91 protein-coding genes (2 of these 91 running past the window's edge) are annotated in these 115,343 nt (G+C 38.2%); 28 read left to right on the top strand and 63 right to left on the bottom strand.

Annotation, left to right across the window (positions count from 1 at the left end):
* The 9 genes from C1724_RS18525 to C1724_RS18485 all read right to left on the bottom strand — a co-directional run.
* Window positions 1-509, bottom strand: partial view of a S8 family serine peptidase gene (locus tag C1724_RS18525; protein WP_308410512.1) — the 5' end (the start) only. 1,759 nt of this gene lie to the left of the window's left edge; only the first 509 of its 2,268 coding nucleotides appear in the window; its start codon is at window positions 507-509; its stop codon lies beyond the left edge, outside the window.
* A gap of 1,439 nt (window positions 510-1,948) precedes the next feature.
* A complete protein-coding gene (gene wecB, locus C1724_RS18520) occupies window positions 1,949-3,100 on the bottom strand; it encodes a non-hydrolyzing UDP-N-acetylglucosamine 2-epimerase (RefSeq protein WP_102348237.1) in 1,152 nt (383 codons plus the stop codon).
* Between the two features lie 15 nt (window positions 3,101-3,115).
* Window positions 3,116-3,745, bottom strand: a complete 630-nt coding sequence (gene upp / locus C1724_RS18515; protein WP_102348236.1) for a uracil phosphoribosyltransferase — start codon at window positions 3,743-3,745, stop codon at window positions 3,116-3,118.
* Between the two features lie 544 nt (window positions 3,746-4,289).
* On the bottom strand, window positions 4,290-5,534 hold the full coding sequence (gene glyA, locus C1724_RS18510; protein WP_102348235.1) for a serine hydroxymethyltransferase: 1,245 nt from the start codon (window positions 5,532-5,534) through the stop codon (window positions 4,290-4,292).
* A gap of 114 nt (window positions 5,535-5,648) precedes the next feature.
* Window positions 5,649-6,224: a TIGR01440 family protein gene (locus tag C1724_RS18505; RefSeq protein ID WP_102348234.1), complete on the bottom strand. Its 576-nt coding sequence runs from the start codon at window positions 6,222-6,224 to the stop codon at window positions 5,649-5,651.
* Between the two features lie 1,556 nt (window positions 6,225-7,780).
* Window positions 7,781-8,221 (bottom strand): ribose 5-phosphate isomerase B, encoded by a 441-nt coding sequence (gene rpiB, locus C1724_RS18500; RefSeq protein ID WP_102348233.1) that lies wholly within the window; start codon window positions 8,219-8,221, stop codon window positions 7,781-7,783.
* A gap of 1 nt (window position 8,222) precedes the next feature.
* On the bottom strand, window positions 8,223-9,545 hold the full coding sequence (locus C1724_RS18495) for a methyl-accepting chemotaxis protein (RefSeq protein WP_102348232.1): 1,323 nt from the start codon (window positions 9,543-9,545) through the stop codon (window positions 8,223-8,225).
* A gap of 145 nt (window positions 9,546-9,690) precedes the next feature.
* A complete protein-coding gene (locus C1724_RS18490) occupies window positions 9,691-10,122 on the bottom strand; it encodes a low molecular weight protein arginine phosphatase (RefSeq protein WP_102348231.1) in 432 nt (143 codons plus the stop codon).
* Window positions 10,123-10,354: 232 nt separating this feature from the next.
* A complete protein-coding gene (locus C1724_RS18485) occupies window positions 10,355-10,915 on the bottom strand; it encodes a manganese efflux pump MntP (RefSeq protein WP_102348230.1) in 561 nt (186 codons plus the stop codon).
* Window positions 10,916-11,156: 241 nt separating this feature from the next.
* Between C1724_RS18485 and C1724_RS18480 the strand changes: the two genes are divergently transcribed.
* The gene (locus C1724_RS18480) at window positions 11,157-11,438 is read left to right on the top strand and encodes a hypothetical protein (protein WP_102348229.1); all 282 of its coding nucleotides are present in this window, start codon (window positions 11,157-11,159) and stop codon (window positions 11,436-11,438) included.
* Window positions 11,439-11,651: 213 nt separating this feature from the next.
* On the opposite strand, the gene C1724_RS18475 is transcribed toward C1724_RS18480, so the two are convergent.
* From C1724_RS18475 to C1724_RS18365, 23 genes are all read right to left on the bottom strand, one after another.
* Window positions 11,652-12,698 (bottom strand): L-threonylcarbamoyladenylate synthase, encoded by a 1,047-nt coding sequence (locus C1724_RS18475; protein ID WP_102348228.1) that lies wholly within the window; start codon window positions 12,696-12,698, stop codon window positions 11,652-11,654.
* Window positions 12,699-12,871: 173 nt separating this feature from the next.
* Complete coding sequence (locus tag C1724_RS18470) at window positions 12,872-13,306, bottom strand: GNAT family N-acetyltransferase (RefSeq protein ID WP_102348227.1); 435 nt, start codon at window positions 13,304-13,306, stop codon at window positions 12,872-12,874.
* A gap of 67 nt (window positions 13,307-13,373) precedes the next feature.
* The gene (gene spoIIR / locus C1724_RS18465; RefSeq protein ID WP_102348226.1) at window positions 13,374-14,051 is read right to left on the bottom strand and encodes a stage II sporulation protein R; all 678 of its coding nucleotides are present in this window, start codon (window positions 14,049-14,051) and stop codon (window positions 13,374-13,376) included.
* 3,338 nt (window positions 14,052-17,389) lie between these two features.
* Window positions 17,390-18,262 (bottom strand): peptide chain release factor N(5)-glutamine methyltransferase, encoded by an 873-nt coding sequence (prmC, locus tag C1724_RS18460; RefSeq protein ID WP_102348370.1) that lies wholly within the window; start codon window positions 18,260-18,262, stop codon window positions 17,390-17,392.
* A 14-nt stretch (window positions 18,263-18,276) separates the two neighbouring features.
* Complete coding sequence (gene prfA / locus C1724_RS18455; RefSeq protein WP_102348225.1) at window positions 18,277-19,344, bottom strand: peptide chain release factor 1; 1,068 nt, start codon at window positions 19,342-19,344, stop codon at window positions 18,277-18,279.
* A 207-nt stretch (window positions 19,345-19,551) separates the two neighbouring features.
* Window positions 19,552-19,977, bottom strand: coding sequence for a hypothetical protein (locus C1724_RS18450; RefSeq protein ID WP_102348224.1), 426 nt, complete (start codon window positions 19,975-19,977; stop codon window positions 19,552-19,554).
* Window positions 19,978-20,160: 183 nt separating this feature from the next.
* Window positions 20,161-20,781: a thymidine kinase gene (locus C1724_RS18445; RefSeq protein WP_102348223.1), complete on the bottom strand. Its 621-nt coding sequence runs from the start codon at window positions 20,779-20,781 to the stop codon at window positions 20,161-20,163.
* A 383-nt stretch (window positions 20,782-21,164) separates the two neighbouring features.
* Window positions 21,165-21,365 (bottom strand): 50S ribosomal protein L31, encoded by a 201-nt coding sequence (rpmE, locus tag C1724_RS18440; protein ID WP_102348222.1) that lies wholly within the window; start codon window positions 21,363-21,365, stop codon window positions 21,165-21,167.
* Between the two features lie 202 nt (window positions 21,366-21,567).
* Window positions 21,568-22,839, bottom strand: coding sequence for a transcription termination factor Rho (rho, locus tag C1724_RS18435; RefSeq protein ID WP_102348221.1), 1,272 nt, complete (start codon window positions 22,837-22,839; stop codon window positions 21,568-21,570).
* Between the two features lie 489 nt (window positions 22,840-23,328).
* Complete coding sequence (gene glpX / locus C1724_RS18430; RefSeq protein ID WP_102348220.1) at window positions 23,329-24,300, bottom strand: class II fructose-bisphosphatase; 972 nt, start codon at window positions 24,298-24,300, stop codon at window positions 23,329-23,331.
* 35 nt (window positions 24,301-24,335) lie between these two features.
* The gene (locus tag C1724_RS18425; protein WP_102348219.1) at window positions 24,336-25,622 is read right to left on the bottom strand and encodes a UDP-N-acetylglucosamine 1-carboxyvinyltransferase; all 1,287 of its coding nucleotides are present in this window, start codon (window positions 25,620-25,622) and stop codon (window positions 24,336-24,338) included.
* A gap of 661 nt (window positions 25,623-26,283) precedes the next feature.
* Window positions 26,284-26,919 carry a fructose-6-phosphate aldolase gene (gene fsa, locus C1724_RS18420; RefSeq protein ID WP_102348218.1) on the bottom strand — a complete coding sequence of 212 codons (636 nt, stop codon included), beginning with the start codon at window positions 26,917-26,919 and terminating at the stop codon, window positions 26,284-26,286.
* A gap of 258 nt (window positions 26,920-27,177) precedes the next feature.
* On the bottom strand, window positions 27,178-28,041 hold the full coding sequence (gene fba, locus C1724_RS18415; protein ID WP_102348217.1) for a class II fructose-1,6-bisphosphate aldolase: 864 nt from the start codon (window positions 28,039-28,041) through the stop codon (window positions 27,178-27,180).
* A gap of 747 nt (window positions 28,042-28,788) precedes the next feature.
* Window positions 28,789-29,163, bottom strand: a complete 375-nt coding sequence (locus C1724_RS18410) for a response regulator (protein WP_102348216.1) — start codon at window positions 29,161-29,163, stop codon at window positions 28,789-28,791.
* Between the two features lie 328 nt (window positions 29,164-29,491).
* The gene (locus C1724_RS18405; RefSeq protein WP_102348215.1) at window positions 29,492-31,093 is read right to left on the bottom strand and encodes a CTP synthase; all 1,602 of its coding nucleotides are present in this window, start codon (window positions 31,091-31,093) and stop codon (window positions 29,492-29,494) included.
* A 543-nt stretch (window positions 31,094-31,636) separates the two neighbouring features.
* Complete coding sequence (rpoE, locus tag C1724_RS18400; RefSeq protein WP_102348214.1) at window positions 31,637-32,236, bottom strand: DNA-directed RNA polymerase subunit delta; 600 nt, start codon at window positions 32,234-32,236, stop codon at window positions 31,637-31,639.
* Window positions 32,237-32,729: 493 nt separating this feature from the next.
* The gene (icmF, locus tag C1724_RS18395) at window positions 32,730-35,996 is read right to left on the bottom strand and encodes a fused isobutyryl-CoA mutase/GTPase IcmF (protein WP_102348213.1); all 3,267 of its coding nucleotides are present in this window, start codon (window positions 35,994-35,996) and stop codon (window positions 32,730-32,732) included.
* A gap of 112 nt (window positions 35,997-36,108) precedes the next feature.
* Window positions 36,109-36,738 carry a TetR/AcrR family transcriptional regulator gene (locus C1724_RS18390; protein WP_102348212.1) on the bottom strand — a complete coding sequence of 210 codons (630 nt, stop codon included), beginning with the start codon at window positions 36,736-36,738 and terminating at the stop codon, window positions 36,109-36,111.
* 928 nt (window positions 36,739-37,666) lie between these two features.
* A complete protein-coding gene (locus tag C1724_RS18385; protein ID WP_102348211.1) occupies window positions 37,667-38,809 on the bottom strand; it encodes an acyl-CoA dehydrogenase in 1,143 nt (380 codons plus the stop codon).
* Window positions 38,810-39,100: 291 nt separating this feature from the next.
* Window positions 39,101-40,234, bottom strand: coding sequence for an acyl-CoA dehydrogenase (locus C1724_RS18380; protein WP_102348210.1), 1,134 nt, complete (start codon window positions 40,232-40,234; stop codon window positions 39,101-39,103).
* A gap of 34 nt (window positions 40,235-40,268) precedes the next feature.
* The gene (locus tag C1724_RS18375) at window positions 40,269-41,120 is read right to left on the bottom strand and encodes a 3-hydroxybutyryl-CoA dehydrogenase (protein ID WP_102348209.1); all 852 of its coding nucleotides are present in this window, start codon (window positions 41,118-41,120) and stop codon (window positions 40,269-40,271) included.
* A gap of 427 nt (window positions 41,121-41,547) precedes the next feature.
* Window positions 41,548-42,726 carry an acetyl-CoA C-acetyltransferase gene (locus C1724_RS18370; protein WP_102348208.1) on the bottom strand — a complete coding sequence of 393 codons (1,179 nt, stop codon included), beginning with the start codon at window positions 42,724-42,726 and terminating at the stop codon, window positions 41,548-41,550.
* A gap of 466 nt (window positions 42,727-43,192) precedes the next feature.
* Window positions 43,193-45,295: a heterodisulfide reductase-related iron-sulfur binding cluster gene (locus tag C1724_RS18365; protein ID WP_102348207.1), complete on the bottom strand. Its 2,103-nt coding sequence runs from the start codon at window positions 45,293-45,295 to the stop codon at window positions 43,193-43,195.
* 288 nt (window positions 45,296-45,583) lie between these two features.
* Here C1724_RS18365 and cls point away from each other — a divergent pair, with 288 nt between their 5' ends.
* Complete coding sequence (cls, locus tag C1724_RS18360) at window positions 45,584-46,786, top strand: cardiolipin synthase (protein ID WP_102348206.1); 1,203 nt, start codon at window positions 45,584-45,586, stop codon at window positions 46,784-46,786.
* Between the two features lie 59 nt (window positions 46,787-46,845).
* On the top strand, window positions 46,846-47,802 hold the full coding sequence (uvsE, locus tag C1724_RS18355; protein WP_102348205.1) for a UV DNA damage repair endonuclease UvsE: 957 nt from the start codon (window positions 46,846-46,848) through the stop codon (window positions 47,800-47,802).
* Window positions 47,803-48,074: 272 nt separating this feature from the next.
* Here the strand turns inward: uvsE and C1724_RS18350 are convergent, their stop codons facing one another.
* Entirely contained in the window at window positions 48,075-48,233 is a 159-nt protein-coding gene (locus tag C1724_RS18350; RefSeq protein ID WP_102348204.1) for a XapX domain-containing protein, read from the bottom strand.
* A 311-nt stretch (window positions 48,234-48,544) separates the two neighbouring features.
* Between C1724_RS18350 and C1724_RS25740 the strand changes: the two genes are divergently transcribed.
* Window positions 48,545-48,712, top strand: coding sequence for a hypothetical protein (locus C1724_RS25740; protein ID WP_180994330.1), 168 nt, complete (start codon window positions 48,545-48,547; stop codon window positions 48,710-48,712).
* Between the two features lie 82 nt (window positions 48,713-48,794).
* On the opposite strand, the gene C1724_RS18345 is transcribed toward C1724_RS25740, so the two are convergent.
* The 9 genes from C1724_RS18345 to speE all read right to left on the bottom strand — a co-directional run bounded on the left by C1724_RS18345 (window position 48,795) and on the right by speE (window position 58,162).
* Entirely contained in the window at window positions 48,795-49,421 is a 627-nt protein-coding gene (locus tag C1724_RS18345) for an FMN-dependent NADH-azoreductase (protein ID WP_102348203.1), read from the bottom strand.
* 96 nt (window positions 49,422-49,517) lie between these two features.
* The gene (locus C1724_RS18340; protein ID WP_102348202.1) at window positions 49,518-49,952 is read right to left on the bottom strand and encodes a MarR family transcriptional regulator; all 435 of its coding nucleotides are present in this window, start codon (window positions 49,950-49,952) and stop codon (window positions 49,518-49,520) included.
* Between the two features lie 329 nt (window positions 49,953-50,281).
* On the bottom strand, window positions 50,282-51,952 hold the full coding sequence (gene argS, locus C1724_RS18335) for an arginine--tRNA ligase (RefSeq protein WP_102348201.1): 1,671 nt from the start codon (window positions 51,950-51,952) through the stop codon (window positions 50,282-50,284).
* A 19-nt stretch (window positions 51,953-51,971) separates the two neighbouring features.
* A complete protein-coding gene (locus C1724_RS18330; RefSeq protein ID WP_102348200.1) occupies window positions 51,972-52,415 on the bottom strand; it encodes a DUF1934 domain-containing protein in 444 nt (147 codons plus the stop codon).
* A gap of 232 nt (window positions 52,416-52,647) precedes the next feature.
* On the bottom strand, window positions 52,648-54,654 hold the full coding sequence (locus C1724_RS18325) for an ABC transporter permease (RefSeq protein WP_102348199.1): 2,007 nt from the start codon (window positions 54,652-54,654) through the stop codon (window positions 52,648-52,650).
* The gene (locus C1724_RS18320; RefSeq protein ID WP_102348198.1) at window positions 54,629-55,531 is read right to left on the bottom strand and encodes an ABC transporter ATP-binding protein; all 903 of its coding nucleotides are present in this window, start codon (window positions 55,529-55,531) and stop codon (window positions 54,629-54,631) included. The genes C1724_RS18325 and C1724_RS18320 overlap by 26 nt, the downstream gene beginning before the upstream one ends.
* On the bottom strand, window positions 55,524-55,913 hold the full coding sequence (locus C1724_RS18315; RefSeq protein ID WP_102348197.1) for a GntR family transcriptional regulator: 390 nt from the start codon (window positions 55,911-55,913) through the stop codon (window positions 55,524-55,526). The genes C1724_RS18320 and C1724_RS18315 overlap by 8 nt, the downstream gene beginning before the upstream one ends.
* 515 nt (window positions 55,914-56,428) lie before the next feature.
* Window positions 56,429-57,301 (bottom strand): agmatinase, encoded by an 873-nt coding sequence (gene speB / locus C1724_RS18305; RefSeq protein WP_102348195.1) that lies wholly within the window; start codon window positions 57,299-57,301, stop codon window positions 56,429-56,431.
* Between the two features lie 33 nt (window positions 57,302-57,334).
* The gene (gene speE / locus C1724_RS18300; RefSeq protein ID WP_102348194.1) at window positions 57,335-58,162 is read right to left on the bottom strand and encodes a spermidine synthase; all 828 of its coding nucleotides are present in this window, start codon (window positions 58,160-58,162) and stop codon (window positions 57,335-57,337) included.
* A 791-nt stretch (window positions 58,163-58,953) separates the two neighbouring features.
* Between speE and C1724_RS18295 the strand changes: the two genes are divergently transcribed.
* Complete coding sequence (locus C1724_RS18295; RefSeq protein WP_102348193.1) at window positions 58,954-61,035, top strand: transglycosylase domain-containing protein; 2,082 nt, start codon at window positions 58,954-58,956, stop codon at window positions 61,033-61,035.
* Window positions 61,036-62,797: 1,762 nt separating this feature from the next.
* On the opposite strand, the gene C1724_RS18290 is transcribed toward C1724_RS18295, so the two are convergent.
* Window positions 62,798-63,301, bottom strand: a complete 504-nt coding sequence (locus tag C1724_RS18290) for a YwhD family protein (RefSeq protein ID WP_102348192.1) — start codon at window positions 63,299-63,301, stop codon at window positions 62,798-62,800.
* 208 nt (window positions 63,302-63,509) lie between these two features.
* Between C1724_RS18290 and C1724_RS18285 the strand changes: the two genes are divergently transcribed.
* Window positions 63,510-63,695, top strand: coding sequence for a 2-hydroxymuconate tautomerase (locus C1724_RS18285; protein ID WP_102348191.1), 186 nt, complete (start codon window positions 63,510-63,512; stop codon window positions 63,693-63,695).
* Window positions 63,696-63,748: 53 nt separating this feature from the next.
* Here C1724_RS18285 and C1724_RS18280 read toward each other — a convergent pair whose 3' ends face one another.
* The 3 genes from C1724_RS18280 to C1724_RS18270 all read right to left on the bottom strand — a co-directional run bounded on the left by C1724_RS18280 (window position 63,749) and on the right by C1724_RS18270 (window position 66,068).
* A complete protein-coding gene (locus C1724_RS18280; RefSeq protein ID WP_102348190.1) occupies window positions 63,749-64,267 on the bottom strand; it encodes a YwgA family protein in 519 nt (172 codons plus the stop codon).
* Between the two features lies 1 nt (window position 64,268).
* Window positions 64,269-65,573 (bottom strand): HD domain-containing protein, encoded by a 1,305-nt coding sequence (locus tag C1724_RS18275; RefSeq protein WP_102348189.1) that lies wholly within the window; start codon window positions 65,571-65,573, stop codon window positions 64,269-64,271.
* 270 nt (window positions 65,574-65,843) lie between these two features.
* Entirely contained in the window at window positions 65,844-66,068 is a 225-nt protein-coding gene (locus C1724_RS18270) for a DUF1450 domain-containing protein (RefSeq protein ID WP_258000463.1), read from the bottom strand.
* Window positions 66,069-66,802: 734 nt separating this feature from the next.
* Here C1724_RS18270 and C1724_RS18265 point away from each other — a divergent pair.
* From C1724_RS18265 to C1724_RS25735, 3 genes are all read left to right on the top strand, one after another.
* Entirely contained in the window at window positions 66,803-67,489 is a 687-nt protein-coding gene (locus C1724_RS18265) for an RsfA family transcriptional regulator (RefSeq protein ID WP_102348187.1), read from the top strand.
* Window positions 67,490-67,795: 306 nt separating this feature from the next.
* Window positions 67,796-68,629, top strand: a complete 834-nt coding sequence (locus C1724_RS18260) for a lipoate--protein ligase family protein (RefSeq protein WP_102348186.1) — start codon at window positions 67,796-67,798, stop codon at window positions 68,627-68,629.
* 193 nt (window positions 68,630-68,822) lie between these two features.
* The gene (locus C1724_RS25735) at window positions 68,823-69,086 is read left to right on the top strand and encodes a hypothetical protein (RefSeq protein WP_180994329.1); all 264 of its coding nucleotides are present in this window, start codon (window positions 68,823-68,825) and stop codon (window positions 69,084-69,086) included.
* Here C1724_RS25735 and pta read toward each other — a convergent pair.
* Complete coding sequence (gene pta, locus C1724_RS18250; RefSeq protein WP_102348185.1) at window positions 69,061-70,032, bottom strand: phosphate acetyltransferase; 972 nt, start codon at window positions 70,030-70,032, stop codon at window positions 69,061-69,063. The genes C1724_RS25735 and pta overlap by 26 nt on opposite strands.
* 347 nt (window positions 70,033-70,379) lie before the next feature.
* On the opposite strand from pta, the gene hemQ reads away from it, so the two are divergent.
* The 3 genes from hemQ (at window position 70,380) to gerQ (ending at window position 72,782) form a co-directional block, all read left to right on the top strand.
* Complete coding sequence (gene hemQ / locus C1724_RS18245) at window positions 70,380-71,126, top strand: hydrogen peroxide-dependent heme synthase (protein WP_102348184.1); 747 nt, start codon at window positions 70,380-70,382, stop codon at window positions 71,124-71,126.
* Window positions 71,127-71,785: 659 nt separating this feature from the next.
* The gene (locus C1724_RS18240; protein ID WP_102348183.1) at window positions 71,786-72,211 is read left to right on the top strand and encodes a cell wall hydrolase; all 426 of its coding nucleotides are present in this window, start codon (window positions 71,786-71,788) and stop codon (window positions 72,209-72,211) included.
* A 103-nt stretch (window positions 72,212-72,314) separates the two neighbouring features.
* The gene (gene gerQ, locus C1724_RS18235; protein ID WP_180994328.1) at window positions 72,315-72,782 is read left to right on the top strand and encodes a spore coat protein GerQ; all 468 of its coding nucleotides are present in this window, start codon (window positions 72,315-72,317) and stop codon (window positions 72,780-72,782) included.
* Window positions 72,783-73,037: 255 nt separating this feature from the next.
* Here gerQ and C1724_RS18230 read toward each other — a convergent pair whose 3' ends face one another.
* Window positions 73,038-73,433: a DUF423 domain-containing protein gene (locus tag C1724_RS18230; protein ID WP_102348182.1), complete on the bottom strand. Its 396-nt coding sequence runs from the start codon at window positions 73,431-73,433 to the stop codon at window positions 73,038-73,040.
* A gap of 376 nt (window positions 73,434-73,809) precedes the next feature.
* Here C1724_RS18230 and C1724_RS18225 point away from each other — a divergent pair, with 376 nt between their 5' ends.
* The 3 genes from C1724_RS18225 (at window position 73,810) to C1724_RS18215 (ending at window position 80,828) form a co-directional block, all read left to right on the top strand.
* Window positions 73,810-75,624 carry an adenylate/guanylate cyclase domain-containing protein gene (locus C1724_RS18225; RefSeq protein ID WP_102348181.1) on the top strand — a complete coding sequence of 605 codons (1,815 nt, stop codon included), beginning with the start codon at window positions 73,810-73,812 and terminating at the stop codon, window positions 75,622-75,624.
* Window positions 75,625-75,991: 367 nt separating this feature from the next.
* Window positions 75,992-79,702, top strand: a complete 3,711-nt coding sequence (locus C1724_RS18220; protein ID WP_102348180.1) for a DUF4073 domain-containing protein — start codon at window positions 75,992-75,994, stop codon at window positions 79,700-79,702.
* A gap of 100 nt (window positions 79,703-79,802) precedes the next feature.
* On the top strand, window positions 79,803-80,828 hold the full coding sequence (locus tag C1724_RS18215; RefSeq protein WP_102348179.1) for a hypothetical protein: 1,026 nt from the start codon (window positions 79,803-79,805) through the stop codon (window positions 80,826-80,828).
* Between the two features lie 94 nt (window positions 80,829-80,922).
* On the opposite strand, the gene C1724_RS18210 is transcribed toward C1724_RS18215, so the two are convergent.
* Window positions 80,923-81,267 carry a DUF3307 domain-containing protein gene (locus C1724_RS18210; RefSeq protein ID WP_102348178.1) on the bottom strand — a complete coding sequence of 115 codons (345 nt, stop codon included), beginning with the start codon at window positions 81,265-81,267 and terminating at the stop codon, window positions 80,923-80,925.
* 111 nt (window positions 81,268-81,378) lie between these two features.
* Window positions 81,379-82,869, bottom strand: coding sequence for a stalk domain-containing protein (locus tag C1724_RS18205; protein ID WP_102348177.1), 1,491 nt, complete (start codon window positions 82,867-82,869; stop codon window positions 81,379-81,381).
* Window positions 82,870-83,145: 276 nt separating this feature from the next.
* Here C1724_RS18205 and C1724_RS18200 point away from each other — a divergent pair, with 276 nt between their 5' ends.
* The 6 genes from C1724_RS18200 to C1724_RS25730 all read left to right on the top strand — a co-directional run bounded on the left by C1724_RS18200 (window position 83,146) and on the right by C1724_RS25730 (window position 88,791).
* Window positions 83,146-84,282 carry an HD-GYP domain-containing protein gene (locus tag C1724_RS18200; protein WP_102348176.1) on the top strand — a complete coding sequence of 379 codons (1,137 nt, stop codon included), beginning with the start codon at window positions 83,146-83,148 and terminating at the stop codon, window positions 84,280-84,282.
* 376 nt (window positions 84,283-84,658) lie between these two features.
* Window positions 84,659-85,177, top strand: a complete 519-nt coding sequence (locus C1724_RS18195) for a TRAP transporter small permease (protein WP_102348175.1) — start codon at window positions 84,659-84,661, stop codon at window positions 85,175-85,177.
* 111 nt (window positions 85,178-85,288) lie between these two features.
* Window positions 85,289-86,554 carry a TRAP transporter large permease gene (locus C1724_RS18190; protein ID WP_102348174.1) on the top strand — a complete coding sequence of 422 codons (1,266 nt, stop codon included), beginning with the start codon at window positions 85,289-85,291 and terminating at the stop codon, window positions 86,552-86,554.
* 294 nt (window positions 86,555-86,848) lie between these two features.
* On the top strand, window positions 86,849-87,946 hold the full coding sequence (locus tag C1724_RS18185) for a TRAP transporter substrate-binding protein (RefSeq protein WP_102348173.1): 1,098 nt from the start codon (window positions 86,849-86,851) through the stop codon (window positions 87,944-87,946).
* Between the two features lie 323 nt (window positions 87,947-88,269).
* Window positions 88,270-88,635, top strand: a complete 366-nt coding sequence (locus C1724_RS18180; protein WP_102348172.1) for a YckD family protein — start codon at window positions 88,270-88,272, stop codon at window positions 88,633-88,635.
* Between the two features lie 9 nt (window positions 88,636-88,644).
* Window positions 88,645-88,791: a hypothetical protein gene (locus C1724_RS25730; protein ID WP_180994327.1), complete on the top strand. Its 147-nt coding sequence runs from the start codon at window positions 88,645-88,647 to the stop codon at window positions 88,789-88,791.
* A gap of 117 nt (window positions 88,792-88,908) precedes the next feature.
* Here the strand turns inward: C1724_RS25730 and C1724_RS18175 are convergent, their stop codons facing one another.
* Window positions 88,909-90,789, bottom strand: a complete 1,881-nt coding sequence (locus C1724_RS18175; protein WP_258000453.1) for a sulfatase-like hydrolase/transferase — start codon at window positions 90,787-90,789, stop codon at window positions 88,909-88,911.
* Window positions 90,790-91,036: 247 nt separating this feature from the next.
* Between C1724_RS18175 and C1724_RS18170 the strand changes: the two genes are divergently transcribed.
* Window positions 91,037-91,495, top strand: coding sequence for a DinB family protein (locus C1724_RS18170; protein ID WP_102348171.1), 459 nt, complete (start codon window positions 91,037-91,039; stop codon window positions 91,493-91,495).
* A gap of 214 nt (window positions 91,496-91,709) precedes the next feature.
* Here the strand turns inward: C1724_RS18170 and C1724_RS18165 are convergent, their stop codons facing one another.
* A complete protein-coding gene (locus C1724_RS18165; RefSeq protein WP_102348170.1) occupies window positions 91,710-93,083 on the bottom strand; it encodes an FAD-binding oxidoreductase in 1,374 nt (457 codons plus the stop codon).
* Window positions 93,084-93,442: 359 nt separating this feature from the next.
* On the opposite strand from C1724_RS18165, the gene C1724_RS18160 reads away from it, so the two are divergent.
* Window positions 93,443-93,622 (top strand): small acid-soluble spore protein H, encoded by a 180-nt coding sequence (locus tag C1724_RS18160; protein WP_102348169.1) that lies wholly within the window; start codon window positions 93,443-93,445, stop codon window positions 93,620-93,622.
* A 391-nt stretch (window positions 93,623-94,013) separates the two neighbouring features.
* Here C1724_RS18160 and C1724_RS18150 read toward each other — a convergent pair whose 3' ends face one another.
* Window positions 94,014-94,445: a threonine/serine exporter family protein gene (locus C1724_RS18150; RefSeq protein ID WP_102348167.1), complete on the bottom strand. Its 432-nt coding sequence runs from the start codon at window positions 94,443-94,445 to the stop codon at window positions 94,014-94,016.
* A 29-nt stretch (window positions 94,446-94,474) separates the two neighbouring features.
* Complete coding sequence (locus C1724_RS18145) at window positions 94,475-95,230, bottom strand: threonine/serine exporter family protein (RefSeq protein ID WP_102348166.1); 756 nt, start codon at window positions 95,228-95,230, stop codon at window positions 94,475-94,477.
* A 289-nt stretch (window positions 95,231-95,519) separates the two neighbouring features.
* Here C1724_RS18145 and C1724_RS18140 point away from each other — a divergent pair, with 289 nt between their 5' ends.
* Window positions 95,520-97,643 (top strand): hypothetical protein, encoded by a 2,124-nt coding sequence (locus C1724_RS18140; protein WP_180994326.1) that lies wholly within the window; start codon window positions 95,520-95,522, stop codon window positions 97,641-97,643.
* A gap of 205 nt (window positions 97,644-97,848) precedes the next feature.
* On the opposite strand, the gene C1724_RS18135 is transcribed toward C1724_RS18140, so the two are convergent.
* The gene (locus C1724_RS18135; protein ID WP_102348165.1) at window positions 97,849-98,628 is read right to left on the bottom strand and encodes a class I SAM-dependent methyltransferase; all 780 of its coding nucleotides are present in this window, start codon (window positions 98,626-98,628) and stop codon (window positions 97,849-97,851) included.
* Window positions 98,629-99,118: 490 nt separating this feature from the next.
* On the opposite strand from C1724_RS18135, the gene C1724_RS18130 reads away from it, so the two are divergent.
* Window positions 99,119-99,448 (top strand): MerR family transcriptional regulator, encoded by a 330-nt coding sequence (locus C1724_RS18130; protein WP_102348164.1) that lies wholly within the window; start codon window positions 99,119-99,121, stop codon window positions 99,446-99,448.
* Window positions 99,449-99,879: 431 nt separating this feature from the next.
* Here C1724_RS18130 and C1724_RS18125 read toward each other — a convergent pair whose 3' ends face one another.
* Window positions 99,880-101,871 carry a YjhG/YagF family D-xylonate dehydratase gene (locus C1724_RS18125; RefSeq protein ID WP_102348163.1) on the bottom strand — a complete coding sequence of 664 codons (1,992 nt, stop codon included), beginning with the start codon at window positions 101,869-101,871 and terminating at the stop codon, window positions 99,880-99,882.
* Window positions 101,872-102,226: 355 nt separating this feature from the next.
* On the opposite strand from C1724_RS18125, the gene C1724_RS18120 reads away from it, so the two are divergent.
* Window positions 102,227-102,946 carry a YebC/PmpR family DNA-binding transcriptional regulator gene (locus tag C1724_RS18120; RefSeq protein ID WP_102348162.1) on the top strand — a complete coding sequence of 240 codons (720 nt, stop codon included), beginning with the start codon at window positions 102,227-102,229 and terminating at the stop codon, window positions 102,944-102,946.
* A gap of 158 nt (window positions 102,947-103,104) precedes the next feature.
* On the opposite strand, the gene C1724_RS18115 is transcribed toward C1724_RS18120, so the two are convergent.
* Window positions 103,105-105,321, bottom strand: a complete 2,217-nt coding sequence (locus C1724_RS18115; RefSeq protein ID WP_102348161.1) for a HAMP domain-containing sensor histidine kinase — start codon at window positions 105,319-105,321, stop codon at window positions 103,105-103,107.
* On the bottom strand, window positions 105,299-105,991 hold the full coding sequence (locus C1724_RS18110) for a response regulator transcription factor (RefSeq protein ID WP_102348160.1): 693 nt from the start codon (window positions 105,989-105,991) through the stop codon (window positions 105,299-105,301). Before C1724_RS18110 ends, C1724_RS18115 begins: the two co-directional genes overlap by 23 nt.
* 250 nt (window positions 105,992-106,241) lie before the next feature.
* Here C1724_RS18110 and C1724_RS18105 point away from each other — a divergent pair, with 250 nt between their 5' ends.
* The gene (locus tag C1724_RS18105; RefSeq protein ID WP_102348159.1) at window positions 106,242-107,465 is read left to right on the top strand and encodes an EAL domain-containing protein; all 1,224 of its coding nucleotides are present in this window, start codon (window positions 106,242-106,244) and stop codon (window positions 107,463-107,465) included.
* A gap of 150 nt (window positions 107,466-107,615) precedes the next feature.
* Here the strand turns inward: C1724_RS18105 and glnA are convergent, their stop codons facing one another.
* The 4 genes from glnA to C1724_RS18085 all read right to left on the bottom strand — a co-directional run bounded on the left by glnA (window position 107,616) and on the right by C1724_RS18085 (window position 113,895).
* The gene (gene glnA / locus C1724_RS18100) at window positions 107,616-108,968 is read right to left on the bottom strand and encodes a type I glutamate--ammonia ligase (RefSeq protein WP_102348158.1); all 1,353 of its coding nucleotides are present in this window, start codon (window positions 108,966-108,968) and stop codon (window positions 107,616-107,618) included.
* Window positions 108,969-109,418: 450 nt separating this feature from the next.
* Window positions 109,419-110,006 carry a DNA-3-methyladenine glycosylase gene (locus C1724_RS18095; protein ID WP_102348157.1) on the bottom strand — a complete coding sequence of 196 codons (588 nt, stop codon included), beginning with the start codon at window positions 110,004-110,006 and terminating at the stop codon, window positions 109,419-109,421.
* Window positions 110,007-111,100: 1,094 nt separating this feature from the next.
* The gene (locus tag C1724_RS18090; RefSeq protein ID WP_102348367.1) at window positions 111,101-112,348 is read right to left on the bottom strand and encodes a lactate racemase domain-containing protein; all 1,248 of its coding nucleotides are present in this window, start codon (window positions 112,346-112,348) and stop codon (window positions 111,101-111,103) included.
* A 47-nt stretch (window positions 112,349-112,395) separates the two neighbouring features.
* Window positions 112,396-113,895 (bottom strand): UxaA family hydrolase, encoded by a 1,500-nt coding sequence (locus C1724_RS18085; protein ID WP_102348156.1) that lies wholly within the window; start codon window positions 113,893-113,895, stop codon window positions 112,396-112,398.
* Window positions 113,896-114,031: 136 nt separating this feature from the next.
* Here C1724_RS18085 and C1724_RS18080 point away from each other — a divergent pair, with 136 nt between their 5' ends.
* On the top strand, window positions 114,032-114,913 hold the full coding sequence (locus C1724_RS18080; protein ID WP_102348155.1) for an AraC family transcriptional regulator: 882 nt from the start codon (window positions 114,032-114,034) through the stop codon (window positions 114,911-114,913).
* Window positions 114,914-115,061: 148 nt separating this feature from the next.
* On the opposite strand, the gene C1724_RS18075 is transcribed toward C1724_RS18080, so the two are convergent.
* Window positions 115,062-115,343, bottom strand: the 3' end of a protein-coding gene (locus C1724_RS18075; RefSeq protein ID WP_102348154.1) for a LysE family translocator. 342 nt of this gene lie beyond the right edge of the window; only the last 282 of its 624 coding nucleotides appear in the window; its start codon lies off the right edge, out of view — the gene reads right to left on this strand; its stop codon occupies window positions 115,062-115,064.

Raw genomic sequence — 115,343 nt, 5'->3', positions numbered from 1 at the left:
TCATCATCGTCCACTACATCAAAGCCGCCTTTAAAGTTCCTTTGTAAGTCAGGATGCGTATAATCAACGCCAGTATCAATGACGCCAACTTTTACACCTTTACCTGTTAAGCGCTGATTCTCTTTATCGAACATCCCTCGGATCGTATCGCCACCGATAAACGGCACACTTTCATCTAGTTTAACTTCGTATGTATTAGCAGGATGGATGCTTACTACACCATTGAGATTTTCTAACTGCGAAATCACCTTTTCATTGGCCGTAATCGAAATACCATTAAAAAGTGTGTTAAACTGTTCATTAATTTTAATTCCAGAATATTTTGATTTAATTTCTTCTATTATAGTAGAATCATTTACCTCGACTATATACTTTTGCGGATGTATCGGTGCAGGATCTACTTTAATATTGATATCAACTTTCTGTATTTCAGCAAAACTCGTTATTGGAAAAGTATTACCAAATACTATTATCGAAAAAGCTAGTATTTTTATTGCCTTGTATGTCACAAAAAATACCACCTTTCTGTATTAATGGTGCCTGACCCCCGGTGCGGTGATGCATTAAATTATGTGGGTGGATGTTAACGCCCATTGAATTTGTGTGAATTTATGAATGATATTCATTTCTTTATACTGTGGTATTATTTGCAAATTTGGGATTTTAATGCAAGAAAGGTGGTGGGGTTTGAATATTTTGTAGAGGTTTTAGTTTTGGAAGAGCTTAATTATTATTGCTACTACTCCATCAGACAGCGTTTACTAGCGAAATTCACGCTTTTCACAACATTTGTAACCGGCAGTAGATTCACTTTATCATTTGACTGGACTTTCCCGCTCAAGTTGCACTCGCTATAGCCATACTGGTTAATCTCAATTGACTTGTCGCTCTTGCAGTTTGTAAGCGGAGTTGACAGATTTCTAGTCGGAATGCTGAGTTTATAATCCAAATTCTATGATTTATAAGCGGAGTTTACTCATTTCTAATCCAAATTTTGCAGTTTATAAGCGAAACGGTCGGTTTACGGCATTTATGGAGAGTTCTCATCTTAAGCTCAGATTTTCTTTTAGTGAATGTACTGCTGTTTATTGGTTACAAAATTCGCAACGCAATGAATCTTTCTAGCTAATTGGTGCATTAGCTATCACACTCTACAGCAAAGCGTTGAAATTCACGCTTAACTCAACATTTATAACCGGCAGTAGATTCACTTTATCAGTTGAGCTGGACTCTCCCGCTCAGGTTGTACTTGCTATAGCCGTTCTGCGTCATTCCAGTTTTCGCTTATGCAGTTTGTAAGCGGAGTTCACAGATTTCTAGTCGGAATGCTGAGTTTATAATCCAAATTTCATGATTTATAAGCGGATATTACTCATTTCTAATCCAATTTGGCAGTTTATAAGCGAAACGGTCGGTTTACGGCATTTATGAAGAGTTCTGATCTTAATCTCAGATTTTCTTTTAGTGAATGTACTGCTGTTTATTGGTTATAAAATTCGCCACGCATTGAATCTTTCTAGCTAATTGGTGCATTAGCTATCACACTCTACAGCAAAGCGTTGAAATTCACGCTTTTCACAACATTTATAACCGGCAGTAAATTCACTTTATCATTTGACCGGACTCTCCCGCGCAGGTTGTACTCGCTATAGCCGTTCTGCGTCATTCCAATTGTTTGTTTATGCAGTTTGTAAGCGGAGTTCACAGATTTCTAGTCGGAATACTGAGTTTATAATCCGAATTTCATGACTTCTAAGCGGATTCTACTCATTTCTAATCCAAATTAGCAGTTTATAAGCGAAACGGACGGTTTACGGCATTTATGTGGAGTCCCTATCTTATGACTAACTGCACCAGATAAATTTGCACCAACAGTTGCCGCTCACACAAAAAAGCCCATCCTTGGAAGATGTCTCCAAAAATGAGCCTTACTAAAATCAACCTATATCTATTTAACTGTGAATGGCGCTGGGCGCTCGTCTGTTTGTTTAAAATGATAACGAATAGCTTCAGCAATTCGAGCAGATGCTTTGCCATCTCCATACGGATTAGACGCCTGTGCCATTTTTTCATACGCAGCAGAATCTGTTAACAGCTCTTTCGCTAAGCGGTATACATCTTCTTCCTCTGTTCCTGCAAGCTTCAATGTACCTGCTTCAATACCTTCAGGGCGTTCTGTTGTATCACGCAGCACAAGAACTGGTACACCTAATGAAGGCGCTTCTTCTTGGACGCCGCCCGAATCAGTCAGTATTAAGTATGATCGTGATGCAAAGTTATGGAAGTCAATTACATCAAGCGGTTCAATCAAATGAATCCGCTCATTCCCTCCAAGTATTTCTTGGGCAATTTCTCGCACGGCCGGATTTAAATGGACCGGATATACAACTTGCACATCGTCATGCTCTTCAACAATGCGGCGGATTGCATTGAACATATTGCGCATTGGTTGTCCAAGATTTTCACGGCGATGAGCGGTAACAAGTACTAAGCGGCCTTTGCTTGCGGCTTTTTCAAGCACTTCATTACTATAGTCGTCTTTAACTGTCGTTTTCAGCGCATCAATTGCTGTATTTCCTGTAATGAAAATACTTTCAGGATTTTTATTTTCCTGCACTAAGTTTTCATAGGCTTTATCTGTTGGTGAAAAATGTAGATCGCTAATAACACCAGTTAACTGACGGTTCATTTCTTCAGGAAACGGAGAGTATTTGTTCCACGTTCTTAGCCCCGCCTCGACATGTCCAACTGCAATTTGATTGTAGAATGCTGCCAGACTCGCAATAAAAGTAGTTGTTGTATCACCGTGTACAAGCACGATATCCGGCTGAACTTCCTTCATTACCGCGTCCAAGCCTTCTAGTCCTCTTGTTGTCACATCAATCAATGTTTGGCGATCTTTCATGATGTTTAAGTCATAATCAGGTTTTACATTAAAAATTTGTAAGACTTGATCGAGCATTTGGCGATGCTGCGCTGTTACCGCTACAATGGATTCAAATTGGTCAGAACGCTTTTCTAGTTCAAGTACAAGCGGGCACATTTTAATCGCCTCAGGTCTTGTACCAAAAGTCGTTAACACTTTAATTCGTTTTGACATCGATATTCACTCCAATTATTTTGTACCAAATAGACGGTCGCCTGCATCTCCAAGTCCAGGAATAATATAGCCATGTTCATTTAATTTCTCATCTAAGCCCGCGATATAAATATCTACATCAGGATGTTCTTTTTGAACTTCTTCTACTCCTTCAGGTGCAGCAATTGTACACATTAATTTAATATGCTTGGCACCGCGCTTTTTCAATGATGTGATCGCTTCAACTGCAGATCCACCTGTCGCTAACATCGGATCAACCACGATTAACTCGCGCTCTGCAATATCAGAAGGAAGCTTTACATAATATTCTACCGGCTTTAATGTTTCCGGATCACGGTATAACCCAACATGGCCAACTTTAGCTGCTGGGATTAGCTTTAGAATTCCATCAACCATTCCTAAGCCCGCACGTAAAATAGGAATTACTCCAAGCTTTTTACCAGCAAGAACCTTCGCTTGTGCAGTTGCCACTGGCGTTTCAATCGTTACATCCTCTAGCGGTAAGTCCCGAGTAATTTCATAGGCCATTAAAGTTGCGATTTCATCAACGAGCTCACGAAATTCTTTTGTACCTGTATTTTTATCACGAATAATTGATAATTTATGTTGAATCAACGGATGATCAAACACATGAATTTTTCCCATAAAAAAAATCTCTCCTTTTTCTATTTGAAAAAAAACTATGTTGTCGCTATGCAACCTTAGCTCTTTATCAACGGATTAATAAGCACTAACTTATTATGAGCCATCAATGGAAAATCTTCCATTAACTTGCTGCCACGTACCAACAAACCTATGTAATCTGACATTTAACGCATTTTTGCGACAATGTTAAGTGCTTGGTATAACTATAGTGATAGTGTTCGTTTTTTCAAAAAATATAAACGTGGTGCTTATAAAGTTATACCTAAATGTTTTTCTAATAAATTGTATAAGAAAAGTATAGTACATACAAGCTTAAAAAGGAAAACTCCACTATTATGTCAAACCTTTAATGCAGGTAATCCAGCACTGCCAAGGGATCTCACTATTTTAGCACCTGCAAAAAATGTCGAAAGTGCGGAGTTGCTGTTAGCTATAAAACTAAAATTGTATTGAATGTATCCAACTCCAACTACTTTTTTAAAACCTCCCTCAAACAAAAAAGAGAAGACAGCATACGATATCTTCCCCGTTAAATACGATTCAATTAAAGATTTGGATATAAAGGAACCTTCTTCGATAACGTTTCTACACGTTTTGCAGCTTCTTGTAATTTTTCCTCATCTTCAGTGTTCTTTAATGTTAACGCGATGATTGCTGCAATTTCATCCATTTCTTCTAATCCAAAACCACGGCTTGTAACAGCAGCAGTACCGATACGTACACCACTTGTCACAAATGGGCTTTCTGGATCGAATGGAATTGTGTTTTTATTAGCTGTAATGCCAACATCATCTAATGCTTTTTCAGCTACTTTACCTGTTAAACCAAGGCTGCGAACATCAATTAATAATAAATGGTTATCCGTTCCGCCAGATACTAATGTGATGCCTTCTTTTTGAAGTGCTTCGCCAAGGCGCTTTGCATTGTTCACGATATTTTGTGCATATTCTTTAAAGCTGTCTTGAAGTGCTTCACCGAATGCAACTGCTTTTGCAGAAATCACGTGCATTAATGGACCACCTTGAATACCAGGGAAGATTGCTTTGTCAATTTTCTTCGCGAATTCTTCGTTATTCGTTAAGATCATACCGCCGCGAGGTCCACGTAATGTTTTATGTGTAGTTGTTGTTACGAAATCAGCATATGGTACTGGGTTTGGATGTAAGCCTGCCGCTACAAGTCCAGCAATATGTGCCATATCAACCATTAAGTATGCGCCCACTTCATCCGCAATTTCACGGAACTTCGCAAAATCAATTTCGCGCGGATATGCACTAGCACCTGCAACGATTAACTTTGGCTTATGTTCTTTTGCTTTTGCTAACACATCATCATAATCAATGCGGTGTGAATCCTTGTCCACTCCGTACGCTACGAAATTGTACTGAACACCACTGAAGTTAACTGGACTTCCGTGTGTTAAGTGTCCGCCGTGTGATAAATCCATTCCTAGTACAGTGTCGCCCGTTTCTAGAATTGTAAAATAAACAGCCATATTTGCTTGTGCACCAGAATGCGGTTGAACGTTCGCAAATTGTGCTCCAAAGATTTTCTTCGCGCGGTCTCTAGCTAAATCTTCAACTACATCGACATATTCACAACCGCCATAATAACGGCGTCCTGGATAGCCTTCTGCATACTTATTCGTTAAAACCGAACCTTGTGCTTCCATTACCGCTTCACTAACAAAGTTTTCAGAAGCAATTAATTCAATTTTGTCACGTTGACGTCCTAATTCTTGTTGGATCGCCTTAAAAACTTCTTGGTCTTGAGCTTGTACGTGTTTCATATTGATCCCCCTACTTTTATTAAATTATTGTTATAAAATACAACTAATTTCCGAATGTTTTTTTGTCACAACCATTGTAACATATGTCTTTAGAAAAACACTACAATAATTTTATTATTTACAAGATTTGTTGGATTCAGTATCGAAATAAACGGCGCGTTCCCCGCCAATTAATTTAGGTCTTGTTCTTGCAATCGTAACATGTGCTTGTCCGATGGTTTTCACACTACTCCTCACCGGAACCGCCACATGCTTAAGATGCATGCCAATAAATGTATCCCCAATGTCGATACCTGCGTCCGCTTTTATATATTCTACCATAACTGGATTTTTAAACCTCTTATATGCATACGTAGCCATTGCACCACCTGCTTTTCTTACTGGCACTACCGAAACGATTTCTAGTTGCCTAGTAATTGCCGTCTCGCTTTCAACAACTAATGCACGGTTTAAATGTTCACAACATTGAAAAGCAAGCGCTACACCCGCTTCCTTCTGAAATTGCTGCAGTGTTTCAAATATGGTTTCCGCTACTTCCTCCGTACCAGCCGTCCCAATGCGTTCGCCAATCACTTCACTCGTGCTGCAGCCAACAACGAGGATTTGACCTTGTGTGAGAGACGCCGCGGCCTGAAGGTCATCCAAAACGGTACGTAGTTGTGTTCGTAGCAGAGCTAACTCTACCTTCATAGTGATTCTCTTCCTTTCTGTTTCAAGTGAGTTTTTGTTAGCTGTTTTATATGTATATTAAAAACTAATTAAATTTTTACGGACATGTAGGCCGTTATTTGTGTTTGGTAAAAGTACGATTTGTGGCTACATTAGTTTTTTTGAAAAATTAATGCTTTTTATTGTGTTACAAGGCACTGCGTCGAGCCTGTGGCCTATTTTTCCGGACACCAGGGCCGTTATTTGTGGCAATTGCCCGGGTGTCGTGCCTGCGGCAATTTAGCTGGAGATTAATGCCGTTGATTGCGTTCGAATCACCACGGTGTCGCATCTGCGCCAATTTTACCGGACATCAAGGCCGTTATATTAGCCTAATAAGCTGTTTTTAAAAGTTTCACGGACATATAATACGCTATTTCATCGATTTGACCACAATTTATGGTGTTTTTCGCTAAATAGCGAACTTAATGTCCGGTAAACTTCAAAAAAGTATCATTTTAGTGTATATAAGGGATTATATGTCCGCTAAATGACCAATCAGTTGTGCGCCTTTAAACTTGTACTAATTCATATGCCAAAGGATATTGCTGGGCCTAGCCCAATTCTATAACGGACACCAGGGTCGTTATTTAATGGCAATTACCCGGGTTTCCCGCCCCAATTTAGTCCATTGATTGCGTTAAAATCACGGTGTCGCATCTGCGCCAATTTTACCGGACATCAAGGCCGTTATATTAGCCTAATAAGCTGTTTTTAAAAGTTTCACGGACATATAATACGCTATTTCATCAAATTGACCACAATTTATGGTGTTTTTCGCTAAATAGCGAACTTAATGTCCGGTAAACTTCAAAAAAGTATCATTTTAGTGTATATAAGGGATTATATGTCCGCTAAAACTACCAATCATTTGTTGTACATCACAACTTGTACTATTACATATTCCAAACGGTTATTGCTAGGCCCAGTCCAATACTTCACGGTCGCACGCGCATTATTTGTGGCAAAATCTCGGGTTTCCCGCCCCAATTTAGTCCATTGATTGCGTTAAAATCACGGTGTCGCATCTGCGCCAATTTTACCGGACATCAAGGCCGTTATATTAGCCTAATATGCTGTTTTTAAAAGTTTCACGGACATATAATACGCTATTTCATCGATTTAACCACAATTTATGGTGTTTTTCGCTAAATAGCGAACTTAATGTCCGGTAAACTTCAAAAAAGTATCGTTTTAGTGTATATAAGGGATTATATGTCCGCTAAACGACCACTCATTTTTGTTGCACCTTAAGAAGTTTAATTTTGGTGTAAGTTAGGGATCCTTTGTCCGCTAAAACGACCACTCATTTTGTTGCACCTTAAAAGTTTGAATAAGGTGCAATTAAGGAATCAGATGTCCGCCAAAAATGACCAAGTTTTAAACGATATCCGCTAAACAGGCAACCGCACTCAAAATGACCATCACATACCTATAAACCGCAGCATTCTTACATAGAATAAACCTTCAATGTCTCCTTATGTATAAAGAAACGGCGGGTACAATATTGCACACCGCCTCTTTCACACTTATTATATCTATTTTGACTCGTAATCGGCAATTTTTCCGATACGATTTGCATGGCGGCCGCCTTGAAATTCGGTCGTTAACCATGCTTTGGCCACTTCACGGGCTGCTCCTGGTCCAATCACGCGCTCACCCATTGCAAGGATATTGCTGTCATTGTGTTCACGTGTTGCCTTAGCACTGAAAACATCATGCGCTAACGCACAACGGATGCCTTTTACTTTATTTGCTGCAATTGACATTCCAATGCCTGTGCCGCAAATTAAAATTCCGCGATCGACTTCACCGTTAACTACCTTTTCGGCAACTGGGAACGCATAATCCGGATAATCAACAGAATCCGAACAATTACAGCCTACATCTTCGTATTGTATGCCTAATTCATCCATTAAATTTTTGATTTCTTCTTTAATATTAAGGCCACCATGATCTGAGCCAATTGCTACTTTCATATTACTTTCCTCCTGTTGTAAACTTTTGAATGGTTTGCTTTAATGCTTGTGCTTGCTGGGATAATTGCGCGGCGATCGACGCCACATCGTCAATCATCGCTGTTTGCTCTTGAGTGCCCGCTGATACTTCTTCTGCTCCTGCAGATGTTTCTTCCGCGATTGCTGCAACTTCCTGCGCTTCAATTGAAGTGACTTTTATTAAGTCCATCTGTTTTTCAGCTAGTGCGGCAATTTCTTTGATTGCTTGCTCCATTTGATAAACAGATTGCGTCATTTCTTCGATAGAATCGTTCGTTTTACTGCCTTTTTCAGCTTCGTTGTTTGCTGATTCCACTTGCGCTAACATTTGTTGCACTACATTTTTCACTTCAAGCTGAATGTTTTCTACTAAATCTGAGATGCCTTGAACAGCTTGTCCACTTTGGTCTGCTAGCTGACGAACTTCCTCTGCTACAACTGCAAAGCCACGGCCATGGTCACCGGCACGCGCTGCTTCGATTGACGCATTAAGCGCCAAAAGATTAGTTTGCCCTGCAATATCGCCAACAAGTGAAATGATGTTTTCAATTTCTTTTGCATTTTTCTCAAGTCGTTTTACGACGATTAACGACGCTTGATTATCATTTGCAAGCTTTTCAATTCCACCAACAAGCGAATGAATCACTTCTTTGCTACTCTTTAATGATTGTACCATTTCATTTGAGATTTTTTGCGAATTACCTGTATGATTTAAAACTTCTTCTGCAATCCGTGTAACCGAATCAATCGATTCTACAGTCGACGTGACCGCCAATGCTGAGCGCTCAGCTCCATATGCAATATCTTCAATTGTTTTTGAAATGTTTTCAGCTTGCATAGCTGCTATTGAAGACGATTTCGAGATAGAATCTACGTTTTTGTTTGTACTTTCAAAGTTTTCCTCGATATTATTAACCATTGTTCGTAAACTTTTTAACATATTATTAAACGCTAGTCCTAATGAACGAATTTCATCATCTGATTTTGAAACTTTTACTTCCACATCAATTTGACCATCGGCTGCTTTATTTACAGCCTCTTCTAATCGTTGCAGCGGGTTCGTGATAAATCTTGCGGCAAAAAAAGCTAGAATTGCTGACCATATAATCCCTAATGTTAAGGTAATAATTGTGAAAAGCTGTTCCCCGATGATAAGTGAATCTTTTACCATATCGTATATAAAGTAAATAAATAATCCACTTGTACTATACGTAATGATAGATAATATCGTTGTAAACACGACAAGTTTCCATTGCAAGCTAAATTTGTGTTTCGTTTTCACGTAGTTCCTCCTCGATGGATCCATCTCTCTTTTTATTTTTTATGAGATTTGCAGTCAGGAGCCGCGATGGAAAATTTTAGCGGGGGTATATTCCCCTATTCGCGTCAAAAGAGTGCCCTGTCATAGCTAATTACGGACAATTTTTCCTTTTTATAAAAAAAAATAAATACTATAATTTTTCGATAAGCTCTGCAATGATTTCATCTAACTCCTGATAAATCTCGCGGTAGTCGTCTAAACTTCCTCCAAAGGGATCTGAGATATCGTGATCTTTATTTCGGACATATTCATTTAAGCTATAAACTTTATCGAGCGCTTTCGGAAAATGCTGTTGGACCATGTGTTTATGTCCAGCTGTCATCGTTAAAATTAAGTCGGACCATTGTATTAGATCATTTGTGAGCAGCTTAGACTTGTGGTTGATTGGAATCTCTTGATCTGTTAATACTTTTATCGAGTGCGCCGCAGCCGGACTGCCATCTGTTGCAAATACACCGGCAGATTTGACATTATATTTGCTGTTGGCGCGGTGTCTAAAAATCGCTTCTGCCATTGGACTGCGACATGTATTACCTGTGCAAACAAAAAGGATATTATGCATAGCCTCTCTCCTTCTATCATTATTTATTGAAAAGGGTAACACTTTTGTTACCACGAATTATTTATTTTTGTCTGTATAAAAGAAAACTAATTATAGTATAAATCAAACTTGTATACTCTAATATAGTTTAACTATAAATTGTCGAAAATTTTTCGGTTTTAAACCCCGGCGCTACGTATAAAAAAACAGATCGATACGCCACCTAGTATCGACCTGTTTTTGATTTTTATGATTAAATCGGGAGTAATAATTTTAAGCCAAACACTAGTAAAATGCTGCCACCAAGCGCTTCGCTATATGATCCAAGCCAATGCTGCGCTTTTCTGGCTAAAAGCAGGCCCAACCATGTTAGGATCATACTAAAAAAGCCAAACAGGAAGATTGTTAATGCCATTTTTACTCCAAAAATCCCCAAGCTTAAGCCTACTGAAAAGCTATCCAGACTTACACTTAGTGCAAATAGTATGAGTCCAAAACCAACAGGTGTGACTAGTAGCTGTTCATCGTCTCTAAAAGATGAAATAATCATTTGTAAGCCTAATAGCAATAACAGTGCGCCACCAATGTAAGCCGCAATGCCACTGAAATGTACGGAAATATATTTTCCAATCCAAATTCCCATTAATGGCATTACCACATGGAAAATTCCAATTATAATTCCAATTTTAAAAATTTGTCTGAGACGTAAGCGGATCATTCCCATACCTAACCCTAATGAAAAGGCGTCCATACCAAGAGCAATTGCCATAATCACTAGTGTAATCAATTCTCCCATTAATGCTGATAATCCCATTGTTCTTCCCCCTTGGACGTGCTTATATAACATATGCTCATCCAAAAAGATTTAGAATTTATTTTACATATGTATTGATAGTTTTATAAATAATCTACACTATCATTTCTGAAGAACTTTATGGCAAGTTAGTTTCAAGAATCGAATAAATTTGTCGAGATAATCTAAGGCTGTTTTTCGATTATTTTTAATAAAAATGAGGTTGAAGACTTTATCATCCAAAAACTAAGGGGGCTCAAACATGTATTTAAAAATAACAAAGGTGCGGATGGAACCGAATAGCAGGCAAATCGCCGAAGAAATAGGGGATTATTTTAAGAAGATTTTTGTTAAGCAACAAGGTTTTGTGAATGTTTACTTTGGAGCAGATGATAATAAAGGCGAGTATACATCTGTTTCGTTGTGGAAAACGAAGGAAGACTCCGATGCTGTTGCTCAGCATGTGTTTCCAGTTATTCAAAAGGAATTTGGTCAATATGTTAAAGGAGCGCAAACAGAAGCGTTTGAAGTTGTGGATATTTAATTTAGTTCATCGAATAAAGAAGTCGATTCCCTGGTCATTCGCTTATTACGAAATGATGACTATGTGGAGAAAATGGGGAAATTTTTTTCGCCGGAACTGGCGGGAATTAAAGTGGCCTTCGCAAGAAAGCCACTTTTTAATCCCTATTGCTGTGCCCATGAACAACCCTTTATAGACGAACCACCAGCACGCATTCCTTTATTGATCGAGGTTTCACCTTATCATTTGACCTGATGCAGCTTTGGACAGCCGGTTCATGAGCGCTTCACCGACACCCTCACGTGGAAAAGCCTCACTAAAAATGACATCGACACTGCGCTCGTCGAACATTCTTAACGTGTCATATAATTTTTGAGCAACCGTATGTAAGTCTTCACGATATCCACATGCTATGACAACATCAGCATCATATTGCTGTTGATTTTCCTCTGTTGTTAACACGCCAACCTTTTTGCCAGCACTTTTTTCTTTATCCACAAAGCTTTGTAAAAATTGTGGAGTACCTTCAATAATCGTTAACGGCGCTTCGGGAGCATAGTGTGTATACTTCATTCCTGGGGACTTTGGAGCCTGATCCTCGGCCAATAGTGCGGCATCAACAGCTACTTGTCCAACTACCTCTTCTAGCTGCTCCTTTGTCACACCGCCGGGCCGTAGAATCATCGGTGGATTTTGAGTACAGTCGATCACCGTGGACTCTAAACCAATTCCTGTTGAACCGCCATCTAAAACTCCCGCAATTCTCCCATGAAGGTCATGAAGAACATGCTCCGCTTTAGTTGGACTAGGCCGCCCTGACAAGTTCGCGCTTGGTGCGGCCAATGGCAGTTTGGCACTTTCAATTAACGCTAACGCTACAGGATGATCCGGCATCCTAATGGCTACAGTGGATAAACCCGCTGTTACTTTTTCTGAAACAATGCCTTTATCTTTAAAAATAATTGTGAGCGGCCCTGGCCAAAAAGCATTTATCAACAGTTCTGCTTGTTCAGGAATGTCTGAAACAAGTTCATTTAATTGATTTTGATTTGATATGTGGACAATTAGTGGATTGTCGCTCGGGCGTCCTTTCGCTTCATAAATCTTGCTAATTGCTTGATCTGACAAGGCATTTGCCCCTAATCCATATACAGTTTCAGTTGGAAAAGCTACTACTTCGTCGTCAGTTATCCACAGGGCGGCCGCTTTAACTTGTGGATTACTTGTTAATTGTTCCTTTTCTTTATCCACAATCCAATGCTTTGTGTCTTTATCTGCCATTTAGTATCCCTCTCTCTATAAATACACTATTTTAACGCATTTTCCATCATATATATTAAAAGGATATAAACAACATTATCCACATAATGTGGATAAAAAGCATAATTTTGTGGATAAGATTGTTGATTTTTTAGAAAACTGTGAAAAACCTTTATAAAATAATTACGTTCAATTTAAAAACTGCATTTCATAATGACTGGGTTTTCATCCACAATGTTTTTATAATGCTCAAATTCGTTTAAATCCTCAACATGTGTTTCCTCTACTTTTTCGAAACCAATAAACTTGAAGAAATCTACAGACGATTGTTGCTGTGTGCACAAATACAGTGTTTCAACGCCTTGCTTTTTAGAAAACTCGAACGCCGCCTTCATTAATTCTAGTATAAAAAACTGATCTGATTGCTTTGTTAGCACTAGCGAGCGTAGCAATCCACTTGAGTTTTGAAATTCAAAGCCCACGACAGCTGTTAATACGCCATCTTTATCTTCCATGATCAAAAAGTTATCCACATTATCCACAATACCTTCTGTTTGCAATCCTGCTTGTCCTACAATTTGCTCCATTTTATCAACATCTGCTAGTGTTGCTTTACGAATAACTTTCATTTCTATCTCCTGCCTTTCTATCATTGCACTTTTTACAACCTATGCTAGACTGGCAGGATTGATGACGTTAACCTATTAATTTTTTAAAGAATTCTACTAAAAATGATTTCACTTCAACTTTTTCTGCTGAAGTTTCAACCGCTGTATACTCTTTGTCAGTAGTCTTGGATTTTTCTTTTTCTTCTTTACTAGACTTTTCTGAGTCATCCTGTTTCTCTTCTTCTTCGTCATGATCTAAAACTGCATCACCGTTTGAGAAATCTAAGAAACATAGCGGCGGGAATAACACGCACCACCAGTTGGCACCTTGACCTTCACCTAATGTTATTAAAATAGCCTCATACTCACCAGCTGGATAAATAAAATTGCCATAAATTTTCGTCGGAAAGCTTACATTACGATTGAACTGAACATTCACTTCTTGATTAATGCCCGCTTGCTCTAAATGCTCACTTGCAATTTCCTCAACCTCTGAAATACGGCTCTCAATTAAATCACGAGCATCTTCAATGGATGTAAGCTCTTCAACCCATGTAGTAATCTCAGCATTAACCGCATCTCTTATGTCTCGCTTTAATTCCTGATCCGCAGGTGAGTCACTATTTGCTAAAATTCGTAGGCGAATCGCCTCATCCGGTATAACAACCGGTCCACCCGCTTCAACTATTGCTCTATCATAAAATTGAATTAAATTAGCCCCAATTATTAATAATGTCATAAAAATGATTGCATGTGTTTTCATCATTTTTTATCCACCGTCCTCTCACTAAAACAGTGTGGACAAAACAACATCATCTTAAACTATTAAAATTAAATTTTTTAATAGAAAAGTTGAAAAGGGCTGTTTAACTAGTATGTGTTATGCTCTGTGCCCTTATTCTTATGGGGCAGTAGTATGTAAGTTAGTTAATTAAGAACCTGTTTATAAAATGATAGATTACTATTTTAGCAGGTTATGGTGGTTTTTAGAGTTAAGATATTGTGAGCTTTTGTTTGATAGTTTTTTGTGCTTATTTTTGGGCTAGTAGACTATTCGTTACGGTTGCTGGGCTTTTTCAGCGTTCACGGGAAAGATTAGGTTTTATTCGTTACCTCTTCTACGCTTTTGGCTCGCGATGGGCACGATTAGGCGCTATTCGTTACCTCTATACGGCCTTTTGCTCGCTGACGGGCACGATTAGGCTCTATTCATTACCTCTTCTACGCTTTTTGATCGCTGACGAGCACGATTAGGTGCTATTCGTTACCTCTTCTACGCTTTTTGATCGCTGACGGGCACGATTAGACTCTTTTCGTTACCTCTACATCGCTTTTTCATCGCCCACGGGCACGATTAGGCTCTATTCATTACCACTACATCGCTTTTTCCCCGCCCACGGGCACAATTAGACTCTTTTCGTTACCTCTATACTGCTTTTGGCTCCCTGACGGGCACGATTAGACTCTTTTCGTTACCTCTACATCGCTTTTTCATCGCCCACGGGCACGATTAGATGCTATTCGTTACCTCTTCTACGCTTTTTGATCGCTGACGGGCACGATTAGACTCTTTTCGTTACCTCTACATCGCTTTTTCATCGCCCACGGGCACGATTAGGCGCTATTCATTACCTCTTCTACGCTTTTTGATCGCTGACGAGCACGATTAGGCTCTATTCATTACCTCTTCTACGCTTTTTGATCGCTGACGAGCACAATTAGGCGCTATTCGTTACCTCTACATCGCTTTTTCATCGCCCACGGGCACGATTAGACTCTTTTCGTTACCTCTACATCGCTTTTTCATCGCCCACGGGCACGATTAGGCTCTATTCATTACCTCTTCTACGCTTTTTGATCGCTGACGGGCACGATTAGCTGCTATTCGTTACCTCTACGACGCTTTTTACTCGCTAACGGGCACGATTAGGCTCTATTCGTTACCTCTACATCGCTTTTTCATCTCCCACGGGCACAATTAGACTCTTTTCGTTACCTCTATACTGCTTTTGGCTCCCCGACGGGCACGATTAAGCGCTTTTCGTTACCTCTATACGGCCTTTTGATCGCTGACGGGCACGATTAGGTGCTTTTCGTTACCTCTACACCACTTTTTGATCGCCAACGGGCACGATTATTCTCTATTCGTTACCTCTACACCACTTTTTGATCGCCAACGGGCACGATTAGGTGCTTTTCGTTACCGCCACGCCGCTTTTTCATCGCCTATGGGCACGATTAGACTCTATTCGTTACCGTAACACCGCTTTTTCCTCGCCCACGGGCACGATTAGGTGCTATTCGTTACCGCCACGCCGCTTTTTCATCGCCTATGGGCACGATTATTCTCTATTCGTTACCGCTATACCGCTTTTGGCTCGCCGTCGGGCACGATTAGGTACTATTCGTTACCGCTATACCGCTTTTGGCTCGCCGTCGGGCACGATTAGGTACTATTCGTTACCGCCACGCCGCTTTTTCATCGCCAACGGGCACGATTAGGTGCTATTCGTTACCGCCACGCCGCTTTTTCCTCGCTGACAGGCACGATTAGGCTCTATTCATTACCTCTTCTACGCTTTTTGATCGCTGACGAGCACGATTAGGTGCTTTTCGTTACCTCCACGCCGCTTTTTCATCGCCAACGGGCACGATTAAGCGCTTTTCGTTACCTCTACATCGCTTTTTCATCGCCAACGGGCACGATTAAGCGCTTTTCGTTTCCGCCACGACGCTTTTTCCCCGCCCACGGGCACAATTAGACTCTTTTCGTTACCTCTATACGGCCTTTTGCTCGCTGACGGGCACGATTAGGCTCTATTCATTACCTCTTCTACGCTTTTTGATCGCTGACGAGCACGATTAGGTGCTTTTCGTTACCTCCACGCCGCTTTTTCATCGCCAACGGGCACGATTAAGCGCTATTCGTTTCCGCCACGACGCTTTTTACTCGCCGACGGGCACGATTAGGCGCTTTTCGTTACCTCTATACCGCTTTTGGCTCCCCGACGGGCACGATTAGGCGCTTTTCGTTACCTCTATACGGCCTTTTGCTCGCTGACGGGCACGATTAGGCTCTATTCATTACCTCTTCTACGCTTTTTGATCGCTGACGAGCACAATTAGGCGCTATTCGTTACCTCTACATCGCTTTTTCATCGCCAACGGGCACGATTAAGCGCTATTCGTTTCCGCCACGACGCTTTTTCCTCGCACACGGGCACGATTAGGTGCTATTCGTTACCTCCACTCCGCTTTTTCCTCCCCGATGGGCACGATTAGACTCTATTCGTTACCTCTACATCGCTTTTTCAGCACCCACGGGCACGATTAGACTCTATTCGTTACCTCTACATCGCTTTTTCATCGCCGACGGGCACGATTAGCTGCTATTCGTTACCTCTAAACCGCTTTTTCCTCGCTGACGGGCACGATTAGGCTCTATTCATTACCTCTATACTGCTTTTGGCTCCCCGACGGGCACGATTAGGCGCTTTTCGTTACCTCTATACGGCCTTTTGCTCGCCGACGGTCACGATTAGACTCTTTTCATTACCTCTATACTGCTTTTGGCTCGCCTAGGGGCACGATTAGAATCTATTCGTTACCGTAACCTCGCTTTTTGATCGCTGACGAGCACGATTAGGTGCTTTTCGTTACCTCTACATCGCTTTTTCATCGCCCACGAGCACGATTAGCTGCTGTTCGTTACCTCTTCGCAGCTTTTCGCTCCCCGACGGGCACGATTAGACTCTATTCGTTACCTCTACACCACTTTTTACTCGCACACGGGCACGATTACATTCTATTCGTTACCTCTACACCACTTTTTCCTCGCACACGGGCACGATTACATTCTATTCGTTACCGCTACACCACTTTTTCATCGCCCACAGGCACGATTACATTCTATTCGTTACCGCACAAACACGCCTTTTCCTAGCCAGCGAGTACGATTAACAGCTAATACCAAACCTCTGCCCGACAACGGCCCTTTACCAGCCTGTACTTTACAGCATTCGATTCGCGACCAAAGCAGCAACACCACCCCAACAAAAACCGGCCCTTCCATTCAACTAGCATCTACCATGCAACAACCAACCACTAAAACCGCCCAAATACCATCCGATCCTTACCATTAATATCATTCACAATTTCAACATGAATATCGCGCTCCGCAAACGTCTCCGCCAGTAATCCAGCGACAGCCTGACCCTGACCGACGCCAATTTCAAACGCTATTAAGCCACGGTCTGTCACGACTAATGGCAATTGCTCCATGAAACGGCGATACAAATCCAAGCCATCAACACCGCCAACTAGGGCACGCATAGGTTCATGATCTTTTACCGTATCAGCAAGACCAGCTATATCAGCAGCGGGTATATATGGCGGATTAGAAACGATCACATCAAATTTCTCTCCACTCTCAATAAAAGGCAGCAATAAATCTCCTTGCACAAAGCGAATATCCTCTGCTCCAAGTTCAGCCGCATTACGACGAGCAACCTCAAGTGACTCAGCAGCAATATCGCTTGCAGTCACCTTGAATGAAGGTTCTTCCAACGCTAATGTAACAGCAATAATCCCACTTCCCGTTCCAACATCAACCAAGTTCAAGCCCCAATCTGACGAACCTGCACCAAAATGATCTCTACATCTATTGAGCACGCCCTCTACTAGTTCTTCCGTTTCTGGACGCGGTATCAACACCTCTTCATTCACTGAAAAGCGACGGCCATAAAACTCCTCATAGCCAATTAAGTATTGCACAGGCACACCAGCCGCAAAAGACTGTACATCTGCAACAAACGCCGCTACCGCATCTTCGTCCAACCACAAATCATGCATGGACGCATATAAGCCTGCTCGTGATACACCTAAATGATGACGCAACAACAATTCCGCTGCAAAAGTCTCCCGAATATTATCTTGTAAAAAAGAAGAAGCCCAGTTTAGGGCTTCATGCACTTTCATGTTGTTAGCATTCATTATTCTGCTTGCTCCATTTTCGCTGCTTGATCTTCCATCACCAATGCATCGATGATTTCATCAAGCTTACCTTGTAAAATTTGATCCAATTTTTGAATCGTAAGACCAATGCGGTGGTCTGTTACACGGTTTTGCGGGAAGTTGTACGTACGGATACGTTCTGAACGGTCACCAGTACCCACTGCAGATTTACGGTTTTGATCGTATTCTGCTTGGGCCTCTTGCTGGAATTTATCATATACACGAGCGCGCAATACTTTCATTGCTTTTTCTTTATTTTTAATTTGGGACTTTTCATCTTGACATGATACAACAACACCTGTTGGAATATGCGTTAAACGCACAGCTGACATCGTTGTATTTACACTTTGTCCGCCTGGTCCACTCGATGCGAATGTATCAACACGAATATCTTTTTCATGAATATCAACTTCCACTTCCTCCGCTTCAGGAAGAACAGCAACAGTTGCTGTTGACGTATGAATACGTCCGCCAGATTCTGTTTCTGGTACACGTTGAACACGGTGTGCGCCATTTTCAAACTTCATTTTTGAATATGCACCATTACCGTTAATCATGAAAATGATTTCCTTATAGCCACCAATTCCAGTATGGCTCGCTTCAATAACTTCTGTTTTCCAGCCTTGCGATTCAGCAAAACGGCTGTACATTTTGTATAAATCGCCAGCAAATAATGCCGCTTCATCTCCACCCGCTGCACCGCGAATTTCAACGATAACGTTTTTATCATCATTCGGGTCTTTCGGTAGAAGTAAAATTTTCAAGCGAGCCGCTAATTCCTCTTCACGTTCAGATAGCTCGGAAACCTCTTCTTTTACCATTTCACGCATTTCGGCATCTAGTTTATCTTCTAGCATTGCTTTTGCATCTTTTAATTGTTCCACGACTTCCTTATACTCTCTATACGCTTGAACGGTTTCTTCGATACTAGATTGCTCTTTTGAATACTCCCGTAGTTTTGTACTATCACTGATAACTGCTGGATCGCTAAGTAATTCATTTAATTTTTCATAGCGATGTTCAATTGATTGCAAACGATCTAACACGCTTACTCACCTCATTATTTAAGTCCATAACATTTCAATTATAGTATACATGAATATAATAGTCAAAAATTACCGACCTTTTTTTGCTAATATGTATTAAAAAAGCCATAGCCACACATGTCATATGCTAATAATGGCCATGCGATTTTTTTGCTCATAAAATTATACTTCCTTAAAGACTAAAAAACCCGATCAGAGACGATCGAGTTATAGATTGTTGTTTTGTGGTTTGTTTACTCTAAGATCAACATTATAGCGCGGAACAGCAGCTTGTAAATCTTTTTCTAGCAGCTTTTTATACCTTGAAAGCTCATCCTTTGAAAACTTCTCGCGTGGAATTACATTCACTATTGCATGAGAGCCATTAATATAAATCATTCCGCCATCAAAATGTTTAGATTCTTCCACAATTGATCTTAGCTTTCGTTGATAAAAGCCAATGTTATTATGTGATTCATTTTCTGTATTTAAATCCAAAAAATTCGGATTCAAGTCTGCAACATCCGTATTTTCTCCTTCACGAAAAGACACCGGCTCAGGATTGTTTTTAACTTTATACGGAGTTAAATCTTGATCAACAGAACCACATGCACTAAGCATAATGAATAGCAAAAAAATAACCGTTTTATTCATGGACAATACCTCCCTAAAAATAGAGTGCCCAAAACATAAAACGAATCATGCATGAAAAAATAGTAAATTGCATCTCAAATATAAAAAAAGATCCTTCATCACGGCTATGAAGGATATTCACGCACTAAAATTGCTCCGTAAACAACTACTACTTTGGAACGAAGCTGCGGTTTTTATAGCATTTTATATAGAACTTTTTACAAAAGTAGATTGACTGCCACTCAGCGGCTTTTGCGGCACTTCATGACAATGTCGGCAACGCGGTTCATATGATTCAGATGCCCCAACTAAAATGATTGGATCGTGATAGGATGCGGGTTCGCCGTTTATTAAACGTTGTGTACGACTTGCTGGTGAACCGCATGACATACAAATCGCTTGCAGCTTTGTAACAGACTCTGCAAGTGCCATTAAATCCGGAACACTTCCAAATGGTTCGCCACGGAAATCTTGATCTAACCCTGCGCAAATCACTCGATGACCTTCATCCGCTAATTGTTTGACTACGGAGATAATATTTTCGTCAAAAAATTGAATTTCATCAATTCCGACAACATCCGTTTCTGAATTCACTTGCTCAAGTATCACCGCTGATGACTCAACCGGCTTTGCAATTACAGATGTTCCATTATGGGAAACCACTGACGAGTCACTATACCGATTATCGATTAGCGGTTTAAACACTTGAACGGAAAGCTTCGCATACTGCGCACGGCGAACTCGTCGAATTAGTTCTTCAGACTTTCCCGAGAACATACTTCCGCAAATCACTTCAATCCAACCACTTTGTTTCATGACATCCATACATTCCTGCCTCCTTGCTCTTTCTAGGACAACTATTTAAGAGCAACATTAATTATTTAATCTAACTTGGACGTTTGCCAAGCAACAAAATCGTTTACTCTTCTTTGGATAAGAAAAAATAAAAGCCAATTCATCTCAAATTGTATGTTTTCCTACATTACGCTCGAGAATTCTTGGCTAAATAGTCACAACCACTTCATCGCAATTATGACCTATATTAAGTATATTTAATTCATTTATGTGAACTCCAGCATAAGTAATGCTAGTAGATTAGGTCAATAAATTTCCAAATAAAAAGCAGGCAAGGGCCCTTGCCTACTTTAGTATATAGTAAAATCAAAACCGAAAGACTAGTCCATCTTTCGGTTAACAAGCAATATTTATTACTTGAGGTTGTATTTTTTTCTGAATCGATCTACACGACCGCCTGCATCCGCAAACTTTTGACGACCTGTATAGAATGGATGACACTCAGAACATACCTCAACACGAATTTCGTTCTTTACAGAACCACTTTCAAATTCGTTACCACAAGCACAAGTTACCTTTGCTGATTTGTAGTTAGGATGGATTCCTTGTTTCATACTTTTCATCTCCTTCCGCCCTGAATCCTTTAGAAACAGAGTTTTCTACGACACATGAAAGAATTATATCAGGAATAAAGCTGTAATGCAAGAGCCCTTTTTCGACAAGGGACAAGCACTTCCGGCGAATAGCGCTATATTCCGCTTTCTACATATCCCCCGTCAAATGCCAGGCACTTCCCGAATGAGGATGCTTGGCAGCTTAGCGTTTTGCTGGAGTGCCGCGCATTTCATCCTCCATCTTTTGGAAGAACTCGTCGTTTGTTTTAGTAGCTCGTAATCGTTTTAGGAAACGTTCTACAAACTCTGGTGAATCTGTCATTGTTTTCCGGATTGCCCATAGCTTGTCTAAATGATTTTTCGGCAATAACAGCTCTTCTTTACGTGTTCCAGAGCGGCGAATATCAATTGCAGGGAAAATACGACGTTCAGCAAGCGCACGATCAAGATGCAACTCCATATTACCTGTTCCTTTAAATTCTTCGTAAATCACATCGTCCATTCGTGAACCTGTATCAACAAGCGCAGTTGCTAAAATCGTTAAGCTACCGCCTTCTTCAATATTACGCGCTGCACCGAAAAAGCGTTTTGGACGGTGGAATGCTGCTGGGTCAATACCACCAGATAATGTACGGCCGCTTGGCGGAATAACCAAGTTATACGCACGCGCTAATCGTGTGATACTATCCATTAAAATGACTACATCTTTTTTATGCTCAACTAAGCGCATCGCTCTTTCTAATACAAGCTCAGCGACTTTTATATGATTTTCCGGCACTTCATCAAACGTAGAGCTAACGACATCACCATTAACTGAACGTTCAATATCCGTTACTTCCTCTGGACGCTCATCAATTAAGAGGACAATTAATTCCGCATCTGGATGATTCGTTGTAATACTATTAGCAATTTCTTTTAATAACACCGTTTTACCAGCCTTTGGAGGGGCTACGATTAACCCACGTTGACCAAATCCAACAGGAGCAATTAAATCCATAATGCGTGTGGATAAATGTTGTGGTTGGGTTTCAAGAATCATTTGACGGTCAGGATATAGAGGTGTTAATGCAGGAAAGTGGACTCTTTCTTTTGCCGTCTCCGGATCGTCTCCATTAACAGCTTCTACATGTAATAGTCCATAATAACGTTCATTTTCTTTTGGAGGACGAACCTTCCCCGAAACTTTATCTCCATTTCTTAAATCAAATCTTCGTATTTGAGAAGCAGAAATGTAAATATCCTCTGAACTTGGTGAATAATTGATTGGTCGAAGGAAACCAAAACCTTCTGATTGAATAATTTCTAAGACACCTTCCATAAATAAAAAGCCATCTTGTTCTGCACGTGCCTTGAGGATTGAAAAAATTAATTCCTTTTTATTAAGCTTACTATAATAAGATACCTTATAATTGCGAGCAAGTTCATATAATTCTTTTAATTTCATATTTTCTAAACTAGAAATAGTTACAGACACCCTTTTACACCACTCTTTATTTAATTTTTAATTAGAAAAACACGTAATGTGCCAGTAAAGGTATATCGCAATGTTTTATATTTAAAAAAACGTAAACGCTTAAACCTACCCGAACGGCTAGGTCATAAGTTTTCTTTCTTACTTAAAAAGGAATCGAAATTTTGGAAGTTATTTTTAAGAGAAGGTTGTTGAAAACTTAATTCATGAAGTTGAAATGTAGTTTTATCTCTTTTTTAACAATTAAAATCTATTATAACGAAAACAACTGCCAATTCAAGTTCATTTACACTATTAACATTCATTCCCATCTGAACGCTCCCAAGTATATAGGATATGTTCAATTTCATGAATCAGAATACAAGTAAATTAAGACTTCCGCTTGCTTATTAATACTAGATAAGAAACTGCCAAATCCATTTGATTAGGTAATCTAGTCAAAACCAGTTCGCTTCAGCAAACGGAAGTCATAATAATTTAATTAATAAAAGATTATTCTGTATCCATTACAAGGTTTGGTTTTTTAGATAAGCTGTGACGCCCGTCGATGAAACGAACGGTGCCTGACTTCGCACGCATGACAAGTGTATGCGTAGTAGCCATGTTTCCTTTAAATTGAACACCTTTCAAAAGCTCGCCATCGGTTACACCTGTTGCTGCAAAAATAGCATCATCACCAGCAACTAAATCTTCCATTTTTAAAACTTTATTCACATCAGTAATGCCCATTTTATAGCATCTTTCTAGTTCTTCTTCATTTTGCGGAAGAAGTTTTCCTTGCAGCTCTCCACCTAGACATTTTAGTCCAACCGCAGATAGTACGCCTTCTGGTGCACCACCAGAACCAAATAAAATATCAACACCTGTAAAATCAAATGCCGTATTAAGTGCAGCAGCAACATCGCCGTCTTGAATAAGCTTGATGCGTGCGCCAGCTTCGCGAATTTCGGAAATAATTTTTGCATGACGTTCGCGATTTAAAACAGTCGCTACTACGTCTTCTACATTTTTATTTTTCGCCTTTGCAACGGCTTTTAAGTTTTCAATTACTGGTGCGTTAATATCAATCATACCTGCCGCATCTGGTCCAACTGCAATTTTATCCATATACATATCAGGTGCGTGTAAAAGGCAACCTTGATCAGCAATTGCGATAACAGCTAATGCTCCCCAGCCACCTTGGGACACAATATTTGTACCCTCAAGTGGATCAACTGCTACATCTAAACGCTGACCATAGCCATTCCCAACTTTTTCACCGATATATAACATCGGCGCTTCGTCCATTTCACCTTCACCAATTACGACAGTACCTTTCATCGGAATTGTATCAAATACATTCCGCATTGCTGTTGTTGCAGCATCGTCTGCTTCGTCCTTTAAACCGCGACCCATCCATCTTGCTGATGAAAGTGCTGCCGCTTCTGTTACACGAACTAATTCCATTGATAAACTACGTTCCATATTACCCTCTCCCCCAACAGGACTTTAATTGCTGATTATGAGTTTTGAAAGTTTTTAATCTCTTCTGGAGTCATTTTTTCTCGCCATGCAACGGCCCCCAGATTCATCAGCTTGTCCACTAAATCTTCATATCCTCGATCAATATGCTCTAATCCCGTAATTTCAGTAATACCCTCTGCCATTAGACCTGCGATGACAAGACACGCTCCTGCACGCAAATCAGACGCTTTTACTTTAGCACCCTGAAGCTTTGTTGCCCCTGTCACAATGGCTGAGCGGCCTTCAACTTTTACATTTGCGTTCATTCTTCTTAGCTCATCAATATGCTTAAAACGAGCACCATAAATCGTATCCGTTACAATCCCAGTACCTTCGGCTTTAGTAAGCAACGCAGTGAACGGCTGTTGCAAGTCAGTTGGAAACCCTGGATATACAAGCGTTTTGATATCAACCATCTTAAGGTTGTCAACCTTTGAAATATAAACTTGGTCATCTCTAATTTCAATCGATGCACCCATTTCGCGAAGTTTCGCAATCAACGATTCTAAATGCTGTGGAATGACGTTATCGATTAATACCCCTTCACCTTGTGCAGCAGCCATAATCATATATGTACCTGCTTCAATTCGATCTGGAATAATCGTATGTCGACAGCCGTTGAGCTTTTCAACGCCCTCTATTCGGATTACGTCGGTTCCTGCTCCCTTGATCTTCGCACCCATGCTCGTTAATATCGTTGCTACATCAATAATTTCCGGCTCTTTCGCAGCATTTTCAATCAGCGTTTGACCTTTTGCTTTAACAGCTGCAAGCATAATATTGATCGTAGCGCCCACACTAACAACATCAAGGTAAATCCGAGCGCCCTTCAATTCGTCGGCACGTAAATAAATCGCACCTTGCTCGTTCGTAACTTTAGCGCCTAATGCTTCAAACCCTTTAATATGCTGATCAATGGGACGTGGCCCTAAATGACAGCCTCCTGGCAAGCCGATTACGGCTTGTTTGAATCGGCCGAGCATCGCACCCATTAAGTAGTACGAGGCGCGCAACTTTTTTACCCTTCCATTTGGCAAAGGCATGGAGACCATTTTTGAAGAATCTATTGTTAATGCATCGTTTTCAAAGTGAGTAGATCCTCCAATTTCTTCAAGCAATTCACATAAAGTATGTACGTCCGAAATGTTTGGCAATCCCTCAATTGTTACTGTTGATCCTGACAATATCGCTGCAGGGATTAAGGCAACGGCACTATTTTTTGCCCCGCTCACACGAACGGTCCCTGTTAACGAGTGGCCGCCTTCAATCTTTAGTTTTTCCATGTCGCCACTTTGTGCCTCCTTTGTAAACGTCTTATTCTTGGTTGACGCTTAAACTTATGATGTTTTAGACTCTAGTACCTAGGAGTTTACCCTCGTCAAGAGGACGTGGACACTCTTAGGAAAAGTTTTTAAATCTTATCGTTTCTCTTAGTTTACCGCTAATCGTGACTTAGCCGCTGAAGCTAATTGAACACCATTACTAGTTTACACTAAAAACCGATGCCATGGATGAGATTTGGAAATTATTATTTTAAATTCTTTGATAAAATTGGCCATAAACGAAAATAATTAGAAAAACACGTAATTCGCACATAATAGCAAAAGACGATGTATTTCTTATGCTTAATCCTTTTTCTTAAAGGATTAAAAGGTCATGTACTAGTACGGCCAAATATTTTTTTACAAAATTAACACAGTAACGAGCTAGCCGGCTTTCAACGCTGTAGTACTTCACGGAAACTTTGTTTCTTTTCTAGAATTTTGAGTACGTATGGAGGGGAATTTTAGTACATACGGAAATGCTTACGGTGTCCCACCAGAGTCTTAAATGGAATCATACAAACATCCATTTTTAACAGATTTCACAAAGTCTCTCCTCGATAGAGAAGAGACTCTGTTTACAGTATTGCCGTTACTATAGATGGTCTAAACTTATAAAAAATTATTTATTCCAATCTGCTAAAAACTTTTCTATTCCACTTTCTGTTAATGGGTGGTTAAACAATTGTAGAATAACCTTAAGTGGTACTGTTGCGATATCTGCACCTCTTAAAGCACTTTCCGTTACATGCAACGGATGTCTAATTGATGCTGCAATAATTTCTGTATCGATATCATGGATAGCAAAAATATTAGCAATTTGCTCAATTAATGCTAAACCATCATGACCAATATCATCTAGTCTTCCTAAAAATGGAGAAACATAGGATGCACCAGCGCGAGCAGCTAATAACGCTTGGTTTGCAGAGAAAATTAACGTGACATTTGTTTTAATTCCTTGTTCCTTGAAAGCCTTCACTGCTTTCAGCCCATCTGGAGTCATTGGAACTTTAATTGTAATGTTCGGAGAAATTGCTGCTAATTCTTTACCTTCTGCAATCATTTCCTCAGCTTTTAACGAAATTACTTCAGCACTAATTGAACCATCCACTTCTGCAGCGATTTCTTTTAAACGATCATGAAAAGAAACATTTTCCTTCGCTACTAAACTAGGGTTTGTTGTAACACCACTTAAAATTCCAAGTGCGTTGGCTTCACGGATTTCATCAATATTAGCTGTATCTATAAAAAATTTCATTTCTATTATCACTCCAATTGATTTTGTTAAATATAAAAGTGCAAAAACCCATATTTAGAACTAGATATGAACTCAACTAATGCCAAATAAGCATGGCAGGAAACTAAGGCTGCTTTTTTTGTCACTGCCAAAGCACAGTGAATCAAAAATGCGCTGTTTGAAACGCCTGTTTCGAACAGAGGACCTTCAAGTACACCACCATGCTGTAAATAGGCATCTGTTTTTAGTAATTATATAAAAGTCGAACGCTTTATTGAATTACGCTTTATTAGAAGAACCAAATTCACGCATTTTGCCAATAACCGTTTCTTTAATTGTGTCACGAGCTGGCCCTAAAAACTTACGTGTGTCGTAAAGATCCGGCTTTTCTTCTAAAATTTTACGAATTGTTTTTGCAGATGTAATTTGGTTTTCTGTATTTACATTAATTTTAGCCGTACCTAAAGAAATGGCTTTTTGAATATCCTTTGTCGGAATACCAGTTCCGCCATGTAATACTAATGGCACTCCTGTTAGTTCCATTACTTCTTTCATACGATCGAAACCAAGATTTGGCTCACCTTTATATGGTCCATGAACAGAACCTAGCGCAGGTGCGAAACAATCTACCTTTGTTTCGCGCACAAGTTGGTCACATTCAGATGGAATCGCATATGCAGCTTCTGCATCATCCACGATTAAATCATCTTCTTGTCCACCAATACGGCCTAATTCAGCTTCAACAGAAACACCTAATGTATGTGCAACTTCAACAACTTTCTTTGTTAAAGCAATGTTTTCTTCTAATGGAAAATGTGAACCATCAATCATAACTGATGTAAAACCAGCATGAATCGCCTCCACACATTTTTCGAAGCTTGAACCGTGATCAAGATGAATCGCAACTGGTACAGTAATTTTATAATCTTCTAAAAGTGCTGTTACCATGGCTACAACCGTTTTAAAGCCACCCATGTACTTAGCTGCACCTTCTGAAACACCTAAAATGACTGGCGATTTCTCTTCTTGAGCTGCCTGTAAGATCGCTTGTGTATACTCTAGGTTGTTAATATTGAATTGTCCTACAGCATACTTACCATCTTTTGCTTTGTTTAACATCTCTGTCATTGATACTAAAGGCATGTTCCATGTCCTCCTTAAAATGTAAAGTTATATGTACGCAATACATCAACTAGTATAGCATACCTATACTAGGAATTAACGATAGAAGTCTTTACATTACGTACCTTCTTCCATCATATATTGCCCAATCGTTTATTATTTTAAAAAAAATATGTAAAACTCCATCAGGTGATTAAATCCCTTTAACTCCTACTGATGAAAGTTGTTCAATCCGAGGTATTAGTGTCCGGTAATTCCCACCTAAGTGGGGATCATAGGGCCCTTTAGGATAGTCCTATCAGCCGACGTTTGCACCGAGAGGACGCTTTTAGAGATATGTATTTATTAGAAAATTAAAAATCACTCGTGAAATTTGTGTTTCTTAATTTAACATGGCTTATAATTCAGGACATAGAAAGTCCACTGAAATAACTAAAAGGGCTCTACTTTGTCACACATACAGTCAAGCCCTTAGGGAGGTAAATCGGAAGGATCTTAACAACCTCTATTCAAATGCAAAGGGTAGTTAAAAAACACGTAGTTATTGAAATTAATTATCCCGACCACATCAGCATGCTGCTTTAAGAAACACTAATTTTAGAAGAATTTCGTTTAGGCTTATTGTTTTACCATAAAAATACCTAGTGAAACGCAAGACAAAGCAAGTGTTTCTTTCTTGAAATATTTTTCTACAGAAACACAAGATTTACCATTTTGTTATATTTGATAAGTCCCCTATTGTTGTTATCAAATAAAACCTCATAAAAGTTAATTTAAAGATTCGATAGGAATTTGCGCTTTAACCGCTGCACGAATTTCATCAATATCAAATGGCTTAGCGAAATGTGTGATTGCTCCAAGATCTTTCGCTTGTTGAATCATGTCTAGCTCACCGTAAGCAGTCATAATAAACACTTCAATGGTTTGATCAATTTCCTTTAATCGTTTTAAAATTTCAATTCCATCCATACCAGGAATTTTCATATCTAACAGCACAAGATCTGGTCGATCTGACTCTATAATTGAAAGAGCTTGGACACCGTTCGACGCTTGATATGTTTGGTAACCTTCCTTTTGAAAAACTTCATTTAGTAATATACGAATACCATATTGATCGTCAATAATTAAAAGCTTTTTACTCAAAACAGTCACCCCACTATATTTTCTGTTGTAACACACATTATCTATTAAAATATATATTTCTCTATTCCGGCATGGTTTTCCTTCATTTTATTTTATTATATTATCGACACTATTCTTCGTTTCTTTAGCGAATCGTTGTATAGCAATAGAATTCTATAATCTTTAGTATTTAAAAAATTGCATTTTAAATACATTTTTTTATAAGAAAGCGACAGGCCTTAATCAGACTAACCAAAAAAAGGCTGCCCCATATGTGAAGTCCAAGCCTTTCCTAGAATCAAAATCCTAGCAAAAACTTGTCCTCCAAATCGGGACAGCTATTTATAATTTATTGTTTTGAATTTAAAGAAGCATTAATGAATTCTCTAAATAGCGGTTGTGGTCTTGTTGGTCTTGAGCGGAATTCCGGATGGAATTGGCACGCAACAAACCAAGGGTGGTCCTTAACCTCAACGATTTCAACAAGACGGCCATCAGGACTAGTACCCGAGAACTTAAAGCCGGCTTCTTCCATCGCTTGGCGATATTCATTATTGAATTCATAACGATGACGGTGGCGCTCATACACAAGTTCATCGTCATATGCTGTATAAGCAAATGTGTCTTCTTCTAATTTACATGGATATAACCCTAAACGTAATGTACCGCCTAGATCTTCAATATCCTTTTGCTCAGGTAATAGGTCAATGATTGGGTACTGTGTTTCAGGATTGATTTCCGCAGAGTTAGCACCAGTTAGGCCTAATACATTGCGAGCAAATTCCACTGATGCAAGCTGCATTCCTAAACAAATGCCAAAGAACGGAACTTTATTTTCACGTGCATAGCGAATTGCTTCAATTTTACCTTCAATACCTCTGTCACCAAAGCCACCTGGTACTAGAACACCATCTACGTCTGCTAAAAGCTCGTCTACGTTATCAGCTGTTACGTGCTCCGCATTAATCCATTCCACTTTTATTTCACTATCATAATAATAACCAGCATGACGCAATGCCTCAACAACTGAAATATAAGCATCTTGAAGCTCAACATATTTACCGACTAAGCCAATTGTAGTTGTCTTCGAAAGATTTTCAACCTTTTCAACAAGGGCACTCCACTCTGTCATGTCTGCTTTTGGAGCCGTTATTTTTAAATGATCACAAACGATTTGGTCAAAATCTTGATCTTGAATAGCTAAAGGAATTTCATATAGGTTCTTTGCATCGCGCATTTCAATGACTGATTTTGAATCAATGTCACAGAATAAAGCTATTTTATCTTTCATATCTTGAGAAACAGGCAATTCAGTACGAACAACAATAACATTTGGCTGAATACCTAAACTGCGAAGCTCTTTAACGCTGTGTTGCGTTGGTTTTGTTTTCATTTCACCCGCAGCTTTAATATATGGAATTAATGTACAGTGAATGTACATTACATTTTCATGGCCGATATCGCTTTTAATTTGGCGAATGGCCTCTAAAAATGGCAATGATTCAATATCCCCTACTGTTCCACCGATTTCAGTTATGACAACATCAGCATTTGTTTCTTTACCTGCACGGAATACGCGCTCTTTGATTTCATTTGTGATATGTGGAATTACTTGAACCGTTCCACCTAAATAATCACCACGACGCTCTTTTTTCAACACAGTTGAATAAATTTTACCTGTTGTTACGTTACTATACTTACTTAAATTTATATCAATAAAACGCTCGTAATGACCAAGGTCTAAATCTGTTTCAGCGCCATCGTCCGTTACAAAAACCTCTCCATGCTGATAAGGACTCATTGTTCCCGGGTCAACATTTATGTATGGATCAAATTTTTGAATCGTTACATTTAATCCACGGTTTTTTAGTAAACGACCTAATGATGCAGCTGTGATACCTTTTCCAAGTGAAGAAACTACCCCACCTGTTACGAAAATATATTTAGTCATTCTTTTCCCCTCTTTTCAATTTGCTTACCACTAGTATGTGATGATTAAAATAATTATATAAAGTGAAACTTCCATGAAAAAATCATGAAATAATAAAAACACGTAATTCGCAATGTAGTGAACTACGATGACCTTTAAGGTATGGGTATGTACTAAAGCAATCAATGTTGGCATTTATAAAAACACAGCACTTCATGTGTTTATTATTTCCATATAATTGCCATCCATAAATTAACAGTAAAAAAAGTGCTACCCGAATATGGGAGCACTTTGGCTTTATATTTTATAAACTCAATTTTATGAGCCCAAGAAAGATTGTACCCATTTCACTCTTTAAAGTCAATATAAGAAAATCACGTAATTTAGCCAATAAAGCAAATGCGTTATCTCTAAAGTTGTGTCTAAGGCCCATTTGTCATACTTTGATCTTTAATTAGTTGTATTTTATAAAATAGAAAGAAAAACATGAGATCTTCCAAAAAGGAAAATTTCATGTTTTTCAAAATTCACTTATGCTATGCAAACTAAAAGATTTGGAACTGATTAATCCAAGTCCTCATCTTCGTCTAGCTCTTCTTCTTCATCATCATCGAACTCATCGTCGTCATCGTCTTCAAGCTCGAATTCATCTTCATCCAAATCGCCTAACTCATCATTATCGTCATCGAGCTCATCTAATTCATCAATTTCATCTTCATCTTCATCATCATCATCTAGTTCATAATCATCGTCATCGTCGTCATCTAAATCGTCAAGCTCATCTTCATCTTCAAATTCGTCATCGAATTCGTCTTCATCATAATCATCGAAGTCATCATCCACAACTGCTTTCTTCTTACCCTTTTTCTTCTTAGGCTTAGCAGGTGTTGTAACTTCTTCATCAGCTTGTTCAAATGGATACCAACGTCTTAGGCCCCAGCGATTATCACCGATGCATAAGAAACGACCGTCAATATTTAAATCTGTATAAAATTGAGCAATTCGCTCATCTTTTTCTTCTTGTGTATAGCCTTTTAAATCAGCAACTTTATTGAATAATTCGTAAAAATCAATAGCTTCGCGACCTTCTTGTATCATTAAGTAAGCAATTTCAATCATTGCCATTTCTTTGATTTGTTCACTTGATAATTGCGAGAAACTCATTACGGCAACCCCTCTCAAATTAATTACATAAAAATAGTTTATATTATTTTCGTGTGGACTTCATTATGTATTTCCTAATATTGAAAATCATACCATTCATTATAAACAAATCTACATATAATATGCTAGAGTATTGCCGAGTTTTTTCAAAAAAAACCCATATACCACAACATTTTGGATAAAACTATATAAAATTGGGAACAGCACGTTCGAAATAGAAAACAAAATAGGAAAAACGGAAAACCAAATAGTGTCCGTTTACTAACCCAGATGGCGCCTATCTACAAACCCAGATGGTGCCAGTATACAAACCAAGATGGTGCCTGTATACTTAACCAAGATGGTGCCTGTCACTTGTCGTAATTTGTCGAACGGTACGTTTTCTTTCATAGATAGAGGTTGCAAACCTTACAGTATACCACCTTATCTTTTCGACAAATTCCGACAAGCGACGGGCACCTAAAAACTATCTGTGATCCGCACTATTTTCTACTTACATATTTCGTCTGTATTGGCCGCCAACTTCGTATAAGGCGTTTGTAATTTGGCCTAAGCTTGCGACTTTTACCGTTTCCATTAGTTCAGCGAATATGTTTCCGCCTGAAATAGCAACTTCTTTCAAAGAATTCAATGCGGCTTCCACCACATCTGCATGCTGCGCTTGGAAAGCCCTCAAGTTATGAATTTGTTGTTCTTTTTCTTCTTTCGATGACCGCGCAAGTTGAATGCTGTTCATTTCTTCCTCAGACGGAGGATTTGGATTTAGATACGTGTTCACCCCGATAATCGGCAGCTCACCTGTATGCTTTTTCATTTCATAGAACATTGATTCCTCTTGGATTTTGCTTCGTTGGTATTGTGTTTCCATTGCACCTAACACACCGCCGCGATCATTGATGCGCTCGAACTCCTGCAGCACAGCCTCTTCTACAAGATCAGTCAGCTCTTCAGTGATGAACGAGCCTTGCATTGGATTTTCATTTTTCGTTAAGCCAAATTCTTTTGTAATAATCATTTGAATTGCCATCGCCCGACGAACAGATTCCTCTGTTGGAGTTGTAATTGCTTCGTCATATGCATTTGTATGAAGAGAATTACAATTATCCATAATCGCAAGCAATGCTTGCAGCGTAGTGCGGATATCATTGAAGTCAATTTCTTGGGCATGCAGTGATCGTCCTGATGTTTGAATATGATATTTTAATTTTTGACTGCGCTCATTTGCACCATATTTATTTTTCATCACAACCGCCCAAATTCTGCGAGCAACCCGCCCTAACACGGTATACTCTGGATCAAGACCGTTTGAGAAAAAGAAGGATAGGTTTGGTGCAAAATCATCAATCGCCATACCGCGGCTTAGATAATATTCTACATAGGTAAAGCCATTTGCTAAAGTAAACGCAAGCTGCGAAATCGGATTTGCGCCCGCTTCAGCAATATGATAGCCCGAAATCGAAACAGAATAATAGTTCCGGACTTTATGATCAATAAAGTATTGCTGGATATCTCCCATCATTCGCAGCGCAAATTCAGTTGAGAAGATGCACGTATTTTGTCCTTGATCTTCTTTTAAAATATCAGCTTGCACTGTACCGCGAACTGTTTGCAATGTGCGTTTCTTAATGGCTGCAAACTCCTCGACAGTTGGGATTCGTCCATTTTCCTCTTCAAACATACGAATCTGTTGATCAATTGCTGTATTCATAAAAAAGGCAAGAATAATAGGCGCCGGACCATTGATTGTCATTGAAACAGAAGTTGATGGGGCACATAAATCAAAGCCATCATAAAGCTTTTTCATATCCTCAAGTGTACATACATTAACGCCGCTTTCCCCAACCTTCCCATAAATGTCAGGACGGTAATCCGGATCCTCACCATATAGTGTCACCGAATCAAACGCCGTACTTAAACGTTTTGCGTTATCATCTTTAGATAAGTAATGAAAACGGCGGTTCGTCCGTTCTGGTGTACCTTCACCAGCAAACTGGCGCTTCGGATCCTCGCCCTTTCGTTTAAATGGAAACACTCCCGCTGTATATGGGAAAAAGCCCGGTGTATTTTCTTTATATACCCAGCGCAAAATTTCGCCCCAATCTTCGAATTTAGGCAACAGGACCTTCGGGATATCAAGTCCAGAAAGGCTTCTTGTCGTTAGCTCCGTACGAATCTCTTTATCGCGAACCTTCGTGACAAATTCTTTGCCACTGTATTGCTTTATACGCTCTGGCCATTCTTTTAAAATTTTCTTTGATTGCGGCGTTAACTTTTCTTCAATTGACACTTTAAGCGCTTTCAAAGACTGGACAATCTCAGCATTTGAGTCGCTCACATTCAAGGTTTCAATGGTTCCGTTGAGCTGGAATAGCTGACGAGCCACCTTAACTTGCTCATCTGCAGTTTTATGATAGTTCCGTACGGTATCTGCAATTTCTCGTAAATAATGACGGCGGTTATTTGGAATAATGATATTTTGTTTAACAACTTCATTTGTTTTCTGAAGTTTGGTTGACCAATTCTTGCCTGATTTTTGATTAATCGTTTCTAAAAGTGCAACAAATACTGTATTTGTACCTTCGTCATTAAATTGGCTTGCAATTGTACCGTATACAGGCATTTGCTCTAGCTCTTGATCAAATAATTGATGACTGCGTTGATACTGCTTGCGCACTTGTGTAAGTGCATCTTCAGATCCTTTGCGCTCAAATTTATTGATTACAATTAAATCTGCATAATCTATCATGTCAATTTTTTCGAGCTGTGACGGCGCCCCGAATTCACTCGTCATCACATACATCGATATATTCGTAATCTCGGTAATTTCTGCATCGCCTTGGCCAATACCACTTGTTTCAACGATAATTAAATCAAAGCCCGCAGCTTTTACAACTTGAATTGCCTCTTTAATCGCTAGTGAAAGCTCTGATTTTGAGCCGCGAGTTGCTAAGCTACGCATATATACACGGGGGTTGAATATGGAATTCATGCGGATGCGGTCGCCTAACAGTGCGCCGCCTGTTTTCTGCTTTGTTGGATCTACCGATAAAATTGCTATCTTTTTTTCAGGAATTTCACTTAAAAAACGGCGAATTAATTCATCGGTTAAGGAACTTTTCCCCGCTCCGCCTGTTCCTGTAATCCCAACAACCGGAACTTCGTTTTCCAATTCCTTTACTTTAGTAAGAAGCGCTTGTGCAGATGCTGCTGCTTCACTGTTTGATGTAAGTGTATTTTCCGCTAGGGTTATAAATTTAGCAATCGTTTTATGGTCCCCGGTTTTTAATGTAGCTAGTTCTTCATCCTGTAGCATAGTAACCGTTGGAAAATCGCATTCCTTAACCATTAAATTAATCATCCCTTGAAGTCCCATTTCGCGACCATCATCAGGTGAGAACACACGGGCAATTCCATATTGATGGAGCTCTTTAATTTCACGGGGAATAATGACCCCTCCACCGCCACAGTAAATCCGAATATGTGATGCACCTTTTTCCTGCAAGAGATCATACATATATTTAAAATATTCAACATGGCCCCCTTGATAGGAGGACATTGCAATGCCTTGTACGTCCTCTTGTATTGCTGCATTCACAACTTCTTCAACTGAACGATTATGGCCTAAATGAATGACCTCCGCCCCATTGGATTGAATAATTCTTCTCATAATATTGATGGATGCATCATGACCATCAAAAAGACTTGATGCCGTAACAAAGCGAACATGATTTTTTGGACGATACACTTCAACCCTACTCACTTTCAACTCCCCCTTAAATCAATTCCTTATTCACTTTTCCCTGGAAAAATATCAATTGTCCATAATGGCACCTTTGGTGGGTCACAGGTTTTAACATGATGCAAGTGTTTCTTTATTGACCGCCTTTATTTATACCATTTAACAGGTAATTTATTTGCAGCTCTGTATATTCTTCCAGTGTATAGAGCCTTCCTAGTGCCCAACGGCGAAAGCCCCACATTTGACCTTGAACAAAAATATTATGGGCAATAAGTTTAATTTCCTGTTCACTTAATTCCACTTCATTATTACGCACGCAACCATGTATAACTTTTTCAAACATCTCAACCATTTCAATTTCCTTTTTCAGCACATATGGAAGCGCATCTTTCGTTAGCGATTTCGCCTCCTGATACATAACTAAAACCTCATCTTGCATTTCATCCATTAGATTAAAATACGAAATGACAGCTGACTTAAGGCTTTCAATATCACCTTGGTCCGTATCGATTACTTCCTGCATTTTTTGTTGAACTTGATCATATATAGAATCGCAAACTAAATACAACACATCTTCTTTTTTGCGAATGTACTCATATAAAGTGCCAATGCTAAAACCTGCAGCTTTAGCAATTTCTCTTGTTGTGCTGCGGTGAAATCCTTTTTTTATAAAAAGCTCTACCGCACCTTTTATCATTTGATCTCTTCGTTTCTGAATTAATTTTTCGTCTTTCACCGAAGCTGGTACTTCACGTTTATTCATATCTATCCTATCCCCCACTTTAGAAGAAGGAAGCTAGCTTGAACGCCAACCTCCGATACCTATTAAACTTTATATCTATTTTATCCCATTCTAACCGGTCATTCCATTAAATCTCTATGGTTGCAGAGTAATTGTTGGTGGTTCGGACTAGTAAGCTTTAAATAGGCATGGTTGTTGCCTTCGTTCGGTACTAGTTTGGGATGTTAGGTGCGATATAGGGCATGAACCAGGAACTTTCGTTACCGTTTCTGGCATTTTCGCTTGGTTGCGGGCACGATTATGGCTCTTTCGTTACCTTATCCGGCTCTTTCGCTTGGTTTCGGGTACGATTACGACTCTTTCGTTACCTTATCAGGCTCTTTCGCTTGGTTTCGGGCACGAATATGACTCTTTCGTTACCTTATTCGGCTCTTTCGCTTGGTTTCGGGCACGATTAGGGCTTTTTCGTTACCTTATCCGGCTCTTTCGCTTGGTTTCGGGCACGATTTTGGCTTTTTCGTTACCTTATCCGGCTCTTTCGCTTGGTTTCGGGCACGATTAGGGCTCTTTCGTTACCTTATACGGCTCTTCGGCCCGGTTTCGGGCACGATTATGGCTTTTTCGTTACCTTATACGGCTCTTTCGCTTGGTTTCGGGTACGATTACGACTCTTTCGTTACCTTATCCGGCTCTTTCGCTCGGTTGCGGGCACGATTACGACTTTTTCGTTACCTTATCTGGCAATTTCGCTTGGTTTCGGGCACGATTAGGGCTTTTTCGTTACCTTATAAGGCACTTTCGCTTGGTTTCGGGCACGATTACGACTTTTTCGTTACCTTATCCGGCACTTCAACTTGTTTTCGGGCACGATCAAAAGGTCTCAGACCACATATCAAAAAAAGCAAGTTAATAAAAAGCTGTGTTTTATAAAAACCCAATCTAAAATCGCTTAATCTGCAATTAACATCCTTGAGATAACTAACCGTTGGATTTCCTGCGTTCCTTCGTAGATTTGAGTTATTTTGGCATCACGCATAAAGCGTTCAACAGGATATTCCTTCGTATAACCATAACCGCCAAACACTTGGACTGCCTCAGTTGTAACTTTCATCGCAGTATCGCCTGCCATAAGCTTAGCCATTGCTGATGCTTGCCCGTATGGGATACCTTCTGTTTCCTTCCAAGCAGCTTGGTAGGTTAACAATCTTGATGCCTCGATAGCAGTTGCCATATCTGCTAATTTAAAGCCAATTCCTTGTTGCAGTGCAATTGGCTTACCAAATTGCTTACGTTCCTTTGCATACGCAACAGCAGCATCAAGAGCGCCTTGAGCAATTCCTACCGCTTGGGCCGCAATACCGTTCCGACCGCCATCTAGCGTCATCATTGCAATTTTAAAGCCTTCCCCTTCTTTGCCTAAAAGATTTTCCTTCGGCACAATGCAGTCTTGGAAGATAATTTCAGTTGTAGGTGATGAACGAATACCCAGTTTCTTTTCCTTTTTACCAACTGAAAATCCTGGGAAGTCTTTTTCGATAATAAACGCACTAACACCTTTTTGTTTTTGCTCATGATCTGTTACAGCGAACACTACATACGTATCGGCAATGCCGCCGTTAGTAATAAAGATTTTGGAACCATTTAAAACATAGTGATCTCCATCTAATTTGGCAGTTGTTTTCATCGCACCTGCGTCAGATCCTGAATTCGGTTCTGTTAAACCATAAGCACCAATTTTTTTACCTTCTGCCATTGGTCGTAAATATTTTTGTTTCTGCTCTTCAGACCCAAATTTATAAATCGGCCAACCTGCTAATGATACGTGTGCTGATAGAGTAACACCTGTGGATGCACATACACGCGAAAGCTCCTCTACAGCAATTACATATGCTAAATAATCAAAACCACTGCCACCATATTCCTCTGGCCATGGAATTCCCGTCAATCCAAGCTCTGCCATTTTATCGAAAATCTCACGATCGAATCGTTCTTCCTCATCACGTTCAGCTGCTGTAGGAGCCACCATATCATTTGCAAAATCGCGAACCATTTTACGTAACATTTCATGCTCTTCAGACAATAAAAAATTCATATCAGTATCCCCCATTTCTTATGGTGCCTGTTTTCTTATGGTGCCTGTCACTTGTCAGAATTTGTCGAATCAGTTCTATCCAACCGCTAATACAATCACTTTATATACAAAATTATAACTTTTGAATTCGACAAATTTCGACAAGTGACAGGCACCTTTTCTTTTTTTCTTTTCTTTTTTTCTTTTCTTTTTTTCTTTTCTTTTCTTTCTTTTTCTTTTGACTTTTTCTTTTGTCTTTTTCTTTTGTCCTTTTTCTTGCTTTTATCTCATTTCTTTTTTTCTCTTTTCCACTTACAAGCTGCGGCTTATTACAATACGCTGGATTTCGCTTGTGCCTTCGTATATTTCACATATTTTTGCGTCGCGGAAGTAGCGTTCTACAGGATATTCTTTTGTGTAGCCGTAGCCCCCATATACTTGGACGGCCTCGGTTGATACCTCAACAGCAGTTTTTGATGCAAAAAGTTTGGCCATTGCGGCTTCTTTTCTACATGGAAGATTACTTTGTTTCAAGAATGCTGCACGGTAGACTAATAGTTTAGCTGCCTCGACTGCCGTAGCCATGTCAGCAAGCTTAAATCCCACACCTTGTTGCAAGGCAATCGGTTTTCCAAATTGCTTTCGATCCTTCGCATAGCTTACCGCGGCATCGAAAGCTGCATCGGCTATCCCTAACGCTTGAGCGGCAATGCCGATTCGGCCCATTTCAAGGTTACTTAGCGCAATTTTGAAACCCTCGCCTTCTTTACCAAGCAAATTTGCAACTGGCACTTTACAATCCTCAAATATTAGCTGCACGGTTTTGGATCCATGGAGCCCCATTTTATGTTCATTTTTCCCAATAATTAAACCTTCTGTATCTTTTTCTACGATAAAAGCTGAGATTCCCTTGCTGCCTTGTTCGGAGTCGGTAACCGCAAATACAATATACGTATCAGCCTCACCGCCGTTTGTAATGAAAATCTTTGAGCCATTTAAAAGATAGTAATCATTTTGTTTAACTGCTCGAGTTTTTATATTAGATGCATCCGAACCTGCACCAGGTTCTGTTAACGCAAAAGCCCCCAAATATTCCCCAGCAGCAAGCTTTGGTACGTACTTTTTCTTTTGTTCATCGTTACCAAAATATAGAATCGGATTTGTACCAACAGATGTATGGACAGATAAAATAACCCCGATGGTGGCGCTTACCTTTGAAAGCTCATGGATGGCAATGATATAGGATGTATAATCCATACCGGCACCACCGTATGTCTCCGGAATGGTGATTCCCATTAAACCTAACTGGGCCATCTTATTTAGAATATCTCTAGGAAACTCATCGTTTTCTTCCATTCTATTAACAAATGGGGCAACCTCAGCTTGAGCAAAATCCCGTACCATTTTTCGCATCATTTCCTGCTCCTCTGTAAAACGCAGCTCCATAGTAACTCCCCCTTGGGTACTCTTCTCTGATGTCTTATTCGTACGTATAAAAACCACGGCCTGACTTCTTACCTAACCAGCCTGCCTTCACATATTTTCTAAGTAGCGGACATGGACGATATTTATCATCACCAAAGCCTTCATGCAGCACTTCCATAATATATAAGCATGTATCCAATCCTATAAAATCAGCTAATGTTAGCGGCCCCATAGGATGATTCATGCCAAGTTTCATCACTTCATCAACCGCTTCAGGTGTTGCCACCCCTTCATAAACGGTATAAATCGCTTCGTTAATCATCGGCATTAACACCCGGTTGGACACAAAACCTGGAAAATCGTTAACTTCAACCGGTACCTTACTCAGCCTTTTCGTCATATTTTCAATAACTTGGTAAGTTTCATCACTCGTTGCTAAACCGCGAATTATCTCAACAAGCTTCATAACTGGTACCGGATTCATAAAATGCATGCCAATTACCTTTTCAGGACGGTTTGTAGCTGCTGCAATTTCTGTAATTGGTAGTGACGATGTATTGGATGCGAGTATCGTTGTTGGCTTTGTAATTTCATCAAGCTGCTTGAAAATTAATGCCTTAACTTCCATATTTTCAACAGCCGCTTCAATCACCAAATCCACTTCTGCAGCTGATTCAATGTCTGTAGAAATTTGCAATCTTCCTAATACAGCATCCTTTTCATCATCTGTCATGCGCTGTTTATCGACTTGACGTTGTAAATTTTTCGTTATGACCGAAATGCCCCGTTGTAAAAACTCACTCTTTAAGTCTTGTAAAATCACATCATAGCCTGCCATCGCACAAACCTGTGCAATACCTGAGCCCATTTGACCTGCCCCAATTACCATTACCTTTTTTACATCCATGCTATTAAAATCCCCCTCAGTTGATTTATTGTAGAACAATCTATAATAAAATTCGTGGCACTCATTCCTTGCTTTGTGCATATTTGCACCGGTTTTTAATGATGCTACTTTTCAATTTTCAATGGTTGCTACATTTTCGCGGACATAAAAGCCCTTATTTCAATAAAAACGGCTTATTTGGTTGTCTTTCCGGACATATAGTTCGTTATTTAGCTAAAATCATCCAAAATGGCACCCATTTCCTTAAAATAGAGGATCATATGTCCGCCAAATTTTTAAAAAAGCCCTTTCTGACTAAAATAACGCATCATATGTCCGCATATTTGATAAAAAGCAAAATATCCTTCAACTTAAACAATTAACTCTTAAGAATTATTTCCCGGAAAAAAATCTGTACTAAACATATTTGTAAAACTTAACTCTTAAGCTAAACTTCTATCATAATGGCATCACCTTGACCGCCGCCACTACAAATAGCCGCGATTCCAAAGCCACCACCACGCCGCTTTAGTTCATGTATTAATGTTAATATAATGCGCGTGCCGCTAGCTCCAATTGGATGCCCAAGTGCAACCGCACCACCGTTAACATTCACCTTTTCTGGATCCAGTCCGGCGATTATTCCACTGGCTAACGTAACAGCAGCAAACGCCTCGTTTATTTCAAACAAAGCTATCTCTTCAAGTGCTTTGCCAGTTTTCTTTAGCAATTCGTTAATAACAAGACCAGGTGTCTCCGGGAAACGATGTGCTTCAACAGCGATGGCTGTATGACCCACGATTTTAGCTAATACATCTTTTCCTTCTTTTTCAGCTCGTTTATCAGACATTAACACAAGTGCTCCAGCTCCATCATTTACACCTGGTGCATTACCCGCTGTTATCGTGCCATCCTTTCCAAACGCTGGCGGTAATTTTGCTAGTTTTTCAAGTGATGTATCGGCACGTGGCCCTTCATCTTGTGATACTACAATCGGATCTCCTTTTCTCTGCGGAATTGAGACTGGGACAATTTCAGCTGCAAACTTACCTTCAGTCATTGCCGCAAGCGCACGCTGATGACTGCGATATGCCCAACCATCTTGTTCTTCACGCGATAGTCCAAACTCCTCAGCGGTGCTATTACCATATGTGCCCATATGGACGTCTTTAAACGAGCATGTTAAACCATCATGGATCATTAAGTCAACTGCAGTTGAATTCCCCATTCTCATTCCGAAACGAGCATTTGGCAGAAAGTATGGCGCATTACTCATCGACTCCATTCCACCGGCTATAATTATTTCTTGATCACCAGTCCGAATAATTTGATCTGCTAGGGTCACACTGCGAAGTCCTGATGCACAAACCTTGTTGATTGTTTCCGTTTGAACTTCCCATGGAATACCGGCCTCAACTGCTGCTTGGCGTGAAGGAATTTGCCCTTGACCGCCTTGTAGTACTGTACCGAAAATAACTTCCCCTACCTCGGCCGGATCCACCTTTGCACGTTGCAGCGCGGCCTTTATTGCAATTCCTCCCAGTTTAACCGCAGATAAAGAACTCAAACCGCCCCCAAACTTCCCAAACGGTGTTCTTGCACCACCAACAATCACAGTCTTCGTCATACATTCTCCCCCTTAATGGATAGTCGTCGAGTCGAAAGATCTCTACCATGCCCACTTCGTTTCAGTTATTTCAATTTTAAGAACTTTATTATGCATTCGTTTCAATTTAGCGGTCATACAGTGCCTTATTTTCACTAAATAAGCCCATTTTGAAACTTTTCCGGACAATAAATCCTTTATATTATCAAAATCAGCGATTACAACCCTCTATTTACTGAAATAAGAGATCATTTGTCCGCTAAACTCTAAAATATAGCCTTTTTACCTAAGATAACGAACCATATGTCCGGTTACGGATACTACTGGTTACTGATTCGAAAACACCCTAGAACATCAAACAACATCCTACAACAGACAACCACCAACAACTTCCAAGATAGCTCATCCGATTGAACGCTCGCTCAACATAACAAGAAAAATTTTTACTAAGGTGATACAAGCTACTGCATCACCTTAGTTCCCAATACTATTGCACAATGCTCTCTTCTTTGCGATAGATTGCTTTTTCTAATAACTCCGCTACATCATAGGTATGAACTTTATCTTCAATTTCTTTCGCTTTCGTTCCATCACTTAACATAGTTAAGCAATACGGACAGCCGCTTGAAATAACGGTTGGATTAACATCCAGCGCTTGTTCAGTTCGGGTAACATTAATGCGATTTCCGACTGATTCTTCCATCCACATTAAGCCGCCCCCAGCACCACAGCACATGCCCGTTTCACGATTACGTTCCATTTCCACTAACTTCACACCCGGAATTGCTTTTAAAATTTCACGTGGTGGATCGTATACTTCGTTATATCGTCCTAAATAACAAGAATCATGGAACGTGATTGTTTCATTCACCTCATACTTAGGCTTTAAGCAGCCATCTTTTACAAGCTGCGCTAAAAGCTCTGTATGATGATAAACCTCAACATTCAACCCGAAATCACAATACTCATTTTTCAATGTATTATATGCATGCGGATCAATTGTGACGATCTTTGATGCACCAGTTTTTTCAATTTCAGCAATATTACCTGTTGCGAGCTCTTGGAATAAAAACTCATTGCCTAGACGGCGTGGTGTATCGCCTGAGTTCTTTTCCTTATTTCCTAAAATCGCAAACTTCACGCCTGCTTCGTTCATTAACTTTGCAAATGATAGCGCAATTTTTTGACTGCGATTATCGTAAGATCCCATTGAGCCAACCCAGAACAAGTATTCAAATTCCTCGCCAGCTTTGGTCATTTCTTTTACAGTTTTTATTTCAACATCATCGCGTAATGTCCGCCAGTTTTCACGTTCTTTACGGTTGATGCCCCATGGATTGCCTTGGCGCTCAATGTTTTGCATTGCACGTTGTGCCTCGCTGTCTACTTTTCCTTCTGTTAATACAAGGTAACGTCTTAAATCAATGATTTTCTCGACATGCTCGTTCATAACCGGACATTGATCTTCACAGTTACGACAGGTTGTACAAGCCCAAATCTCTTCCTCAGTAATTACGTCCCCTATTAAACTAGTATTATAATCAACCGCTGCTGCAGATTCTTCTGCACCTTTACCTGCTGACTTTAACGCTAATTGGTTACCGACCGTTCCCGAAAACGCAAATGTAGGAACCCATGGTTGCCTCGACGTAATGGCGGCTCCTTTTTCAGTTAAATGATCACGCATTTTTACAATCAAATCCATCGGAGATAGCATTTTACCTGTAGCTGTTGCCGGGCAAACATTTGTACAGCGTCCACACTCCACACAGGCGTAAAAATCAATCATTTGGTGCTGCGTAAACTCTTCAATTTTACCAACGCCAAACGATTCTTGCGTTTCATCTTCAAAATTAATCGGTCTTAATTTACCGGGATTGTCGATACGATTAAAGAATACATTGATCGGTCCTGCAATTAGGTGGGCATGTTTCGACTGCGGAACATACACTAGGAATGTTAATAACACGATTAAATGAATCCACCATGCTACGTAAAATATGACAGCTGCAGCCGTTGTTCCCAGACCTCCAAAAATAGTCGCAATTAAACCTGCAACAGGTTCACTTAATGCCGGCTCATGTCCATGCCATACAAGATCCAAACCATTTCCAAGTAATACTGAAAGCATTAATGTACCGATAAAAATGAGCACAAGTCCTGCTTTGAAACCCCGCTTTAAGCGGACTAGTTTTTCTATGTAGCGGCGGTAAAATGCCAGTATGACGGCTAATAAAATCATTAGCGTTACGATTTCTTGAAAAAATGTAAAAGCAGGATATAAAGGTCCTAGCGGCAAGTGTGAACCAGGCGCTAACCCTTTCCAAATAAAATCAATCGCTCCAAATTGAACAAGGATGAATCCATAAAACATCATTACATGAATGATCCCGCTCTTTTTATCTTTGAGTAATTTCTTTTGTCCAAATACCATTACCCAAATTTTCTCGAGACGCTCTTTATACTTACGATCGAACTCTACCTTTTTACCAAGCTTAATATACTCATATCTTGTTTTAATGAGATAAGAAAATAAATAAAGACCGTAAGCGGTTACAGCTAAGAATGCAATCCAATTCACTATTAACATTTGTAGTCCCCTTTCTTATGTTTTTAATCATATATCATAACTATAAACCACGTGTTGCAAACTTGCCAATATTCTGAAATTTATTATACCACGAAATTCTTGAATGATCATTCAGTCGACAATGTTTTTGAAAAAATTTTTTCTTAGTACAAGCAATAGTTGGCCATACTACTATTAATAGCATTAAATTTACCCACTATGACTCGCTATTTATCATTCGTTGGAGCGCAACCCTAAGCTAAACCAATCTATGCTCTCACGTCACTATTCCTACAAGGAGTTTGATCTATGAAGGTAATTTTCCTTTCGTTTGCATTACTCATAGCTTGGTTAGTTATTGACTATAACCTTGGGAGATGGCATCACCTGAAAAATGTCTCTAGACGCCACTATCCAACTAGGCGTGGTAAATGGCTCCTCTTTAATGATGGCCAGGAATTATTTACAAATATATTTCAAGACATTGTTGATGCTAAGCATCATATTCATATCCTCTTTTATATTGTAAAAAATGATAATGTTAGTCGTGAGTTTCTTACTTTATTACGGAAAAAAGCACAAGAGGGTGTGACTGTACGATTATTAGTTGATCGCATCGGAAGTCACATTCCTAAAAAGACCATAAAGAAACTCCGAGAAAGTGGTGTTCAATTTGCATATAGCAACAGAATTAAATTACCCTTTATTTTTTATTCGTTAAATTATCGTAACCATCGTAAAATTACAATCGTCGATGGCACCATCGGCTATCTTGGCGGCTTTAATATCGGTAAAGAATATTTAGGTCAAGACCCTGAGCTCGGTTATTGGCGTGATTTCCATTTGAAGATCTTTGGTGATGGTGTTCAGGACTTACAATCTGAATTTTTGTTAGATTGGCATAAAGCTACAGGAAATCATGATGTAATTAGTTTTGAACACACCGGCTATTATCCTAAGCTGCTTAAAGGGCAAACACCGATGCAGTTTGTTCCAACAGATGGAGCTTTTATGAAGGAATTTGTCATCAATTTCATTAAAAAAGCTCAATCGGAAATTATGATTGGTACACCCTACTTCATTCCTGGCAATGAGGTCGTTAATGAAATTCTTGCTGCAAGAAAACGAGGTGTGAAGGTCACCATTCTTGTGCCTTTAAAAGCCGATCATGCTTTTGTTAAGGAAGCATCGTACCCTTATTTTAAAAATTTGCTAAAAGCAGAATGTGAAATTTATCGATATATTCGCGGATTTTACCATGGAAAGATTCTGCTTGTAGATGGAACCTTTTGCGACATTGGAACGGCAAATTTTGATAAAAGAAGCTTTTTTATTAATAAGGAAATCAACTGCTTAATTACCGACCCCATTTTCATCGAAAAAATTCGAAACGAGTATATGCGCGATATTCAATTTAATGCTGAGAGATTAACCATGAAAATATATAATAACCGTCCATATTTACAACGGGGCAAAGAACTGCTGTCAACTATGGTTTCAGATTTACTGTAAGTTTTATGACAGTCGCTACTCATTATTTATGATAAGACTATAAGAAATTTGGTGGGACTATGATAATAAGATTTGGGTATGTATCCCAAGCATTGGCACTATGGGAATGTTCTCCTTCCAAAGCTTTAACCTTTAAAAGCTGGAAGCAGCTAAAGAAAGAAAATCGAGAGGAAAAGCTGAAGGAAGTTTGTTTTTTAAACATCATGCATACGAAAAGAATTATTCATTATAATATCGCCCATGACATTCCGCTTTATCGGTTTTCTTCTTCGATGATACCTTTAGCCACACACCCTGAAGTCCGGTTTGACTTTCAAAAATACTTTCAATCAGAATTGATAGAACTTGGTGCACTTGTAAAAACACATCGCATTCGTACAAGTTTTCATCCTAATCAATTTACACTATTTACAAGTGAGGAAGAACGGATTTCAAAAAATGCGGTTGTTGATATGGAGTATCACTATAACCTCCTGCAAGCTATGGGGCTTGAACAGGAGGCCTTAATTAATATTCATGTGGGCGGTGCTTATGGTGATAAAAAAAGTGCCGTGAAACGATTTCACGAAAATTTAAAAATGCTACCAGAACCTATAAAAAAACGAATGACCCTTGAAAATGATGACAAAACGTATAATGCAGAGGAAGTATTGGCGATTTGTCAAAAAGAGAACATTCCGTTGATTTTTGACTATCACCATCATCTTGCCAATCAATGCGACAATGAGCTGGAAAGTATGTTGCCGGCAATTTTTGATACATGGGGAGTAATGCGATTACGTCCAAAAGTGCACCTTTCTTCTCCCAAGTCTGATAAAGACTTTCGCCATCATGCAGATCACGTCGATGTTGATTTTATCTTACCGTTTATTGAAATGACCAAAAAACTAAAGTTGGATTTTGATGTGATGGTTGAGGCGAAAAAAAAGGATCAAGCCTTGTTAAAGCTGATTGAGGATCTTTGTAGTATTCGTGGAATTAAGCGTATCGGTGGTGCAGTAATTGAAATTAAATAAGTATTAAATAACAGGTGGAAGTATATCCTCTTATGCAATAATTATATTTTCTACGGACATATGATGCCTTTGATAGCTTTTACGGACACTGGGTTTGTTATTTAAGCAAAAATAAATAGAATTACATGCATTTCTATGAAATAGCGTATCGTATGTCCGGTAAACTTTTATAGATAGCACTTTAAACTAAAATAACGGACAATTTGCCCGCATAAAATGTGCAACAATCACTCTAATTTTCTCAAGGTAGAATACTTAGCATTATCGCTCAATTATCCAAACAACGTTTGAAAAATTTTAAATCCAAGGTAAACCCCTACAATACCTGTTACACCTGCCAAAGCTGGTGGCGCCGGGATTGGCAACTTTATTAAAGCAAAAAGAAAACCTACAGCAGCACCTGTCCCTAAAGAAAGTAAAACTTCTTTCATTATATACAACTCCTTAAGTGACTTAATCCTATTTTGATAAAATATAAATGACAACTGACTTTCAATTTAAGTTAGTTTTCCTTGAATCATCGAGTTTTAACCGCTCAGACAAACCAAGCAACATTTACTAAATCTAAAACATGCAAAATTGTAAATTGGTTTGCGAAAACCAGTGATTAATGATCGAAATTTGCAATTATATTTTACAGAATATTTAAAAAACAACATACTCTTACCTCCCTTTTTCTGGTAAAATAACTATAAGTAGTCCAAATTTACCAGGACTTAAAATGAATAATAGGAGGTGTTGTATGAATACTAATAACGCAAAGCCAATCTACTACGACGGTAGCGGATCTCAACACATTAAGGCTTTAGCTGAAAATGCTAATAAACAATTTTTAAGTAAACCAACAACCAATGGATCGCTAGTCGTTTATCCTTATTTCCCCTACTTTAATCAAAATAAACAACACTAATTGTCCACACAATAACAATCGATAATTCTCAGAAACAAAAAAACAGGGGTTTGTTAACTGCCCCTGTTTTTTGTTTACTATTTTAAAATTCTGTTGCCACAGTTGCAGCTTGATCTAAACCTTTTGCAATAATACTTTCTGCCTCTTCTGGGAACTGGTTATGGCCTTCGATGATTACCTTCGTAATATCTTGTACACCCCAGAATCCTAACATCGTGCTAACAAATTTATCTGCCATTTCAACTGCTGCTGCAGGTCCTTCAGAATAAACGCCACCACGAGCAGTTAAAAGTGCAACCTTTTTGTCAGAAATTAAGCCTTCTGGACCTTCTGCAGTATAACGGAATGTTTTGCCTGCTTGTGCTAAATAGTCTAAATACGTGTGCAGTACTGCAGGTACAGTGAAGTTCCATAATGGGAATGCAATTACAATTTTATCTGCAGCAAGAAATTGATCTAAATATTTATTAACTAAGTTAGCTGCTTCTTGTTCAGATGCTGTTAATTCCATACCTTTTGAAAGTTTGAACATTGCAGTCATTTTTTCGTTATCATAATAAGGTAAGTTTTCTGCAAATAAATCAAGTTCAGTAATTACATCATCTGGATTTGCTTTTTTGTAGCTATCAAGGAATGTGTGATAAAGCTTTACACTAACTCCTTGTTCAATTGGTCGGTTATTTGCTTTAATAAATAGTACATTTGTCATTTGTAAAAAACCTCCTAATTAGTAAGGTTGTCATAGCAACCTTTTTGCATGATTATGTTGTTATAGCAACTAAATGGCCAAAATGTCCTAGGTAGATTATAGTGAGGAACGGACATTTTTAGTAATTTTTGATAATAATCTTTCCAGCTCTACTAGTTCTTCGCTTGATAAACCATTGCACACTATATCGTTAAACTCTTCGATAATTGGAATGATTTCTTTACCAAGCTCTTTACCGCTATTCGTAAGATATAACTTTACTGAACGACGGTCGTTGGGACAATTCATTCTTTTCACAAAACCCTTTTGCTCTAGACTAGCAGCCATTCTAGCAATATTGGTTTTATCCTTGTCAAGCTTTTCAACCAACTGATTTTGCGATAAGCCATCTTGTTCCCATAGTAACATCATAATGAGATTTTGCTCAGGCGCAATATTAAATGGCTCTAACTTATTCTTAACAAGGCTAGTCAGAAACAAGTCGGTTTTATGGATTTTAATACTTATAATATCATGAAAAGTAAGTTTCAAACGAAACCCCTCACTTTTAGTTGCTATACATACTAAATTCACTATGGCTTTAGTATAACCACGATGAAGATAAATGTCAATAAAACAATTCGAGATGATATATTACGAATTCATTGTTTTGTATAAATACTTCTTTATAACAATTAGATCCCATTGAACGCATAACTGCCAACTACTCATTCCACCCAAAACGCATGCTAGAGCGAAAAGATAGAAGTTGGTTATAGCATTCACTTCCATTTATAGTTTTTTCAAGGTGTGAAGCGCATAAACGATAAATACCCCCGCTCCGAGTGAGCGAGGGAAACCAATCATATAATGCTATTATATTACATTTTTTCCGGTGCGGATACACCAACTAAATCTAATGCATTTTTTAATGTAATTTGCACAGCTTTAACTAGTGCAAGACGTGCTTTAGATTTTTCAAGTTCATCTAGATTCAATACCTTTTCGGCATTATAAAAGCTGTGAAGGGCAGCTGCTAGTTCATAAATATAATTTGTAATGCGGTGCGGCAAGCGCTTTTCAGCTGCTTCAGCAACAGCTTCAGGGAATTCGCCTAATTTTTTCAGTAAATCAAATTCTTTTTCAGATTGAATATGTGAAAGCTCTAAGTCACCTTCAAAGGTTAAATTGTTTTCTTCACCTTGACGCAGCATGCTGCAAATACGTGCATGCGCATATTGTGCATAGTAAACAGGATTTTCATTAGACTTTGATACCGCTAAATCCATATCAAAATCTAGATGGCTATCGGCACTGCGCATCGCGAAGAAATAGCGCATTGCATCAATTCCTACTTCTTCCATTAACTCGCGCAATGTAACAGCTTTACCTGTACGCTTGCTCATTTTAACTTTTTCCCCGTTTTGGAAAAGGTTCACCATTTGGATGATTTCTACTTCTAATGTATCGGCGTTATAACCAAGCGCTTGAATAGCCGCTTTCATTCTTGGGATATAGCCGTGGTGGTCTGCGCCCCAAATATTAATTAACTTTTCAAAACCGCGATTTAATTTGTCTTGATGATACGCGATATCCGGTGTTAAGTATGTGTATGATCCATCGTTTTTAATTAATACGCGGTCCTTGTCATCACCATATGTTGTTGAGCGGAACCAAGTCGCGCCGTCTTCTTCAAACAATTCGCCTTTTTCGCGCAGTGTACTTAATGCGACGTCGATTTTACCGTTTTCGTATAGCGATGTCTCAGAATACCAGTTATCAAACTGTACGCGGAAATTTTCAAGATCGTTGCGCAGCTTCGCTAGCTCAAATTTCAGGCCATACTCACGGAAATAGTTGTAGCGTTCTTTTTCGTCTTTTTCTAAAAGCGCAGCGCCTTGCTCTTCAGCGAGGCTTTTACCAATTCCAACGATATCTGCACCATGGTAACCATCTTCAGGCATTGCTGCATCTTGACCAAGCGCTTGCTTATAACGTGCCTCAACTGAAAGAGCAAGATTGTGAATTTGGTTACCTGCATCGTTAATGTAGTATTCACGAGCAACTTCATAGCCTGCTTTATCAAGAATGTTGCACAGTGAGTCGCCGACAGCTGCACCACGGGCATGTCCTAAATGAAGGTCACCTGTTGGGTTGGCTGATACGAACTCAACCTGAACCTTTTGACCGTTCCCCACATTGGTTTCACCATATGCTTGTCCTGCTTTTAGGATAGTTGGAATTAACTCTGTTAAGTAATTATTATTCATGTAAAAGTTGATAAAGCCAGGACCCGCGATTTCAATTTTTTCAATCGATGCTTTTGACTTATCAAAATGATTAACTAGCTCTTCAGCGATCATACGCGGTGCTTTTTTGGCAACACGTGCAAGCTGCATCGCCATGTTAGTTGCGTAATCACCATGCGCTTTTTCTTTAGGAAGTTCGAGCACAACCTCTGGAATGTCTGCCTCGTTTGCCAAGCCAGCTTTTACAACTGCAGCTTTAATTTCTTCTTTTAACCGATCTTTTACCTGTTCGACAATATTCATTTTATAATCCTCCTTCACCTTAGTTCATTTGTTTTATTAAAAATGTTAAGCGGTGACGTCCAACTGATTCACCTTGCATTTCTAGTTGATAAGTCAAATTAAGCTTTGCTTTCTTTGAGTTAGTGCGATATGTATAATCGATATGTTCCGTTTTTGTGACCATCTCTAATGTACCATATGGGCTTTGGTATGTGCCTGAAGTTGTTGCACCTTTTCGAAAAGTTTGCCGCATTGACACTCCACCTGAACGAACAATCGTGACTTCATTTTCTTTTATTTTGACTATCGTTGAAACGCTACCTACATTCTCCATCATTTCCTTATAGGCAAGAAAAGTTGCATTATCTTTTTCATAAAGAGTGCCTTCCGTTTCAAGGTTAACCTGCTCTTTACGACCACGATCACGAATTTCTGTCACAAGCTTTAATTGTATGGATTTTTTATGTACGTCTTTCTCTTCCATTCATGACACGTCCTCATAGTCTCTTTAACTTTACTATTATATAGATTGTACAGCGTGATAGCAAGTAGCGTTTTTCTTTCGACAGGTGCCTGTCACTTGTCGAATCCAACAGCTCGAAGCAAGAAAACGAGTAGGCCATTTATGCCTACTCGTTTTCTACTATCTATTAACCATTCGACAAGTGACAGGCACTTCCCGAAAAACAGGAACTTCCCTTCCCGAATTTGGCCCTTTAATTCAACTGCTCTACAATGAATTCTGGTGCTTCTACGAGCCCTTGGACCATTGGGCTGCCTGAGCCCTTAGGATATACTGCCACAATATATTCCCTATCAGGTGCCCATGTAGTTTGTAACAAGCATTGCGCGATTTCCTCAGGGTTTTCAATCTTTAGTGCATCTTCATTATTTTCGATATATTGAATAACCTCTTCCGACGACCAATGAGGTGCATTTTGCCACTTATCACTTTTTGCTACCACAACATATTCTATATCTGACGGAACAACTCTTGTTTTATCTAGTAAATTTTCTCCCTCTAACCAATTATCAAATTGATTATATGACTTTTTCCACGTGATATGCACACGCTGGTCATTTTCTAATAATAACTCAATGTCGCCCCATGGTTCCCTATGGTCAAACATTTCCTCATATGGTTCATGCTCCATATCATACTTCAACGCTTTTACCATTTCCGCAATTTGCTCTGCGTCTGTAGTTTCATAGCTTTTTGGTATGAAGTTATGAGAAGAAACGCGTATTTTATCTATTGTTACTTCTTCTTTTAATCTTAATAATTCATTATGCGAATAGCGATATTCATCTGATTCATAAATGACCTTATATAAGCTAGTATAAGAATCTTCCGGCACTTGGTATTGGCGTACCAATTTACTGCCATCTTTTAATTCATAGGCAATGGCAATATTTTTATAATATCTCCCAAGATTGTTATTATGAATCTCATTTTTATCATCTATCAGTTTTTTATGAAGAATCACGATAGAACCGATATTTTCTTTATCACTAAAATAGTAACGATCTTTTTCACTTATAGCATTCATTTTGACCGCTTCCGAATCGCTCATGTTTTCTTCAGCTTGTAAATAATGAACGTTATCGCCGAAATACGCACGTTCAATGTCATTTACCGCTGGAACTTGTTTTTCATAGCCTGTAATATCTAAGTTTAATAAAAACCCAGTTGCAATAACCACAATCCCATATGCAACGTACCATTTCAGACTTTTAAATACCCGCCATGATTTTTGCAAAATAATCTCGGCGACAATATAACCAATAATCGATCCGATAAAATAGCCGAATAAAACCCACCCAAAATCATCGCCTTGGGTTGCACCAAAATACATGCCACTTAATAGCATTGCACAAAAAGTCACGCCGTATTTAAAAATTGGCTTTAGAAATCGAAACGCGATCGCTTGCGTTGCTCCTTCAATATGACGTTTATTGTAGGCGAACATACCTAGCAAATAAAAGACAATTAACAAAACTATATAAATAGTAATCTCTTTAGCTGTAATTCCCCATCTTGTGATTTCAACCATTCGAACAATGGGGGTCAAATATTCAATATTTCGATCAAAGTGGTAATCATAAGCAAAGCCAAAAATGAAATATTTTAGATTATAATAAAAAAGTATTAATATCCCTGCTGGAAAGATTAAAGAAATATACGTTAATGCCCCTTGAACGGCTGATATTCCTGTTATTGTTCCGATTAATAATGTCAGTATGAACACTAACAAGTCCATTAAAATTGTGATTCCAAACCATGTTGCTATATCAGCGAATGTAAAATATTCATCCAGTTTTAGTACACCGTGAGTCACAGCAGTTACCGCTGCCGTAATCAGTACTGGCAGTATGAGTAATAGACTGCCGAAGATGACATGATTATTAAATAATGCTGAGCGTTTGATCGGTAAACTGTGAATAAAATCTGCTGATGCTTTGACATGTAAATATCTTAAAATTGTGATTCCTAATAATACAGGAATAGTAAATATCAAGAATATTTGAAAGCCATCTAAAAGTGCAAACAGACTACCCGTTTCAGTAAATTGAAATGAGTATCGTTCGTTTCCATGCATCATCACTAATTGTAGCGGAACAGAAAACAATAATATCATGAGATATACGATACCAATCCAGCCTACACTTCGAAGGTCTTGCGTAATCACTCCCCGATTAAACCATGATACTTTCGATTGCATAACCGACATCCCCCATTTCGTATATAAAAATTTCTTCTAAAGTTAATGGTAGTAAGTCAAAAAGAACTGGATGGGATGCACTTACCTTAGCTGTAACTTCTTCCTCTTTTCCTCTTACGATACAAAGGAGAACGCTGCCACGTTGTTCTTCATATAAGATATCAAGACCATTGCGAAAATCTTCTGGAATTTGTCCTGATTTAAAAGCAACTTGGATTTTATGAACATCTGATTTTAAATCATCTAAATCTTTTTCAATAATAATTTGACCTTGATGTAAAATGCCAATATGATCACATATATCCTCGACCTCACGCAAGTTATGCGAGGAAATTAACACCGTCATTTCCCGTTCCGCTACATCTTGGAATAACAGGTTTTTTACTTTTTGACGCATAACCGCATCTAATCCATCAATTGGTTCATCTAAAAGCAGTACATCCGGCATTGTCGACAGCGTTAACCTAAAAGCTACTTGGCGCTGCATCCCTTTTGATAGACGGTGAATTTTTTTGTTTTGATCAATCGGAAAAACTTCCCCCAATTTTTGGAACCTCTCTTCATTCCATGATGGAAAAAGACTTCGATAATAATCGGCCATTTGTTTAATCGTATATTGTGAAAAAAAGTAAAGTGAATCTGGCAAGAAGATGATTTTCTGTTTTAAACTCACATTCTCAAAAACTTGTTTATCAGCGATGGATATTTGACCGCTGTCTTGTTTGTAAATACCAGCTAGTATTTTTAAAAGTGTTGTTTTTCCCGCTCCATTTGATCCTAATAAACCGTAGATGGATCCTTTTTCAATCTGCAGACTGACATCTTTAACAGCCTCTAGACCATCAAACGATTTACTGATGTTTGTCACTTTAATCATGTCGTTCGCCTCCTTTTACGGACTGCTCGGCTTCTTCAATCAGAGAAACAATTTCTTCTTTACCAACTCCTAGAAACATCGCCTCAGAAATTAGTTTTATTAACTCTTGTTTCATTTTCTTCACCTTTTCCCCCTTATTGATCTCGGATGATGGTGTCACAAAGCTGCCTTTCCCTGGAACTGAATAAATATAACCTTGCTGTTCTAATTCCCGATACGCTTTTTGTATTGTATTCGGATTAATCGTTAAATCTTTGGCCAGCTGACGGACGGACGGTAATTGTTCATCTGCTTTCAATACTTCGCTAATAATCAGATCCTTAAAGTTTTCGACTAGCTGCTCATAAATCGGAATGCGACTGCGAACATCCAATTGGAACATACGGACCCTCCTTTCAACCTTCTCCTGCAATATTACTAATAACTGTATCTCGTGTATTACGTGTTCTATCTGTATTATATTACGTAATACAGTTCAAGTAAAGTACAAATTTTCCAAATTTTTATATTGTATTCCGACCAAGACCTAGACCAAGACCAATACCGAGACCTAGACCGAGACCGAGACCTAGACCGACAGGTGCCTGTCACTTGTCGAATCCGATAAGTAACTATGCAAGCAATAATACTCTAAGGCAATTCGACAAGTGACAGGCACCACCCGAAAAAATAGCAAACAAAAAGAGCAGGCACACAACATTTTTGTTATGCACCTGCTCTTTTTATATAAAGTTATTTTTAAAGCATTTCGACATATTCCGACAAGTGACAGGCACTTGGCACTTGGCACTTGACACTTGGCACTTGGCACTTGACACTTGGCACTTGACACTTGGCACTTGGCACTTGGCACTTTGCACTTGGCACTTTGCACTTGGCATTGCACTTGGCTCTCCTCTATTTCACCCAACCGAGGAGCATTTCGCGGATGAGTTTGCTTGCTGTGTTAGCTGTTTGTTCTGAATGATCGTAGATTGGTGCTACTTCTACTAGGTCTGCTCCCACTACATTTATTTCAGATCTAGCAATTTCATGGATAGACGCCAGTAATTCGCGTGATGTGATTCCGCCAGCATCTACAGTACCTGTTCCTGGTGCACATGATGGGTCTAACACATCAATATCAATTGTTACGTAAACAGGGCGACCAGCAAGTTTAGGAAGAATCTCTTTTAATGGTTCAAGCACTTCGAATTTCGCGATATACATGCCAACTTCTTTTGCCCAATCAAATTCTTCCTTCATACCTGAGCGAATTCCAAATGAAAACACATTTTCCGGGCCGATTAGATTAGCTGCTTTACGAATTGGTGTAGAATGTGAAAGCGGCTCACCTTCATAATGCTCGCGAAGATCTGTATGTGCATCCATATGAATAATAGCTAAATCAGGATACTTTTTATACATCGCTCTAATAACCGGCCATGATACTAAATGCTCGCCACCCATTCCAAATGGAATTTTACCTGCAGCTAAAACTTGATCTACAAAATCCTCAATCATATCAATACTTTTTTGCGGATTTCCAAAAGGAAGCGGTATGTCACCTGCATCAAAATATTTTACTTCATCTAATTCACGATCCAAATATGGACTATACTCCTCTAAACCAGGAGATACCTCGCGAATGCGGGCGGGGCCAAAGCGAGATCCCGGGCGATAGCTCACCGTCCAATCCATTGGCATTCCATATAATACAACCTTACTTTCCTCGAAACTTGGATGACTTTTTATAAATACATTACCTGAATAGGTTTCATCAAACCGCATTTTACAACCTCCTAATGATGTATCAAAACCCTTTTATTTCGTTAAATCTTGGACAAAGCGCGGTAAAACAAATGCCGCTTTATGTAGTTCTTTCGTATAATACTTTGTATCAATCTCATGGAAACGGTCTTCAGCGACTTCCAATGGATCATACCTTTTTGAACCTAACGCAAACGTCCACATGCCACTTGGATAGGTCGGAATGTTCGCAATGTATAAACGTGTGATTGGGAAAATTTCGCGAACATCTCTTTGCACATCACGAATTAAATCCGCTTTGAACCAAGGATTGTCGGTTTGCGCAACAAATAACCCGTCTTCTTTCAATGCTTTTGCAATACCTGCATAAAAGCCCTTTGTAAATAAATTTACTGCCGGTCCAACTGGCTCTGTTGAATCAACCATTATCACGTCATATTTATTATCACTTTCAGCTATGTGCATAAAACCGTCACCGACTTGAACATCAACACGTGGATTGTCCAATTCACCCGCAATACTAGGCAAGAATTTCTTTGAGTATTCAATAACCTTGCCATCGATATCAACAAGCGTTGCTTTTTTTACACTTGGATGCTTTAAAATTTCCCGAATAACACCACCGTCGCCACCGCCTACAACAAGCACATTTTCTGGATTAGGGTGCGTAAATAATGGCACATGCGCCACCATCTCGTGGTAAACAAACTCATCTTTCTCAGTTGTCATAACCATTCCGTCTAAAAGCAGCATATTCCCAAACTCTTCGGTTTCAACCATATCTAGCTTTTGAAATTCAGTTTGCTCTGTATGTAAAGTCTGCTTGATCTTCACCGTAATACCAAAGCTTTCTGTTTGTTTTTCAGTGAACCATAATTCCATTATTCTTCATTCCTTTCTAAATATAGCAGCTCAATAATGTATTAAAGAGGTCGCTCTAGAAAAACACGAATTTTACTCACGTTGGCAATAGTGTTGTCCAAAAAAAGTTTGTTGCTTACTACTCTTTTTCTTTTTTTAATGTTCCCTAAGTTTTCCACAAAAAACATTTTTTATTGAAAAATATCTGAAAGTACAAGTAAAAAGTATAGATAAATCTAGTAAAATTGCAAGAAAATTTTTCTATTATTACTAAGAATTATATTTATAGGATGCTAGGATAGACGACACATAGCTCTGCAACTTTTCACGAAACAGAATTAGTCATATTTTAGGAGTTTAAATTCTTCTTTGGCAGTCAATAGTCACAGCTTTAATTGCTGTCATTTGCATTTAGTAAACTAGCAAATGCTTATCCAAATCATTTAACTGCCTTTAGCACGGTAATCGCGTAGCCCTTTTCTAAATCTCTTTATTTTATTTTTAAAAAATAGCCCTAATTCGCAAGCTTAATTGTTTGTGGCAATTACCTTTTTGTTACTTCTATATATAAAATTACCCATTTTATGTTTATTTCTCACGGAATTTTCCAATACTAGTAAAAAATTGACTAAAAGCTGACCGAAAAATGAAAGTACGGTTTTACTACTTTAATTAATTTTTAGTTAATAAAAACTAGATGGTTAAAGTGTAAAATTTGGGCCTTTAGGTCATCCCATTGCAGAGACAACGTCTTTTTCCATTACGGAAAAAAGACGGATTTTATTATTTTTAGGATAAAGGGGGGAATTTTTATGGAACTCATTACAGAGGAAAGGATTCAAAAAACATGGAAGTGGCTACGTGCACTTTTTGTAATTGGTATGATCCTATTAATCTTTTTTCTAATTTGCGCAGGTACATTGTTTTCTTATGGAATTATAAAAGGACCCCCACCGCTTACTGTTCCTCAAACAACAATCTTTTTTGCTACCGACGAGGAAACTGTGATAGGTGAAAGCAGCCATAATGGCGAGAATCGATATTGGGTTCCATTAAGTGAAATTTCCAAAGAGGCCATTCAAGCCACAATCGCAATTGAGGATCGAAAGTTTTATGAGCATTTCGGTTTTGATATTAAGCGAATTATCGGTGCCATTATTGCTGATATAAAAGCAATGGCTAAAGTGCAGGGTGCTAGCACGATTACACAGCAATACGCCCGTAATTTATTTTTGGAACATGATAAAACATGGAATCGGAAATTTCAAGAAGCACTTTATACGATACGCCTTGAAACGAACTATACAAAAGATCAAATACTAGAGGGTTATTTGAACACAATATACTACGGGCATGGCGCGTATGGAATTGAGGCAGCTGCAAACCATTATTTTGGAAAGCATGCAAAAGATTTAACGTTAAGTGAAGCGACAATGCTAGCGGGTATCCCGAAAGCTCCAAGCTATTATTCACCGCTTAAAGATGAACGGAAAGCAAAAACCCGTCAGAAAATTGTACTGCAATCGATGCTGGTGAATAATGCAATTCCAAGTGAAAAAGTCGATACTGCATTTAATACAGAATTAACGTATGTTACAAACTCAAACGTTGAGCAAAAGCAGCTAGCACCGTATTTTCAAGATGCTGTTAAACAAGCTTTAAAAGACGTTGTAAAATTGGATGACCGTACGATTGAATTAGGTGGACTCCGTGTTTATACAACGTTAAATCCTGATATTCAAAAAGCTGCTGAAGAACAAGTTGCAACAATTATGAATCCTGAATCTGATATTCAAACTTCGGTTGTCGTAATGGAACCGACAACAGGTAAGGTTCGGGCCTTAATTGGCGGACGTGATTACAGCGAAAGCCCTTATAATCGAGCCATTCAAGCAGAACGGATGCCCGGCTCAACTTTTAAACCGTTTTTATATTATGCAGCGCTAGAAAATGGCTTTACTCCTTCTACGATTATGCGCAGTGAACCAATGAGCTTTACCTATGACGAAGGCCGTGCTGTTTATCAGCCTGATAATTTTAACAATTATTATGCAAATGACTTTATTACAATGGCCCAAGCCCTTGCTTTATCAGATAATATTTATGCTGTAAAAACCCATATGTTTTTGGGCCCTGAAAAGCTAATCGAAACCGCAAAGTCTTTAGGTATTAGTAGTGAGTTATTACCTGTACCATCACTTGCATTAGGTACATCTTCAGTCAAAATGATTGATATGGTTAAAGGGTATAGCATCATTGCAAACGGCGGTAAAAATGTTGAACCTGTTTATATTGAAAAAGTGGTGGATCATACCGGAGAAGTCATTTACGAATATGAGCCTCAACAGCAGCAAATTTTAGATCCAGCTTTATCGTTCGTAACAGCACACCTAATGACAGGCATGTTCGATCCAAGTTTAAATGATTATACTTCAATAACAGGCAGCTCGATTTTAAGCAAATTAACACGACCATACGCCGGAAAGTCTGGAACAACGACAACTGATAGCTGGATGATCGGTTTCACACCGCAGCTAGTAACCGGTGTTTGGATTGGTTATGACCGTGATCAAACGATTGACAAGGTCGCGGAACGCACTTACGCCAAGCGCATCTGGGCAGGTACAATGGAGGAGTCTTTAAAAAGTGAACCGGCCCTCGGATTCCGGCCACCAAAGGGTGTAGTTCCGCGTTATATCGACCCTAAAAATGGACTTCTAGCCACAAATGATTGTCCAAACCGCAGACTTGCCTTTTATGCAGAAGGCACGGAACCAACTGAATATTGTGCCGTACATATTCATGATGAGGAGCAAACTAGTCATCCTAATGAGATACCAGTTGAGGATGATGGTAAGGAAGGTTTCCTCGAGAAGTTATTTAAGTGGTGGTAGTACTCTTGATTTAAAACGATGATATTAGCAATATACAATACGATGATTTCCGTTAATTTTTTAACGGAAGTCGTCGTTTTTTATTTTAGAGAGCAGTAGGTTCATTTTCACAACTGTTGAAAGCCTACCTTTTATAGCAGTTATCAGCTGTATTCGTTACTGTTAAAACCCTATTTTTATTTATACGGGCACTTTTACTTCCTATTCGTTACCGCTACAGCCCTTTTTCCGTCTCTACGGGCACTTTTACCCGCTATTCGTTACCGCTGCAGCTCGGTTTTCGTTCCAACGGGCACTTTTACTCGCTATTCGTTACCGCTACGGCTCTTTTGGCGTTCCAACGGGCACTTTTACTCGCTTTTCGTTACCGCTACACCTCGTTTTCCGTTCCAACGGGCACATTTACTCGCTATTCGTTTCCGCTACAGCTCTTTTTCCGTTTCGACGGGCACTTTTACTTCCTATTCGTTACCGCTACAGCCCTTTTTCCGTCCCTACGGGCACTTTTACCCGCTATTCGTTACCGCTGCAGCTCGGTTTTCGTTCCAACGGGCACTTTTACTCGCTTTTCGTTACCTCTACACCTCGTTTTCCGTTCCAACGGGCACTTTTACTCGCTATTCGTTACCTCTACGGCTCTTTTGGCGTTCCAACGGGCACGTTTTCTCGCTATTCGTTACCTCTACGGCTCTTTTGGCGTTCCAACGGGCACTTTTACTCGCTATTCGTTACCTCTACACCTCGTTTTCCGTTCCATCGGGCACATTTAACCGCTATTCGTTACCTCTACACCTCGTTTTCCGTTCCAACGGGCACTTTTACTCGCTTTTCGTTACCGCTACGGCTCTTTTTCCGTTCCAACGGGCACTTTTACTCGCTTTTCGTTACCGCTACGGCTCTTTTTCCGTCTCTACGGGCACGTTTACCCGCTATTCGTTACCTCTACACCTCGTTTTCCGTTCCAACGGGCACATTTACTCGCTTTTCGTTACCGCTACGGCTCTTTTTCCGTCTCTACGGGCACGTTTACCCGCTATTCGTTACCGCTACAGCTCTTTTTTCGTTCCAACGGGCACTTTTAACCGCTATTCGTTACCTCTACGGCTCTTTTTTCGTTCCAACGGGTACATTTACTCGCTATTCGTTACCGCTACAGCTCTTTTTCCGTTTCTACGGGCACGTTTACTCGCTATTCGTTACCGCTACAGCTCTTTTTCCGTTTCTACGGGCACTTTTATTCGCTATTCGTTACCTCTACGGCTCTTTTGGCGTTCCAACGGGCACATTTTACCGCTATTCGTTACCTCTACACCTCTTTTTCCGTTCCAACGGGCACATTTACTCGCTATTCGTTACCGCTACGGCTCTTTTTTCGTTCCAACAGGAACATTTACTCGCTATTCGTTACCGCTACGGCTCTTTTTCAGCTCCGATGGCACGATTATCTATTGGCATGCTTATGAGCCAATTTCTGCTCTAATCGTTACCCCCACTGCTCTTTTCCAGCTCTGATCGGCACGATTACACGAGGTTCATATGCCAACAAAACAAGACCTAAACCACAAAACAAAAAAACATTAAAAAAAAGCCCAAATCCACTGTCCAGGTGAATTCGGGCTCTTTGTGTCCTAGTCTATGTGTGTGTTTAGACTAAGAATAGTTTACTTTTTTTCAGCAAAAACCTCAAGGGTTTTACCCAATGTTCAATAATTGTTCAAAAATTCAAGGAATTCGGCACTCTATGTCTATTGATTTTTCAACACTATTGTGCTAGAGAATCCTTTAGTACATCATCCGAAAGCTCCCACATTTCTGCATTGTGATTTTTTAGAAACTCGGCTAACAACTTTTTTGATTCAGCATCCATTTTATCGACTATAAATCTTCCTTTTAAAGAACGGTCCATGTTATTTACATGCTCTGGCATAGATTTGTAGCCGCGACGAGCTTCACGGTCCACTACTAACTCACATGCTGTCACGCCATGATAGAATGGCCCCTCTTGTTTTCTATTTACCGTCACCCACACAAGCCAATATGTTGTACCATTCGGAACATCGTCACGATTTGCTGAGAACTTAATTCCCTTTTCTACCACACTTCGCGCATGCATAGCTCCCATTTCGATATATGCTTCTTTATTTTCAGGATCTACGATAACTGGTGTAACATTATTTAAACTAACTGCTCCAACACCGTATCCACCATGTCCATCAGTAGAATCGTTTTTTATAATGTTAAAACCTAACCCCTTCTTTTTTTCCAATGACCTTCACTCCTCTTTCAATATCTTGCAAGTTTGCAAATTACTCCTATTAATAGCATAACCAACTTGAAAACTCAATTACCATTAATTTGCTTATGAATGTATGCTAAAAAAAAATAAATATGCAAAAAGTAAAGCAGGAGTTTTTTAAAGATATAACGAAATAATAAAAAGGAATATTAACTAACTAGAAGGAGCGATATGAATAATGCCTTATGTAACAGTAAAAATGCTAGAAGGTCGTACAGATGACCAAAAGAGAGCTCTTGCAGAAAAAGTAACTGCTGCAGTAGCTGAAACTACAGGTGCGCCGAAAGAAAATATTCACGTTATCATTGAAGAAATGGCAAAGAATAATCATTCTGTAGCCGGCACACTTTCTAGCGACAAATAAATTCAAAATGCAAAACAAAGGCTCCTGCTTTTTATAGCAAGAGCCTTTATTGTTTAAACAAGCTTAGCCGATTTGGTTTGCTCACGTAACCCATATATATATGCATATGCCTGATCTATTTCATCTTCGGTATAACGCTGCTTGCTTTTTAACGTAAACACCTTTTCTTGTACCTGTTCCTTTGGCAAATCTTCAAAATATAAAACTGTTGAAACAAGCTCTAAAAACCGCGAGCTTTGCTCATTCATATCCGTCACACAGTTTGGTAAAAGTGGCATGTCCACTTGAAAGTGGCTTAAAAACTTTTCGCCTTCATCCGTTAACGTATACCGATATTGAACATAGCCGCCTTTCTTTTCTTTTACCTCATTAAGAAACCCAAGATTTTCAAGCTCCTCTATCCGTAATGTTAACTCCTCGGAATACGGGCCAAAAAAATGGAAATTATATTTTTCGTTAAAAGGAAACTGAAGTTTTTTAGCAATATAAATCATCTTCTGAAGTTTTTTTCTGCCGATGATTTCTCCTGCATCTGCAAATACCTTCATCAATTTGGCGTGATCCTGTAACACTTTAGGACATCTCCCATCCTTGCAATATTTCTTGTATTTTACGCTTAACATCACTATCAGGAAGACCTTCAATACGTTCCTGAGGAAAATAAAGCTTATGATCGGTCCGCTTTTTCCCTGAAATCGATTCAACGATTTCCGACTCTCTCGATAGCTCTCGAAGTTCACCTTTTGGCGCCATTAAGTAAATCGGAATTCGTTCGCCTTCTTCACCAGGTCGATAAAAATCGTATGGTAAATCCGAAGATGAATCCACGACTAAATAATATTCCGTATCAATGCCAGCTTCGTTAAACAACTTCATTAATTCCATTAACTTTAAATAACTATTATTTGGATTAAATTCTATATACTTAAAAAGTCTGCGATTCATAAATCGAGCACACAAATCCTTTAAAATTGGATCCTTTTCGCTCATCCAGTTTTGGAAAAAGAATAGCATGACAGACTCATCAAGCGACAAGTAGTCTTTTAAACTAACTTTTCCATTAAATAATGAGTAGAAATGGGTAGGCTCAATACTAAATTGATAGCCTTCTTCATACAGCTTTTTCGCGCGATGAAGAATTTTAGACAATATCACTTCTGCACTGCGCGTTACTGGATGAAAATATACCTGCCAGTACATTTGATAGCGGCTCATAATATAATCCTCAACCGCGTGCATTCCGCTTTTCTTAATCACAACTTGATCTTCTGTAGGTCGCATGACTCTGAGGATTCGTTCCATATCAAAATGCCCATAGCTAACCCCGGTATAAAAAGCATCACGCTGCAAGTAATCCATACGATCCGCATCAATTTGACTCGAAATCATACTTACAACAAGCTTGTTTTTATAAGTTTTACCAATTACATCAGCCACTTTTTCCGGGAAATCATCGCCAACATTGTGCAATACCTTATTAATTTCGGTATCCCCCACAATGATCGCTCTTGTCCATTCCTCATGGTCAAGCTGAAAAACCTTTTCAAACGAATGAGAAAAAGGCCCATGGCCAACATCATGTAAAAGCGCAGCCGCCAAGCATAATAGACGTTCGTCATCATCCCAATGTTCTCTTCCTTGAAAAATTTCAATGATACGTCGAATGATTTCGTATACACCTAAAGAATGATTAAAGCGGCTATGCTCTGCACCATGAAACGTAAAAAAAGACGTTCCTAGCTGTCGAATTCTGCGAAGACGTTGAAACTCAGATGTACCTATTAAATCCCAAATTAATTTATCCCGAACATGAACGTAACGATGAACAGGGTCTTTAAAAACCTTCTCCTCATCCAGTTTTTCATTAACATAGACCATGAAAGGGGCTCCTTTCATCCACAACTCAACAAAGTGGTGATGTTGTCTTCATTTTATTTTTTCCGGACTAATTTATCTGACAGATGTTAAAACAGAGTCATACCTATAAAAATAAACTTCCATTTTCCACCCAATAATCAGTAATCTTGAATATAGTATACATTCTTTTTATTAGACAAAAAACCTTCTTTTTCTTGCAAAAAAAGTTAAGATTGTACTAAAAATGTAGAAAGCTAAATACTAGTTTTCTACATTGTAACAGGTTTTTCGCTATTTTATTTTTTTCTCAATCTTCACAATTAAATCATCTTCATTTGGTGCTGAAATTGGACGGTTATTTACAAAAGCAAATGACTTCTTACGGCCAGGGCCACAATAAGACTGACAGCCAATTTCAATCTTTGCATCAGGATCAACTTTCTTCAGCCTTGGAATCAACGTTTTCAAATTAGTCGCCTGACAATCATCACAAACTCTAAACTCATTACTAGACACGATCTCCACCTGCCTTTTCCCCATATAAATGTAAATCCCATAATCCCGGCTAGCACATGAACAAAATAAACCCAAACAAGGTACCTGCTCCCACACCGAAAATTGCCCGGCACAAAAACTGTACCTTTCCTACGTGCCTGTATCCCCCTGCGTGACTGTTTTCCATTGTAGTGCCTGTTTTCCCTTAGGGTGCCTGTCACTTCCCGAAATTTGTCGAAACTATAAGGAATCTACGTACTTTTTTGTTTTTATGTCAAATTTATGTTAGTACTTTTTCTCCAATTAGTATTGTACAACTTTTTTAGGAAGAAAAAAAATATACTATAGCAATTTACTACGAAATTTATTATTTTAATGGTGCTTTTATAAATAGTCAACATCTTCCCTTATATTTTGCCAACTTACAAGGAAGGAATCTACTCAATAATTTGTTTCAGTATACCTATATAGTATAGCCCTAGATTAATCTATTTTAGCCTTACCTCTAAGCTCTTTTTTAACCACATTCAGAGAATCATACTTCCTGCCACAATAAACTACCGCGAATCAAATATAACCCAAGTTGATTTTGTTTTTCCTTTTTAGTATCCGCAACTTTCTTAAAGTATAAAAAAATTCATCTAGTATCCTTTTAAAATATGTATAAATCTTGCAAAGATTGTCCATCCTTTGACTAACAGAAATTTTATTTAATTCTATAACTTTTACTAGAAAAATAAAAAAGGAGTGTTCTTATGATGATTCAAAGGCAAGATGCTTGGTCAGAGGAAGATGATTTACTATTAGCCGAAACCGTACTGCGTCACATTCGTGAAGGTAGCACACAATTAAATGCATTCGAGGAAGTCGGTGATCGACTTAACCGAACATCGGCTGCGTGTGGTTTCCGTTGGAATGCGGTAGTAAGACAAGATTATATGAAAGCAATTGCATTAGCTAAAAAACAACGCAAACAAAGACAACGTGCTTTAGGACAAAAAACAAAGCCGTTGTATACACCACCGGCTCCAACCCTTTCTTTTGAAACTGCTGAGGAATTTATGTTGGAAAAGGATCCAGAGATTATTGAACAATCGGTTGCCTACCAACCACCTGTAAAAGACGCACCCGTTTCTTTATCGATTGATGATGTTATTTATTTCTTAAAAAATCTAGGTAAAAATGATGTTCAATCTGAAAGCTTAAAACAAGAAAATGATAGATTAAAGAAAGAAAACCAGTCTTTATCAGAGGATATCGAAAGCTTAAAAGCCCAAGTTGAGCGTACAGAAAAAGAATTCGATATGATTCAACAAGATTATCAATCACTCGTTAAAATCATGGATCGCGCTCGAAAATTAGTATTATTTGAGGATGAAGAGAAACCGGCAAACACCTTTAAAATGGATAAAAACGGGAACTTGGAGCGTATTGCAAAATAAAACTAGTGTAATCCCCCGAAAAAAGTGGAATTTCTGGCCCTGCCTTTTTATTTAAGGCAGGGTTAAATTATTTGCTTAGTTTACTGTTTGTATGCTTGTATAGATAATAAAATTTCGTACCCTTTTTAACCTGTAAAATCTGCAAATTTTACTCATTACCTCTAACTTTGCTAATTAAAATCCACCGCTATCCTAGTAAACCACCATACTTCTAGCCCCATCGCTAGACCTTTTTCCTTTCAAAAGTGAACGTGTTATAATAAAAATCAACTTAATTTACTTAACAATACTTTTAGGAGCAAAAACATGTCTAAAATCAACACATTATTAACCCAAAAAGAATGGCGCTTTATCGATCACTCAAGCTTAGGGCTACATTTTGATCCATTACAATCCTTTGCATACGATGATACGTTTTGTTCAGCTGTTGGCAGCGGACAATCACCTGCTGTGATTCGGGCCTGGGTTCACCGTCCGACCATTGTACTTGGCATACAAGATGCACGTCTTCCTTATATTGATCAAGGAATCTCTTTTTTAAAACAATCAGGCTATGAAGTTATCGTTCGCAATTCAGGTGGACTAGCGGTTGTTTTAGACGAAGGCATCCTTAACTTGTCACTCATTTTGCCGGAAAATCAAGGCTCGATTGAGATTAATCGGGGCTATGAAGCGATGTGGCAGCTGACTCAATTAATGTTGGCTCAATATCCCGTTCATATAGAAGCAAAAGAAATTGTCGGCTCCTACTGTCCTGGCAGCTATGATTTAAGCATACATAACCAAAAATTTGCCGGGATTTCACAACGAAGACTGCGGAATGGTGTTGCTGTTCAAATTTATCTTTGTGTTAATGGCAGCGGTGCAAACCGTGCTGAACTTATTAGAGAATTTTACGAGCATTCAATTAAAAACGAACCAACTAAATTTATATATCCTGCCATCATTCCTAGCACGATGGCGTCGTTATCTGAACTGCTAAACGAAGATCTAACAATAGAGAAATTGATGGTCCATTTATTAAACACGCTGAAAAATTTAGGTTCGGCAATTACACCCTCATCATTAACACATGATGAACTACAAATATTCGAACAGTATTATGACCGAATTATTAAAAGAAATGAAAAAGCATGGTAAGTAGCATGATTAGATTACTAATCTACTCACACACCATGCTTATTTAAATTCAAACATTAGAGTCATTAGAGTGACAGGCACTTGTCGAATGACTCTATTAAGACTTAGATCAATGCAACTCTTTCGACTAAATATGGCATAATTCGGGAAGTGACAGGCACTTGGCACTTGTACTTGCACTTGTGCTTGGTACTTGCACTTGCACTTGGCACTTGGCACTTGGCACTTGGCATTTGGTACTTGGCACTTGTACTTGCACTTGTGCTTGGTACTTGCACTTGCACTTGGCACTTGGCACTTGGCACTTGGCATTTGGTACTTGGTACTTGTGCTTGGCACTTGGCATTTGGTACTTGTGCTTGGCACTGTGCTTGGCACTGTGCTTGGCACAGGTCATTTGGTGCTTGCACTTCCATTGATACTCGGCACTTTTACAAGGATTGCGCTGCTGTTATAATCGCTAGTTTATAAACGTCTTCTGCGTTGCAACCGCGTGATAAATCGTTAACTGGCTGATTTAACCCTTGCAATATTGGCCCAATGGCTTCAAATCCACCTAGACGCTGTGCTATTTTATAACCGATGTTCCCTGCCTCTAAGCTTGGGAATATAAATACTTTTGCATCGCCCTTTATCACAGAATCCGGCGCCTTTTTTTCGGCAACAGATGGTACAAAAGCGGCATCAAATTGAAATTCACCGTCAATGATTAAGTCTGGATTCATTTCTTTTGCAAGCTTTAATGCCTCAACTACCTTTTCTGTTTCAGGTGTTACCGCAGATCCTTTAGTTGAAAAGCTAAGCATGGCTACACGGGGGTCGATATCAAATAACGCAGCTGTTTGCGCACTAACGACAGCTGTTTCTGCTAAATCCTGACTATCTGGTGCTGGATTGATCGCACAATCTGCAAATACGTATTTTTCATCACCACGAGCCATTATAAAGACGCCTGATGTTTTGCGAACACCCTGCTTCGTTTTAATAATTTGTAATGCTGGGCGCACGGTATCTGCTGTAGAATGGGCGGCACCACTAACAAGCCCATCTGCTTTCCCTGTATAAACAAGCATGGTTCCAAAATAATTCTCGTCTAATAAAATTTTTCTGGCATCTGACTCGGTGGCTTTCCCTTTTCGTCGCTCAACAAACGCATTAACTAGCGCGTCCATTTCTGAGTATGTGTTCGGATCAATTATTTGGATATTATCTAATGTAGCATTTAATGTCGCAGCTTTTGCTTGAACCTCTTCTTCATTCCCTATTAAAATTGGCGAAAGAACCTTTTCAGAGGCTAAGCGACTAACCGCCGTTACAATTCTTTCATCTGTTCCTTCTGGAAAAACAATAGTTTTATTCGCACCTTGGACTTTTTCTTTCACTGCTGTAAATAAATCAGCCATTTCAAAGACCTCCTAATACATGGTCAAAATTTCAATTTATCCCATTTGATATTTTTAGAATAAAACTTATAAGTGCAAAGTGTAATGACAATCATCACAAGCAAATGCTTACTAGAAAAAAGTTCTTTAATTTGACAAAAATACAATTAAACATAGTTAGCGTTGATGAACTATATTAATATTTGTTTTAAATATTATTTTTATCCCAAAAACTGGATATATCTGTTTGAGAATCCACCTTTGGGAAACAAACACGCTTAAAATCTTACATGCTTTAAAAACTATGTTATATTATTAATGACATGTACATACTGTAAATATGCAAAATTTATGAGGAGTGAAGTAAAGTGAGTGAACCAGCAAAAACGTTAGAAGGTTGGTATTGTTTACACGATTTCCGTACGGTGAATTGGACGCTATGGAAAACTCTTTCTGAAGGTGAACGCCAAGAAGCTGTTGCAGAATTCCAGGCATTTCTAGATAAGTTAAACAGCAAAGAAGCTGCAAAAGAAGGAAGCCATGCGTTCTATACAATTGTCGGTCAAAAAGCTGATTTCATGTTGATGATTCTTCGCCCAACAATGGAAGAATTAAATGCGCTTGAAAATGAATTTAATAAAACAACACTTGCAGACTATTTAATGCCTGCACATTCTTATGTGTCCGTTGTTGAGTTAAGCAACTATTTACCGTCAGATCAGGATCCATATCAAAGCCCTGAAATCCTAGCACGCTTGTATCCAATTTTACCGAAATGGAAACATGTATGTTTCTATCCAATGGACAAGCGTCGTCAAGGTGACGATAACTGGTATATGCTTCCGATGGAAGAGCGCAGTAAAATGATGCGTTCACATGGGATGATCGGTCGCCAATATGCTGGTAAAGTAAAACAAATCATTACAGGATCTGTTGGTTTCGACGATTGGGAATGGGGCGTTACACTATTCGCAGAAGATGCGCTTCAATTCAAAAAGCTTGTATATGAAATGCGTTTTGATGAAGTAAGTGCACGTTTTGGTGAATTTGGTTCATTCTTTGTCGGTAATATTTTAAAAGAAGAAGATGTACCTACATATTTTTCATTAAAATAGGTGAAAATTTTTGGCCCCTCTGTTCTAACATGCAGAGGGCTTTTAATTTATTGCCGGTGGTTAACGTTTAGGTCTGCTACATTCCTATTTAAATAGCTGTTTTTGTTAAAATAGCGCACCCTAGGCCGCTTAGCTGTTGAGCGCTTTTTTTGACGGACATCTATTCCGTTATTCCTTTAAAATATGGCTGTTTCTGATTTTTTCCGGAATTCTATTCCATAAAAAACAGTCCGTGAATATTCAATGCTAAAATACAGCTAAATTGTATTATCTTTCATATATACTCCACTTGAACAATCTCTACGAATCTATTTTATTTGCTACTGCTTGTTTTTTATCATAATGTTTTTCATTTCTTCATAGTATCAGAAGTGTAAGAGCCGTAGCTTTAATTGTTCAAAGGCCCATTCTAAAATACAATCCACTACTCCCTTTTTAGGCCGCTGCACCATGTATCTATTTAACTATTGAACAATATGGTAATTGCTCATAGAAAATATACCTATTTCAAACCATAATCCTATCCCTTGTTTCGCATGAAAAATCAACTCCATGGCGAGCCTCATATTCTAATATTAATAAAAATACCTATTAGACTAGTCACCAATTCCCACTTTTTAAATATGTTATAAAGTAAGCGTGAAAGTGGAGGTGAAAAAATGGCAGTAGTCGCCCACACAGAAGAAGATGTAAAACTTCTCGCTAGATTAATAAGGGCCGAAGCCGAGGGTGATGGAAACTTAGGGATGTTAATGGTTGGAAACGTTGGGGTGAACCGCGTCATTTCTAATTGTCTAGATTTCAAAGATTTAAGAACCCTTCGCCAAATGATCTATCAAAAACCAGGTGGTTATGAGGCGGTCGATAAGCCTTACTTTTACCAACGTGCTAGGGAAAGTGAAATAAAGCTGGCTCGTCAGGTTATTAGAGGATGGAAGTATCATCCTGCAACGAGATCACTTTGGTTTTTCAGACCAGCAGGAGATTGCCCTGCAACATGGTTTAATCAGGCAAATACGGGACGTTATAAAGCTCATTGCTACTTTGCACCTACTCAAGCTGACTGTCCTCAAGTTTATTATTAGGAAAACTTAGCTTTTTTCCAATATAAATGAAGAAAGTCTAAGTTTATCTATTAGTAAAAGAAACATGTTTTAAAGTCACCTATCATCTAAAGGAGGAAAAAAGATGGCAAATTACAATCCTTATCAAGCAGCGATGCCTTACGGACAATATGGATATCCTCAATACGGGTTCCAACCACAAGCACAACCATTCCAATATCCAGCAGGTTCTCAAATTCCCGGAGCTGCGCCTACGCCTTCTGCTCAGACACCTGTAACTGCAACATCACCAGCCACTCCTGGGATGTTACCAGTAGAACAATCGTACATTGAGAATATTTTGAGATTAAACAAAGGTAAATTAGCAACAGTTTATGCAACGTTTGAAAACAATACAGAATGGAATGCAAGAATTTTTAGAGGTATTATCGAAGCTGCCGGTCGTGATCATCTCATTCTTAGCGATCCGCAAACAGGAATGCGTTACTTAATTCCAATGATTTATTTAGATTACGTAACATTTGACGAAGAAATTGAATATGAATATCCGTTTACAAACGGGCCAGGTATGGCTACGTTTCAACCTAGATAATTAAACTGATAATGTGCCAATCTTGTATGGTTTCTCTCTGCCACAGGGGTCAAGAAACTCATACTAAACTAGTTGCCGTTCTTCCCATCTGATATCCTTCCATATATATAAAGAGTGACTAAGGTATACCTCAGTCACTCCTTTTTTGTACATTAAGTATAACTTCCTCAAATGATTAAGGAATAGAAAAACACGTAATTTCCATTGTGGATCAAATTACGTGTTTTTATAAGGTTAAAATAAATATGTTTGAAATTAAACGCCTTTAAAAGCAGCAATCGCTAATAATGTCCAAGCGGCTAAAAACGCAACGCCACCTAGTGGTGTAATCATGCCCAGCTTTGTAATCCCTGTTGTGCTTAGTACATATAAGCTGCCAGAGAACAAAATAATTCCGACCACCATCAATATACCAGACCATGTCAACATTGTTGAACCTGGCCATTTATCTGCTGCAAAAGCAACAACGAACAGCCCTACAGCATGAAACATTTGATATGTAACACCTTTTTCCCAAATTTCTATCATTCTTGCAGATAAACGACCTTCTAAACCATGGGCCCCAAACGCACCTAACGCAACAGATAGGAAAGCATTGATTGCACCCAATATAATAAATACCTTTAACAAACAAATCACCTTCTTCTTCATGTTTTTCCTATTCCATCTTACCCAATGTCAACATAAAACTCCATCTATTTGAATTACCAATTGGTGCTAGATCTCTCCAATGCAAAGTGACCTTCCACCTGTTCCTGAATGTGTTCCAACTGCTGCCTGTTTAAAAAATGTCTTCCCTGTTTTTCAAAATGCCTGTCTTGTTGTTAAAAAAGTGCCTGCCTTGTTTTTTCAAAGTGCCTGTCACTTGTCGAATTTTGCCGACCTTGCACCACCGTCCGAATGTTACACATTTGCTATACTCTTTTTCATTCGACAAGTGACAGGCACCTGTACAGGTACCTGTCTGAAGTGGTAAATTTTTAATAGGACTAAGGTTTAGAAATTAAATGACGAGAGGAGTTTTGTTTTGCTGCGAAAAATTATTACAATCGCCATTATTAGTATAGTAGTTTGCTTTTTTTATGCTCAAAACACATTTTTTATCGTGGACGAATTTGTTTCCGACCGGCTTACACGAGGTGAAAAAGAGGTCTCAAGTAATATTGTTATTTTAGCCATTGATGACGAAAGTCTTGCTGAAGTGGGTAAATGGCCATGGCCGCGTAATGTGATGGCCGATACTGCCGAAAAACTTGCAGAAGCTGGAGCAAAGGCTGTTTTTGTCGATGTCCTTTACACAGAGGAAAGCCAAAATCAAGCGCAGGATTTGGAGTTTCAGCGAGTCGTTAACGAACACAATAATATATACTTGGCAGCTAATTTTGTTTTTGAAAGCAAGCAGGAAAGTGTGGGCGAATTAGCATTCGAAAGTATTAATAGACCTATATTTAATATTGATCAAAGCCAAGTTGGCCACATTAATGTTAAGGAAGATCGTGATAGCGTTGTCCGCCAAATTATGCTTGGTATTCCAGATGAAAATAATGAAATTTTACCAGCCATATCTGTTAAACTAGCAAATCTACTATTAGCGGATGAAGGGCGGGAAATTTCCTGGAATGATAACCACGAATTTTTTCTAGATGGTAAAAAAATTAACACTAGCTTATACAATGAAATTTACTTTTCATATGCAACAGAGCCACACGAAGATTCACAGGAAGTGATCAGCAATAAATTTGATACGATTCCAATCTATCAAGTTATTAATGGCGAGTTCCCACCTGAATATTTTGAAAACACAATTGTGTTAATTGGCCCGTATACCGCTGGTTTGCAAGACCAATATACAACACCAATGAGTCAAGTGACGAAAATGAATGGGGTTGAAATTCACGCCAATATTATTCAAAGTTTCTTAGATGGCAGTATTTACTCAAAAGCCTCTACCTCACTGGTAATTTTAATTATCACCGTGATGACAGCATTATCTTACTTCATTATTGATCGTCTGAAGGTTAAGTGGGGATTCTTAGCTCTTGTTGGCTTTATAGGTCTTTATTTAGTCGCAACCATCACGATTTACTCTGAATTGCATATCCTTTTACCATTTTTCTATGTGTTGCTTGCCTTAGTAACGGTTTATGTAACGTCAGTCGTTTCACAGTACATTATCGAACAGAAGGAAAAGGCCCGTGTTACAGGACTATTTGGACGCTATGTTTCTAAAGGCGTTGTAGATGAAATTTTATCTTCGAAGGAAGAGGTTAAACTCGGCGGCATTCGTAAGGATGTAACCCTTGTATTTGTAGATATCCGTGGTTTCACCCCTCTTTCTGAAAAAATGGAGCCTGAGGAAGTCATTTTAATTCTAAATGAGTATTTGGATCTATGTACGAGGGCTGTATTTAAATTCGAAGGAACATTAGATAAATTTATCGGTGACGGTGTGATGGCCATATTTGGTGCACCGATTGAACAGCCTGATCATGCAGAACGTGCCGTTCGTGCAGCACTTGAAATGAAACGTCATTCGAGTGAAATGGCAAAACGATTAGAAGAGCAATATGGGCGCGCCGTACACTTTGGTGTTGGTATTAACTCCGGCCCAGCAGTAATTGGTAATATCGGTTCACAAGACCGCCTAGACTATACAGCTATTGGTGATACAGTTAACCTTGCAGCACGGCTAGAGTCTAATGCAAAGCCTGGACAGATATTAATTAGTGAAAACGTGTTTGAGCGTGTGAAGGACTTGTTTGTCATTACACCGCTTGAAGCAATTAAAGTAAAAGGTAAAGAAAAACCGGTTCAAATCTACTCGGTTGAGGATGAAAAATAGGCACTAAAAAGCAGCTATTCATTCTAATTCATTTCAACAAATGTCAAACAATTAAGAATATACATTTTTATCAACATAATATATAATTTTACTATGTTAGTAAATTTGTCCTAACACTATGGTATCAAGCATATTTATAACCGTACACACTATGCTTTAAACTGCCTCTATTTTTATCATTTTCAATGTAAACCGTACGCTGATTTCTATGAAAAGTCGGTGCACTAATGAACAAAAGTTTTCAGTAGAAACAACATAGGAACAAGAAAGCTTGTTCCAGAGCTCAATCCACTTTTATTATGCTTAAGAATGTGGCATAGTTCTTGAGGGCTTGAGCTCATGTTTGTTTTAGCAAGGAGGAAAGAGCATGAAAAAGCAGGCAAAAGTTTGGGTTTCCATTCTTCTCATTTTTTCATTTCTCCTCCCTGCCTTTTATCATGCAGATGCAGCACGTGTCGCTATTATTAAAAATGTCAAAGGGGAGGTATACATAAAAAAAGGAAATAGCACACGGGAATTTAAGGCAAAGGAAGGAATGAGCCTTTCAGAAGGAGATTCCATTCGCACTGTGAAAAAAAGCTCAGCAAACATTGTCTATGACGATGGATCGAAAACAAGCATTGCCCCAAGTTCAAAACTTTCGGTATCCAAACTGAAAGACAAGGCTAACGGTAATCAAACAAAGGTAAAAGTTCTATCAGGGAAAATTTGGAATAGTGTCAAAAACCTTTCAAACGCCAATGATGAATACGATGTCGAGACACCTACTGCAGTTATGGGGGTTCGCGGTACACATTTCATCGTAACAACAGATCCTTTAACAGGACAATCTAGTGTTACTGTTTTAGATGGTACAGTTGGCGTTAGTCAAAACAGCGAACAAGATAGTGATTCTAGTTCTGGAACGAGCTCTGGAAATGGCCCTACCCAACCAGAACAATTAGTTACTTTCAGTCAATCCCTTGTAACGCAATCAACTCAACAGCCTATACCAGAAGCAAAAACATTAGATGTAAAACAACTCATTGAACAGGTTGACCCTGTAATTATCGTAGAAATCGTTCAAGATTTAACCAATGCAATTAAAGAAGCAAACGAACAAGCAAAACAAGCACAACAATTGTTTAATAATACAAAACAGCAGGATTTAATCGAAAAAGCAGTAGAATTATCAAAAACTGCTACTACGATAGCAAATATTCAAACAAGCGTATTGAATGAAATTAATCAATCAACAAAAAAGCCTGAAGTTGAACAGCTATTACAATCAAGCTATCAGAAGACGATTGAAAATGTAATTAATGAAAACAATCAACTAATAGCTGATACGCAAAATACTCAGGAGCAGGCGGAGATCATAGCTAAACAGTCTGGGATGACTCAAGAGCAATTAGATAAAATCGGGCCAGTAACTGGACCAGCGTCACCTAGCCCTGAACCGCCACAACCAGAGCCGGAGCCAGGACCAGGACCAGGACCAACACCAGTACCTCCAAAACCAATAGGCACACCAGTTGTGATTACAGACCCGACAAAACCTGTAAGCTTTAGCAATGGTGTAACAATTGACCTTAAAGGTGTTTCATTACCAGCGGGAACAACAGTTACATTAACTGAACGAACACTAACGACGCAGTCACCAGAGTTAAATGGTAAAGGACTAAAACCTGCCGGAAAAATTATCAACTTTAATTTCGTTGGAGGAACTGTTACCCATCCAGTTGAAATTGTGCTACCACTACAATCTGGTTCGGATGTTTCAAAGACTGGTATTTTTTATTTAAAAGCTGATGGAAATTGGGAGTACCAGCCATCAACAGTTGAAAATGGCTCAGTAAAAGCCACTGTCAATCACTTCTCAACATATGGTGTGTTAGAAGCTCAACAAGCATTAGCACCTACTGTTAGGGTAAATGAGGAAATAGTTGCTCCAAATGTTGCTAAAATAGTTGATCTAGGAACTTCTATAAAAATGGAAGCACCTAATACTACTATTTATTACATGAACAACTTTGGTGAAAGGCAAGTCTATAATTCTAGCAATCCACCAGTTATCACAAGAAATGAAATGATTTTTAGAGTTTACTCATCAGCTGACAACTTAAGAAATAGTGAGATCGCTACATACATTTTTATGACACGTCCACCAGCACCAAATGTAAGTGTTGATGATGTATACAATGTACTCTTGGGTGCAGATAACACAATGGAGTATTCCACAAATAATGGAGCAAGTTGGATTCGATATGATGAAACAAATCCGCCGATATTTGAAGGTGATGTTACTATTCATGTTCGCGTGAGCCCAAGTGAAGATGGCGAAATTCCACCTAGTAAGTCATTACTATTACAATTTTCTGCGAATCAGCCTAGAATACTAGAGGCTTACGTTACTGTAGAATACGGATTTATTACTCCAACTGAAACTAGCACTACAAATGATCATAACGCTTTACCAAATGAAAATGGCATTTCTACAGATAACAGCGCTTTACCTGAAGGTATAAATACTTCAACTGGTGAAAATGCCCCATTACCTGAGGAAAACGATTCGCCTACTGATGAAATCAGCACTTTACCTGAGGATAACAACCTTTCTACCGATGAAGACAACTCTTTACCTGAAGAAAGCGATTCGTCTACTGGTGAGAATAACAATTTACCTGAGGGTAACGACCCTTCTACCGGTGAAGATACATCTTTATCTGAGGAAAGCGATTCAGTTGACGGGGATCCTGATTCTTCGATGATTGATAACAATATATCTGAAGACATCAGTGCTACGTTAAGAAATATAATGCCAAGGCTGCTAGCAAACAATTCTTTAATGGAAAATACCAGTGCCATTACTGAAGGAAATAGTTCTTCTATGGTGGACAGCGATTCTTCCACAGCAGACAACGTCTCTTCGGAAGACCACAATCCTACAGAGGATAACGCTGATACACCTACTGGCAACTCATTAAGTGAAGAACCTATACCTGAAGGAAACCTTACTTTACCTGAAAGCACCAATACTACGACAGCGGACACCATTACTTTCGATAGTATTGGAATCCAAGAAAAAATTGCAGCGGTCCTCTTAGAGGAAAACTTATTTTCTGTTAACCTTGCTGACTTACCTTCAGATGCTCGATTTACAGAATTAGAGATTGTCGCTACAAAGGAAACCGAAAAGCTATCTGTCGATCTGGGAAACAGCTTAGGTACTAAAGAAATTTATTTTTCAGATGCAGATGCATCTGGAAAAAGAAAAGCAATTATTTCACCAAGCGCACTAGGGTTAGATCCTCAAAATGATGGGATTTCCCTAAAAATACTAAAGCTTTATATCCAAGCGACTACTGAATCGGATACGTATGAAATACCAGGCAGCTTAAACGATAGTGTCGAAGTAAAATTGCTTTTATCCTTTAAACCGAACCATGCTCCAGTGATAAATGAGCAAATCTCAGATCTATTTGGCAGCATAGATGTAATTGACTTAGATGTTAGTCATGCATTTATTGACCCAGACGGTGACTCATTAAGAATTGATGCCTATTCGAGCAACACTAGTGTAGCCACTGTTGAGCTTGAGAATAATCAATTGCGAATTAGTCCAAAAGAAGCAGGATCAACAACAATCACACTAACTGCTACTGATGCTGAAGGATATTCTATCTCTCAATCATTTACCGTCACAGTTGGCATGCCTATTACGCTAGATTGGCAAGGCTACGACTCGCCAATTAACATCAAATCAGGTGAGGAAAAACAAATAACCTTTACTTCTTTCTTAAATCCTAGGATAGAACAGCTTTCTAACATTGGCTATGTATTCAAATGGTCGAAGGTTGGATCGGTTTTAAGTGAACATGATATTGTGATGGATAGTGTTGTTATAAATAACACTGGTGCAGCAGTACCTTTATCAACTAGTACTGGTTCTGCTAATCAACTTTTAAAGCTATCTAATGAGTATTATCTTTTAGTGATTGATAGTTTGGCAGGAAATTTACAAATTAATTCAAATGCAAGATTTGCAAACGAAGGAACATATGATTTAGAAATATACGCGGTTCAGTTAAATAACTAAAAATTCAATCCTAAGCGCCTTGATATCACAAATGGTCAAGGCGCTAAAGCTGAACATTAATAAACAAATACAAGTTATAAAAAATTTGAGGAGGAACAGAATGAAAAAGTTCTTGAAAGGCGTTTCAATTGCAACAGCATTAACTTTTACAGTTTCACCACTAGTTACAAGTCCTGTTAGCGCAATTGGTATTGAGGACCTTGTAAATTTAAAAATGATGTCTAATACATTAAAGGCAACCTTTAATGTATCCGAACCCATTGCATCTGAAACGGTCACTTTAAATTGGATGATTGATGAAAGTCTAACGAATTCCGACCAAACGTTTGAAGCAATTAGCGGTAAACCCTATTATTTTTCAGTACATGTAACACCTGGCAACAATATTCTTGATGGAATTATACCCACTGAAAAAGTTGCAATCCTTTTGAAAGTTCCTAATAATGCTTCTAACCCTAATCCAATTGAGGGTGTATATCCATCTAGTAGCTTTTTCAGTTTTGAACAAAGTGAGCTTGGGTCAGTACCCTCTTTAGTTGACCCAACCGGCGCCTTTACATATTATGTATTGGCCGAGGATTTATTTATTAATTACAGTACCTATTTAGATATTACATCAGAAATAGTCTTTAATACTGCAGGAACATATTCTGACTTTGAGGTCATTGCAGTTCAAGATCCAATTGAATTATTTTCGGTAATACCAGGTGGCCCTAGTTACGCTACGTTTACTTTAGATACTCAAGGTAACACAGGTACCGATTTAAATTATCCGAATATGATTCATCTGACACAAACGGGCGGACCAGTAAGCCATGGCGATTTTGAGTTTGAGCTTGTAAGCGTGGATCGTCTAGTAGGTGAAAATCGCGTAAGCCTTGATTTAAGCGTACTTGAATCGATTAATATATATAAGAACGGATATAGCTATGAAATTGAACCATTTGATACCACACAATATACTGACCGACCAGTAGTTACCATCAAGGTATCTGGAAAGGATGATACTGCAGTAGCAGGATTAAGCCACACAATTCAAATTGAAGAAGGGGCTGGAAAAGACTTTAGATATGTAATTGCTATTGACGGCAATGAGGTTTTGCCTACTTTCCCTCTCTTACGGTAAACAATAAATTCAAGTTTTTAAATTATGCGTTTTATTAAAATTTTGCAGTAAAAAAAGGAGAAAAATCATCACAAGTGATTTCTCTCCTTTTTTACTATACCATCAACGCCAACCACAACGTAATGAGATGAAACGTTTGATCAACGATGATCGACAACCAGCCCGATTCTTTTCCTGTTGAAGTCATGATTGTCCGTACCCACCATGCGACAAACGTGCGACGATCAAAGAACACATGCAATCCGAATACGAGCAGGATGCCCCAAACTGAAAGCCCTCCAAAACCAATCCATGCAACAACAGCAACTGCCAATGTATATACGAATGAATGAGTTAGCAGTGCACTCCATTTTTTTGCCTTGTTTGCTGCCATCCAGCTTGTTTGAAATAAATAGTCACCGATTAAATGACCAATAAGAAGAATATCAAATGGACTCATCATATTACCCTTTCATTTTAAAAGAATAGTAAAACATATCCGTTAAGCTTTCTTACTATGTCATAGTCCAATTTAACTTAGAAATCCAGACAGACATTCCCCCGAAATAAACTATCTAATTAATACTACTTGTTCAACGCCCAACCAATCAACTTGATAGTTAAATGCTTCTGCAATAAAACGAATTGGTACATAGGTTCTATTTGTAGACTTTTCAACTTCTGGAGCGACATCCATTGCAAAAGTATTCGTACCTTTTACAGTTGTCTCCCCTACTGTCAATTCAATAATTTGCTCACCATTTTGGATGGTAATGCCCTTCGTTACTTCGTTCCAGTCTACTTTGTATCCAAATGTTTCGGTGACAGCTCTTAATGGAATCATTGTACGATTATTAATTATTTTAGGTTTTGCATCACTAAAAACAACAGGATTATTATTAAAGACTACCTCAATGTTTTTGTTTCCTTTTACAAAACTAGCAGGAAGCTCGAACCAGTCTATCATTCTTACTTTATTATTCATTTCATCAGCAATTAATAATTCCCCATTTGTTAATACCGTTACATCAGACGGTCTATGAAATTGCGCCTTTGATTCTGGGCCAACTTTATTACCGCTTTCCCCTGCAATCCCTGCAACTGTTTGAACTTCTCCAGCTGATGTTATGACTCTAACAACATGATTTAACGAATCTGCTACATACAGATTTCCATTTGTATCAAATGCCAAGCCTGTTGGAAAATTAAATTGAGCTTGTTTTGCATCTCCATCCGCAAATCCACCAGCAATATAGCCAAAATCACCAATTTTTTCAGAACCAGAACCAGCAACAGTTGTTACAGTTCCATCTGCACTGATTTTGCGAATACGTTGGTTTCCTGTATCGGCAACGTAAATTTCACCAGACTTAGAAACAGCTAAGCCTGTTGGCTCATTAAATTTAGCGGCTTGGCCATTACCATCTGCATAACCGCCTACAAGCCAATCTCCATCCTTGCTATACCCGCCACCAGCAATAACTGAAACGCCACCTTGTTCAGTTATTTTTACAATTCGATGATTTAATGTATCACTTACAATTAATTCTCCGGTCTGAGAAATAACAACATCTGAAGGGCCCTGTAAATCCTTCATAACGGTGCTTACCGTACCATTTGTGTCAATCGCTCGGATAGCATTATTTCCCGAATCTGCAACATATAATATACCTTCATTAGAACGCGCTAGACCTTTTGGAAGGTTAAACATTGCTGTGCTTGCGGCTCCATCTTTAAATCCGCCAACAGCAAATCCATATTCATCATTTTCCGTCGTCACACCTGCAAATGTGCTAACTTGATTATTTGCGTTAACAACTCTTATTCTATGATTATGAGTATCCACTATATAATATGTACCATTACTACCTTCTACTGCAACGGTTGGAGAGTTAAATTTCGCTAAAGACGCTGAGCCATCTTGATAGCCTAACTCACCTGAGCCCGCAATTGTTTTCACGTTCGCTGGTTTAAAGGCAGCATCTACCATTGATGACTGAAAGCAAATTGATAGGCTTAAAACTCCAGTCACAATCGCCTTTTTCCAAGTGATATTTCCCATAGTTATCCTCCTTCATTTTTCCTATTGAAAAACACTTAATTTCCCTATAACGGCAAATTACATCGTATTTCTTATACTTAAAGAACTAAGCTTTATTAAAAGTACAAAAACTATACTGAATAACTTTAATAATATCAAAAACTCCTAATTAATTGATATAATTCACCTTAAATTTTTTTAAATAATATAAAAATATTAGCCTTTAAGGTTATCAATTCATGTTGATTTATAATAAAATAGTCCTAAAGTGGTTTTATAAAATCCGAGGTGATTACCATGCATGAAATGATGGACATTGTACCTAGAAAGAAAAAGGAATTAGAGCCTGAGGAAATGCTCGAAGTTATTTTTAGATATGCAGCGAAAATATCTAGTGAAAAGCAATTAGATCGTTTGTTAATGTTAATGGCTGATATGGGACGCGAACTAATTGTCGCTGATCGCTGTACGGTTTGGCTTTATGATAAAGATAAGCAAACATTATGGACGAAGGTCGCTCATGGAGTAGATCGAATAGAAATTCCGGCTAGCACAGGACTGGCTGGTCATTCTGTTTTAAAGAGCGAATCAGTTATTATCGATGATGCGTATGAAGACGATCGATTTAATCAAAGTGTCGATAAACAAACAGGCTATCGCACAAAAGCAATTCTAGTTATCCCGATTCGCAATCAAGAGGAAGAAATTATTGGATGCTACCAAGCTGTTAATAAAATGACCGCAACTGAAGTTTTTTCAGAAAAAGATTTAAAGCATTTAGAGCTGGCTGCATCTTACACGGGAAAATCCTTAGAATCTGCTATCCTTCAGCTTGAAATTGAAGAAACTCAGAAGGAAATTATTTATACGATGGGTGAAATTGGTGAAAGCCGCTCAAAGGAAACTGGTAACCATGTTAAACGTGTGGCGGAGTATTCACGGATTTTAGCGGACGGTCTGGGCATGTCAAAAGAAGAAGTTGAGCTCATTCGCATGGCCTCTCCTATGCATGATATTGGGAAGGTTGCAATCCCCGATGATATTTTAAAAAAACCAGGGCGGCTAACTGATGAAGAATTTGACATTATGAAATCACATGCAAGTATCGGCTATAATTTACTAAAAAATTCAAAGCGTCCAATTCTAAAGGCCGCAGCCACCATTGCAAATGACCATCATGAAAAATGGAATGGATCTGGCTATCCGAACCGAAAAAAAGGTGAAGAAATTCATATATACGGGCGAATAACTGCAGTTGCAGATGTATTCGACGCCCTCGCAAGCGATCGCTGCTATAAAAAAGCGTGGGAGCTTGACCGGATTTTAAATTTATTCAAAGAAGAACGCGGAGAACACTTTGATCCAAAACTAATCGACGTATTTTTTGAAAACCTAAACGAAATATTAAAAATAAGAGACACCTATCAAGATTAAAGCACCGAACCCGCTCTTTTAGGTGCCTGGCACTTGTCGAAAATATTAATGAACTATGAAGGATTCACCATTTGGTGGATTCTTTTTTTCTTGTCTCGAATTGGATATTCCATTCGACAAGTGACAGGCACTTATCGGATTGTTGTTCGATGCTTGTCAGTATTTGCTGAATATTTAGGAATATAGACCATATAGAAGGACATGGGAGTATTTGTAAATATTTTACCGTTAAGCGTGTCTAAGCCCAAATTATACAGATATATAGATAATTATCGGGAAATAGGCGGTTTGTGAAGTAGTTCGTATTTAAGATATGATGGAAAATATCACTCTTTTATTCTAGTATTTACCATTCAAAAAGGAGAGGATGTCCTAATTGAGCTTTTTACAAACATTAGATCGGTGGATGATGAAAATTGAAGAGGCGATTTTGTCTTATGCCATCATTATCATCGCCATTATGGTAGTAGGAAATGTTTTAAACCGCGTTATCTTTGGATCAAGTTGGGCGTTTTCAGCTGAGATTAGCAAATTTTCTGTAATACTAGCCACCTTTATGGGTATTGGCTATGCAGCCAGAAAAGGCCGCCATATTAATATGTCTGCATTTTTTGACATGGCTCCTTATAAACTCCGCAAAGCTTTAGCAGTTTTTATTCCATTCGTTACGGCAATTATTCTGTTTATTCTCACCTACTTTGCTTACGTATATTTGGTCTCTGTCTATGAGTCCGGTCGTGTCACTTCTGCCTTACAAGTACCTGAGTACTTAATGATATCCTTTGTCCCAATTGGCTTATTATTAGGCGGGCTACAATTTATAAGAAATGCTTGGATTAACGTTAAAGAAAAAGACGTTTATCTTGCTACAGAACAAAAGGATTATTCTGCTTAATAGGAATGTACGACTCGTACAGGACTACTTGAATTGTAGATCCTCATAAACGCCATTAAACAATTTCCTGCTCCACAATAAAAATAAAATACTAACAGGAAGGAATATAACATGGTAACTACTTTATTAGTCATAATGGTTGTGTTCCTGCTGCTCGGCTTTCCGATGATGATTCCGCTAATTGCTGCACCGTTAGCAGTTGTGATGATTTACTTTGGAAATTTGAACCCTATGCTATTGATACAGCAAATGATGGAAGGAATTTCCGCTTATGTCCTGCTCGCTGTACCATTGTTTATTTTTGCAGCAGACATCATGTCTACCGGTAAAACTTCTAAGCGATTACTTGACTTTGTCGGAGCATTTGTCGGACATTTACGCGGTGGATACGCAATTACAACTGCAGCTGCTTGTACATTGTTTGGGTCCATTTCAGGCTCAACGCAAGCAACGGTTGTTGCCATCGGGAAACCTATGCGGGAGCGCTTATTAAAAATCGGCTACAAGGATTCAAGTGCAATGGCTTTAATTATTAATGCAAGTGATGTTGCATTATTAGTTCCGCCAAGTATTGGCATGATCATGTATGCACTTGTTACCGGTACCTCTGTCGGTGATCTATTTATCGCGGGAATCGGCCCAGGCTTGCTCGTATTTTTCTGCTTTTCAGTTTATAGCTATTTTTATGCAAAGTCTAAAAATATTCCGCTTGCTGAGAAACTTTCATGGGTCAATCGCTTTAAGCTTACGAAAAAGGCATTATTGCCGCTTGGATTCCCGGTCATAATTATTGGAGGAATCTACACAGGACTATTTAGTCCCACAGAAGCAGCTGGCATTTCAGTTTTATATGCTTTTATTTTAGAAGTAATCATCTATAAATCTATCAAATTTAGTGATATGCCAAAAATCGCACTTTCAACTGGTTTAGTAACGTCAGCGGTATTCATTTTAGTTGCTGGTGGCCAGGCGTTTACATGGGCGATTTCGTACGCAAGAATCCCACAAATGGTAACAGAAACTGTGCTAGGAACTGACCCAAGTGCATTATACATATTAGCCATTGTCTCAATCTTCTTTTTTATTGGCTGTATGTTTGTTGATCCAATTGTTGTTATTTTAATTTTAACTCCTATCTTTTACAGAGCAGCGATGGAAGCTGGCATCGACCCTGTCCACTTAGGCGTGATCATCACATTTCAGGCTGCACTAGGTTCCGCGACACCACCATTTGGAGTTGATATTTTTACAGCAAGTGCTGTCTTTAATAAATCGTATTTAGATGTTATCAGGGGGACTCCTCCCTATATAGCGATGCTTATTGGCATTGCGGTATTACTCGTATTTTTTGAAGAAATCTCACTCTTCCTTTTATAATGTGAAACTTACATCTGTAGGGTGATAGTGGATACTTTCTCTCAAGTTGGAAAGTTACTAACTAGTATATCCACCTCTTATCCCCTCTAGATATAAGTTACACTAAGAGTGATTTCTATAAAAGTGAAACTTCCACCAGTGGTGGTTAGTTGAACCAATCTAGGTATTATAGGCTGTTCCCCTCACTCAGCAATATTAGTAATTTCTCAATATCTTAAAGTGTGGGTATTACTGCCTGTTAAACCGAGATAGAAAGGGCTTTAAATAGCCTAAATAAAATTCAGGGGGTATTTGATGTTTTTCAAAAGAAAGTCACTGTTATTACTAAGCTTACTGTTTGCATTAGGTCTTGTACTAGCCGCTTGTGGCGGGAGCGAAACAGCAAACGAGGAAGCTCCGGAAGGAAACAGCGGAGACGAAGGATCAACAGAAGAAAAATCCTATCATTGGAGATTTGTTACTGAAGAATTAGATGGTCAAGTTCAATATGAATATGCTGAAGAATTTGCAAAACGTATGGAAGAAAAGTCAAATGGAAATATCAAGATTGATGTTTATGAATTCGGTGGACTTGGCAGTGAAGTAAACCAAGTTGAACAGCTTCAAAATGGCGCTGTTGAGTTCGCAATTGTATCGCCAGGCTTTACAGGTACAATGGTTCCTGAAGGACAGCTTTTCGCACTGCATTTCCTATTCCCAGATGATGTCGCGAAAACACAGGAAATTTTAAACTCAAGCGAAGCTTTAAACGTGGACCTTGCAGCAAAGTATGAAGAGCACAACATTAAGCCGCTTGCTTATTGGACAGAAGGCGCAACACAATGGACTGGTAATAAAGAGTTAAATTCACCAGATGATTTTAAGGGTTTTAAAATGAGAACACAAACGTCACCATTAATGCTTGAGTCTTACAAAGCATACGGTGCAAATCCAACACCAATGAGCTGGGGCGAACTTTATACAGGCCTTGAGCAAGGCACTGTGGAAGGCCAAGAAAATCCAATCTTCTTTATAGAAGATGCATCATTCCATGAAGTTCAAAGCCATATGACGATTTCAAATCACAATAACTATGTAGCGATGACAACTGTTAATCCTACTTTCTATAACGATTTACCTGCAGATATTCGTGCGTTGATCGACGAAACAGTTGAAGAATTACAACCATGGATTTTTGACTTACAAAAGCAGCAGAATACTGAATTCCTAGAAAAAATTAAAACTAACACAGAATATCCAACTGAAGTAATTGAGTTAACAGAAGAGCAACGCCAGGCTTTTAAAGAATTAGCACTACCTGTTCATGAATACTATGTGAATGAAGTATCAACTGTAAGTGGTGCAATTTTAGAAAAGTTAAAATCAGAAATTGAGGCAGCTGCTGCAAATTAAGTTGACCTTACAACGTCCCGCTAAATCAAAAGTTAGCGGGACTTTTTATATTCTTTTCAATTTATAGCACTCTTGTCTCGAGATTTATATGAGAATGTTTACTAGTTGCAGATATATCTAAAAAGTGGCTGATATGCACACCAATGCGGCTGATATATTTTAAAAGTTGCAGATATCCGTCCAAAAGTGGCTGATATATCTAAAAAACGCTTTATTCTGCTCCCAACATCTCCAAATATACTCAGATTAAAAAATATTTTTTGGATAATTCCTGGAAATAGGTACATATTAACATTTGTAAAAAGCGAATTGGAGGAATAAAGATGAAAAAACTTACGATTTTACTCAGTGCTTTGATTTTTTCAATGGCACTAGCATTACCTGTATTTGCAAATCATCATGACAACGATGGAGCAACTCAACAACCGGCTGTTGAACTCACAGACAAGCAGAAGAAAGAGTTAGAAAAGCTGCATTCAGAGCTCCTTCAGAAGAAATCAGAGATGATTGACAAGCATGTCGAGTTTGGAATCATCACGAAGGAAAAAGGCGAAAAAATTAAAGTAAAACTAGCAAAAAGATTTGAGAAAATGAAAGAAAACGGTTTTATCCCAATGCATCATGGCCATAAGCATTGCGATGGCAAAGATAAAGACGGCGAAAATAAAAATCAAGAAGACAATGAGTAGGTATAACGAATGAAGGAAAAACAACGAGTTGGCCAAAAAAATGTAGACCAATATAGAACTGTTCCAAGCCCCAAGGCTAGAGAATCTGGTTTTGAGGCAAGCTACGAATATACAACTGGAAATGAAGTATCGAAACCTAATCAAAAAACAGACTAAACTATATGCATTGTATAAGACAGCTTGCTTATAAGCTGTCTTTTCATATTTAGCAACTAATGGCTAAAAAAAATCTCATGTGAATCCACATGAGATTTTTCCAATATAAGCACATTCCTATTGTTCCTTATTAAATAATCTTGGTACTCCATACTGTTTTCCAAATAATAAATCATATTGAAGTCTTGAATATATATCTTCCAGGGACTTAACATCATCAGGTGTATCTTTGTATAACTCTCCATTCGGAGTTGTTTTAATAGAAGTAGTAAAACCGGACAACTGCCCGCTATAATGTTCTAAAAACTGATAATACAACGGCTTTTCTAATTGTGCCAACTCCATGATATAAGGCGGCAAAAAGGACCCGCTCATAACAGGAAGTTCAACCTTTTCAACCATGTAGTTAGACCATAAAACTAACGGCGTAGCTCTCATCCGTTGATATTCCTCCAATGACCATGGACCTGCTGACTCAATGTAACCCGCTTCTAAATAGGTTAAATAATTTGCACCTAAAAACGGCAAATGATCACCAAAAAACACAAGTATGGTTGGCTCTTCTGACTTTTTATAATAATTGATCAACTCTTCTAATGAACGATCTGCCTCAACAACTCCCTGTGTATACGATGTGAGTGAATCAATCGATTCCGGTGATAATATAGAACTTTCAACCGTTACATCAACCTCTTTATAGCGATTTTTTTCATACGGCCCGTGATTTTGCATCGTAACAGCATAAATAAATACAGGCTCCTCCGACTTCTCTGTTTGTGAAATAATCCGTTTATTTACTTCCTGATCAGCGATATATGGGCCACGATAAGTCGCACCTTCAAAGTTATCAAGACTAATAAACTGATCAAAGCCGATTAGTGGATAAACCTTCTCGCGGCTCCAAAACCAGCTATAATACGGATGAATTGCAACCGGATTGTAGCCTTGATCACGTAAAAGGCTTGCCATGGACGGAACAGGGCGGCTTACAAATTGCTGATACGCAATTGATCCTGTTGGTAAAAATGATACACTTAGCCCTGTCAACGCTTCGAATTCAATGTTAGCAGTTCCTCCTCCAAATTGCGGTGATAATAACCAGCCACTTTGATTACTGCGAACTGTTGGCATTGGATCCTTACTAAAATTAACAGCCTGCAATAAAGTTGGATCCCAAAAGGCTTCGTTCATAATCATAATAATATTAGGTTTTTGTTCAAGCTCGGTAGTGGATACTGCTTGCTCGTTTGGCAAGATTTTTTCTAGCTCATCAATCGTCTGTAAAATATTTTCTTCACTATAGCCTTGCGGCGCAAAAATAATCGTACTTTCCGTATTTAATACAAATGCTAAGGCAAAACCATTAATATTATAATTGGTCGCTTGATTCCAGTTTATATTTTCAATACCCATAGAAGCAAAAACACCTTTAAGTGGTGTGCTACGGAAAAAGAAAAATGAAATAATTAATCCGACGCTTACAAGTAACAACACAATTCTTGAAATCCAGCCCATTTTTATATTAAAAAATGGCATGAATTTTTTAAACAGCCAAATCGCTAAAACAGCGATGATAACCGTAACTATTGCAATCAAATAATGTTTTAAAGTAATTTCATTTAATAGCTGCGGCAACAAATTAAATAATTGCTGATACAATAGCACATCCCAAGGATATAAATATTCGCCTAAAAATAAAAATTTATATTTATCAATAACAGCAATAGTCAGCATCACAAAAGAAAAAACAGTAAAGCTTATTAAGAAATCATTAAACAACGCAAAAAACACTAGAAATACTAAAAATAAAATAATGTAATTTAATATAAACGGATTGGTATGTGCACTAATCCATTCAAAGCCATAACTAAAATTTCTGCGAATATAGGATTCCATCCCAAATAGAACAACACCAACAAATATAGCAAAAAGTAAGAATAATAGCAGTAATTTTAAGTTATGATAATTTGATCGTTCAACTTGCTGTATTTTCAACAAAATTAATCATCCTTTATTAAATTGTTATCAACGAACTTTATCTTACTAGTATGTTCATACTCCTTTAACAAAATTTACATATTATTTATTTCCACTTTACAGTTTTTAATGTTTATGTTCAATAACTAGGCATGTCGTTAGTCATAATATTTGCCTGCGCACAATCATAAAATTTTGAAATAACAACAGCCTATTATATAATTTCCTATGTGGTAATATTTGGACAATAAAAGGAGTGCTTTACAATATGGAAAGAATGAATGGGTTTATGAATAGCTGGATGGCTCACCGCAATGCATTGATTGAATTAGTAAAAACGGTGGGAGATGAGCACCTTAACTACAAGCCTTGGGAAGACGCGATGTCATTTTCTGAACTAGTCTTACATATAACAAGTGCAACTGAAATGTTCGTTCAAACGGTTAAAAGGGGCGTATTTACTCCTCCAACCGAAAAGAAATCTGTCGATAGCATAAATGAATTACTTTCAACTATTCAATCAGAAACAGAACAAACAAAAGCTGGTCTAGAATCTCTTACAAATGAGCAATTAGAGCAAATCGTCGAGTTTGCCGGTATGAAAATGCCTGGAATGGTTATGCTTGAAAGCGGAAAAGACCATGAGATACATCACAAAGGGCAATTATTTACGTACGCTCGTTTAATCGGGGTTAAAGAACTACCGTTTTTCATTAGTAGAGGGTAAGTATTCGCAAGACTATTTAGATTAATCAATTATTGAAATAATACACAATTTGCGTCTTCATAGTATAATAAATAAGCAACTTCCACTGAGAATTGGTTCCCATGGAAGTTGCTTTTATTTTGGCTCTGTTAAAATTTAATGTTGATTTACAACTGATGTTGATTGGAGCGGAAATCAACATCTGCGTTTACAAAGCTTTTTTTAAATAATTAATTTAAAATATTTTACCTGGATTTAAAATGCCCTTTGGATCTAATGTGGATTTAATCATCTTCATCACTTCAACACCATACCCGTGTTGCTGTTTCAGAAACTGGATCTTACCAACACCAATGCCATGCTCCCCTGTACATGTTCCGCCATGTGCTAATGCAAATTCAATGATTTCTTCATTCATCAGTTTCATACGTTTCATTTCATCCGGATCGTTTGGATCTACCGCACATGCAGCGTGGTAATTACCATCCCCAACATGGCCAAGAATGGCTGCATAAATTCCGTACTTTTCTACAGCTCTTCTTGTATCCACAATCGCATTTGTAAGCTCAGAAATTGGCACACACACATCCGTTGAAATGAGCAGCTTGCCTTTTTTGCGATCGACGATAGCAAAAGCAGCGTCATGCCGCGCCTCCCAAAGCTGAGCTCTAGCGATGCTATCTGTTTCAAACTCAAACGACACGCAGCCTTCCATCGCAGTCACTTCTTTTGCAAGTTCCACATCATCATTAACCGCACCTTGGCTGCCAACGAACTCAAAAAATAAGGTTGGTGCAATTTTGTAATTCGTTTGTTTATATTCATTTACTGCCTCAATTGTTTTTTCATCAACGAGCTCCATCCGCGAAACAGGAATACCGCTTTTTAAAATCGATTCAGCTGCTTTACCAGCTGCCTCAATACTAGGAAAGTTCGCTTTAGCTGCCATAATGACTTCTGGGATTCCATAAAGGCGCAATGTAATTTCCGTAAATACTCCAAGCGTCCCCTCTGAACCAACCATTAAACCAGTTAGATCATAGCCAGCAGACGACTTGAAATATGTTCCACCTGTTTTTATGACCTTTCCATCGGCTAAAACAACTTCTAACCCTAACACGTTATCTCGCATAATGCCATATTTAACGGCATTGGTTCCACTCGCATTTGTTGCCGCCATTCCGCCGATTGTTGCGTCAGCACCCGGATCCACCGGGAAAAACAATCCATACTTTTTCAGGTGCTTATTCAATTGTTGTCTCGTTACGCCAGGTTGTACTTTTACAATAAAATCATCTGGACGTACTTCAATGATGTTATTCATTTGAATGAAATCAATTGAAATACCGCCATTGACAGGGATAACCTGTCCTTCCATGCAGCTTCCTACTCCGAAAGGAACAATTGGCACCTCATTTTCATGTGCATACTGAACAATTTGTTGTACCTCTTCTTTGTTTTCTGGAAACACGACCACATCAGGTAAATGTGGTTCATGATATGTAATTCCTTTACTATGATGCTCCAAAATTGTTTCATTTGTCGTTACTCGTTTTGTGTCGGGAATAATAGTTAATAAATCCTCCACTAGCTTTTCTGTTTTTAGCATGTTTCCCCACTCCTCTATCTGCTATAAAAAGTAAATGCCGCATTGCAGCAATCTTTAAAACTCTCCTAAAATGTTTTAATAGTTTCAAACTATGACTTTTCGTAAACTTTAACCATTTATATCAATAGGCTGTCATAATCGTATCATACTCATTTTTATTATATCAAGAATATTCTAAAAAGTTTAATAAGGCAATATTTATTACCAACATGAACGACTATATACGAAAAGAATAGTTATGTAATTTTTGTAAAAACTATAATTAAAGTAGTGGAAATACCCTGTTTTTATCTGGCAGCAAGCTGGATAATTCCAGGTGATTTTATGCAACTATTTTATTTTAAAAGGAGTTATATAATATGAATATGCAGCGTGCGAAGGAAATTAGTGAATCACCTGAGATGGTTAATGTTACTTACGATGGTACACCAATCTATATTCAACATGTTGATGAAGAAACAGAAACAGCTAGAATCTTTCCATTAAATGAACCACAAAATGAACGTTATGTGCCACTTAATGGTTTAGAGGAGCACTAAAATCAAAACAGTTACATATAATAACTTCTACAACAAGACCAAAAACGGATGGCAATACAAGTCAAGTTGCCATCTGTTTTTTTATTGCTATTATTCTCCGGACATCTAATACCTTATTTCCATATAAAAGGCCCATTCTAGGATTTTTCCGGACACTGTGTACCTTATTGAGGTTAAAATCACCAAAAAGCGCTCATTTTTTATGAAATAAAGGATTATTTGTCCGATAAAATTTAGAAAACTGCATTTTTACTTGCAATAACGGATCATATGTCCGGATAAAGCCTATGTCCATGGTCAAGACCCAGCCAACATCAGCGTAGTAGTCCATGACCAAGGCCAAGCCCTGACCACGTATCCCGCTCCTACTCGCAATACAAAAATAAACCACCTACAGTCTCGATCTCCTTCTAATCATTTGATTAATCACTTCTGAAAAGACAAGCCCAATTGCGATCGCACCTGAAATAACAAATGCTTTGGCCGCTAACTGTAAAGCGGAATTGTAATCATTTTCAACAAAATGCCGCATTGCATTATACGCCAGTCCACCTGGTACTAACGGAATAATTCCTGAAACATTAAAAACGATAATCGGCGTTTTATATAACTTTGAGAATATTTGACTGACAACTGCAATGAAAAATGCTGCAATAAGTGTTGCCAACACCGTATCTACTATAAGATACTGCTCTAAATATACATATATAAACCACCCGACCATCCCCACAAACCCACATTGAAACAGCGCATTTTTTGGAACATTAAAGATTACCCCAAATCCGGCCGATGCAATAAAACTTGTAACCAACTGTGCAACCATGTTATTATCCTTTCTCTTATCTAGTTCCACTAAAATAATAAAAATACAACTGCAATCCCAGTTCCAATGGCAAATGCCGTTAAAAAAGCCTCCGCACCTTTAGATAGTCCAGATACTAAATGGCCAGCCATCAAGTCTCTAACAGCATTCGTAATTAATAAACCAGGCACTAACGGCATTACAGATCCAATAATGATTTTATCTAGCTCTTCTCCATAACCAGTCGCTACAAACATAACCGCAAGTAAACCAATTATTAGCGATGCTGAAAACTCTGCAAAAAATTTAAGCTCCGCTAATTTACTAAAATAAATTAAAGCTATAAAACCTACTCCACCGGTAATTAAAGCTGGAATAAAGTCCGCCCAAATCCCTTTAAACATGATTAGAAAACATCCGCTTACAATCGCCGCAGCTGCCGCTTGAGTGAAAATAGAATAGGCATGATTTGTAGCTTCTACTTCCTTTAATAATACACCCGCTTCTGAAAGCGTAATTTCTTTACTACTAATACGCCGCGATATGCTATTGACCATTGTCACCTTTTGAAGATCCGTAGAACGATCAGATATGCGAATGAGCCTTGTATCGTATTTATCAACTGCAAAGATAATCCCCGTTGGCGTTACATAGCAATGAGTTCCCTCAATCCCAAAGGATGAAGCAATCCGTTCCATCGTATCTTCGACGCGGTATGTTTCTGCTCCGCTACGGAGCATAATTTTACCCGCAAGTAAACACACTTCCATTACTTTATATACATCTATTGCATTTGAATTTTCCATCCCAATATCTCTCCACCGTATGAATCCTTTAAACTAAAAGTTTAAATACGTCATTAATTAAATTAAGAGTTTACTACATCCCTTTAAAAAATACCACTGTCTAGAAAATAGACATTTACTCCATCAATCCAAAATCGCTATCACTTGGTAGTTATTTACTAGATAGCAGTCTGTCTAACAGTGCATATAGAACCGTTTTACACACTTTTAGGTAATTGCCCTATTTGATAGTGCACAAGCTATCTTTAAACGAATACAAATATAAAAACAACAAAAGTTAGGTGATAGCATGAAAGCAATTGAGTTTCCAACCCTATTAGCTGGACCCATTGTTCGTCGTGTAGAACCTACGAAAATAGTTATATGGGTTGCATTAAGCAAACGGTTTCGAACAAGAGCCAAGTTGTTTAGGATTACTCCTTGTAGCAACAACAGCTACAGCTATAAAAAAATTAAAAGTCGTAATAAAACAAAAACCGTTCAACTTGGAGACCATTTAAATATAAGTTTAATTGAAATTGCTCCTTGCAATTCTTCATTTCCTATTCAAACTTTAATCGGCTACAATTTAATTTTTCAACGGAGCAACGAACAATATGACTTACACAGTTTACATTTAACTTCACCCGAAAACCCCCATTCTTTAGTATATGGTAAGTTAAAATATCCTTCTTTTTATATAGATAATGGAGAAACAACAAAAATTATCTATGGCTCATGTCGCAAATTACATGGGAAAAGCGGTGAAGATTCATTAGCTATTGCAGATTTAATGCTTAGCGAAAGCTATAGTAATCTACTTCATAGACCTAGCTCATTATTTCTAATGGGTGACCAAATATATGCTGATGATGTACCTGATCCTGCACTCCCTCTCATTACATTTTTCGGTCAAAAAATGATGGGAAACAAGGACGAGCCGTTATCCAAAGTTGACCATCATCTTGAAAAAGAACCATTTAAATCCGCATTTGACCAAATTCAGGGACGGCAATTTATTAGTAAACATTTTTGTAAATTTACGTCTACAAACTCCCATAATCATCTAATACGTTTAAGCGAATACGCGGCCCTGTATTTATTATCATGGAGCCCAGAATTATGGAATATTGCCCAGGAAAACAATCTCTTGGATTCTTTTGATCAAGTAATTGAAAAAAACAAATTACATTTCGCTTTTCCTGACCATGAACCTTTTTTAAAAGATCGTGAAAAAGAATTTGAACAGCATAAACTACGTTACAATGAACAAATGGGAGATATGCGGAAGTTTATTTCAGCAATTGGAAAAGTACGCAGGGTTCTGGCCAATGTTCCTACCTACATGATTTTCGATGATCATGATATAACAGATGATTGGAACCTTTCAGCCGATTGGAAAAAGAAAGTGCATAGCGCCCCTTTAGGCAGACATGTCATCGCTAATGGACTTGGTGCGTACTGGGCCTTTCAAGCATGGGGAAATGCTCCAAAAACCTTTACCAACAGGTTTATACGCACAGTATCGGCTTATTTAAAATCGTTTAATGTTAAATCTACTTCATACAGAAGATGGTTAAAACTACTGCTTCGATTTAATTCGTGGCACTTCATTGCCCCCACTAACCCGAAAGCTGTTTTTATTGATACGCGAACACAACGCTCCTTTGACCCCTATCCACAGCCTGAACGGCTTGGGAAAATCATCGAAGAAAATAAGCGTACACCTTTGCTGATTAGCGGTAAAGGCTGGAAACGAGTTACTGAAAGTTTAAACGCTAGTGGTTGGAATAGCGGTGAGCCTATTATCGTTGTCTCTGCCACGCCAGTATATGGCGTTGATCTAATTGAATCGTTATTACACAAATATATTTATCCGTTTAGGGCAATGGGAGTTCCCGTCCATACCGCCCTTGACTTTGAAGGTTGGCGATATAACGGAAAGGGTTTTAGTGAGTTACTGCACACTATTTCAAAGTGGGACCCTCGCTACTGCATTATTTTATCCGGTGATGTTCACTTTGCAAACTCAGTAAAATCTACTATAGAACTGCATGATGGCCATAAGTTAGCATTCTATCAATTTACTAGTAGTCCATTTAATAACCAAAGCTACGATGGTGTATGGGGTTCATTAATGAAGGCAGCGATTAAGCTAAATTCACTTGATAATAAAAATAAGATAATTACCCGTTATTGTAGCGGTGATAACTATAATATTATCGAGGATAACCATGGCAATATTGACCTGCCACTTTTATGGAAAGAAGAAGTCACATGCCTACCTATGGATAATGGGGCAATTATTGAAACTGATAACAACATCGGAATGCTTTCATTTTCCCCTTCATCATTACAAAATACTTTATATAAAAATGCAGGTACTGGATACCAACCGATTTTATACGAAAAATTTAATACAGAAGACCGCTAATCTGTGTTATTTATAAAAAGCCAACTTCCACGCTTGAATGGTAGAAGTTGGCGTTCTTTTTAAAAACAAATTGATTAATAAAAATCATCTGCTATGTCCCTATTAAAATTATGAGTCAGCAACATCCTATAATCTAGCTGTAAGTCGGGTACCAAAGAGTACATCACAGTTATGGATTTTTCCGAACAGCACTAATCAAACATCATTATCTTTTTTCGCAAAGCACCATCCACTCATCAACTGTGATTGATTGGATCTCGTTATTAACAACTTTAACAGAATAGTATTGTTGCAGCTTTTCAGCAGCATTTAGAAAGTATTGATTCACACTTTCCACTTGTTCCTCATTTTTAGTCGTTACCTTTACCCATGTTTGATAATCATGTGTTTTCTTTTTTAACTCTGACTTTACTTCCTTTAGACCTGATGATGTAAAATGCGCTTGCCATTCGTTGACTGATAAGCAACGAACATGACTTTCATCACGTAATTTTTCAAAGGTATTCATAAAATTAGCTAGTTCTGAATCATTCGGTACAATATTATCAATTAAAATAAATTTCCCGTTTGGTTTTAACACTCTCTGTACTTCACTAATAAACCGTTCTGGATTCGGAAAATGGTGTGGAGCAATCCGACACGTTACCACATCAAACGTATTTGCTAAAAACGGCAACGCCTCTGCATCTGCAATCACATATGAAACATTATTAAAATGCTCATTTAAATGGTCCGCTGCGCTTTGGAGCATCCGCTCTGTTAAATCAGTTGAAAATACTTGCTGAACATATGGCGCTAGGGCCTTTACCACATGACCGCCACCAGTTGCAATATCTAAGGCCTTCCAGTTAGGCTGCGGCTTTAGCCAATCTACGATTATTGGCAAATCCTTTCCTTTAGCATGGGATTCACTTGCAACATACTTCTCAGCGTTTTTTGAAAATTGTTGTTTCACCGCATCTTTAATACTTTCGTCTTTTTGCATAATGTCACCACTCCTATATTAGGGCAGCTAATAAGCGCATATACCACCCCTACATATTATCAGTATGTATATCAGTAATTTTTTCATTTTATCCATTGCAAAACACTAAAACTCTCATACAGTTTATCTTAATCTTATACGCCACTATACATGCAATTCCTTCTCTTTATATAGGAAAACAAAACAAATATTTCAAGATAGCCATCTTCTGTTTTCTAAATTTAACAAACAGGTTTTGAAACCCTGGCTTTTTCACCATTTGTATTTGCTTATAGCTCTTGTTCAAAAAAACAATATTATGTTAGTTTTTTTGTTCTTCCAACAAACGGTATGTAACGTTTTATAACTAACTTCCTAATCTAACGCATTTAACTGGGACTTTTCACTAGTTTTGGCAGAAAATTGTGTTATATTAATTCACATTTGTTGTTATTTTTCATAACATATAGTAAATTAATAATTGGGAGAAAATTAAAGGAGTGTGAATAAAATGGGGGAAGATAGTTTTAAAGATAAGAAAGTAATAACAATCGGAATTGTTAGCGAATTAACAGGGCTTTCTGTACGTCAAATAAGGTATTACGAAGAAAGAAAGCTAATCTTTCCAAAACGTTCACAAGGCGGGAACAGGAAATTTTCTTTTAATGACGTTGAAACATTAATGGAAATTGCCAATAAAATCGAAGATGGCGTCCAAACCTATGAAATCAGACAGGATATGGTTAAAGAGCAGCGGACTAAAGAAGCTGTAAGAAATAAAATGATTCAAGGTCAATTAAATGCACAGTTCGGCATTCAGAAAGGCCGGTATTATAAATAAAGATAACTGAATATTTAAATATAACAAAACGAGCGTTCCATCGAAGAACGACTTTAAATTCCCCTGAACTACTTCCAGACATAACGCAGAACTTTAATACTTAAAAGTAAAACGACTGTTGTTCACCTACACAACAGTCGTTTTATTATAACAGCTGACTCCAACATCCTTATTCCGGATTTATCAGCTTCTATTTATTTTCTTTTGTCTAGCTGCATCGCCTAGCCCCTCGGGGTCAAAGACGCACAGGATGTGCTAATACCGGCGTTGCCACAGGACGTGGCGGTTTTAGCCGGTGTAACCTTCCTCCTCGTGAAGTCTAACGACTTCTTCGTCGGAAGAACACGACGCACAGGACGTGCTAGTATCGGCGTTGCAACAGGATGTCGCGGTTTTAGCCGATGCTTGCCTGTCGGGGCTGACCCAGGCTCTTACGCTTTTCTTTCAGCTAACTCAGCTAACGCTTTTTTACCAGCTTCTAATGTTTCAATTATACGGTCAACGTCATAAATGCTACCTCTCCATGTACCACCACTCACAGACTGTAAAGCAGCCCAAAGTCTTGTATCGTCTGGTAGATCTGGATCTGGAGCCATCTCGGGATGGGATTCACGTTCTGCAAGAATGCGCGCTCCCTCTTCAGGGCTATACGTTTCATCTCCAACACCGATAAAGTTAATTGAGCCGTTTAATTCATTTCGATCGACGATCAATTCAACAACGTCACCTGTACGAAGTTTTCCGATTGGGCCACCTGCAAGTCCTTCTGGTCCGATATGACCGAAACAAGCTCCTGTACTTACACCCGAGAAACGAGCATCGGTAATAAGCGACACATATTTTCCGAATGATAAATGCTTTAATGCAGATGTTAGCTGATATGTTTCTTCCATGCCAGTCCCAGATGGTCCACGGCCTATAACTGCCATAATATCGCCTTTTACAATCTCACCTTTTTTAATAGCCTGAATTGCTGCTTTTTCCGTAGTAAATACTTTTACTTGACCTGTATGACGGTAGACGCCATCTTCACCAACAACAGATGGATCAATTGAAGTCGCCTTAATTACAGAGCCTTCTGGCGCAATGTTTCCAGTTGGGAATGCAACTGTTGATGTTAATCCACGTTCTTTCGCACGTTCAACACTCATTATCACTTCTTCCGGATCAATACCATCTGCTTCAATAAGACGTTTCTTAATTTCTGCACGTCTTTCTGATGTTTCCCACCAATCTAATACTTCACCAAGAGTTTGACCTGTCACAGTTAACGCATTTTCACGTAATACACCTAAACCACGAAGTTTAAGCATTACTTCAGGTACACCACCTGCTAAGAAAGCACGGACAGTTGGATGATGTTCCGGACCGTTCGGAAGTACACTAACGATTCTTGGTACTTCACGGTTAACGCGTGTCCAATCTTCAACAGTAGGTATCGTACATTTTGCCGCATAAGCAACCGCAGGTATATGAAGCAATAGGTTTGTTGAACCACCAAACGCAGCATGAAGCACCATTGCATTATGAATTGCATCATCTGTTACGATATCTTTAGTTGTAATCCCTAGCTTTTCCATTTTGATCGCAGCACGAGCTGATGCACGAGCCATTTCTTCCCAAATTGGTTGTCCCGAAGGAGCTAGTGCTGAATGCGGTAATGAAAGTCCTAGCGCTTCTGCTACAACTTGAGCTGTTGCAGCTGTTCCCAGGAATTGACAGCCCCCACCTGGTGTTGCACAAGCACGACAACCAAGGTCAGCTGCATCTTGTAGTGATAATTCATCATTCGCATAACGCGCACCAATCGTTTGGATTTTACCAGCATCTTCGCCGTTTGTAGGTGGTAACGTAACACCACCAGGAACAATGATCGTTGGAAGGTTATGCATAGCAGCTAATGCAATTGTTGTCGCAGGCATTCCTTTATCACAAGTTGCAACCCCAATAACAGCTTTACGAGTAGGCAACGAACGAATAAGACGACGATACACGATTGCAGCATCATTACGATATGGAAACGAATCAAACATACCTGTTGTCCCTTGCGAACGTCCATCACAAGGATCACTTACATAACCCGCAAACGGAATACCACCGCGTTTTTTCACTTCCTCTGCAGCCGCTTTCATTAATAGGCCAACTTCCCAGTGACCACTATGATAGCCTAGCGCAATCGGTTTTCCGTTATCCGCGCGAATACCACCTTGTGTACTTAAGATCAATATTTGCTCGCCATTTAATTCTTCAGGGCTCCAGCCCATTCCAACATTTTGAGTTAATCCAAATAAGTCACCACTCGGTGAGTTTAATAACATTTCAGGAGTTAATGGCAACGAACCAGTTGGTCCAGCCGCATTAGTCTTTACATTATAAATATCTTTGGAAGTATCTCCGAAAATATAATTCAAGTTTTCGCTCATTTCAATTCTCCCTTATCGTTTTATAATATCAAACGCAGTTTTGATAAACTGATAGATAGAAAAATTTATTCAAAAAAACAAAGAATATTTTAAAAAAGTCTCACAACTCTAGTGTATCAGAATTTGTCGAAATTACCATCATTAAATTATGAATGTTATTTTTTATCAAATATCACATTGTTTATTATAGTTGCACTCGATACAAGTTGTTATTTGGGGTATAATATAATGTAGAAAAAATGAGCTTTCACCATATATCCGACCTATCATTTGATAGAGTTGGAAAAAATGTTGAAGACGTACTATATTTAAATTAAAATTTTTGTAGATTCAAGTTGAAAGTGAGTGTTTTTTTATGGGACGTAAGTGGAATAATATTAAAGAAAAAAAAGCGTCAAAGGATGCAAATACTAGTCGTATTTATGCAAAGTTCGGGCGCGAAATTTACGTAGTAGCTAAGCAAGGTGAACCAGATCCTGAATTAAACCAAGCTTTAAGGGTTGTACTTGAGCGTGCCAAAACCTACAATGTGCCAAAAGCTATTATCGATCGCGCAATCGAAAAAGCAAAAGGCGGTTCTGAAGAAAACTATGACGAACTACGTTATGAAGGTTTCGGACCAAATGGATCGATGGTAATTGTTGACGCATTAACAAATAACGTAAATCGCACAGCATCTGAAGTTCGTGCTGCATTTGGTAAAAACGGCGGAAACATGGGCGTAAGTGGATCTGTAGCCTATATGTTTGATCAAGTAGCTGTAATTGGTATTGAGGGTAAAAATGAAGAAGAAGTACTAGAACTATTAATGGAAGCCGATATTGATGTTCGTGATATCGCTGAAGAAGATGAAAGTGTAATTGTTTACGCTGAGCCAGATCAATTTCATGCTGTACAAGAAGCTTTCAAAAACAGCGGCATAACAGAATTTACAGTAGCAGAAATAACAATGATGCCCCAAAACGAAGTTACTCTCGAAGAAGATGCACTAGCAAAATTTGAAAAATTGATCGATGTACTAGAAGACTTAGAAGATGTTCAACAAGTTTATCACAATGTAGATTTAGGCGAATAATAGTCCAAAACTACAATTGGTAAACTTTTATTACCTGTTAGTAATCCGTTATGGAAGTTAGACATAAAAGAAACAAAAGCAGCCCTATTATTGCAAATGGGCTGCTTTTTAAAAATATTTTTTCAATGTATTCTATTTTCTCTTAAAATCCGTTACTATTAATGTATATTCAACAAAATTGTAACCTTAAATAAATCACCATCGATTTCAATATCCATGTTACCTTCATGTAAATCGATGATAGACTTCGCAATCGCTAACCCAAGACCTGAGCCTTCAGTATGTCGGGAAGTATCTCCACGCTTAAATCGTTCAAACATTTCATCTATGTTATCGCCTAATTCATATTTTGTTACATTTTTAAAAGTTATTTCAGCTTGATTATCCACCAATTTTATCGCAATATACACCCTTGTATTTTCTAATGAATACTTGAGAATATTACCGATTAAATTATCAAATACTCGCCATAGCTTTTGTCCATCAACAACTGCGTATAATGGATTTTCAGGTGTTGTGACTCGAAAGATTAACGTTGAATGCTCAATTGTTTCATCATACTCTGCTAATGACTGCTGCAACAATTGGACAAGATCCACTTTCTCTTTTGTAAGCTCGATGTTTCCGCTTGCCATTTTAGTAGCCTCAAAAAGGTCGTCAATAAGCACCTTTAACCTTTTCGACTTACGATCAATTATTTCAACATAAGAATCACGTTCATCTGGTGCTAGATCTGAACTTTTCAGCAGCTCTGTATAAGTAATAATTGAAGTTAACGGCGTACGTAGATCATGACTAACATTTGTAATTAACTCAGTTTTTAATCTTTCACTTTTAGCTTGTGCTTTCTGAGAAATTTTGACACCATGCTTTAATGTATTAATATTTTCTGCCAACTTTGCCAACACCGACTTTCCGGTAATCGGTAAGTCAGGTTCAAAATTGCCTTTTGCCAGTTCACTAGCATTATAGATAATTCGATTAAAATAACCAATTCGCTTGATTAACAAAATAATAACCGGAAAGCCAATCACCAAAAACACCGGAATATAAATAAGCATAAACACAGGTTCAACAACAATCACGGCTGCCCCTAGACCAAAAGCAAACACAACTGATAGCAACAGAAATAGTTGCGTACCAACACGCCTATTTAAAAACATAGCAGCTAGTTCTTCACGGAAACGATAAACTAGACTGGTTTTCCATTCAGATTTTATATTTGACGATCCTTTTAATCTAACATACAAATATTGCCCTTGGATAAAAGTAATTATTACAAATATAGAAGTAACCATCACATTTGATAAAGTCGTGGTTAATAAGAAATATACATTATCATATAAATAGATTTCACTACTAATAACCAAAGAAAATAACATAATAAAACCACTTATCAAAAATACAATGACGCCGACATCAATCGGAATTTGATTATAAAAGTTTTGCCATTTATCAAATTTCACCGCTTGAACAATTTTCATTTTCTTCATCAAGTAAAGACTTACTGCAAACGCCGTTAAACCTATTGCTACATAAATAAAGAATATCATCTGTTTTTGTTGAAAATCATAATACTCTTGCAGCACAGATTGAGCTACAGCTGCAGATTGCGGTATCACGATTTGCCCTTCATACGTGGATGCTGTTAAATCATGTATTAAATTACCAACGTTATCGTCTCTAAAATAATGATAGCGGTCATACGTTGATAAATACCCCTCCGAACTTGAATAGGATTTCTTATATGCAATTTTATCTGTATTTAATACATCTTCAACCTTTTTACCTGCCGCTATATTTAAGTTGGTATAAACTTTACCTGTAGTTGTATCTTTTAAATAATATTGAAAGGAGCCTTTATATCTATTAAATTCATTACGATTTTTCTCTAATTCTTTATAATGCTCGTCAACTTGCCCTTCTTTTTCTTTAATTATTTTTTCACGAACATACTCATCGCTTTTAAAGTTATTCGTAATATCGGCAATCTTAGCATCTCTTTCAGCAATAAAAATATCTGCTATGTCCTTTCTATTTGTCGCCTGCGCGTCTTGAATTTTGTGCTCATATTGATTTTGGATGCTAGCGATTTGTTCCGATAAGTCGCCATAACGATAGCGGTGCTCTTCAATATCATCTGACGTAACTGTTAGAACTTTTTTCACTTCTTCTTTCGGGATATAACTTAATTCAAACATACTTAAATAATCAATAAACTGATTTAGCTCATTCTCAAATTGATCTGTATGAAAATAGTCTCTATTAACGTAAGTCTCAATTTTATTTACACCTAAGAACACTGCGATTAATCCAAATGTAAAAAGTGCTAACCAACCAGCAATCTTTAATTTATTTTTCCATTTTATAGCCAATTCCCCACACAACCTTTAAATATCTTGGATTTTTTGGATCAATTTCGATTTTTTCGCGGATTTTCCTGATATGAACAGCAACTGTATTTTCAGCGTTATAGCTCGGTTCTTTCCAAACTCGCTCATAAATATCATTAATTGAAAAGACTCGACCAGCATTTGTCATTAATAATTCCACGATTTTATATTCAATCGGCGTTAGCTTTACAGGCGTACCATCCACACTGACTTCCTTTGCGCTTTGGTCTAACGATAACCCTTTAAGATCAATTACTTTCTCAACACCTTCATATGTACCCAGCGTCACGTACCTTCTTAACTGTGATTTTACACGAGCAATTAGCTCCATTGGATTAAAGGGTTTTGTTACGTAATCATCAGCACCAACCTGAAGACCCAATATTTTATCAGTGCCCTCACTTTTGGCACTAAGCATTATAATAGGAATATTCTTTTCTTCCCGAATCTTAAACGTAGTGGCGATCCCATCCATTCGTGGCATCATGATATCTAATATAATTAAATGAATAGTATGCTCATGCAGCTTTTCAATTGCCTCTATACCATCTTTTGCTTTTAATACCGTTATACCTTCTGCTTTTAAATAAATTTCAATTACATCTCGAATTTCCTTTTCATCATCAACTACCAATACAGAATAATCATTCATCGATACTCTCACACTCCTTTCTGCAGTATAGCACGGCTATGGTCATGCGTTGTAAAATCTTTCGTTTCCCTGTTCCAACAACTAGAGTATAGGACATAAATCTTAAATTTCACTTCGCAAAAATCTTAAGAATTTCTTAAGTTCATTAATTTCAGTATGACTTCCATGCGTTAATGATAAATGGTATATTATATAACAAATGATGTAAAAACAATTAACAAACAAATTTTCATGAAAGAGGAGACTGAATATGAAATCATACGATGTTTTGTCTAATTTACAAAATGTGACTCCTTATTTTCAACCGATTATCAATGCGGATCAATTGTCTGTAATAGGCTACGAAGTATTAGGCAGAGTGAATAAAGATGGTAACACGATCAATTTGGGGCCTTTTTTTCACGATCCAAACATTCCAATTGAATCTAAAAATATTGTAGATAACTATTTACAAAGACAAGCACTAGAATATACCTCGAACTTAGGAAACTATCCAAAGCTATTTTTTAACCGCAACCCGAACGCACTATTACTAGATGAAGGCGAAAAACTCTATTCAATGTTATTAGAATTCAGTGACCGCGGTTTTCCTCTTCACCACATTGTTCTTGAAATCACTGAGCATGATTACAATGGCAATATTTCAGAAATAAAAAAAGTCTTAACTAAATTTACAGATATAGGTGTTCAAATTGCGATCGACGATGTCGGTACAGGTGCCAACAATTTAGATCGGATCGCAATTTTAGAACCAAGCATTTTAAAGGTTGATATCAACTCTATAAAAGAAGGAGAAATCTCTCCTTCTTACGACGGTATTATCTATTCCCTATCATTACTTGCGAGAAAAATTGGAGCGAGTTTATTATTTGAGGGAATTGAAGATTATTTTCAGTTTAACTACGCGTGGAAAAATGGCGGCCGTTTTTATCAAGGCTACAAAATTGGCTATCCTGACAAGCTACCATCCGAGCAGTTTACAAAATCTAAGTTTGAGAAAAAGTTGCTTAGCTTCATCGAAGAACAAAAGCAAGCTTTATTTGACCAACATTATCTTTCCGTGACTTTAAATAATAGAGTAAAAACTTTAATTGAGTCGACCGCCAATAATTCCGATTTCAATCATCGGCTATTGGAAATCGCAAATGAATTAACCGATCTTTCAATGCGCCTTTATATTTGCGATTCAAGCGGTTATCAAAAAACCGCTAATATCGTAAAAAGTTCTACTAACTCTTGGACTCTTGATCCAGATTATAAAAATAAAAACTGGAGCTGGCGCCCTTATTTTTTAGAAGGCATTACACGGATGACCATCGAACAAAAGGGCATCTTATCCGATGTCTACAATGATGTTGAAACAAACCAACCAATGCGGACATTTTCATACCCACTAGAGGAATCTTATTATTTATTCATCGATATACCACTTTCTTTCTTAAATGTAGATTCTTCACTTCCTAAAATAGGTTAAACTTTGTTTAGCCTATTTTAGTAGACGTTTAAAAAGCTACCTTATAAGAAAACTTACCACCTATATCCCAGTGAGTTCTTTCAAATCCTGCACTATATCACAAAAAAACCTTTCTAAAGGACTAAGCCTTTAGAAAGGTTTTTTGCTAAATTAGAATTTTACTTGATAGCGATTTAATTCCCATTCTGTCACTGCCATACGATAACTTTCCCATTCTTTATCCTTAAGCGCCACATATTCGTTGTACGCATGCTCACCAAGTACCTCGCGACCAATGGTACCTTCTTTAAGCTCAGCAATCGCTTCACCTAAAGTTGTTGGTAAATTTTCAATACCACGGTTTGTACGTTCAGACTCTGACATACTGAAAATGTCATCAACAATTTCAGCCGGGACTTCTAAGGCACTAGTTACACCAGCTAATCCCGCTGCCGCAATTGCTGCATATGCAAAATATGGATTCGCTGATGGATCTGGGCAACGAATTTCCACTCGAGTTGCTATGCCACGCTTTGCAGGAATCCGAATAAGTGCAGAGCGGTTTGATGCTGACCATGCAATATAGCAAGGAGCTTCATATCCAGGAACTAAACGCTTATAAGAGTTTACTAGAGGATTTGTTATAGCTGCAAAAGATTTCACGTTATCTAATAACCCAGCAATAAATTGATATGCAGTTTCTGATAATTGTCTTGGATCATTTTCATCAAAGAATGCGTTCGACCCTTTTTCATTATTAAATAATGAGATATTTACATGCATGCCACTTCCGTTTGAACCAAAAATTGGCTTAGGCATAAATGTCGCATGCAATCCGAATTGTCTTGCAATGGTTTTTACAACCCACTTGTATGTTGTCGCAAGATCAGCAGCGGTTAATGCATTGTCATACTTAAAGTTAATTTCATGTTGTCCTTCGGCAACTTCGTGGTGTGACGCTTCAATGGTAAAGCCCATTTTCTTTAGTGCACGATAAATTTCTAGACGAACCCTTTCACCATAATCCCTCGGGGAAGTTTCAAAGTAACCACCAAGGTCTTGTGTTTCTTGGATTGGCAGACCATTTTCATCGGCTTTAAACAGAAAGAACTCAAGCTCCGGGCCTACATTAATTGAGTAGCCTTTTTCAGCCGCTTTATCAATAGTTTTTTTCATAATATTACGCGGGTCACCTTCAAAAAGTGTGCCGTCCGGGTTTGTAATGCTACAAATAAATCTGCCTTCAGAATAATTTGGTTCAACAGACCATGGTAAAACTGCGAATGTATTTAAGTCAGGCAGTAGGTACAAATCTGATTTATTAATTGGTGAAAAGCCAGCAACAGAAGAACCATCGAACATAATTTTTCCATCTACCACATCATCAAGTTGCTCAACTGTAACTGTTACATGTTTTAATACTCCCTCTATATCAACAAATTGTAAATGCAATAGCTCAACATTACTCTTTTTAATTTCCTCTTTAATAGTTTCTAACGTAGTCCCAACTGTTAATGTACTCATTTATAAAAATCCCCTTCCGATTAAATTATTTGTCGTTGATATAAAGTTAACACATACGGCATAATTTGTAACATAATATGTTAGATTTTCTAACATTGTTTTTCGGAAGTGATTTTTAATAAAAATTAACGACAGGACATTAATACTTTACAGCAATTATACAAAGTGACAATGAAGGAGTTTGAGTACACTCATATGGTTTAAAACTCTAGATTTGCTGGTATGATGGGCTGCATAATTTACCGTTAGTGTTAGCGAGAACAGGTGAGCTCTTCTTTGTGATTATCCGTTAGGATTGAATTATTTATGTAAACTATACAGAATATCAGATTACGATAGGGGTTAGTCTTTCAATTTTGCAAAAAGGGCAAAGTGTCACTCTTACTTTTATTAGACTTATTAATAAAGCAGTGCCCTTCGTTACTTTTTCTTGTGCTAACATAAAAAGTACTACCTTGAAACAAACGGATTATCTGTCACCCAATAGCGCCAAGGATATTCTTTCGCTTCACCGCTATTGTCAATGCCAATCCGAGGGCCAGCTGAAATCACTTCCGGTTCAAATCCTTCCGCTATAAATAACGGCTGCTCAAACAAGGGGCGCCCATAGTCATTTTTATCAATACCAAGTGCTTTTGTTAATTTACCTGGTCCAGATGTAAGCTCTGTTTCTTTTTTCAAATGACCACGGCGATTATACATGAGCTCAATCCCGATATGCGGCTGAACAGCTCTTATTAAAATAGCTTCCGGTTGCCCCGCCTGCCCACTTACTACATTTACAAGACTATGGGTATGCATTTGATAAACATAAGCATAGCCAGGTGGACCAAACATAACCTCTGTTCTTTTAGTCCGGCGATTATTAAAACTATGCGCAGCACGGTCGCTTGGCCCTTTATACGCCTCCGTTTCAACTATCCAGCCAGAAGCAATCCCCTCTACAGTTTCCTTTACTAGTAATTTTCCAAGTAACATACGTGCCAGTTCGAGTGTTGGTAGCTTATAAAAGTGGGAATCCAACGGTTTCAATGACATTCTTGCACCTCACAAAACACTGTTATATTTTAGCTTTACATAAAAACACATCATACAATACACAAAACATTATCATTAACATATATTTAGCCCTGCTCTAAACTTTTAATGCATATAGGTGAAAAACTTCAAGTTACTACTACCGAAACATTAATAGGTGAACTGACACGTGCTGCCTATTGATTACCTCCAGCATACAATCGATGGCATTCATTACATATTCGCTATACCCTCATGTAGTTAATTTTAAAAAGGCCTAAGAACCAGAAAAACACATGGCTACAAAAACTAACAGGTTTACTTCAGAGGTGCAAACATTGTAAAACACATAGGAAAGCGCACTTGAATTCACACTATAATTCACAGTGCGTTTTTTACTGATTTATAAACATGTTGGCGAATTTTAATAACTAATCGTCTCCTAATTCAAATAGTAAATCACAGGGTATGAAATAAATATTGGAGGGTGCTTGATTTTGAGATTTAGTATGTAGATTATAATTGAGTAACCAGAGTTAGTAATAATAAGCGGAGATTTTTCGGTTAAACAGCAGGATAGAGCTTGGTTTGNGTAAATCACAGGGTATGAAATAAATATTGGAGGGTGCTTGATTTTGAGATTTAGTATGTAGATTATAATTGAGTAACCAGAGTTAGTAATAATAAGCGGAGATTTTTCGGTTAAACAGCAGGATAGAGCTTGGTTTGAGGTATATAAGCGGAGATTTTCCGATTAAGCAAAGCAAAGGTACCCATTTTTACGTTTTTCGAGTAAATAGGCGGAATCTTTCCGTCTATTTAAGCTATTTTCAGTGCCATTTCCTAATTAAGCGAAATTTCTCCGCTTATATATCAAACTCGCTTTAGCATCTAATGAAATTGGACAACTTACGGGTGGTTTCGGGGAAAAATGAAAAGTAAAAAGGGCTTAGAGATATTGCATCTCTAAGCCTTTTTACTGTGAAGTTTATGTGATTTGCTATTTGATTCGGTCTGCTATTTACCGTTTTGCACCTCACAAGTAAACCCGTTACTACAAAAACGCCATGTGTTTTTACATCAATAAGACTTACTTTACAAAAAGCCCCGCTCTATTAATATTCCATTTCAAATGGTTCGCTTAGAATTTCGATTTCCGGATTATTTTTTGCTGCTTCTAATAATCCTTCAGATATCCAAATTTCCCCAACTTCGAGTGTGTTTTTGATGCGAACAATTTTAACATTTTCTTTATCAAAAGTGTTGCATGTTTTAACGCCAGCTTTAACAGCTAATTCATTTGTTTCCATAAACATCGGTACTTTCACAACATCCGTAACCGTACTTGTTAAACCATTTGCGAACCCTTGTACATAGTCGATTTGATCGAACAGCTTTTTCGTAATGATGTCTGCAAGACCAATTCCGTTCGCATTTCCGTGAGTAACCTTTGTTAAATCAAGCACTACGATTCGCTTTACATCAGGGCCTCCGCTCGCGTATGGTGTCGCATATCGTCCAATAATGTTTGGATCCATGCCGTCACCAGAAATATCTTTACCCATTTCATCAACAACAAGTACATCGATATTTTCAAACATAATACGAGCCATTAAGCCTTTTGCTTCCTGCAGTAACGCTGGTTCTTCTTCTGGAATTCTCTCAACCGGAAGAGCTACAATTTTCGCAACATGATCATATGCATTTTCGATTGAACCTAAACCAAATATAACTGGAGCCTTTTTCATTACGATGTTAGCAATTTCCTCAACATGTTTTGCCATGTAGCCAAAACCATATTGATGAGCTGCGTCTGCTCCTTTTTGTTTACCTAAACCAATTGTCATCATTTTCATTAAGCCGCTTTCGTACTTTCCACGGAAAGCAGTATGTGCTTTTATACGGTTGATCACGATGATCTTATCTGCTTCATAGGCATATTTATCAACGTAACATGGTACACCATTATCTAATTCGCCAACTTTAACAACCTCCATCGTTGCTCGAATAGGTGCGCCAATAAACTCTTCTGTTACGCCCATATGCTCCAATACACCTTTTTGTCCTTCAGCTGTAGCACCGCCATGACTTCCCATTGCAGGAAAAACGAACGGCTCTCCACCAACTGACTTTACAGCATTGACAACTTCACGTGCTAAAACATTAATTTTTGCAACACCACGACTACCTACTGCAATTGCAACCTTGTCGCCTTTTTCAATTCGGCTCAAAACACCCGCTTCATTGATCACCTTATGAACCTCTGCAGCTACATCCTCTACTTCAGGTGCATAAAAGTTTTGTTTAACTTTAACCATTTTAGGTAGCTTTACATCATCTAGTAATTTATTGATTACATCCATACCTGCTAAACTCAATTTACATCCCTCGTTTCTTCGAACTCCAGTATTTATAAAAACACTCCATCTTTAAAGATAGAAATCTCTTTATATCCGTTTTTCTCATTATTTGTATAGCTTTCACCTGATGCTACATTTATTACATATTGTAAAAATTCATATCGCAGCTGCTCCATCGGTTTCCCTTCAACTAATTGCCCTGCATTAAAGTCAATCCAGCTTTTCTTTTTCTCAGCAAGAGCTGTGTTAGACGAGATCTTGACAGTTGGAACAGGCCCTCCAAACGGTGTGCCTCTTCCCGTTGTAAATAGTACAATATGTGCGCCTGATGCTGCTAATGAAGTAACAGATACCAGGTCATTACCAGGGCCTTGTAAAAGATTTAAGCCTGGTTTGGTGGCAATTCCACCATAATCATGAACATCCTGAACAGCACTTGTTCCACCTTTTTGGACACAGCCTAGTGACTTTTCTTCAAGCGTTGTTATTCCACCTTTTTTATTACCTGGTGAAGGGTTCTCATATACAGGTTGATCATGCTTTATAAAGTAATCTTTAAAATCATTTACTAAATTGACAATTTGGTTGAAAGTTTGCTCATCTTTAGCCCGTTCCATTAAAATTGTTTCTGCACCAAACATTTCAGGAACTTCAGTTAAAACCGTTGTTCCACCGGCAGCAATTAAATCATCTGAAAAAGCTCCAACTAAAGGGTTGGCTGTAATTCCTGATAACCCATCAGAGCCTCCACATTTTAAGCCTACTTTTAATTTTGAAAGTGGAACAGGTTGTCTTTTAAATTGACTTGCATAGTTAACTAACTCTTCGATTACATCTATTCCTTCTTCAAGCTCATCATCAACAGCTTGTACACTTAAAAATTTAACACGATTTTCATCATATTCACCAAGTACTTCTTTAAATACTGGAATATGGTTATTTTCACAGCCAAGACCTAGCACTAACACACCTGCAGCATTAGGGTGCTGCACCAAATTTCTTAATATTTTTTGTGTATTATGAAGATCGTCGCCTAACTGTGAACATCCAAATGGATGCGGAAAGTGATAGACCCCGTCAATATTTTGGTCACTAAATTCTTTTGTTGCCATCTTTGCTAACAGTTCAGCTGTTTTATTAATACAGCCGACTGTATTGATGATCCAAATTTCATTGCGAATGCCAACATCGCCATTACTTCTAACATAGCCGTTAAACGTTAATTCATTCACGGGTAATAGTTGTTCATGTTTTGTCATCTTTTGGTTAAACGTATAATCAAGTTTACCTTTAAGGTTAGTTTTTACATTATGAGTATGAATCCATTCACCCGCAGTTATTTCCCGGGTAGCATGTCCAATCGGGAAACCATATTTAATAACATCCTCATCTACTGCAATATTTTTAAGAGCTATTTTATGCCCGTATTCAATATCCTCTTTTAATTGAAGTGATGAACCATTTACCTCAATAATTTCACCTTGTTTAAAGCTTTGTAAAGCAATGATTACTGAGTCATTATGGTGTATTTGAATATATGAATTTTTCATTAATAATCACCTTTAGATTTTGTCTTTACATTCAATTTTAACATGAGGATTTGCGAACAAAAATAGCGTATAATTGCAAAAACATACCTTATTTTGATATTGTTAATACAAAACATCAACCAAAACGGTGATAAAAATGAAACCCATTCGGAAACAATTTGATCCTAATAGTTCTTTTCCGCTGCAAATAGTCTATAAAGATACAAAAAGAATTCAAGATGAACTTCCCTATCATTTTCATGATTGGTACGAACTTATCTTTGTTCATCGCGGAAAGGGGACATCCTTTATCGACCAATCTGTTCGAAAAATGGAGGGTGGAAATGTCTTTGTGATTCCGGGAAATACAATTCATCGTGTTATTCCTGATGAGAAAACTCCCGCTACATCTACAGCCATTTACTTTAATCCATTGCTCATTACCAACCGATTTCTCGGTGATACTTTTTCTTATTTGCAAATTTTTGAGGAAAGTCTTCGATCGAAATCGTATAAATATATCTTGCAAAAAGATCAGCAAAGACACATCAATACGCTTTTAGATCAAATCTATTTTGAGTTAACTAATAAAGAAATGGGTTATCGCCATGCCGCCTTAACACATGTTCAGTTATTACTATTATTCTTAAGTCGAACAATGATTAAAAACCCCGAACAAAATTCACAGTCTACCCATTTGGGGCCATCTTGGATGAAAGATATTCTCGAATATTTAGAACAGCATTTTACAGACAAAATAACTTTAGAAATGCTATCAAGTCATAGCAATGTAAGCATTGCACATTTAAGCCGTGTCTTTAAAGAAACGACCGGATTAAATATATCAGAATATATTACAACAAAACGCATATTAAAAGCGAAAGAGCTACTGTTGCGTACAAACGATAAAATCGCAGCTATTGCCGAGCAGTGTGGATTTGAAAGTATGCCCCACTTCCATCGTACGTTTAAAAAATATATTGGTCATACGCCTGCCGATTATCGAAAAAATGCGAATTATAATAAACTAAAAAGTTAAAGAATATCTTTAAGTAACAAGTCCATCCCCGATTAACGTATGATTTTAATATATCAGTAATTTTCAAAATATAGCAACTAATTTTAGCACTATAATTTTTGCTCATGGGCTTAGAAAAAGAGTAGCTTTAGACTACTCTTTAAATATATTATTTTTGGCTAAAAGTAATTTTTAACCCTATGAGTGTAAACAATGAGCCTTGAATAATATTCATCTTTTTAGTTATTGATGCATTTTTGCGTAGAAAATAACCTACTTTTCCAGCAAAGATGCTTATTAAAGTGAAAATTACTAATGCTTGGACTAGAAATAGGATTCCATAGATAAGCATTTGTATAGAAACATTACCATACTCATAATTGATGAACTGCGGAAAGAATGCCAAGAAAAACAAAGAAACTTTTGGATTTAATAGATTCATTATGATTCC

The sequence above is a fragment of the Bacillus sp. Marseille-P3661 genome (genome assembly GCF_900240995.1).
In the GTDB taxonomy this organism is placed as follows: domain Bacteria; phylum Bacillota; class Bacilli; order Bacillales; family Bacillaceae_J; genus OESV01.
Note: the sequence above shows the minus strand (reverse complement) of the source record. Positions and strands in the feature narration are given on the sequence as shown.

Bases quoted from the DNA above. Each gene is read 5' to 3' on its own strand.
- wecB (WP_102348237.1), bottom strand. From the start codon at position 3,100: ATGTCAAAACGAATTAAAGTGTTAACGACTTTTGGTACAAGACCTGAG.
- upp (WP_102348236.1), bottom strand. From the start codon at position 3,745: ATGGGAAAAATTCATGTGTTTGATCATCCGTTGATTCAACATAAATTA.
- glyA (WP_102348235.1), bottom strand. From the start codon at position 5,534: ATGAAACACGTACAAGCTCAAGACCAAGAAGTTTTTAAGGCGATCCAA.
- C1724_RS18505 (WP_102348234.1), bottom strand. From the start codon at position 6,224: ATGAAGGTAGAGTTAGCTCTGCTACGAACACAACTACGTACCGTTTTG.
- rpiB (WP_102348233.1), bottom strand. From the start codon at position 8,221: ATGAAAGTAGCAATTGGCTCAGATCATGGTGGCCTTAATATTAAAGAA.
- C1724_RS18495 (WP_102348232.1), bottom strand. From the start codon at position 9,545: ATGGATCCATCGAGGAGGAACTACGTGAAAACGAAACACAAATTTAGC.
- C1724_RS18490 (WP_102348231.1), bottom strand. From the start codon at position 10,122: ATGCATAATATCCTTTTTGTTTGCACAGGTAATACATGTCGCAGTCCA.
- C1724_RS18485 (WP_102348230.1), bottom strand. From the start codon at position 10,915: ATGGGATTATCAGCATTAATGGGAGAATTGATTACACTAGTGATTATG.
- C1724_RS18480 (WP_102348229.1), top strand. From the start codon at position 11,157: ATGTATTTAAAAATAACAAAGGTGCGGATGGAACCGAATAGCAGGCAA.
- C1724_RS18475 (WP_102348228.1), bottom strand. From the start codon at position 12,698: ATGGCAGATAAAGACACAAAGCATTGGATTGTGGATAAAGAAAAGGAA.
- C1724_RS18470 (WP_102348227.1), bottom strand. From the start codon at position 13,306: ATGAAAGTTATTCGTAAAGCAACACTAGCAGATGTTGATAAAATGGAG.
- spoIIR (WP_102348226.1), bottom strand. From the start codon at position 14,051: ATGATGAAAACACATGCAATCATTTTTATGACATTATTAATAATTGGG.
- prmC (WP_102348370.1), bottom strand. From the start codon at position 18,262: ATGAAAGTGCATGAAGCCCTAAACTGGGCTTCTTCTTTTTTACAAGAT.
- C1724_RS18450 (WP_102348224.1), bottom strand. From the start codon at position 19,977: ATGAATAAAACGGTTATTTTTTTGCTATTCATTATGCTTAGTGCATGT.
- C1724_RS18445 (WP_102348223.1), bottom strand. From the start codon at position 20,781: ATGGATGTCATGAAACAAAGTGGTTGGATTGAAGTGATTTGCGGAAGT.
- rpmE (WP_102348222.1), bottom strand. From the start codon at position 21,365: ATGAAACAAGGAATCCATCCTAACTACAAATCAGCAAAGGTAACTTGT.
- glpX (WP_102348220.1), bottom strand. From the start codon at position 24,300: ATGGAACGTAGTTTATCAATGGAATTAGTTCGTGTAACAGAAGCGGCA.
- C1724_RS18425 (WP_102348219.1), bottom strand. From the start codon at position 25,622: ATGGAAAAACTAAAGATTGAAGGCGGCCACTCGTTAACAGGGACCGTT.
- fsa (WP_102348218.1), bottom strand. From the start codon at position 26,919: ATGAAATTTTTTATAGATACAGCTAATATTGATGAAATCCGTGAAGCC.
- fba (WP_102348217.1), bottom strand. From the start codon at position 28,041: ATGCCTTTAGTATCAATGACAGAGATGTTAAACAAAGCAAAAGATGGT.
- C1724_RS18405 (WP_102348215.1), bottom strand. From the start codon at position 31,093: ATGACTAAATATATTTTCGTAACAGGTGGGGTAGTTTCTTCACTTGGA.
- rpoE (WP_102348214.1), bottom strand. From the start codon at position 32,236: ATGAGTTTCTCGCAATTATCAAGTGAACAAATCAAAGAAATGGCAATG.
- C1724_RS18390 (WP_102348212.1), bottom strand. From the start codon at position 36,738: ATGAATAAACGTGAAGTACCAGCTTCGGTGAAAGACGAAAAATTAATT.
- C1724_RS18385 (WP_102348211.1), bottom strand. From the start codon at position 38,809: ATGAATTTTTTATTGTCTGAAGAGCATGAAATGTTACGTAAAATGGTT.
- C1724_RS18380 (WP_102348210.1), bottom strand. From the start codon at position 40,234: ATGGAGCTGCGTTTTACAGAGGAGCAGGAAATGATGCGAAAAATGGTA.
- C1724_RS18375 (WP_102348209.1), bottom strand. From the start codon at position 41,120: ATGGATGTAAAAAAGGTAATGGTAATTGGGGCAGGTCAAATGGGCTCA.
- C1724_RS18370 (WP_102348208.1), bottom strand. From the start codon at position 42,726: ATGACGAAGACTGTGATTGTTGGTGGTGCAAGAACACCGTTTGGGAAG.
- C1724_RS18365 (WP_102348207.1), bottom strand. From the start codon at position 45,295: ATGTTAATAGTGAATTGGATTGCATTCTTAGCTGTAACCGCTTACGGT.
- cls (WP_102348206.1), top strand. From the start codon at position 45,584: ATGAAGGTAATTTTCCTTTCGTTTGCATTACTCATAGCTTGGTTAGTT.
- uvsE (WP_102348205.1), top strand. From the start codon at position 46,846: ATGATAATAAGATTTGGGTATGTATCCCAAGCATTGGCACTATGGGAA.
- C1724_RS18350 (WP_102348204.1), bottom strand. From the start codon at position 48,233: ATGAAAGAAGTTTTACTTTCTTTAGGGACAGGTGCTGCTGTAGGTTTT.
- C1724_RS25740 (WP_180994330.1), top strand. From the start codon at position 48,545: ATGAATACTAATAACGCAAAGCCAATCTACTACGACGGTAGCGGATCT.
- C1724_RS18345 (WP_102348203.1), bottom strand. From the start codon at position 49,421: ATGACAAATGTACTATTTATTAAAGCAAATAACCGACCAATTGAACAA.
- argS (WP_102348201.1), bottom strand. From the start codon at position 51,952: ATGAATATTGTCGAACAGGTAAAAGATCGGTTAAAAGAAGAAATTAAA.
- C1724_RS18330 (WP_102348200.1), bottom strand. From the start codon at position 52,415: ATGGAAGAGAAAGACGTACATAAAAAATCCATACAATTAAAGCTTGTG.
- C1724_RS18325 (WP_102348199.1), bottom strand. From the start codon at position 54,654: ATGCAATCGAAAGTATCATGGTTTAATCGGGGAGTGATTACGCAAGAC.
- C1724_RS18320 (WP_102348198.1), bottom strand. From the start codon at position 55,531: ATGATTAAAGTGACAAACATCAGTAAATCGTTTGATGGTCTAGAGGCT.
- C1724_RS18315 (WP_102348197.1), bottom strand. From the start codon at position 55,913: ATGTTCCAATTGGATGTTCGCAGTCGCATTCCGATTTATGAGCAGCTA.
- speB (WP_102348195.1), bottom strand. From the start codon at position 57,301: ATGCGGTTTGATGAAACCTATTCAGGTAATGTATTTATAAAAAGTCAT.
- speE (WP_102348194.1), bottom strand. From the start codon at position 58,162: ATGGAATTATGGTTCACTGAAAAACAAACAGAAAGCTTTGGTATTACG.
- C1724_RS18295 (WP_102348193.1), top strand. From the start codon at position 58,954: ATGGAACTCATTACAGAGGAAAGGATTCAAAAAACATGGAAGTGGCTA.
- C1724_RS18285 (WP_102348191.1), top strand. From the start codon at position 63,510: ATGCCTTATGTAACAGTAAAAATGCTAGAAGGTCGTACAGATGACCAA.
- C1724_RS18275 (WP_102348189.1), bottom strand. From the start codon at position 65,573: ATGGTCTATGTTAATGAAAAACTGGATGAGGAGAAGGTTTTTAAAGAC.
- C1724_RS18265 (WP_102348187.1), top strand. From the start codon at position 66,803: ATGATGATTCAAAGGCAAGATGCTTGGTCAGAGGAAGATGATTTACTA.
- C1724_RS18260 (WP_102348186.1), top strand. From the start codon at position 67,796: ATGTCTAAAATCAACACATTATTAACCCAAAAAGAATGGCGCTTTATC.
- pta (WP_102348185.1), bottom strand. From the start codon at position 70,032: ATGGCTGATTTATTTACAGCAGTGAAAGAAAAAGTCCAAGGTGCGAAT.
- C1724_RS18240 (WP_102348183.1), top strand. From the start codon at position 71,786: ATGGCAGTAGTCGCCCACACAGAAGAAGATGTAAAACTTCTCGCTAGA.
- gerQ (WP_180994328.1), top strand. From the start codon at position 72,315: ATGGCAAATTACAATCCTTATCAAGCAGCGATGCCTTACGGACAATAT.
- C1724_RS18230 (WP_102348182.1), bottom strand. From the start codon at position 73,433: ATGAAGAAGAAGGTGATTTGTTTGTTAAAGGTATTTATTATATTGGGT.
- C1724_RS18220 (WP_102348180.1), top strand. From the start codon at position 75,992: ATGAAAAAGCAGGCAAAAGTTTGGGTTTCCATTCTTCTCATTTTTTCA.
- C1724_RS18215 (WP_102348179.1), top strand. From the start codon at position 79,803: ATGAAAAAGTTCTTGAAAGGCGTTTCAATTGCAACAGCATTAACTTTT.
- C1724_RS18210 (WP_102348178.1), bottom strand. From the start codon at position 81,267: ATGAGTCCATTTGATATTCTTCTTATTGGTCATTTAATCGGTGACTAT.
- C1724_RS18205 (WP_102348177.1), bottom strand. From the start codon at position 82,869: ATGGGAAATATCACTTGGAAAAAGGCGATTGTGACTGGAGTTTTAAGC.
- C1724_RS18200 (WP_102348176.1), top strand. From the start codon at position 83,146: ATGCATGAAATGATGGACATTGTACCTAGAAAGAAAAAGGAATTAGAG.
- C1724_RS18190 (WP_102348174.1), top strand. From the start codon at position 85,289: ATGGTAACTACTTTATTAGTCATAATGGTTGTGTTCCTGCTGCTCGGC.
- C1724_RS18185 (WP_102348173.1), top strand. From the start codon at position 86,849: ATGTTTTTCAAAAGAAAGTCACTGTTATTACTAAGCTTACTGTTTGCA.
- C1724_RS18180 (WP_102348172.1), top strand. From the start codon at position 88,270: ATGAAAAAACTTACGATTTTACTCAGTGCTTTGATTTTTTCAATGGCA.
- C1724_RS25730 (WP_180994327.1), top strand. From the start codon at position 88,645: ATGAAGGAAAAACAACGAGTTGGCCAAAAAAATGTAGACCAATATAGA.
- C1724_RS18170 (WP_102348171.1), top strand. From the start codon at position 91,037: ATGGAAAGAATGAATGGGTTTATGAATAGCTGGATGGCTCACCGCAAT.
- C1724_RS18165 (WP_102348170.1), bottom strand. From the start codon at position 93,083: ATGCTAAAAACAGAAAAGCTAGTGGAGGATTTATTAACTATTATTCCC.
- C1724_RS18160 (WP_102348169.1), top strand. From the start codon at position 93,443: ATGAATATGCAGCGTGCGAAGGAAATTAGTGAATCACCTGAGATGGTT.
- C1724_RS18150 (WP_102348167.1), bottom strand. From the start codon at position 94,445: ATGGTTGCACAGTTGGTTACAAGTTTTATTGCATCGGCCGGATTTGGG.
- C1724_RS18145 (WP_102348166.1), bottom strand. From the start codon at position 95,230: ATGGAAAATTCAAATGCAATAGATGTATATAAAGTAATGGAAGTGTGT.
- C1724_RS18140 (WP_180994326.1), top strand. From the start codon at position 95,520: ATGAAAGCAATTGAGTTTCCAACCCTATTAGCTGGACCCATTGTTCGT.
- C1724_RS18135 (WP_102348165.1), bottom strand. From the start codon at position 98,628: ATGCAAAAAGACGAAAGTATTAAAGATGCGGTGAAACAACAATTTTCA.
- C1724_RS18130 (WP_102348164.1), top strand. From the start codon at position 99,119: ATGGGGGAAGATAGTTTTAAAGATAAGAAAGTAATAACAATCGGAATT.
- C1724_RS18125 (WP_102348163.1), bottom strand. From the start codon at position 101,871: ATGAGCGAAAACTTGAATTATATTTTCGGAGATACTTCCAAAGATATT.
- C1724_RS18120 (WP_102348162.1), top strand. From the start codon at position 102,227: ATGGGACGTAAGTGGAATAATATTAAAGAAAAAAAAGCGTCAAAGGAT.
- C1724_RS18110 (WP_102348160.1), bottom strand. From the start codon at position 105,991: ATGAATGATTATTCTGTATTGGTAGTTGATGATGAAAAGGAAATTCGA.
- C1724_RS18105 (WP_102348159.1), top strand. From the start codon at position 106,242: ATGAAATCATACGATGTTTTGTCTAATTTACAAAATGTGACTCCTTAT.
- glnA (WP_102348158.1), bottom strand. From the start codon at position 108,968: ATGAGTACATTAACAGTTGGGACTACGTTAGAAACTATTAAAGAGGAA.
- C1724_RS18095 (WP_102348157.1), bottom strand. From the start codon at position 110,006: ATGTCATTGAAACCGTTGGATTCCCACTTTTATAAGCTACCAACACTC.
- C1724_RS18090 (WP_102348367.1), bottom strand. From the start codon at position 112,348: ATGGATGTAATCAATAAATTACTAGATGATGTAAAGCTACCTAAAATG.
- C1724_RS18085 (WP_102348156.1), bottom strand. From the start codon at position 113,895: ATGAAAAATTCATATATTCAAATACACCATAATGACTCAGTAATCATT.
- C1724_RS18080 (WP_102348155.1), top strand. From the start codon at position 114,032: ATGAAACCCATTCGGAAACAATTTGATCCTAATAGTTCTTTTCCGCTG.